General features: G+C 44.6%; 108 protein-coding genes and 2 pseudogenes (1 of these 110 running past the window's edge). 68 read left to right on the top strand and 42 right to left on the bottom strand.

Going from position 1 to position 115,343, the window contains the following annotated elements; genetic code table 11:
* The 4 genes from B5G04_RS16690 to B5G04_RS16675 form a co-directional block, all read right to left on the bottom strand.
* Nucleotides 1-71 carry the 5' portion of a hypothetical protein gene (locus B5G04_RS16690; RefSeq protein WP_087398090.1) on the bottom strand. Its footprint begins 1,600 nt before the window's first position, so 71 of the gene's 1,671 nt are visible here — the first part of the coding sequence; its start codon is at nt 69-71; its stop codon lies off the left edge, out of view.
* Nucleotides 49-1,707 (bottom strand): hypothetical protein, encoded by a 1,659-nt coding sequence (locus tag B5G04_RS16685; protein WP_239414133.1) that lies wholly within the window; start codon nt 1,705-1,707, stop codon nt 49-51. The genes B5G04_RS16690 and B5G04_RS16685 overlap by 23 nt, the downstream gene beginning before the upstream one ends.
* A 73-nt stretch (nt 1,708-1,780) precedes the next feature.
* A complete protein-coding gene (locus tag B5G04_RS16680) occupies nt 1,781-3,052 on the bottom strand; it encodes a type II toxin-antitoxin system HipA family toxin (protein WP_087398088.1) in 1,272 nt (423 codons plus the stop codon).
* Between the two features lie 3 nt (nt 3,053-3,055).
* Nucleotides 3,056-3,376 carry a helix-turn-helix transcriptional regulator gene (locus B5G04_RS16675; RefSeq protein WP_087398087.1) on the bottom strand — a complete coding sequence of 107 codons (321 nt, stop codon included), beginning with the start codon at nt 3,374-3,376 and terminating at the stop codon, nt 3,056-3,058.
* Nucleotides 3,377-4,047: 671 nt separating this feature from the next.
* Here B5G04_RS16675 and B5G04_RS16670 point away from each other — a divergent pair.
* Nucleotides 4,048-4,953, top strand: a complete 906-nt coding sequence (locus B5G04_RS16670) for a transposase (protein WP_239414132.1) — start codon at nt 4,048-4,050, stop codon at nt 4,951-4,953.
* A gap of 294 nt (nt 4,954-5,247) precedes the next feature.
* Here B5G04_RS16670 and B5G04_RS16665 read toward each other — a convergent pair whose 3' ends face one another.
* The 10 genes from B5G04_RS16665 to B5G04_RS20035 form a co-directional block, all read right to left on the bottom strand.
* On the bottom strand, nt 5,248-6,399 hold the full coding sequence (locus B5G04_RS16665; protein WP_087398086.1) for a DUF6057 family protein: 1,152 nt from the start codon (nt 6,397-6,399) through the stop codon (nt 5,248-5,250).
* A gap of 68 nt (nt 6,400-6,467) precedes the next feature.
* On the bottom strand, nt 6,468-8,477 hold the full coding sequence (locus tag B5G04_RS16660; protein WP_087212548.1) for an alpha amylase C-terminal domain-containing protein: 2,010 nt from the start codon (nt 8,475-8,477) through the stop codon (nt 6,468-6,470).
* A gap of 4 nt (nt 8,478-8,481) precedes the next feature.
* The gene (locus B5G04_RS16655) at nt 8,482-8,937 is read right to left on the bottom strand and encodes a YhcH/YjgK/YiaL family protein (RefSeq protein WP_022039489.1); all 456 of its coding nucleotides are present in this window, start codon (nt 8,935-8,937) and stop codon (nt 8,482-8,484) included.
* Between the two features lie 34 nt (nt 8,938-8,971).
* Nucleotides 8,972-9,637 carry a DUF2461 domain-containing protein gene (locus B5G04_RS16650; RefSeq protein ID WP_022039488.1) on the bottom strand — a complete coding sequence of 222 codons (666 nt, stop codon included), beginning with the start codon at nt 9,635-9,637 and terminating at the stop codon, nt 8,972-8,974.
* A 68-nt stretch (nt 9,638-9,705) separates the two neighbouring features.
* Entirely contained in the window at nt 9,706-10,497 is a 792-nt protein-coding gene (locus B5G04_RS16645) for an inositol monophosphatase family protein (RefSeq protein ID WP_087212549.1), read from the bottom strand.
* Between the two features lie 5 nt (nt 10,498-10,502).
* Entirely contained in the window at nt 10,503-10,880 is a 378-nt protein-coding gene (locus tag B5G04_RS16640; RefSeq protein ID WP_022039486.1) for a YccF domain-containing protein, read from the bottom strand.
* 351 nt (nt 10,881-11,231) lie between these two features.
* Nucleotides 11,232-12,359, bottom strand: a complete 1,128-nt coding sequence (locus B5G04_RS16635) for an mORN repeat-containing protein (RefSeq protein ID WP_022039485.1) — start codon at nt 12,357-12,359, stop codon at nt 11,232-11,234.
* A gap of 66 nt (nt 12,360-12,425) precedes the next feature.
* Nucleotides 12,426-13,715, bottom strand: a complete 1,290-nt coding sequence (locus tag B5G04_RS16630; RefSeq protein ID WP_087398085.1) for a pitrilysin family protein — start codon at nt 13,713-13,715, stop codon at nt 12,426-12,428.
* Nucleotides 13,712-14,473, bottom strand: a complete 762-nt coding sequence (gene kdsB / locus B5G04_RS16625; protein WP_087398084.1) for a 3-deoxy-manno-octulosonate cytidylyltransferase — start codon at nt 14,471-14,473, stop codon at nt 13,712-13,714. The genes B5G04_RS16630 and kdsB overlap by 4 nt, the downstream gene beginning before the upstream one ends.
* Nucleotides 14,474-14,691: 218 nt before the next feature.
* Nucleotides 14,692-14,931, bottom strand: coding sequence for a hypothetical protein (locus B5G04_RS20035; protein ID WP_158100127.1), 240 nt, complete (start codon nt 14,929-14,931; stop codon nt 14,692-14,694).
* Between the two features lie 359 nt (nt 14,932-15,290).
* On the opposite strand from B5G04_RS20035, the gene B5G04_RS16620 reads away from it, so the two are divergent.
* Nucleotides 15,291-15,833, top strand: a complete 543-nt coding sequence (locus B5G04_RS16620) for a TlpA disulfide reductase family protein (RefSeq protein ID WP_087207785.1) — start codon at nt 15,291-15,293, stop codon at nt 15,831-15,833.
* The gene (locus B5G04_RS16615; RefSeq protein ID WP_022039481.1) at nt 15,830-16,630 is read left to right on the top strand and encodes an N-acetylmuramoyl-L-alanine amidase; all 801 of its coding nucleotides are present in this window, start codon (nt 15,830-15,832) and stop codon (nt 16,628-16,630) included. The genes B5G04_RS16620 and B5G04_RS16615 overlap by 4 nt, the downstream gene beginning before the upstream one ends.
* Nucleotides 16,631-16,689: 59 nt before the next feature.
* Here the strand turns inward: B5G04_RS16615 and B5G04_RS20030 are convergent, their stop codons facing one another.
* Nucleotides 16,690-16,872, bottom strand: a complete 183-nt coding sequence (locus B5G04_RS20030) for a hypothetical protein (RefSeq protein WP_158098031.1) — start codon at nt 16,870-16,872, stop codon at nt 16,690-16,692.
* A gap of 265 nt (nt 16,873-17,137) precedes the next feature.
* Nucleotides 17,138-18,589, bottom strand: a complete 1,452-nt coding sequence (locus tag B5G04_RS16610; RefSeq protein ID WP_087394992.1) for a transposase — start codon at nt 18,587-18,589, stop codon at nt 17,138-17,140.
* A gap of 159 nt (nt 18,590-18,748) precedes the next feature.
* On the opposite strand from B5G04_RS16610, the gene B5G04_RS16605 reads away from it, so the two are divergent.
* From B5G04_RS16605 to B5G04_RS16540, 13 genes are all read left to right on the top strand, one after another.
* Nucleotides 18,749-21,490 carry a SusC/RagA family TonB-linked outer membrane protein gene (locus B5G04_RS16605; RefSeq protein WP_087398083.1) on the top strand — a complete coding sequence of 914 codons (2,742 nt, stop codon included), beginning with the start codon at nt 18,749-18,751 and terminating at the stop codon, nt 21,488-21,490.
* A gap of 11 nt (nt 21,491-21,501) precedes the next feature.
* Complete coding sequence (locus tag B5G04_RS16600) at nt 21,502-23,139, top strand: RagB/SusD family nutrient uptake outer membrane protein (RefSeq protein ID WP_087398082.1); 1,638 nt, start codon at nt 21,502-21,504, stop codon at nt 23,137-23,139.
* A gap of 82 nt (nt 23,140-23,221) precedes the next feature.
* Nucleotides 23,222-24,196, top strand: a complete 975-nt coding sequence (locus B5G04_RS16595; RefSeq protein ID WP_022039477.1) for a GNAT family N-acetyltransferase — start codon at nt 23,222-23,224, stop codon at nt 24,194-24,196.
* A 17-nt stretch (nt 24,197-24,213) separates the two neighbouring features.
* Complete coding sequence (locus tag B5G04_RS16590; protein ID WP_087398081.1) at nt 24,214-25,212, top strand: aldo/keto reductase; 999 nt, start codon at nt 24,214-24,216, stop codon at nt 25,210-25,212.
* A gap of 810 nt (nt 25,213-26,022) precedes the next feature.
* A complete protein-coding gene (gene sbcD, locus B5G04_RS16580; RefSeq protein ID WP_087398079.1) occupies nt 26,023-27,285 on the top strand; it encodes an exonuclease subunit SbcD in 1,263 nt (420 codons plus the stop codon).
* 93 nt (nt 27,286-27,378) lie between these two features.
* Complete coding sequence (locus B5G04_RS16575) at nt 27,379-30,828, top strand: AAA family ATPase (RefSeq protein ID WP_087398078.1); 3,450 nt, start codon at nt 27,379-27,381, stop codon at nt 30,826-30,828.
* 154 nt (nt 30,829-30,982) lie between these two features.
* On the top strand, nt 30,983-31,387 hold the full coding sequence (gene mce, locus B5G04_RS16570; RefSeq protein WP_013618834.1) for a methylmalonyl-CoA epimerase: 405 nt from the start codon (nt 30,983-30,985) through the stop codon (nt 31,385-31,387).
* A gap of 113 nt (nt 31,388-31,500) precedes the next feature.
* Nucleotides 31,501-33,054: an acyl-CoA carboxylase subunit beta gene (locus tag B5G04_RS16565; protein ID WP_087207801.1), complete on the top strand. Its 1,554-nt coding sequence runs from the start codon at nt 31,501-31,503 to the stop codon at nt 33,052-33,054.
* Nucleotides 33,055-33,192: 138 nt separating this feature from the next.
* Nucleotides 33,193-34,122: an OadG family transporter subunit gene (locus tag B5G04_RS16560; RefSeq protein WP_022039470.1), complete on the top strand. Its 930-nt coding sequence runs from the start codon at nt 33,193-33,195 to the stop codon at nt 34,120-34,122.
* 21 nt (nt 34,123-34,143) lie between these two features.
* Entirely contained in the window at nt 34,144-34,572 is a 429-nt protein-coding gene (locus B5G04_RS16555; RefSeq protein ID WP_022039469.1) for a biotin/lipoyl-containing protein, read from the top strand.
* A 2-nt stretch (nt 34,573-34,574) separates the two neighbouring features.
* Nucleotides 34,575-35,735: a sodium ion-translocating decarboxylase subunit beta gene (locus B5G04_RS16550; protein ID WP_013618830.1), complete on the top strand. Its 1,161-nt coding sequence runs from the start codon at nt 34,575-34,577 to the stop codon at nt 35,733-35,735.
* Between the two features lie 230 nt (nt 35,736-35,965).
* Nucleotides 35,966-36,220, top strand: coding sequence for a cyclomaltodextrinase C-terminal domain-containing protein (locus tag B5G04_RS16545; protein ID WP_022039468.1), 255 nt, complete (start codon nt 35,966-35,968; stop codon nt 36,218-36,220).
* A gap of 768 nt (nt 36,221-36,988) precedes the next feature.
* Complete coding sequence (locus B5G04_RS16540) at nt 36,989-37,483, top strand: GNAT family protein (protein ID WP_204247029.1); 495 nt, start codon at nt 36,989-36,991, stop codon at nt 37,481-37,483.
* A gap of 262 nt (nt 37,484-37,745) precedes the next feature.
* On the opposite strand, the gene B5G04_RS16535 is transcribed toward B5G04_RS16540, so the two are convergent.
* The 3 genes from B5G04_RS16535 to B5G04_RS16525 all read right to left on the bottom strand — a co-directional run bounded on the left by B5G04_RS16535 (nt 37,746) and on the right by B5G04_RS16525 (nt 40,275).
* A complete protein-coding gene (locus tag B5G04_RS16535; protein ID WP_022039466.1) occupies nt 37,746-38,258 on the bottom strand; it encodes a hypothetical protein in 513 nt (170 codons plus the stop codon).
* 178 nt (nt 38,259-38,436) lie between these two features.
* The gene (locus B5G04_RS16530; RefSeq protein WP_087398077.1) at nt 38,437-39,615 is read right to left on the bottom strand and encodes a MalY/PatB family protein; all 1,179 of its coding nucleotides are present in this window, start codon (nt 39,613-39,615) and stop codon (nt 38,437-38,439) included.
* A 96-nt stretch (nt 39,616-39,711) separates the two neighbouring features.
* On the bottom strand, nt 39,712-40,275 hold the full coding sequence (locus tag B5G04_RS16525; protein WP_022039464.1) for a DapH/DapD/GlmU-related protein: 564 nt from the start codon (nt 40,273-40,275) through the stop codon (nt 39,712-39,714).
* A gap of 162 nt (nt 40,276-40,437) precedes the next feature.
* Here B5G04_RS16525 and B5G04_RS16520 point away from each other — a divergent pair, with 162 nt between their 5' ends.
* From B5G04_RS16520 to bla, 5 genes are all read left to right on the top strand, one after another.
* The gene (locus B5G04_RS16520) at nt 40,438-41,814 is read left to right on the top strand and encodes an NAD(P)/FAD-dependent oxidoreductase (RefSeq protein WP_022039463.1); all 1,377 of its coding nucleotides are present in this window, start codon (nt 40,438-40,440) and stop codon (nt 41,812-41,814) included.
* A 188-nt stretch (nt 41,815-42,002) separates the two neighbouring features.
* Nucleotides 42,003-42,479, top strand: a complete 477-nt coding sequence (locus tag B5G04_RS16515) for a GNAT family N-acetyltransferase (protein WP_022039462.1) — start codon at nt 42,003-42,005, stop codon at nt 42,477-42,479.
* Between the two features lie 10 nt (nt 42,480-42,489).
* Nucleotides 42,490-42,870 (top strand): hypothetical protein, encoded by a 381-nt coding sequence (locus B5G04_RS16510; protein ID WP_022039461.1) that lies wholly within the window; start codon nt 42,490-42,492, stop codon nt 42,868-42,870.
* Nucleotides 42,867-43,415: a hypothetical protein gene (locus B5G04_RS16505; protein ID WP_087207809.1), complete on the top strand. Its 549-nt coding sequence runs from the start codon at nt 42,867-42,869 to the stop codon at nt 43,413-43,415. The genes B5G04_RS16510 and B5G04_RS16505 overlap by 4 nt, the downstream gene beginning before the upstream one ends.
* Nucleotides 43,416-43,446: 31 nt before the next feature.
* Entirely contained in the window at nt 43,447-44,331 is an 885-nt protein-coding gene (gene bla, locus B5G04_RS16500; protein WP_239414131.1) for a class A beta-lactamase, read from the top strand.
* On the opposite strand, the gene B5G04_RS16495 is transcribed toward bla, so the two are convergent.
* On the bottom strand, nt 44,302-45,252 hold the full coding sequence (locus B5G04_RS16495) for a DMT family transporter (protein ID WP_087249950.1): 951 nt from the start codon (nt 45,250-45,252) through the stop codon (nt 44,302-44,304). The genes bla and B5G04_RS16495 overlap by 30 nt on opposite strands.
* 122 nt (nt 45,253-45,374) lie before the next feature.
* Between B5G04_RS16495 and B5G04_RS16490 the strand changes: the two genes are divergently transcribed.
* The 7 genes from B5G04_RS16490 to B5G04_RS16460 all read left to right on the top strand — a co-directional run bounded on the left by B5G04_RS16490 (nt 45,375) and on the right by B5G04_RS16460 (nt 52,564).
* Entirely contained in the window at nt 45,375-45,800 is a 426-nt protein-coding gene (locus B5G04_RS16490; protein ID WP_087207811.1) for a PaaI family thioesterase, read from the top strand.
* Nucleotides 45,797-46,936 carry an isochorismate synthase gene (locus tag B5G04_RS16485; protein WP_087249937.1) on the top strand — a complete coding sequence of 380 codons (1,140 nt, stop codon included), beginning with the start codon at nt 45,797-45,799 and terminating at the stop codon, nt 46,934-46,936. The genes B5G04_RS16490 and B5G04_RS16485 overlap by 4 nt, the downstream gene beginning before the upstream one ends.
* A 327-nt stretch (nt 46,937-47,263) precedes the next feature.
* On the top strand, nt 47,264-48,910 hold the full coding sequence (gene menD / locus B5G04_RS16480) for a 2-succinyl-5-enolpyruvyl-6-hydroxy-3-cyclohexene-1-carboxylic-acid synthase (RefSeq protein ID WP_087398076.1): 1,647 nt from the start codon (nt 47,264-47,266) through the stop codon (nt 48,908-48,910).
* A gap of 12 nt (nt 48,911-48,922) precedes the next feature.
* A complete protein-coding gene (gene menB / locus B5G04_RS16475; protein WP_087398075.1) occupies nt 48,923-49,744 on the top strand; it encodes a 1,4-dihydroxy-2-naphthoyl-CoA synthase in 822 nt (273 codons plus the stop codon).
* Between the two features lie 19 nt (nt 49,745-49,763).
* Nucleotides 49,764-50,846, top strand: a complete 1,083-nt coding sequence (locus B5G04_RS16470) for an o-succinylbenzoate synthase (protein WP_087398074.1) — start codon at nt 49,764-49,766, stop codon at nt 50,844-50,846.
* Nucleotides 50,843-51,985: an AMP-binding protein gene (locus B5G04_RS16465; protein WP_087207818.1), complete on the top strand. Its 1,143-nt coding sequence runs from the start codon at nt 50,843-50,845 to the stop codon at nt 51,983-51,985. The genes B5G04_RS16470 and B5G04_RS16465 overlap by 4 nt, the downstream gene beginning before the upstream one ends.
* 6 nt (nt 51,986-51,991) lie before the next feature.
* On the top strand, nt 51,992-52,564 hold the full coding sequence (locus B5G04_RS16460) for an AraC family transcriptional regulator (RefSeq protein ID WP_022039451.1): 573 nt from the start codon (nt 51,992-51,994) through the stop codon (nt 52,562-52,564).
* 367 nt (nt 52,565-52,931) lie between these two features.
* On the opposite strand, the gene B5G04_RS20025 is transcribed toward B5G04_RS16460, so the two are convergent.
* Both B5G04_RS20025 and B5G04_RS16455 read right to left on the bottom strand, forming a co-directional pair.
* Nucleotides 52,932-53,102 carry a hypothetical protein gene (locus B5G04_RS20025; protein ID WP_158098125.1) on the bottom strand — a complete coding sequence of 57 codons (171 nt, stop codon included), beginning with the start codon at nt 53,100-53,102 and terminating at the stop codon, nt 52,932-52,934.
* 33 nt (nt 53,103-53,135) lie between these two features.
* A complete protein-coding gene (locus tag B5G04_RS16455; RefSeq protein ID WP_087249944.1) occupies nt 53,136-54,443 on the bottom strand; it encodes an inositol-3-phosphate synthase in 1,308 nt (435 codons plus the stop codon).
* Nucleotides 54,444-54,717: 274 nt separating this feature from the next.
* On the opposite strand from B5G04_RS16455, the gene B5G04_RS16450 reads away from it, so the two are divergent.
* Entirely contained in the window at nt 54,718-55,620 is a 903-nt protein-coding gene (locus B5G04_RS16450) for a PfkB family carbohydrate kinase (RefSeq protein WP_022039449.1), read from the top strand.
* Nucleotides 55,621-55,797: 177 nt separating this feature from the next.
* On the top strand, nt 55,798-56,265 hold the full coding sequence (ndk, locus tag B5G04_RS16445; protein ID WP_022039448.1) for a nucleoside-diphosphate kinase: 468 nt from the start codon (nt 55,798-55,800) through the stop codon (nt 56,263-56,265).
* A 101-nt stretch (nt 56,266-56,366) separates the two neighbouring features.
* Here ndk and B5G04_RS16440 read toward each other — a convergent pair whose 3' ends face one another.
* The 5 genes from B5G04_RS16440 to B5G04_RS16420 all read right to left on the bottom strand — a co-directional run bounded on the left by B5G04_RS16440 (nt 56,367) and on the right by B5G04_RS16420 (nt 61,285).
* Nucleotides 56,367-56,993, bottom strand: coding sequence for an HD domain-containing protein (locus B5G04_RS16440; RefSeq protein ID WP_225226367.1), 627 nt, complete (start codon nt 56,991-56,993; stop codon nt 56,367-56,369).
* 66 nt (nt 56,994-57,059) lie between these two features.
* On the bottom strand, nt 57,060-57,911 hold the full coding sequence (locus B5G04_RS16435; RefSeq protein ID WP_022039446.1) for an SDR family oxidoreductase: 852 nt from the start codon (nt 57,909-57,911) through the stop codon (nt 57,060-57,062).
* Nucleotides 57,908-59,143, bottom strand: coding sequence for an NADH:flavin oxidoreductase (locus B5G04_RS16430; RefSeq protein WP_022039445.1), 1,236 nt, complete (start codon nt 59,141-59,143; stop codon nt 57,908-57,910). Before B5G04_RS16430 ends, B5G04_RS16435 begins: the two co-directional genes overlap by 4 nt.
* A gap of 96 nt (nt 59,144-59,239) precedes the next feature.
* On the bottom strand, nt 59,240-60,010 hold the full coding sequence (locus B5G04_RS16425) for a DUF1295 domain-containing protein (protein ID WP_022039444.1): 771 nt from the start codon (nt 60,008-60,010) through the stop codon (nt 59,240-59,242).
* Nucleotides 60,011-60,130: 120 nt separating this feature from the next.
* Nucleotides 60,131-61,285 (bottom strand): serine hydrolase, encoded by a 1,155-nt coding sequence (locus B5G04_RS16420; protein ID WP_087398093.1) that lies wholly within the window; start codon nt 61,283-61,285, stop codon nt 60,131-60,133.
* 147 nt (nt 61,286-61,432) lie between these two features.
* Here B5G04_RS16420 and B5G04_RS16415 point away from each other — a divergent pair.
* Both B5G04_RS16415 and B5G04_RS16410 read left to right on the top strand, forming a co-directional pair.
* Nucleotides 61,433-62,248 (top strand): annotated as a pseudogene (locus B5G04_RS16415) (sialate O-acetylesterase); the annotation flags it as partial.
* Between the two features lie 428 nt (nt 62,249-62,676).
* Nucleotides 62,677-62,970, top strand: a complete 294-nt coding sequence (locus tag B5G04_RS16410; RefSeq protein WP_087398073.1) for a hypothetical protein — start codon at nt 62,677-62,679, stop codon at nt 62,968-62,970.
* Between the two features lie 208 nt (nt 62,971-63,178).
* Here the strand turns inward: B5G04_RS16410 and B5G04_RS16405 are convergent, their stop codons facing one another.
* Genes B5G04_RS16405 through rlmN form a run of 8 tightly spaced genes read right to left on the bottom strand, consistent with a single transcriptional unit; the run spans nt 63,179 to nt 70,882 of the window.
* The gene (locus B5G04_RS16405; protein ID WP_022039440.1) at nt 63,179-64,396 is read right to left on the bottom strand and encodes a sugar MFS transporter; all 1,218 of its coding nucleotides are present in this window, start codon (nt 64,394-64,396) and stop codon (nt 63,179-63,181) included.
* 11 nt (nt 64,397-64,407) lie between these two features.
* A complete protein-coding gene (locus B5G04_RS16400; protein ID WP_022039439.1) occupies nt 64,408-65,133 on the bottom strand; it encodes an HAD family hydrolase in 726 nt (241 codons plus the stop codon).
* Nucleotides 65,126-66,130, bottom strand: a complete 1,005-nt coding sequence (locus B5G04_RS16395) for a lysylphosphatidylglycerol synthase transmembrane domain-containing protein (RefSeq protein WP_087398072.1) — start codon at nt 66,128-66,130, stop codon at nt 65,126-65,128. The genes B5G04_RS16400 and B5G04_RS16395 overlap by 8 nt, the downstream gene beginning before the upstream one ends.
* Nucleotides 66,127-67,077 carry a CDP-alcohol phosphatidyltransferase family protein gene (locus B5G04_RS16390; RefSeq protein WP_087251290.1) on the bottom strand — a complete coding sequence of 317 codons (951 nt, stop codon included), beginning with the start codon at nt 67,075-67,077 and terminating at the stop codon, nt 66,127-66,129. The genes B5G04_RS16395 and B5G04_RS16390 overlap by 4 nt, the downstream gene beginning before the upstream one ends.
* Nucleotides 67,078-67,080: 3 nt before the next feature.
* Complete coding sequence (locus B5G04_RS16385; RefSeq protein ID WP_087398071.1) at nt 67,081-67,950, bottom strand: hypothetical protein; 870 nt, start codon at nt 67,948-67,950, stop codon at nt 67,081-67,083.
* A 47-nt stretch (nt 67,951-67,997) separates the two neighbouring features.
* The gene (locus B5G04_RS16380; protein WP_087398092.1) at nt 67,998-68,705 is read right to left on the bottom strand and encodes an NTP transferase domain-containing protein; all 708 of its coding nucleotides are present in this window, start codon (nt 68,703-68,705) and stop codon (nt 67,998-68,000) included.
* 2 nt (nt 68,706-68,707) lie between these two features.
* Complete coding sequence (locus B5G04_RS16375) at nt 68,708-69,802, bottom strand: 4-hydroxythreonine-4-phosphate dehydrogenase PdxA (RefSeq protein ID WP_087398070.1); 1,095 nt, start codon at nt 69,800-69,802, stop codon at nt 68,708-68,710.
* 9 nt (nt 69,803-69,811) lie between these two features.
* Entirely contained in the window at nt 69,812-70,882 is a 1,071-nt protein-coding gene (rlmN, locus tag B5G04_RS16370; RefSeq protein ID WP_087207832.1) for a 23S rRNA (adenine(2503)-C(2))-methyltransferase RlmN, read from the bottom strand.
* A 1,122-nt stretch (nt 70,883-72,004) separates the two neighbouring features.
* On the opposite strand from rlmN, the gene B5G04_RS20605 reads away from it, so the two are divergent.
* The 3 genes from B5G04_RS20605 (at nt 72,005) to B5G04_RS16360 (ending at nt 75,946) form a co-directional block, all read left to right on the top strand.
* Nucleotides 72,005-74,350, top strand: coding sequence for a DUF4922 domain-containing protein (locus tag B5G04_RS20605; protein WP_239414130.1), 2,346 nt, complete (start codon nt 72,005-72,007; stop codon nt 74,348-74,350).
* Nucleotides 74,351-74,413: 63 nt separating this feature from the next.
* Complete coding sequence (locus tag B5G04_RS20600) at nt 74,414-75,724, top strand: SpoIID/LytB domain-containing protein (RefSeq protein WP_022039431.1); 1,311 nt, start codon at nt 74,414-74,416, stop codon at nt 75,722-75,724.
* A 27-nt stretch (nt 75,725-75,751) separates the two neighbouring features.
* Nucleotides 75,752-75,946 (top strand): Arm DNA-binding domain-containing protein, encoded by a 195-nt coding sequence (locus tag B5G04_RS16360; protein ID WP_087212566.1) that lies wholly within the window; start codon nt 75,752-75,754, stop codon nt 75,944-75,946.
* Between the two features lie 132 nt (nt 75,947-76,078).
* Here B5G04_RS16360 and B5G04_RS16355 read toward each other — a convergent pair whose 3' ends face one another.
* Nucleotides 76,079-79,585 (bottom strand): DEAD/DEAH box helicase, encoded by a 3,507-nt coding sequence (locus tag B5G04_RS16355; RefSeq protein WP_087398069.1) that lies wholly within the window; start codon nt 79,583-79,585, stop codon nt 76,079-76,081.
* A gap of 126 nt (nt 79,586-79,711) precedes the next feature.
* On the bottom strand, nt 79,712-80,539 hold the full coding sequence (locus tag B5G04_RS16350) for a helix-turn-helix domain-containing protein (protein WP_087398068.1): 828 nt from the start codon (nt 80,537-80,539) through the stop codon (nt 79,712-79,714).
* 134 nt (nt 80,540-80,673) lie between these two features.
* Between B5G04_RS16350 and B5G04_RS16345 the strand changes: the two genes are divergently transcribed.
* From B5G04_RS16345 to B5G04_RS16330, 4 genes are all read left to right on the top strand, one after another.
* Nucleotides 80,674-81,192, top strand: coding sequence for a flavodoxin (locus B5G04_RS16345; RefSeq protein ID WP_087398067.1), 519 nt, complete (start codon nt 80,674-80,676; stop codon nt 81,190-81,192).
* Between the two features lie 204 nt (nt 81,193-81,396).
* Nucleotides 81,397-82,245, top strand: coding sequence for an aldo/keto reductase (locus B5G04_RS16340; RefSeq protein ID WP_087212557.1), 849 nt, complete (start codon nt 81,397-81,399; stop codon nt 82,243-82,245).
* Nucleotides 82,246-82,256: 11 nt separating this feature from the next.
* Complete coding sequence (locus B5G04_RS16335; RefSeq protein ID WP_087398066.1) at nt 82,257-83,273, top strand: aldo/keto reductase; 1,017 nt, start codon at nt 82,257-82,259, stop codon at nt 83,271-83,273.
* Between the two features lie 38 nt (nt 83,274-83,311).
* Nucleotides 83,312-84,154 (top strand): aldo/keto reductase, encoded by an 843-nt coding sequence (locus B5G04_RS16330; RefSeq protein WP_087398065.1) that lies wholly within the window; start codon nt 83,312-83,314, stop codon nt 84,152-84,154.
* Here the strand turns inward: B5G04_RS16330 and B5G04_RS19460 are convergent.
* Both B5G04_RS19460 and B5G04_RS16325 read right to left on the bottom strand, forming a co-directional pair.
* Nucleotides 84,138-84,353 carry a hypothetical protein gene (locus tag B5G04_RS19460; RefSeq protein ID WP_143270477.1) on the bottom strand — a complete coding sequence of 72 codons (216 nt, stop codon included), beginning with the start codon at nt 84,351-84,353 and terminating at the stop codon, nt 84,138-84,140. The two genes, B5G04_RS16330 and B5G04_RS19460, sit on opposite strands and share 17 nt — an antisense overlap.
* A 54-nt stretch (nt 84,354-84,407) precedes the next feature.
* On the bottom strand, nt 84,408-84,569 hold the full coding sequence (locus tag B5G04_RS16325) for a winged helix-turn-helix transcriptional regulator (RefSeq protein WP_239414128.1): 162 nt from the start codon (nt 84,567-84,569) through the stop codon (nt 84,408-84,410).
* A gap of 192 nt (nt 84,570-84,761) precedes the next feature.
* Between B5G04_RS16325 and B5G04_RS16320 the strand changes: the two genes are divergently transcribed.
* The 4 genes from B5G04_RS16320 to B5G04_RS16310 all read left to right on the top strand — a co-directional run bounded on the left by B5G04_RS16320 (nt 84,762) and on the right by B5G04_RS16310 (nt 88,725).
* On the top strand, nt 84,762-85,472 hold the full coding sequence (locus tag B5G04_RS16320) for a tyrosine-type recombinase/integrase (RefSeq protein ID WP_239414127.1): 711 nt from the start codon (nt 84,762-84,764) through the stop codon (nt 85,470-85,472).
* Between the two features lie 596 nt (nt 85,473-86,068).
* A complete protein-coding gene (locus tag B5G04_RS20020) occupies nt 86,069-86,227 on the top strand; it encodes a hypothetical protein (RefSeq protein ID WP_158100126.1) in 159 nt (52 codons plus the stop codon).
* A gap of 11 nt (nt 86,228-86,238) precedes the next feature.
* Nucleotides 86,239-87,747, top strand: a complete 1,509-nt coding sequence (locus B5G04_RS16315; protein ID WP_087398064.1) for a transcription termination/antitermination NusG family protein — start codon at nt 86,239-86,241, stop codon at nt 87,745-87,747.
* A 99-nt stretch (nt 87,748-87,846) separates the two neighbouring features.
* Nucleotides 87,847-88,725 (top strand): site-specific integrase, encoded by an 879-nt coding sequence (locus tag B5G04_RS16310; protein WP_087398063.1) that lies wholly within the window; start codon nt 87,847-87,849, stop codon nt 88,723-88,725.
* A gap of 142 nt (nt 88,726-88,867) precedes the next feature.
* Here the strand turns inward: B5G04_RS16310 and B5G04_RS16305 are convergent, their stop codons facing one another.
* From B5G04_RS16305 to B5G04_RS16295, 3 genes are all read right to left on the bottom strand, one after another.
* Nucleotides 88,868-89,287, bottom strand: a complete 420-nt coding sequence (locus tag B5G04_RS16305; protein ID WP_087398062.1) for an N-acetylmuramoyl-L-alanine amidase — start codon at nt 89,285-89,287, stop codon at nt 88,868-88,870.
* Nucleotides 89,288-89,573: 286 nt separating this feature from the next.
* A complete protein-coding gene (locus B5G04_RS20015) occupies nt 89,574-89,744 on the bottom strand; it encodes a hypothetical protein (RefSeq protein WP_158098149.1) in 171 nt (56 codons plus the stop codon).
* Between the two features lie 91 nt (nt 89,745-89,835).
* On the bottom strand, nt 89,836-90,330 hold the full coding sequence (locus B5G04_RS16295) for an HU family DNA-binding protein (protein WP_022039714.1): 495 nt from the start codon (nt 90,328-90,330) through the stop codon (nt 89,836-89,838).
* A 522-nt stretch (nt 90,331-90,852) separates the two neighbouring features.
* Here B5G04_RS16295 and B5G04_RS16290 point away from each other — a divergent pair.
* From B5G04_RS16290 to B5G04_RS20270, 25 genes and pseudogenes are all read left to right on the top strand, one after another.
* Nucleotides 90,853-91,266, top strand: a complete 414-nt coding sequence (locus tag B5G04_RS16290) for a hypothetical protein (protein ID WP_087398061.1) — start codon at nt 90,853-90,855, stop codon at nt 91,264-91,266.
* Between the two features lie 107 nt (nt 91,267-91,373).
* Nucleotides 91,374-91,691, top strand: coding sequence for a hypothetical protein (locus tag B5G04_RS16285; protein ID WP_013616155.1), 318 nt, complete (start codon nt 91,374-91,376; stop codon nt 91,689-91,691).
* Between the two features lie 213 nt (nt 91,692-91,904).
* Nucleotides 91,905-92,312: a hypothetical protein gene (locus B5G04_RS16280; protein WP_087398060.1), complete on the top strand. Its 408-nt coding sequence runs from the start codon at nt 91,905-91,907 to the stop codon at nt 92,310-92,312.
* 153 nt (nt 92,313-92,465) lie between these two features.
* Nucleotides 92,466-93,705 (top strand): annotated as a pseudogene (locus tag B5G04_RS16275) (nucleotide sugar dehydrogenase).
* A gap of 51 nt (nt 93,706-93,756) precedes the next feature.
* A complete protein-coding gene (locus B5G04_RS16270; RefSeq protein ID WP_087398059.1) occupies nt 93,757-94,200 on the top strand; it encodes a hypothetical protein in 444 nt (147 codons plus the stop codon).
* 37 nt (nt 94,201-94,237) lie between these two features.
* Complete coding sequence (locus B5G04_RS16265; RefSeq protein ID WP_087398058.1) at nt 94,238-95,764, top strand: hypothetical protein; 1,527 nt, start codon at nt 94,238-94,240, stop codon at nt 95,762-95,764.
* Nucleotides 95,765-95,775: 11 nt separating this feature from the next.
* Nucleotides 95,776-96,642 (top strand): SDR family oxidoreductase, encoded by an 867-nt coding sequence (locus tag B5G04_RS16260; RefSeq protein WP_087398057.1) that lies wholly within the window; start codon nt 95,776-95,778, stop codon nt 96,640-96,642.
* A 55-nt stretch (nt 96,643-96,697) separates the two neighbouring features.
* Complete coding sequence (locus B5G04_RS16255; protein WP_087398056.1) at nt 96,698-98,446, top strand: thiamine pyrophosphate-binding protein; 1,749 nt, start codon at nt 96,698-96,700, stop codon at nt 98,444-98,446.
* 4 nt (nt 98,447-98,450) lie between these two features.
* Nucleotides 98,451-99,704: a polysaccharide pyruvyl transferase family protein gene (locus tag B5G04_RS16250; RefSeq protein WP_158100125.1), complete on the top strand. Its 1,254-nt coding sequence runs from the start codon at nt 98,451-98,453 to the stop codon at nt 99,702-99,704.
* Nucleotides 99,705-99,706: 2 nt separating this feature from the next.
* Nucleotides 99,707-99,964 carry an acyltransferase family protein gene (locus B5G04_RS19455; RefSeq protein WP_143270476.1) on the top strand — a complete coding sequence of 86 codons (258 nt, stop codon included), beginning with the start codon at nt 99,707-99,709 and terminating at the stop codon, nt 99,962-99,964.
* Nucleotides 99,930-100,760 carry an acyltransferase gene (locus B5G04_RS16245; RefSeq protein WP_158100124.1) on the top strand — a complete coding sequence of 277 codons (831 nt, stop codon included), beginning with the start codon at nt 99,930-99,932 and terminating at the stop codon, nt 100,758-100,760. Before B5G04_RS19455 ends, B5G04_RS16245 begins: the two co-directional genes overlap by 35 nt.
* Before the next feature lie 33 nt (nt 100,761-100,793).
* Nucleotides 100,794-101,672 (top strand): beta-1,6-N-acetylglucosaminyltransferase, encoded by an 879-nt coding sequence (locus tag B5G04_RS16240; protein ID WP_087398053.1) that lies wholly within the window; start codon nt 100,794-100,796, stop codon nt 101,670-101,672.
* Between the two features lie 30 nt (nt 101,673-101,702).
* Entirely contained in the window at nt 101,703-102,824 is a 1,122-nt protein-coding gene (locus tag B5G04_RS16235; RefSeq protein WP_087398052.1) for an EpsG family protein, read from the top strand.
* Between the two features lie 74 nt (nt 102,825-102,898).
* The gene (locus B5G04_RS16230) at nt 102,899-103,894 is read left to right on the top strand and encodes a glycosyltransferase (protein WP_087398051.1); all 996 of its coding nucleotides are present in this window, start codon (nt 102,899-102,901) and stop codon (nt 103,892-103,894) included.
* A gap of 23 nt (nt 103,895-103,917) precedes the next feature.
* A complete protein-coding gene (locus B5G04_RS16225) occupies nt 103,918-104,898 on the top strand; it encodes a glycosyltransferase family 2 protein (RefSeq protein ID WP_087398050.1) in 981 nt (326 codons plus the stop codon).
* A 110-nt stretch (nt 104,899-105,008) separates the two neighbouring features.
* Nucleotides 105,009-105,782: an IS5 family transposase gene (locus B5G04_RS16220; RefSeq protein WP_087396588.1), complete on the top strand. Its 774-nt coding sequence runs from the start codon at nt 105,009-105,011 to the stop codon at nt 105,780-105,782.
* 851 nt (nt 105,783-106,633) lie between these two features.
* Nucleotides 106,634-107,686 carry a glycosyltransferase family 1 protein gene (locus B5G04_RS16210; RefSeq protein WP_087398048.1) on the top strand — a complete coding sequence of 351 codons (1,053 nt, stop codon included), beginning with the start codon at nt 106,634-106,636 and terminating at the stop codon, nt 107,684-107,686.
* Between the two features lie 517 nt (nt 107,687-108,203).
* Nucleotides 108,204-108,566 (top strand): hypothetical protein, encoded by a 363-nt coding sequence (locus B5G04_RS20275; protein WP_204246993.1) that lies wholly within the window; start codon nt 108,204-108,206, stop codon nt 108,564-108,566.
* Nucleotides 108,560-108,895: an IS66 family insertion sequence element accessory protein TnpB gene (gene tnpB / locus B5G04_RS16200; protein WP_087395778.1), complete on the top strand. Its 336-nt coding sequence runs from the start codon at nt 108,560-108,562 to the stop codon at nt 108,893-108,895. Before B5G04_RS20275 ends, tnpB begins: the two co-directional genes overlap by 7 nt.
* A 72-nt stretch (nt 108,896-108,967) precedes the next feature.
* Complete coding sequence (locus B5G04_RS16195; RefSeq protein WP_087397443.1) at nt 108,968-110,761, top strand: IS66 family transposase; 1,794 nt, start codon at nt 108,968-108,970, stop codon at nt 110,759-110,761.
* 308 nt (nt 110,762-111,069) lie between these two features.
* Nucleotides 111,070-112,140, top strand: coding sequence for a glycosyltransferase (locus tag B5G04_RS16190; protein ID WP_087398047.1), 1,071 nt, complete (start codon nt 111,070-111,072; stop codon nt 112,138-112,140).
* Nucleotides 112,137-113,273 (top strand): UDP-galactopyranose mutase, encoded by a 1,137-nt coding sequence (glf, locus tag B5G04_RS16185; RefSeq protein ID WP_087398046.1) that lies wholly within the window; start codon nt 112,137-112,139, stop codon nt 113,271-113,273. Before B5G04_RS16190 ends, glf begins: the two co-directional genes overlap by 4 nt.
* Nucleotides 113,274-113,532: 259 nt before the next feature.
* The gene (locus B5G04_RS16180; protein WP_087398045.1) at nt 113,533-114,537 is read left to right on the top strand and encodes a PD-(D/E)XK nuclease family transposase; all 1,005 of its coding nucleotides are present in this window, start codon (nt 113,533-113,535) and stop codon (nt 114,535-114,537) included.
* A gap of 9 nt (nt 114,538-114,546) precedes the next feature.
* Nucleotides 114,547-114,771 (top strand): hypothetical protein, encoded by a 225-nt coding sequence (locus B5G04_RS19450; RefSeq protein ID WP_087250596.1) that lies wholly within the window; start codon nt 114,547-114,549, stop codon nt 114,769-114,771.
* 193 nt (nt 114,772-114,964) lie between these two features.
* Nucleotides 114,965-115,327 (top strand): hypothetical protein, encoded by a 363-nt coding sequence (locus tag B5G04_RS20270; protein ID WP_204247030.1) that lies wholly within the window; start codon nt 114,965-114,967, stop codon nt 115,325-115,327.
* Nucleotides 115,328-115,343 lie beyond the last annotated feature (16 nt).

Here is a 115,343-nt window from a genome sequence, read left to right as displayed (position 1 = left end):
AATATATAGTCCAATTCATTATCCTCTTTTAAGGATTCCACATACTGTTTAATTATTTCCTGCCGTTTCATTCCAATCTTTCAATAATTCATTTATCCATTCATTTTGTTCCATAGGTGTCATAGATTGAACAAGTTGCCTAGAAGGTACTGAAATTTGTATACAACCTAAATGTTGTACATTACCATTATCATCCATCCAACCACCTCCTCTTGCTAATAAGACGTTTTTCATTAAACCATCTAAAAAACCCTTATGATTTTTTTCTGCTTCTTTCATCTCTTGTTGCCAATGTGTTTTTTGAGTATTTATGGCTTCTTGATACTCAACCATATAACTATATTTGGGCGACAGCTCTTTAAGTGATTTTCTTTTCTCTATGGCATCAGCTCTTTTGTCATAATACTTCCTGATTTTTATAACATGCTCATTATTAATATTCAATTTATCAAAAACTTTAATTACATGCCCCATATAATCATCTAAATATGGTACCAATCTATTCATTATGACATTACAAACGCGCGTTGAATCGCTCTCTATCAATGGCAATAACTTCGGAAGTCTCGTCTCCGGATTACCATAATCTTGAAGCATACTTATAATAAATAGACATTGAGGTATTTCATCTAAGTCTTTTTGAGGATTAAATTCTGAAAATTCCAAATGATAATCATCCCATAGCCTACGCCCCACAACACGATATATCCCTTTTGGGTGGATAATAAACGACAAAGCAAATTTTAGAAAATCATCACTATTCTTTTGGAAAGAAGACAGACATCCTTTCATTGTTAGAATATCCATTGGAGTCAGACTTTCGGCAATGGTTATAAAAATATTTATTAAAGAATTAGAATCTTTTAAATGAATACATATTGAATCATCAATACATTTCAGTGCGGCTTCCTTATTCTCACTTTTTAGTCCTTTTATTAATAATATGACACATTTCTCTATAAATAAGCCAATCTTTTGTTGAAAAAACAACCAGTGGCATAAAGGATTAACGTACAGCGATACATCGCCTTGCAACAATTCTAAGATCTTTTGCTCACAAGTTTCCCTTCTTTGCCCAGCTAATCTATCAATCGTATAAAGAAAGAAAGACATAGCTGTACTTGATATAAAAGACGTGTGAGATATAGTTATATCAAAAGCAGTGTTAATGTCGTCATTTGTGAGCTGATTCGTTCTCACAAAAGCAATTGCAAACTCTTCCATGTTACATTCAGGAGGATAATCCACACAATATCTATTAAAATCATTCTCCATCAGACCAGCAAAGCAACTCAGCTTGTATTGTGGCAACAATGACATTAAGACAACGGCATTATCATAATACGAACTAGCGTATTTTTGAACTGCTATATCTACAAGGTGACCTATATTTTCTGTTTTATCTTCAAATGACAAAATATTTAGCTTCATGAATTCAGGGTCCCATCCAGATGCACCTGCAACAAGACGAAATCCCGTAGCCCATTTCCTAATATTATCAGTTTCATCGAAAATAATATTACCATCTTTCATATATGTAATGTATGCGAAAGCAACGGCAAAATACCATCCACGACTATCATAACTAAAAGATTCGATGATATGCTTATTGTTCTCCCAATAAGACACAGAATCACTAAACTCAAACTCACCAGCAGATGCTTTTTCATTTAAGAAATTTACCATTCTAACAAGTTCTTTAGGCATCCCTAAGTTTATATTTCGTCCATCAAACATAACAATACATTAGTTATTTATAACATTTATATATACATGCATTCTACACCCTATCATACGATGTTACCTGCCTCTCAAAAACTACCGCAAAGCGTTCCTGTTCGCTTTTCGCAATACCTAGTCGCGTAGCTAATAATCGCCATTCCTTGACGGCATCTGAGACCTCACTAATGATTTGCTGAGCTGGCTGTTTCTGGAGCATATATTCCTCACAAGAATTCAGCAATTCATTCAAATCAGATTTATTGGTAGAACTATTGATTAACAGGCTCTGATACTCATTCAGAGTGGGATTCATATCATAAGCTGGAGATAAAGTCCACCCCTTGGCAGTCAGAAGAAAACCATGATTGCGGAAATGGTCATCTGTATTACCAATACAGATATTGAACGCGACTCTGCGATACAGTTCTTTCAGATTATCCTCCACGTTAGTACAGTTCTGAAGTATAAAATCGACCATATCCAGATAGCCGTTGCCGGTATTGGCATTGTCTCCATCATTTAAACCCAAAAGAGTCATGGCTGAAGCAAAATGTATGCGCTTACCGTCTTCCCTTCTGTCAAATCGTTGGGAAAGCAAAGTATGGTATTTGTCGCTTGTGGAGATTACTCTTGTTTCTGCAGCATTGACACCGGCCTTCTTTGCCAATAGATGTGAGAAATGTTCCCAAAGCCCAGCATCATAATCATCTTTGCGGGACGGAAACTTTGCTATATACAAAATCTTGTTCTCGTCAATTACACTTGCCTTTGGACGTGCTCCGCCAAGAGATGAACCAGGTTGTACCAGTTGAGCAATCCAACGCATTTCAGGTAACCTGTTCTCATCTTCACTTTTCTCTATTTCGGAACTAGCTGCAATCAACTCACGAATATCTGTCAGTGGTGGTATGCGCAAGATTTCTCTTGCATTGATATAATCTCCATTTATAGACTCCTTGAATCGAAAAGCCCCCATGCGAGAAAAGTCCTCAATCCCGATAAGGTAGTCGAATGAAGAAAGCCGACGCACCGGACGTTTCTCTTCCTTTGCTAGAATCTGTTCCCGACGATTTATCAATGTACGCCCCCACCTGTCTGGAAGGGCATCAGAAAAACATCCGAAAACATCCTTGCCTGGAGCTGTATATTGCTGCCCTGGATAGTTATTCAAATCATCACTAAGAAACAGACTACCATAATCCTTTAACCACTCATTACTATAACAAAATCCATAGCTGTCAGAACCACGAAGTGATTCGTAACTTAACTCTCCAACGAGCCTTGGTTCTTTCAGCCAATCGAAATCAGCAAATACATAAAGTTTTTTCATCGCTTATTCTTTTTTGGATGCTCTTTCTCGTTTCTTAAGATTCAAATCCTGCAAGGCCTTTCCCATCGCATCTTCTTTTGCAAGCAACAGAATATCATCATCTAGCTGAAGTGCATAAAGCACCCTAAGATAAATGCCTATTGCTACTGTCGGTACACCTTTCTCTATGCGTGAAACCGTAAGAGGTGAACAGGTGGCACGTTCGGAAACCTGAGCAATACTGAGGTTTCTACGCAGTCTGGCTAGCCTGATTTGCTCACCTACTATCTGCATCTTCTGCTCCAGTTTTCTTGGCAACTTGGTACCCATTGTATTTTTCGTCATAGCTCAACATATCATATAATATGCAAATATAGTAGTTTCGCTTTATTTTATGATGTGTTACAGAGATAAATTTTTGAATTTATTCCTGTTGAAATCTGCTTTGGTCACATTATTGGGTGCTGGAGATATTAAATGCTACTATATTATTCATAAGGCTGATATTTTATAGATAACAAACAATATATTGTTCATAGAAAGATAGTAATAATTTGAACAGAAAAAGAAATAACACTTCCTTTTCTGTTCAAATTATTACTGCTAAGGCAATCTTAAAAAATAGCGACCGCTGTCACATAAGTCTGTTGTTTGTAACAATCACCGAAACACTGACCATACAGCAACTGAACTATCTCTAGGCTTTTATGGCCGGTGAAATCTCGTTCCAGGATTCGATTTATACCTATTGGTTAAAGACTGAGTACTTCGCAAAATAATCATAATGTCCCCTCCTTTTCAGAGCCATTTTTGTACCTTTTCTCATCAAAAAATGGCATTTTTCACAAGTTTTTGTACCGCACATTTTGATATTCAAGAAATTACACTTACTTTTACTTTCCAAAATGGAGGTACAAGCCGAGAATGGTGCTAAAAATCACTAACTTACACATTCTCAGATACTTGCCAACCTATTGGTTGTACCTTTTAGAGCGCTATACTATTGATAATCAACGATGTACACATACTGCATCGGCAAGTTCTGGTCGGGATGTGCTTCTCAGGTGAAACGGGGACTGGAAATTCTCGGCATTGGCATTGTCGACATTGACAGTCGGGACTGCATGATGCTGCGTGCGGAACAGACGCCGGACAAGGCGTATCTGGAAAAGCAAGGCGAAGATTACAATCTTGTGGACTGGTATCTTGACGTACTCCGCAAATACAAGGACAAGTTGCTCCGCATAACACGTTATGTCGTTGCAGACGCCTGGTTCTCAAAGGCGAAGTTCGTGGGTGAAGCCTGCCTGTTGGGATTCCATGTCATCAGCCGCCTGCGTGATGACGCCGCCTTGTGGTATGCGCATGACGGTGTCCGCACAGGCAAGCGGGGACGGCCGCGTATCAAAGGCGAGAAGATTGATTTTGAGAAACTCGACCTTCAGCGTTGCGAGATTCTCGACATCGAAGGAGGAAGGGCTTACTCAGTCAAGACCTGTTCAAAGGCAATGAAACGCAACATCAAAGTCGTGGTCCATTATCCCGAATCGGGAGGGCACAAGGTTTATTTTTCTACCGACCTTGAAATGTCGGCTAAAGACATCACCGAATACTACCGTACAAGATTTCAGATCGAGTTTTGCTTTCGGGATTCCAAGCAGTTTACCGGACTCAATGATTGTCAGGCAAGAGACTTGAGGAAACTTGACTTCGCTTTCAATGCTTCACTGGCCTCGGTAAACGCCGCAAAGGTCATGCGCCAACGATACTATCCCTCGCTTTCCATCGGACTGCTAAAGGCCTATCTGAGTAATATTTACATGCTCAAAAGAATTTTTAGCAAGTCCGGTCTGAAACCGAACAGAACTTTTAATGCTAAACTTATCAAAGAACTATTTGGCATAGTGGCAGAAGCCGCCTAGCCGATATGTTGAATTCTTAACGGACTATTATTTTATTTTATCGGCTGAAAAACAGCCGATAAAATTGTCGTGGCGGAAAATAGTATGGTTACCTTTTATAGTTTCCGTCCCAAAACCGTACTTTCTTGGAATGGAGAACGTAAAAGGAAGACAGTCTGAAACAGATACTGAACCTTTCAATCATACATTGATCATATCCGCTAAACAAATTTATCGGAAAAATTAAGAATACTCTCTTATTGCTCTGTTTGAGGATTAAGAAACTATTTTGAATTTCTACAAGTACGAATCTGGTTATTCCTGGTAGTCGAAGTACCACCAATAGGTGTCGCCAAACTCACGGCGCATTCTATTCCGTTCCTCTGTGTATGAGGTGAATCCAACTTGACGTTCCCTGTATGTAATGTAACGTTTGACCAAGGTGCTGTCGGTTATTTGCACTGGGTATTCGGGATGTGAGTCTCGATAAATCAACAGGGCTTCGCTGTAATGGCGAGGCAGCTCCTCCTCAATTTCATAGAGGTCATTCACAGCCTTAACAAACGTATCCAAATCTTTTTCGAGCAATAGAGCCGAGAGATAATAATCTAGAGCTGTGTATTTTCCCGTACCTTTGTAGCAGATGTTTTGCAAGAAAGTCAGCCACTTTTCGCCTGCATATGGCCGTACGCCTAGCAGATAATAGATGGAATCGTTAGTATAGCGATAGGTCTGAGTGGAGTCATCGGCAAAAAATAATCCGCCAGATCGGTAATGCTGTGGAAAAGTAAAAAGGCGTTTGCCCAGCTCACCGGTATGAGAGAGAGCTATTGAACGAAGTACGGTTAACGTCCGGGAAGCCTCCAGCGATTTTTCTCCTGCCTTTAAGACTTGCTGATACTGCCGTAAACGTAAATGATGTTCGGCTTCTAGTTCGTGATGGAAAGCACGATTGGTATTTCCGATAAGCGCAGCCATCAAACAGAGTACTATCACTATCAGTATATTGCAATTCATAAGGATGATAGGATTGCTTTCGTGATTTAGCTGATTGCGGAAGATACGGCGCAGCCAATATGCCACTGCAATGTAAATCATCAGTACAAGCGGGAGCATCCAGCCCCAGAAAGTATGGTAACCGCCAGTGTAGACATCTTTTCCCACATCGGTCAATGCGCCTAAAATAAGGCAGGAAGGAAAATAAGATAAAGCACGCACATTACCCTTCAAGCCTAGCAGGCTGTTGACACCCCAGCGCAGTAACAATAAAATAACGGTGATGATAATGGCACTTGCCAAAGGGGCAAAATGTGTTTTGCCGTGAGCTAATGAAAAATGCAACGCTTCCAGGATATCGCTCTGGAAGACATATAGGTAGGTAAAGCTAAATGCAGAAAAAAGAAGACCGCATACGACAGTCTGTATGCGAGCAGTTTTTTTGTATGCGGTATGGATGTATTCACTCATATCTCTACGGGGTTCTAGTAAAATAAGGAGGTGTGCCTTGGAACTTGCCCAGACACGCCTCCTTTAGTTTATTTCTGGCGTTTGAGTACTACAGCCGAACGGGCAGGAATGTAGAGCTTAAGCCATTCTTTCTTTTCTTTCGCGTACAGCGGGTCGGCGCAGGTGAAATGGGCTACTGTATCATCAGCAAATCCAAAGCCACCGAATTCCTTACTGTCTGTATTCAACACCACATGATATTCGCCTCTCGGAACCAGAAATCCATAGTCGGTGAACGAGCGGGTCGGGTTGAAATTAAATACGAATACCAGGTCTTTCCGACGGTAAGCCAATACTTGGTCTCCATCATTGTGCCATACTTCTATGACATCAGTCTTCTGGATGTTCTTTACACTTTCGATAAGGTGTACCATGGCTGCGTCGAAATCGCCCAGATAATGATAACATAAAGTTGGGTCATCTACCAGGTGCCACTGACGGCGGGCATATTTATACGACCAACCATTGCCTTCACGTGGGAAGTCAATCCATTCCGGATGACCGAACTCATTACCCATGAAATTCAAGTATCCACCGTTAATGGTAGATGCCGTAAGCAGGCGTATCATTTTGTGCAGGGCGATACCCCGTTCTACAGTACCGTTTTCATCGCCGATGCGGAAATGCCAGTACATGTCCGCGTCTATCAACCGGAAGATAATGGTTTTGTCACCCACTAATGCCTGGTCGTGACTTTCGCAGTACGAGATGGTCTTCTCATCTTTTCTGCGGTTAGTTACTTCCCAAAACATGCTGGAAGGTTTCCAGTCCTCATCACGGCGTTCCTTGATGATTTTTATCCAGTAGTCAGGAATGTTCATTGCCATACGATAGTCGAAGCCGTAGCCTCCATCGGCGAAGGGTGCTGCCAGCCCCGGCATACCCGACACTTCCTCAGCAATAGTAATGGCACGCGGATTCACCTGATGTATCAATTTGTTTGCCAATGTGAGGTAACAGATAGCATTGTCGTCCTGATGGCCGTTGAAATAATCTTCATAGCTACAGAACGCCTCTCCCAGACCGTGACTGTAATAAAGCATCGAAGTAACACCATCGAACCGGAACCCATCGAAATGGAACTCATCCAGCCAGTACTTGCAATTGGACAGCAAGAAGTGAAGCACTTCATTCTTTCCATAATCGAAGCAGAGCGAGTCCCAAGCCGGATGCTCTCGGCGGTCGCCTTGGTAGAAATACTGGCAAGGGTCTCCGGCAAAGTTGCCCAATCCTTCCACTTCATTCTTTACGGCATGAGAGTGCACAATGTCCATGATGACTGCCACGCCCATTTGGTGAGCTGTGTCGATAAGTTGCTTCAGTTCTTCAGGCGTTCCGAAACGGGAAGAAGGTGCAAAAAAGCTTGATACGTGATAGCCGAAACTTCCATAATAAGGATGTTCCTGAATGGCCATGACTTGAATACAGTTGTAACCGTCTTTTACCACACGCGGAAGCACATTTTCGCGGAATTCGTTGTATGTGCCCACTTTCTCAGCGTCCTGCGACATACCGATGTGGCATTCGTAAATCATCAGGGGCGAGATATTGGGATTGAAGACTTTTTTCTTGAACTTGTAAGGTTTGCTTGGGTTCCACACCTGCGCACTGAATATTTTGGTTTCGTCATCCTGCACCACACGGGTAGCCCACGCAGGAATGCGTTCGCCACATCCGCCTTCCCAATACACTTTCAGCTTGTACAGGTCGCCGTGCTTCATGGCTTTTTCCGGCAGATTGATTTCCCAGTTTCCACTATTCTTTACTTTCCTCAATTTGAACTTGGGTTGTTCCTGCCAGCCGTTGAAATCACCGATAAGGTAGATAGCAGTAGCATTGGGAGCCCACTCGCGAAAAGTCCATCCTTTTTCGGTGTGATGAAGTCCAAAATAAAGATGCCCGGTAGCGAAGTCTGCCAGGGTCTTCTTTCCAGTCAGTTCCTTTTCCTTGTCAATGGCATGCTGGTGTCTGCCTGTGATGGCATCCTTGTATGGTTCCAGCCAAGGGTCGTTCTTAATGATATTCAATTCTTCGTCCATGGTATTAGCCTTTTAATCTGTTTGCTTTTACTTTTATGATAATTTTTTTCACTCCATCGGGGGTTACGCCGGGCGCATGCGCGTCTTCAGGAAAGAAAATGGCGAACATGCCTGGCTTCACGGTCAGGTAGTCAGGTGCCAAGCCCTTATAGAAGGTAATATCTTTTTCCGCATTGTATTCTTCTTCGGGCAAGTCGGTGCGCGGCATGTAACCCATCAGCTCCACTCCCGAAAGCGGGATTTGAATGTCGATAAAGTTGTTGTGGGTTTCCAGCTTCGCCTCTTCTTTCGTTTTTGGACGGGTTTGCGAAAAGTTGACGGTGAGTTCACCTTCTTTCAGAGTCATTTTGCCCAATTCGTGGGCATTTAGGTCGGTTGCTTTCAAAAAAGCCAATGCATCGGCGAACAGCGGGTTCAACGACACATATTTTTCCATGTTTTCCAGTTTGTCGACAACCATAGTCGTATCGTTTTATAAGGTTTGATAATAGAAATTACTCAAAATCGTCTATCGTAAAGTTAGTAAAATCAGCAAAAGGCTTCATTTGCCTAAACACTTCAGCAGTCTGTTCCAAAAAATCGGGAACTTCAAAAAAGTTGTCTGATACCCGATAAGACACCGAATAATCCTTACAACAGAGATACTGGGGATAAGGAAAGTCTTTGGGAAATCCTTTTGGCAGGGTTTTCAAGTGCTCTTCGCCGATAACGGGGAAATACCGTCTGAAAGCAGGGGCTTCTACAATGGCGCGGAATTCGTCAATGTTGTCGTACACCGACTGCCGGACGGCCTTCAGCACATTTGCCGGCAGACACCAGCTACCTCCTGCCAACATGCAATTACCTGGCTCCAAGTGGATGTAATAACCACAATGATTTGATTTTTTGCCTTTGGCATTAATATATCCACCGATGTGCCGCTTGTAAGGCGACTTGTCTGAGGAGAAACGAATGTCGCGGTAAATGCGGTAAGTACAATCTTGCGGACGGACATGTGCCACGCTTTTATCGAACACAGCGATACGTGCGATAAGCGCGGCAAGCAGTTCGTTAAACATTTCCTGTACATGCAAATATTCCGCCTTATGTTCCTGAAACCAAATTCGGTTGTTGTTCGCCGCCAGTTGTTTCAGAAACTCTATTATCTCTGATATGTTCATGTCCTTTCTTTTTTGGTGACACAAACATACAAAAAAAGTTGGAAATAAGCCAACAAAGCGGAAGTATTTTACCACTCGCCAAGGATATTCAACAATTCGGTGTGTGTTTTACCGTTGGAAGCCAGGACTTGCCGTCCGGAATGGTACGTATTTCCTCCCTTGAAGTCGGTTACCTGGCCTCCTGCGTTTTGCAGGATGAGAGCACCTGCTGCAATGTCCCACGGTCCCAGAAAAGCCTCAATACGAGCCTCAAAGCGTCCAGCTGCCACATAACACAACTCGACTGCTGCAGCCCCCATCAGACGCAATCCTCCTACGTACCCATAAAGGCGGTCGACCAAATGTATGGCTATGGGCTTGTAAGCGTCCGAGTCGTAAGGAAAGCCTAAGGCAATAAAAGCGTCTTCCAATGCGTTTACTTGTGACACGTGTATCTTGTTTCCGTTCAAGTACGAAGCGGATCCTTTGCAGGTCCAATAACATTCGTCATGTGTGATTTCGTAAACCACGCCCAGTAGCAATTCCTTTTGGTCACGCAAAGCAATGCTGACGCAATAGGGAGCATTGTTGTGAATGAAGTTAGTGGTGCCGTCCAGCGGGTCAACCAGCCAACAATATGGCGCATTTTCGTTTTGAGGCACACTTCCTTCTTCTGCGATGAAACTTGCTTCTGGAAGTAATTCATTGAGACTGGATACGAGACGTTTCTCTGACTCCTTATCTACGTATGACACATAGTCGTGTGCGTGTTTCTTCTCGACAGCATTCCAGTCGAATTTCTTCCGTTCTTCACGGATAAATGCACCAGCCTCGATAGCCACAGCGCGAACTTTTTCGGTAAGTAATGTTAAATCCATCATTGTATTCATAGATTGAGTGACACATCTTTGCCAAACGGCGCCAAGGATAACTTTGCCATCTTGAAATGTTGTTTGGCAAAAGGGATGCCGATAATAGTGATGAAAAGCAATAAGCCAAAGAAAATGTGCATAATCCATGCCATTAGCCCACCGAAAATAATCCATAACAGGTTGAGTGGGATACGAATGCATCCCGTAGGTGATTCCGTATCCTTTACTTCTGCACCGAAAGGCCACAGGCAGAGCAGCCCAATCTTGAATGTTTGCAAGGCAACCGGTATGCCGATGATGGTACAGGCAATAGCCAGGCTGCCTGTAAAATATCCGATTGCGGCTTCCAGTCCGCCAAAGAGCCACCACAATAAATTTCCGATGATTCTCATTCTTTATTCTATTTTTCCGTTAATGCGTTTGGGAGTTATAGCCAACCACTCTCCCTGGTTTTATCATAATCCTTGAATCGGCATACAAATATGGTATAAAACTATTTCGAATTTCTCCAAAAAGTTTTTCTCATCTTGATGTATTCGTTTTCGTGTGTGCTCTAGGTAATTTGGGGGTCCTTTCCGTTTCTGTTCTTCGTCAGATACCCCCCCCACTATCTTCCTCATAGTAAAGACGCAAGATTTTGCGTCTCTCCTCCCCAATTAACACACGATAAATCCAAAGCAGTTTCTAAATGTTTTTAATACTTATATGCGTATTGTCTGGATACATCATAGCCATGCCGGTTACTACTTCTTGTCTGCCGCATTCAGCAACCGTCCGTTACGGAAGGTGCCTTGGCGTGTCACATTTCCTTGCGCATCGGTTTCCACAAAAGCTCCGTCTTTCTTACCATGCTTAAAAAAGCCTTCAAAGCGCGAACCGTCTTTGTTGACAATTGTGCCCTTGCCGTGCTCCTTGCCTCCTGCAAAACTTCCGGTATATACTGAGCCGTCTTGCATGTGAAGCACTCCTTGCCCTTCGGCAACATTGTTCTTCCATTCGCCTTCATACTCGTCACCGTTACCCCATTTGTAATGTCCGTGTCCAGAGCGTTGGTTGTTTTCCCACTCACCTTCGTACACGGCACCGTTCTGCCAAGTAAATGTTCCTGTTCCCTCCTGTTTGCCGTTCTTGAACTGACCCACGTACTTGTCTCCATTCGGATAGGTGTAGGTTCCTGTTCCGGTCCGTTCGCCATCCACGTAATCCCCTTCGTATGTTTCACCATTCTGAAAGTGATACACGCCTTTGCCGTGCTGTACATCACGTACCCAATCGCCCACGTATTTGTCGCCATTAGTATAATAGAAAGTACCTTGCCCGTCGCGCTCGCCACTCTTCCACTGTCCTTCATATTTTGAGCCATCTTCCCAAATCATCACACCGGATCCGTCCTTCAGGTCGTTTTTCCACTCTCCGTCATAATTGGCACCTCCGCTCCAAGTATAAATGCCTTTGCCGTTCCGTTTGTCGTGGTGCCAGGAACCTACATATTTGTCACCGTTGTAATAGTACATCGTACCTTCGCCTTCCTGAAAATCCTGATACCACATTCCTTCGTAGCGGTTGTTATTCATAAAGTAATAAGTACCTTTGCCATGCTGCTGGTCTTCGAACCATTCACCTACGTATTTTTCCCCATCGGCGAAAGTATAGGTTCCCGTTCCCTGTCGTTTGCCTTTCACATATTCCCCTTCATAGATATCTCCGTTTTTGAATACGGTTTTTCCTTTGCCGTTCGGGCGACGGCTCTTCAGTTCACCAGTGTATTCCGACCCGTCCTTGAATTTATAGTAACCCAACGACATTTGGGCGGAAGCGCACAGGCTCCCCATGGCCAAAAAGGCACAAAATAATCCTATATATTTATTCATGCTTATTCTACTTATTTGTTTAAATCGTCCAAAATTAGTTTTTTTCAACCAGCCGTGACAATTTCATTACACTTTTTTACCTGCTACTACTGCTATTAAGTTTTCTTTGCAAAAATGTTTTTGTGCCAACGACAGGATTTCATCGGTACTTACTTCACGAATAGCCTCCAGGGAGCGTTCAAAGAAATCGTTTGCCAATCCGGTGGTTTCGATAAATATCCATGCATCGGAAAGTGAGAACGCACCTTCATAAGAGCGGCACATGTCGCCGAGCATATAATTGCGCACCATCTCCAATTCCTCGGAAGACACCTTTTCCGAGCATAGGCGATCCATTTCCTTGAATACTTCGGTAATGATTGGCTCTATATATTCGTTGGCAGCCTCAGTACTGATGCCCAGCACGCCTATTCCTGGATAATTGACCAGTCCGGCACCTATTCCATAAGTGTATCCTTTTTCTTCGCGGATGTTCGACATCAGCCTACTCCCGAAATAACCGCCAAACAGTGTGACCAGCACGCGTAGCTTTAGGTAATCGGGATGCTGCTGGGGAAGCGAGAAGGCACCCATCTTCAACGAACTTTGAAGAGCATCGTCTTTTTCCACAAAGAGGCGGCAACAGTTCTCCGTATCGGGTAAATATTGCTCAAAGGTAGCTGTGTGCGAACTTTCGCCCCAAGATGTTTCACCGAAATGCTGCTCGATACAACGCAATATCTCGGGAGTTACTTTGCCTGATACGTACATCGAACAATTAGCTGAATGATAATAAGTACGATAAAAACGCACCAATGCGTCTCGAGTGATGTGGTCGTAGTCATCCAATTCAGCGTATCTTCCCAATGGGTGTGTAGAGCCAAAAAGAGCACGATTCAATCGTTTACGGGCCATCACGTCCACCCTACGGGCATTCACCCGGAACTGCTGTTTATTGGCATTGACGATGACCGAAAGTTCTTTTTCCGGGAATACAGGTTCTTTCACCATCGAAGCCACCACCTCAACAGTGCGTGGAAAGTGCTTACCCAGCGAATATAGCGTGATAAAACCATAGTTGACCGATGAAGACAAATCGAGCCACGCACCATAATAGTCCAAACGTTCCGCTATTTGCGCCGATGTCAATAAGCGAGTACCCTCGCGTAACATACGGTTGGTAAACATTGCTTGTAAAGGTTGCTCTTGGTTCCATTGCCCACCCTTCATCAGCAGGTCAAAACGGATGACATCTTCATCGCCCACCTGCATGATGTTCACTGGGATGCCGTTACGCAGCACGTAACGTTCGGGTTCCGGTATCGAGAAATGCTCTATCTGGCGTATTTCAGGAGCTGTTGTTCTGTCAAGACTCATAGCTGTTGGAAATGTTCTTGCAAGAACTTCTCGGCACGAGCCAAGTCTTGCGGGGTGTCTATGCCTATTGTTTCTACATCACTGATACCCACTTTGATGACGTATCCGTTTTCCAACCAGCGTAGTTGTTCCAGCGATTCGGCCAGTTCTAGCGGGGACTGGGGCAGGGCTGTAATTTCCTTCAGTACCTGAGAGCGATAAGCATACAGTCCGATGTGTTTGTAGTATGTATGCGAGGATAACCATTCTTGGCGGTCTTTCCCACGCAGGAAAGGAATGATGGAACGACTGAAGTACAAAGCATTACCATTTCTCCCTACCACAACCTTGGGCGAATTGGGATTTTCCAGTGCATCCAATCCATTTGTCGCATTAAAGGGTTTCACCAGCGTAGCTATCTGTGTAGCAGGGTCGTCAAAACAGGCCTTGAGAGTTTTCAGCTGCGAAGGTTGGACGAAAGGTTCGTCGCCTTGGATATTGACTACTACGTCGAATTCTCCTCCCACTTTCCGGTAAGCTTCCGCACAACGGTCTGTTCCGCTCCGGTGCGCAGCAGAGGTCATTACAACTTTTCCACCAAACGACTTAACAGCAGCTTCGATGCGCTCGTCGTCAGTGGCCACGTATACATCATCAAATACACCGTATACTTGTTCATACACTCGTTCAATAACCGGTTTTCCTCCCAACAATGCCAGCGGCTTGGCAGGAAAACGAGTTGATGCATATCTTGCAGGAATGATTCCGATAAAATTCATGGCATTCTTTTTTTGGTTTGAGTATGCAAATGTAGGAAAAATCTACGGAAAAACCTTCTTCTGTATATAGATTTCACATGCATACCCCATGGTTCTTTCATTTGGGCATTGATATTAAGGTGTATAATTTTCCCCCACTCCTTGGAGACTGTTTTGAATTAATCAAAGAAAAATGTGATGGGCATCTAATTAATTTGGTAATCAAATTCCAAAAGTAATCAAAACAGTTGGAGTTTCTGATTGGGTTGCGTTATCAATCCAGACAGCCTGAAACAGATACTGAACCTTTCAGAAGCTGTTTTGAATTTCTCCAAAAAGTTTTTCTTGGCTTGATGTATCCGTTTTCGTGTGTGCTTTGGGCGATTTTTTGGTCCTTTCCGCTCCTGTTCTTCGTCAGATAGCCCGCTATCTTCCTCATCACAGAAGCGAAAATGCCTCAAAAACTCATCCCAAATCATCGCACGATAAATTCAAAACAGCTTCTCAATCATGTATTGAGAATTATTTTCGTGGACGTTTTTCTGATTTTATGAAAAAGATAGCAGGCTGTCTGACGAACAAATTCAACGAGATAACCATCATTCTCGGAGTCCTTTTCGATAGATATAGAAGATGCCGTTGTATCCATTGTGACACGATGTGCACACGATATGAGACGAACCAAGCTAATACTAACAATCCCAAACAACGTTCATTACTTGCATTACTTGGTTACAAAAGAGAAAAAAACCGTGATTATTCTTCATTATATTTCCCTGATTTGCTCGGTGTCTCGCTTTTTTGCATTATCTTTGCCTAGTGACTAAAGATGATGTGTATGAAAAAACTGTTTTTATCGATGCTTTTAGGCTGTATCCTTATGCTGAGAATAGTTCCAGCTTTACACGCGCAGCAACCTATGCCCGATTCCAATGGATATATAGTAAAGGTAGGAGATGTAGCACCCGATTTTGAAATGATGCTCACTGACGGCAGCCAAGTAAAACTTTCTGATTTACGCGGCAAAGTGGTGATGCTTCAGTTCACTGCAAGTTGGTGCGGCGTATGCCGCAAGGAAATGCCTTTCATTGAGCGTGACATCTGGCAGAAGCACAAGGACAACGACACATTCGCACTGTATGGCATTGACCGAGACGAACCGCTAGATAAAGTGAAAGCTTTCGTGGAACAGACCCAAGTAACTTATCCAATGGGACTTGATCCGGATGCCAATATTTTTGCGCTTTACGCAGAGCGTAGTGCTGGCATTACCCGTAACGTGCTGATTGACCAGACGGGCAAGATTGTGTTGATGACCCGCCTCTACAACGAAGACGAGTTTGCGTCATTGTGCAATAAAATAGATGAATTGCTGAAATGAACCGTTTGCGACTGACACTTGTAGCATTGTGCCTGCTGTTGCTCGCACCTGCTTATGCCCAAAAGAAAAATACCCGACGCGAGCCCTTGTTCGGAAAAGCTAATGCCACTTATCAAGTTACGTCCAACAGTTTGAAGGGAGCTACCTTTTATTTGGTAAGCGGACACGGAGGACCTGATCCGGGATGCATCGGTAAGTATCAAGGCAAGGAACTGCATGAAGACGAGTATGCTTATGACATCATTTTACGGCTGGGACGCGAATTACTAAAACGGGGCGCAAAAGTGCATTTCATCATCCAGGATGCCAAAGACGGCATCCGCAACACAACGATCCTGAAAAATAGCAAGCGTGAAACATGTATGGGAAGACCCATTCCACTAAAGCAGGTAGCACGGTTACAACAACGTTGCGACGCCATCAACCGACTTTACCGCAAGGATAAAAGCAAATACAAACGAGCGATATTCATTCATGTTGACAGCAGGAGCCGTGGCAAGCAGACCGATGTATATTTTTATCATGCCCCCCAAAGTAAATATGGAAAACGACTTGCTACTCAGTTGCACAAAACGTTCAAGGCAAAATACGATCGTCATCAACCCAATCGTGGCTTTGAGGGGACGGTAAGTGCACGTGATTTGTTTGTATTGCGTAATACTATTCCTTACGCTGTCTTTCTGGAATTGGGAAATATCCAAAACGCACAAGACCAAAAACGTCTGGTTATTCCCGATAACCGTCAAGCTTTAGCAAACTGGATTGCCGATGCTATTGTAAAAGATTATAAGAAATAATCAGCAGGCGCTAATCAGGAGTTGCAAGCAATTATGTTTCACAAGAGCCAGCACTCCGGTTAGAAGTTATAGTAAGAAGCTGTTTTGAATTTCTCCAAAAAGTTTTTCTTGGCTTGATGTGTTCGTTTTCGTGTGTGCTTTGGGCGATTTTTTGGTCCTTTCCGCTTCTGTTCTTCGTCAGATAGCCCGCTATCTTCCTCATCACAGAAGCGAAAATGCCTCAAAAACTCATCCCAAATCATCGCACGATAAATTCAAAACAGCTTCTAAGACAAAATTGGTTTGTGAAAAAAGAGGGTGTATCAAATTCCGGCACACCCTCTTTTTATTGAAATACCCTTATGAGAAACAGCTCTTTCTAAAAACCAACACAACCAGCATATAAATCGTCTATGTCCTGGCTCAAGCACATATTTGGGACAATTTGGGACAATATCCGAAAACTTATAATCTGTATCCATAATAATAGGAATTGTCGATAATATTACATATTCAAGTTTCGCAAGTTCAACTTGCAGGTTTTAATCTATAAATGTCGCAAATATGTTTCATATCTTCCTCCCTGTTGATGATAGCCTGATAGATATCTTCATCAGTCAATCCGAAGAGTTCCGCAACCGCAATGACCAGTTCTTGCATGACGCCCCATATCCTTTCCGCAACGGACAGTTCCAAAGAATCCTTGGTTACGTCTTCAAAGAGCTTTCCCATGGTCTCGTAGGCTGCAAACCTCTTCACTAAGGAAAGGATGTTGTATTGCAAAGCCGTCAGGGATGTCGCCGCGATTTGCGAGGCGAAGTTGCCGGCCTGGCATTTGCCCAGCCCCAACAGCCCCTTCGCTTCCTTGAACACGACTTCCAAAGACCACCTTTGGGCATAAATCCGGTACGCTTCAAGGAACTCAAGCCGTATGTCCGTGGTCATCAGGCCGTTCCATGCGCCCCGTTTGCTTCTCCTGACAAAGTACAGGCGTACCTTGGTATCCGCAAAGGTCACGTCCGCCACGATGTAATAGCAACGCAGTCTCCTGCTGTACTTCCGCCTGCCTTGCCTGTTAAGGTGCCTGATCAAGGCCGGCGCGGTATAAGGCTTCCCGTCCAGACAGTATTTTGTCCTGCTGTTTTCTCCCACCTTGATCATGCCCAGGTAATCGCACCTGACGTGGCGGGAGCGGATGAACCGGATGACATCCTTGCAGGCGAACCAGCTGTCTGCCAGCACATACCTGAACCTGACCCCTTTGCGGATGGCGCGTCTTATCATGGCAATCATCAGGTCGGTTTTCTTTGCCGTGTATTCACCGATACGCTCCTGCAAGGCGTCGCCGCTGTCACGTCCTTTGGTGAAACGTCTTGCGAGCTCTTCATCGGACATCCCGAACTTTCCATCCTTTCCTTTTTCACCCAGCAGTGCAAAATCCAGAAGCATTTGGGTTGTCCCGTCCGTGACGGCAAGGAACAATGCCTTGAAACCGAGGATGCACCTGTGATGGACATGGGAAAACACCCTGCCGATGTTCTCCATGCGCCGTCCCGTCTTGGGATAGTCCGTGTCATCGACTATCAGACAGACCGTGCCTTCCTTGCGCCCGGAGCGGAGTCTGATCTTCGACCAAAGCTGGAGGGTGAGGTGATAGACGGACTTCCGCCAGTTTATCTTGGGATTACTCATGAAACGGTAGAACACGTCTTTCTTGCATCCCAGCAAGCCGCTTAAGGAAGACCCGGTGAAACGATAAGGGTTACGGACCATGAAACACGGGTACAACAGCAAAGCCTGGAACACCTGCAACAACGGATACACATTGTTGCACTTGCTCTTCATGCCGAACAAGGTGGATTCATTCATTCTTAACCATTTGATAACGTCCAGTATGGAATACATCGCTTTATGCGCGTCATTTTTTCTAAAAAATGCGCTGATTTCTGAAAGAAAGTCTGTAACTTTGTGCAAGGGCATAGGGCTGAGTAATGTTTTGATTTGCAACTATAAAATTACTCATTTTCTGCGATATGTGGAAATCCCTGTGCCTCTTTTATATCCCAAGAAGAAGGTTATCTATTAACTTGCGAAACTTGAATTACATATATTTGCATAAACCATGTTCCTTAGACGCTTATGAAAAAAGAAAAACACTTTTTGACAACATGTATTATCGTCTCTTCTTTTTGCCTGCAACCCTTGTCGGCACAAGAAAAAAAACAACATACGGAATCGATTCCCGATTCTGTATTGAACATCGGATATGCACAAGGCAGCCTGATAAACCTTTCAGGTTCGGTAGAACGGATTACCGAACAACAGATGAATAAAGAACAAATCACCAACCCTTTGGAAGCCATCCAAGGACGAGTGGCAGGACTTACCATTCTGAAAAGCAGCAACGGTATGGCTGCACTGGAATCTGTACGTATGCGGGGTACCACTTCACTGACTAGCGGAAACGACCCGCTAATCATTGTCGATGGTGTACTGGGTGACTTAACGATGCTGACATCCATTTACCCAGCCGACATCGAAAGTTTCACCATCCTGAAAGATGCATCAGAAACTGCCCAATATGGTTCTCGGGGAGCTTCGGGAGTCATCAATATTGTCACTAAAAAAGGGACGGCAGGGAAAACACGGATAAATTACAGCGGAAGCTTCGGCATAGCCCACGTCTACCGCCACTTGGACATGCTTTCAGGAACAGAATATCGAAGAGTGGCAACCGAAAACGGTCTGCACTTTCTGGACAAAGGTTATGACACAGACTTCCAAAAGGAAATAGAACAAACCGGATTGCAACAAAATCATAACATCGCATTTTATGGAGGAGGTGAAACATCGAACTATCGTGTCTCACTAGGCTTCCAGAACCGTGAAGGAGTTGTCCGACACGAAAATATGAAACTATTCACCTCGAACATGAATATGAACCAGAAATTACTGGATGGCTTCATTGATTGCGAACTGGGACTGTTCGGCTCAGTAAAGCGTAACCGCACCTTATTCGATTATCAAAAGACATTCTACTCGGCAGCAACGTTCAACCCTACCTACCCCAACCACAAAAATCCTGAGACAGGAGGATGGGACCAGATAACCACAGCCAGCCAGATAACAAACCCCTTGGCGTGGATGGAAGTGAACAACCAGAATGCCACATCATATTTTAGTGCCCACGCCCGCCTGACCTTCCACCTGTTGAAAGACCTGAAGCTGGTTCTGTTCGGTTCGTACACATACAGTGACAGCGAAGACTCGCAATATCTTCCTACCAGTGTATGGGCACATGGGCAGGCTTACCGAGGCGACCGAAAGTCTGAATCACTTTTGGGAAATCTGATGCTTACCTACCGCAAACACAAAGGAGTGCATTTCTTTGACGCACTGGCACTGGGCGAACTGGAGAAAGATATTTATAAAGGATTTTATACAACCGTGACTAACTTTTCTTCCGATGAAACCGGATTCGATAACCTGCAAGGCGGAGCACTCCGACCATGGGAAGGCACCGGTTCATATTTCGAAGAACCGCATCTGGTTTCATTCTTGGGACGCGTGAACTATACATTCGACAACCGTTACGTACTGACCCTGAATGCACGTACAGACGCTTCATCCAAATTCGGTAAAAACCATAAATGGGGATTTTTCCCTTCGGCATCCATTGCATGGAACATTTCGGAAGAAGCATTCATGAAACGTTTCCGCTACATAGACAACCTGAAAATACGTATGGGATACGGGCTTGCAGGCAATCAGGCAGGTATCGATTCGTATACCACCATGGCATTAGTCCGTCCTAACGGAATAACACCTACTGGCAATGCCCCATTGGTCACATACGAAAACCTCCGGAACATCAACCCCAACTTAAAATGGGAAGTGAAACGCACGTTCAATGCAGGATTCGATGTGGGATTATACGGCAATCGGCTCCTGCTTTCGGTCAATTACTACAACTCGAAAACCACAGACATGCTTTATTCCTATAATGTAAGCGTACCTCCCTTTGCCCACAACACCTTACTGGCAAATCTGGGTTCCATGCGGAACAGCGGAACAGAAATATCCATAGGCATCACACCACTGAAAACACAAGACATGGAACTGAACATCAACGCAAACATTACTTTCCAACAAAATAAACTCCTCTCGTTAAGCGGCATGTATAACGGAGAATACGTCTCGGCTTCCGAATACACCGCCATCGCCGGATTAAACGGTGCTGGCACACACGGAGGATACAACAACATCGTGTATCAGATTGTAGGACAACCTTTGGGCGTATTTTACTTACCACATTGCGAAGGACTTGCAGCAGACGGAAAAGGAGGATATACTTATCAGATTGCCGACCTGAACGGTAGCGGGGTAAACCTGGAAGATGGCGAAGACCGCTACATAGCCGGACAAGCCATTCCGAAAACGCTATTGGGTTCGAACATCAGTTTCCGCTACAAAAATATAGACATTTCCTTACAGATAAACGGAGCATTCGGACATAAAATATACAACGGGACATCCCTCTCGTATATGAACATGAACAGCCTGCCTGATTACAATGTGCTGGAAAAAGCCCCCAAACAAATGATAAAAGACCAGACCGCTACCGATTACTGGTTGGAAAAAGGCGATTATGTCAACTTCGATTACCTGACTATCGGATGGACCATCCCTCTGAAACATACCCGTTTCCTAAAAGGAGTACGCCTGGCAGGCACTGTCAACAATTTGGGAACCATCAGCAGCTATTCGGGACTGACTCCATTAATTAACTCCAGTTTAGCAGACAACACGCTAGGGGTAGACGACAAACGTACCTATCCGCTTTCGCGCACATACACAATCAGTCTTAGTCTTAACTTCTAATTACGAGCCTTATGAAAAGACAGTATACCTTTATTTTTTTGTTGCTTTCCCTCTTGTTGGGAATGCCTTCGTGCAGCAAGTTTCTGGAAGAAGACCCACGCGACAGCCTTGACGAAGACACCGCTTACGAAACGTTACAAGAGTTATTCCAAAACGGCGTCTTGTCGCTCTATAACCATATCGGCGGATACAACGACAGTCAGGGACTGCAAGGAACCGGACGTGGCGTATACGACCTGAATACTTTCACAACCGATGAAGCCATTATGCCCACACGGGGTGCCGACTGGTTCGATGGAGGATTCTGGCAAGGACTTTACCTGCACCGGTGGGGAGTGAACAACGATGCGATACACGACACATGGGAATACTTGTACGGAGTCATCATTTTGTGCAACAAGTCGCTGAAGAAAATCCAATCGTACGCAGAAAAACATCCAGATGAAGACACCCGTATCTATGCTGCAGAAGTACGGGCACTGAGAGCCATGTTCTATTATTATACCATGGACCTGTTCGGTAATATTCCCCTGCTCTTATCTTCCGACCTACATGTCAGCGACATCGAACAACAAAAGCGAAGTCAAACATTCCGTTTCATCTTCGATGAACTGCAAGATGCAGTTCCCTTCTTAAGTAAAGAACGCAGTAACCAACCAGGCATCTATTACGGAAGAATCACACAGCCAGTAGCATACTTCTTGCTGGCCAAACTGGCATTGAATGCAGAAATCTATGCCGATGACCTCTGGACAGACTCCGACAAGCCAGACGGCAAACAATTATTCTTCGACATAGATGGCAACCGGCTGAACGCATGGGAAACCGTACAATATTATTGCAGGCAGATTACCTCGGCCGGATACAGACTGGAAGCAGACTACACACTCAACTTCGCCATTTTCAACGAATCATCGCAAGAAAACATTTTTGTCATACCGATGGACAAGACACTATATACCAACCAGTTCATCTATCTGTTCCGCTCACGCCATTACAACCATGCCAAAGCGTATGGCTTAGGTGGCGAAAACGGTTCGAGTGCTACCCTCGAAGTATTGGAAACATTCGGATACGATACCCCTGATACAGATCCCCGCTTCGATTTCTGCTATTTTGCCGGTCCGGTAAAAGACCTTGACGGGAATCCGATATTGCTGGATGACGAACAGACACCTTTGGTCTACGAACCTTGGCAAGTCAGTCTTGACCTGTCTGGAACCGCATACGAACAAACCGCCGGAGCCAGGATGAAAAAATACGAAGTAGACAAAACCGCGCTAAAGGACGGAAAACTAATCAACAACGACATTGTCCTGTTCCGCTATGCCGACGTGTTGCTGATGCAAAGTGAAGCCAAAGTACGCAACGGAGAAGACGGCAATGCCGAACTGAATGAAATACGTAACCGGGCAGGTGCATCGCCACGAACTGCTACCCTTGAGAACCTGCTGGCTGAAAGACAATTGGAGTTGGCATGGGAAGGCTGGCGCCGTCAAGACATGATCCGTTTCGGTACTTTCACCCGTCCTTACAGTTTTCGCCCCCAGGTGGAAAACGAAACAAGCGGTTTTACCACCGTATTCCCCATTCCACAAAAAATACTTGGTATGAACAAAGCCATGAAACAGAATCCGGGATACGAATAACAGGTTGGCTTGATATCACAGAAGCAAAATCCTTTGCCCCGAAGCCCGTTGTTACCTAAAAAAAGTTTATCTTTGCAATATCATGGCTATCCAAGTGAATATATACGAACAGTCGAAAGACATCCCGGACCTTCCAGGAACCAATGTTTTTCATTCTACCGAGTTGTTCCAGATATTAGAACAAACTCCCGGTTACCGTCCGGTACTGCTAGTAGCTTGGGAAGGTAATAAAGCAGTAGGCAAACTACTCTGCATTACCCGGCGTAACGCACGGATTACCGGACTATGTAACAAAACGTATGCTTACGGGACAGGCGAATATTTCCACTCGGCTGTGAAAGACGAGACCATTTTCGGCAAATTTCTTTCTTACCTTACGGTACGTTTTCAGGACGATTCGTTCTTTCTGGAATTCCGTAATTTGGAACAATCGCTTTTCGGTTACAAATACTTCCGCCAGAACGGATATTTCCCTGTACGCTGGTTGCGGGTACGCAATTCCATTCATCACACTGCATTAGACAAATGGGCCAGCCCGTCCCGCAAGCGCCAGATCGCACGCGGACTGAAAAACGGAGCCCAAATGGATGTAGTAAACAACCGCAAAGACCTTGAAGAGTTCTTTGCCATGCTGAGAAAATACTATGCTTCGAAAATTCACCGTTTCCTACCCGACCTCCGTTTCTTTATTTCCCTGCTAGAACATCCTACCCGAGATAAACTGGGACAAATATTCGTCATTCGCTACAAAAACAAAATCATCGGCGGCTCTGTCTGCCTCTTTTCGCAAGACACTGCTTACTTACTATTCTCTGCCGGAATGCGGAAAAGCTATCCCCTACTCTATCCAGGCATCTTGGCTGTATGGAAAGCCATGACTTATTCACGCCAACACGGATACAGACATTTCGAATTCATCGAAGCTGGCATTCCTTTCAAAAAATATACATACCGTGACTTCATTCTCCGCTTCGGTGGCAGGCAAATCAGTACACGCCGATGGTTCAGAATCAGATGGAAATGGCTGAATCGGATACTCATTCATTTTTACATATAATCTTAAAAAACGACTCTATGAATAATTATGTTTACGCAGCAGACAAAAACCGTTATGAATGTGGCATGAAATACCGGCGTGCAGGAAAAAGTGGCATTCTCCTGCCGGAAATATCACTGGGAATGTGGCACAACTTCGGAGACATAGATATCTTTTCGACTTGTAAAAACATCGTCCATTATGCTTTCGACCATGGAATCACACATTTCGACCTAGCAAACAACTACGGTCCCTCAGCAGGCTCGGCAGAAGAAACATTCGGGCAAATCATGCAAAAATCAATGGCACCTTACCGCGATGAACTGTTTATCTCAACAAAAGCCGGACACGACATGTGGCAAGGTCCTTACGGAACCTGGAACTCACGCAAACATCTTATAGCCAGCCTCGACCAAAGCTTAAAACGGATGCATCTGGAATATGTAGATATTTTCTACAGCCACCGCTATGACCCGGAAACACCTTTGGAAGAGACCTTACAAACATTGGTAGACATCATACACCAAGGCAAAGCACTCTACGTAGGTATCTCTAAATACCCGAAAGACAAGGCAGAAGAAACCTACAACTACCTACAATCGCAGCACATACATTGCCTGTTATATCAAGGAAGATACAATATGTTCGACCGTAAAGTAGAACAAGAAGGCATACTCGACCAAGCACGACAGGCTGGCAGTGGATTTATCGCTTTCTCACCACTTGCTCAAGGACTGTTGACAAACCGCTACCTGAATGGTATCCCCACCGACTCACGCATCGCACGAGGCGGTTTCTTAAAGAAAGAGTCCCTTACCCCTGAAACAATCGGCAAAATAAAAGCTTTAGACAAAATCGCAGCTTCACGTGGACAAACACTGGCTGAAATGGCACTAGCCTGGTTACTGAAAGATGACCTGGTTACTTCGGTCATTATCGGTGCCAGCTCCGTACTGCAATTGCAAGACAATCTAATGTGCTTGAAGAATACAGCATTCAGTTCCGAAGAACTCAAGCAAATAGAACAAATACTTTAAGAAACCGTTTTGAATTTATCGTGCGATGATTTGGGATGAGTTTTTGTAGAGACGCAAAATCTTGCGTCTTTACTATGAGGAAGATAGCGGGCTATCTGACGAAGAACAGAAACGGGAAGGATCAAAAAATCACCCAAAGCACACACGAAAATGAATAGAAAAACTTTTTGAAGAAATTCAAAACAGCTTCTTCTAAGGAAATATGAATGGCCGCCATTAGCCAATCCGTCCGAGTCGGAAACGCAGTAGTACTGCATTTGCCGATGAAGTATATATCCGTAGGCGAATGCAGTATATATTCAATCACGAATGCAGTATATATTCAATCACGAATGCAGTATATATTCAATCGCGGATGCAGTATATATTCATTTTTCAGGGGTATATATTGGTTGTTGTCGGACATGCATTTTAAGACAAACATATAGTCCATCCGCTGTAAGATTCTTAATCTTACATCAGATGAAGTTATCTGCTGCTGAGAAAGAATATAGTTTAGAAGCTGTTTTGGATTTATCGTGCGATGATTTGGGATGAGTTTTTGAGGCATTTTTCGCTTCTGTGATGAGGAAGATAGCGGGCTATCTGACGAAGAACAGGAGCGAAAAGGACCAAAAAATCGCCCAAAGCACACACGAAAACGGATACATCAAGCCAAGAAAAACTTTTTGGAGAAATTCAAAACAGCTTCTTAGAAAGCAGAAGCAGGTGCTTGGAAAATTAAAAGACCCCCAATTGCATATTCTCGTTTTTTCTTGCATATTCCAACTATTTTTGATAACTTGCCTTTAGAAACCTATAATTACAAGCATGAAAATACTTCATACTGCCGATTTGCACTTGGGACAAATCATTTATCAAAATTATGAACGGAACGATGAGCACGATTGCTTTTTCTCACAATTGGAACGATGGTGCCAAGAAGAACAGCCCGACGCCTTAATCGTAAGTGGGGATGTATTCGATATCCAACAACCTTCGGCTGCCGTCTGGAAATCATTTACCGACCGTTTTGTACGCTTACACCAAGCCTCCCCTACCATGCATCTGGTCATCGTCGCAGGCAATCACGATTCAGCCTCCCGCATCCAATCTAATCATGAGATATGGAAGCTGGCTAATACACACCTTATAGGAACACCGCCACCTGCCGATTTTACATCGGCAGACGAATGGCAAAAAAATTTCATAATCAGTCTGCCGAACGGGTACATTATTGCATTACCTTATATGACTGGCGAACGTACCTCCATGATTCAGTCACTGCTGGACTATGTAAAAGCGGAAAATACTGAAGGGAAGCCAGTTATCATGACAGGACATCTTACTGTCAAAGGAAGTGATATGACAGGACACGACTTCGATATCGGGCACATACGTACCCAAGAAATTGCTAGCTTAGGCACAGGATACGACTACCTGGCACTTGGACACATACATAGACCGCAAACCATCGGACACAGAGATGACAACCAGCAGACAGACGTAACCTACCCTGCCCCTGTCATACGCTATGCAGGCAGTGCCCTGCACGTAAGTAGCGATGAAAACTATCCTCACACCGTCAGTGTCATAGAAATAAAAAGTCATGGAGGCAAGGTACGTATACGGCAATTACGCATCAACGAATTACGTCATTTCTATCTTTTACCTGCCAATGAAACTGCATTTGCCAGTGCCGAAGAAGCACTGAACGGCATCAAACAATTTGCCGAAAAAGGTGGAAGAGGATATATCCGCTTGCAAATGGATTATGCAACATCGTTACCTTCAGATTTCAATCAAATGGTCTACACCATCACCGATGCTTATAACGGTGAATTGCGCTACAATCCAAAAATAAAATGGACAGGAACTTCAGAAAACAACACTGTCGAGGCAACCAAACCCAAATTTGAAGTAGCCGAAATACAACAGATGACAAATCCGGTTCTCTTTATAGAAAAAACCAAACAACAATATCCAGAACTCGACATGGATGAAGTACGTCAGGCATTTGTCGAAATAGAAGCGGAAGTAAAACGCATGGCAGAAGAAAGTAATGCTTCGCGCAAAAAAACAATACAGAATTAACCGCATAAACAGCAGATTCCGAAGTCTGTAAATCATTCATTGCCAGCAAATGCATACCCCATACAAGACTAAAAACTTGATAATCAAATAATCATGAAAATAAAAGAACTACATATCAGGAACATTGCTTCCATAGAGAAAGGTGACATTGATTTTGAAAACGGGTTACGTGATGCCATAAGTGGCGAAACCGCCCCGCTTTTTCTTATCAGCGGAGATACCGGTGCCGGAAAAACTGTAATACTGGATTGTATCTCAATGGCTTTATACAAGAAAACTCCCCGCATAGACGGAGTGGCCAACGCTATGAGAAATGATTATGTCAATGCCGAAGGAGAAACCCTGCGGGTAGCCAGCATCGAGCAATATACCCGCTTAGGAATATCCGAACGTGAAGAATGTTACAGCGAAGTGATATTCGAAGGAAACGATGGAATGAACTACCATGCACGGCTTTCCCTTGGCATGCAGCGAAGCCGTAAACAGCTGAAGCATCGACAGCCTAAATGGGAAGTTAAAAAAGGAGACAACGACTGGATATCCGGCAATACAGAAGTAGCCAACACCATCTTACAGGCAGTAGGACTTACCTTCGAACAATTCGGACGCATGGCCATGCTGGCACAAGGACAATTCGCAACATTCCTTACCGGTAACAAATCCGAACGTGAAGCCATCTTGGAACAACTGACAAATACCGAACGTTTCTCAAAATACGGTGCCGCTATCAAAAACCTCTTCGACAAAGCCCAGGCTATCTACAAGCAAACTCAAACTGAATATGAAACAGAAAAAACACATATTTTAGACAAAGAAGAAAAAGAAAAACTGCTTGCCGAACAATCCAATATAAACACTCAAAAACAGACACTGGAAACAAAAATCCGACTAAACGAACAGCAACTCACTTTAGTCAATACCATCAATCAATGCCGCAAAAACCAAACGTTAGCTCAAGAAGAACTGGAGCAACTGCAAAAACGCTTACAAGGGGAAGAATACAAAGCAGACATGAAACTGGTCAAAAACTGGGACAACACCACTGCCCAACGCCAAACACTCGTCAAAATGCAAGAAGCAAAAGTCAAAAGGGAACAATCGCTTTCCCAAGAACCCATGTGCCAACAAATGTTCAACCGACTTTCCGCCGATTTTGCCCAACGCAACCATGACATGTCCCTACTATCCGACAAAACCGAAAAGTTACACCAATGGATAACGGCACATCAAAGTCAAGAAGAAGTGTATAGCAAAACCGGAGAAATCATTCAAAAGATACGACAATATGAAGACACCAACAAAGAAATACAAACCATCGCCAGACAGATAGAAACTGAAACCGCCCGAACAACGACCTTAAAAAACATTGTAGAAAAGACCGCACAGGCAGCAGCAAATACAGATAACGCAATAGCTGACATACAAAAAAACATAGAGACCTTAAGCAAACAGCGTGAAATGCTGAACCCAGTTTTGATAAACCAAAACCTTGAACAGGCAAACATGAGAAATACCAGATTGAAACAGCTTCAGCAAACCCTACAGAACATGGAGACCGATACAAACAATCTGGAAAAACTTGATAAAGAAATTAAAGGACAAACCGAAAAACTGACCATTTTCCATCAAGCAGTCCAAAAAGCCGAAGAAGCCTATCTGGCTGCTAAAGAAAAAGACGAAAAAGCCAATAACCTGCTCCACACCATGCAAACCAGTCTGGAAGAACACCTTGTCACGTTACGCAAACGTCTCATTGCTGAGCAGGCAGACATCTGTCCCTTGTGTGGACAACACATCAATCACATATATCTTGACGAAGACTTCAAAGCCGTGCTTACCCCTCTTGAAAAAGAGAAAAACATTACAGAGGAAAACCTGTTGAAAGCTACCACAGCATATGATGAAGCAAAAAAAAGATACAACACAGCATCTGGCATGCTCGAAACCCAAAGACACATACTGGCTGAGCAAAAGAATAAAGCCGATGCTACCAAAAAACAGGCACTGACCGTGGCAAAACAATCGGGTCTGGATATAACGAAACCCATAGCACAACAGGTCAACATAGCCATAAACGAAATCGGACAGATCCTCCACCAACTCAAACTGCAACAAAAAGATGCCGAAGAATTACAAAACAAGATTAATCTGTTGCTGAATGAGAAGAAGAAGCTTGAAATCCAAAAAACAACAGCCGATAAAGCCAAAGTCCAGGCAGACAAAGATTTTTATGCCAACGAGCAACATATACATCAATTACACGAACAAAAGAAAGCTGGAGAACGGACCGCAATCAACCTCTTCACTGACTTGAACGCAATATTGGCAAACTGGATGCCCGGTTGGCAACAAGACACCTACAGCACCAAAAATATTCTTTGCCGTGATGCTAACGAATACGCAGATATGAAAAAAAAGTTTGATACAGCTGCACAACAATTACAAACAGCAAAGGCTACAGCAGTCTCCATCGGAAACACAAGAGACAAAATCCTCCATTTACATGCCGGATGGGACACTTCAGCCTCTCCTGCCACTTATCCATGCAGTGACATCAATGATGAATGGACCAGGCTTTATATTGAAATTAATACAATAGCCAAAGACACGTGTGAGTGTACTGCCATTATCACAGCTTGCGAAACCACACTGGGTATATATTACAAGACATCAGGCACAGCCGAATCTGATCTTATTGCCCTCGTTGGAAAAGAAAAAGAAATACCAGAGGCACGCCAACGTCTCAATGACCTCCAGGCAAGTATCACCTCACGACGTGATGCCATTGCCACAATGCAAAGGCAACAGACTGAAGCTATGGAAAAGCTAGGTATCTGTGAAGGACAAGATATCCCAGACCTTACACTGCTACAGGAAGAAAAAAACATACTTGCACTTACCCGTGACCAGCTTGTAAGTGAACAGGCAACTATCTGCAGTAAACTGGAAGAAGACAAACGCAACGAAGATAACTTCAAAAAGATAACAGCAAGACTGGAAGCTGTAAAAAAGAATTTTACAAAATGGGACCGGCTAAATTCCCGCTTTGGAGGAACTCGTTTCCGCACACTCGTACAATCCTATATCCTGCGGCCGTTACTCAACAATGCAAACATCTATCTCGCACAGATTACCGACCGTTACAAGCTGACATGCAGCGAAGAAAACGAACAGCTTTCCATTTTAGTCTTAGACTGTTACAACAAAAACCAAGTGCGCAGCGTAACAGTGCTTTCGGGAGGCGAACGCTTCATGATTTCATTGGCATTATCGCTAGCACTCTCGTCGTTGAACCGTCCGGACATGAATATAGACATTCTGTTTATTGATGAGGGCTTCGGCACACTTGATGAAAAAAGTTTAGACTCTGTCATGTCTACCCTTGAACGACTACAGGAAATTGCAGGACAAAACGGGCGACGTGTCGGCATCATATCGCATCGTGAAGAGTTAGACGAAAGAATCAATGTACAAATCCGTGTCATAAAAAAAGGAGAAGGACGCAGCCGCATCGAATTGAAAGGAACAATGCCTGTCAAGTAAATATCACCATCTGTATGCCGTGAGAAAAACCAGACATGCATCTTTTCTGAAAATAAATCGAAGAAAGATTTCGTTTTTCAGCACATTTTTCTTTTCTTTGTGCAATCAATGCGAATAAATTAAAGAATTTAATACTTTATAAAAAACAACATTTATGAAAATTTCCCACATCGAACACTTGGGCATTGCTGTAAAAAGCATCGAAGAAGCCCTTCCGTATTACGAAAAAGTTCTCGGACTGACCTGCTACAACATAGAGACTGTAGAAGACCAAAAAGTAAAGACCGCTTTCTTGAAATGCGGAGACACCAAAATCGAATTGTTGGAACCGACTAGTCCCGACAGTACCATCGCCAGTTTTATTGAAAAGCGAGGCATGGGCATCCATCACCTTGCATTCGCCATCGAAGACGGAGTGGCAAACGCCTTGGCAGAAGCCGAAGGAGCGGGCATACGACTGATTGACAAGGCACCTCGCAAAGGGGCGGAAAACCTGCAGATTGCTTTCCTGCATCCGAAATCGACGATGGGTGTACTGACTGAATTGTGTGAAAAATAATATTATAGGTACTAGTTGACTAGGTACTAGGCGACTAGGTTCTGAATACATCAGTAAAACAATTTAAAACCTAGCTCCTAGACAACTAAAATCAAACACTAAAACTTAATGCCATGAGTAACCAACTTGAAAAAGTAAAAGAACTGATCGAGCTGCGTGCCCAAGCCCGTCTGGGAGGCGGCGAGAAAGCGATTGAGAAACAACACGCAAAAGGGAAATATACAGCACGCGAACGCATTTCCATGCTGCTCGACGAAGGCAGTTTCGAAGAAATGGACATGTTCGTGAAACACCGTTGCACCAACTTCGGCATGGACAAGAAACAATACTTGGGCGACGGCGTAGTAACCGGATACGGAACCATCGAGGGACGGCTGGTGTATGTCTTTGCACAAGACTTTACCGTATCGGCAGGCTCGCTGTCGGAAACCATGTCGCAAAAGATTTGCAAGGTGATGGATATGGCGATGAAGATGGGCGCACCCGTCATCGGGCTGAACGACTCGGGAGGCGCACGCATCCAGGAAGGCATTAACGCGCTGGCAGGATATGCCGAGATATTCCAGCGCAACATTCTGGCATCCGGCGTAGTTCCGCAAATCTCCGGCATCTTCGGTCCCTGCGCGGGAGGAGCCGTTTACTCTCCTGCCCTGACCGACTTCACCCTGATGATGGAAGGAACGTCGTACATGTTCCTCACCGGGCCGAAAGTAGTGAAGACCGTTACCGGCGAAGACGTGACTCAGGAAAACTTAGGAGGCGCCAGCGTGCACTCTACCCGCTCGGGCGTAACACACTTTACCGCCGCCACTGAAGAAGAAGGATTGGCCCTTATACGCAAGCTTCTGAGCTACATTCCCCAAAACAACCTTGAAGAACCGCCTTACGTGGACTGTACCGACCCGATAGACCGGTTGGAAGACTCATTAAATGAAATCGTCCCCGACAGCCCCAACAAGCCTTACGACATGTATGAGGTAATCGGAGCCATTGTCGACAACGGCGAGTTTCTGGAAGTGCAACGCGACTTCGCCAAAAACATCATCATCGGTTTCGCCCGCTTCAACGGACAGTCGGTGGGCATCGTAGCCAACCAACCCAAATTCCTTGCAGGCGTGCTCGACTGCAACTCCTCACGCAAGGGCGCACGCTTCGTCCGCTTCTGCGACGCGTTCAATATTCCTATCGTATCGTTGGTCGACGTTCCGGGATTCCTTCCGGGAACGGGGCAAGAATACAATGCCGTCATCCTGCACGGTGCCAAGCTGTTGTATGCATACGGCGAAGCCACAGTGCCTAAAGTAACCGTCACCCTGCGCAAGTCGTATGGAGGTTCGCACATCGTGATGAGTTGCAAGCAGTTGCGTGGCGACATGAACTATGCATGGCCTACTGCCGAAATCGCCGTAATGGGTGGAGCCGGAGCCGTAGAAGTTCTCTATGCCAAGGAAGCCAAGGAAGCTGCCGACCCGAAAGCCTTTATGGCAGAGAAGGAAGCCGAATATACCAAGTTGTTTGCCAACCCATACAATGCGGCGAAGTACGGGTATATCGACGATGTCATCGAACCGCGCAACACACGTTTCCGCATCATCCGTGCCCTGCAGCAATTGCAAACCAAGAAGCAGACCAATCCGGCAAAGAAACACGGGAACATTCCTTTGTAAATGAGTTTATAAGTTTTTGAGCTTTTAAGTTTTTGAGTTCTTGAGTTTCTCAACTTACAAACTTAAAAACTTAAAGACTCAAGAACTTACAAACTCAAGAACTTAAGAACTTAAAAACTCAAAAAAACGCGTTTAATTATGAATAAATATATAGCCGGAATATTTTTTACATCCGCCCTGCTGGGAGCATTCAGTTCGTGCACCACGCCGGAAGCCAAGAGTAAAATCGTCATCAACGAAGTGCTGGTAGACAATCAGGAAAACTTTCAGGACGATTACGGCGTGCATAGCGGATGGGTGGAAATATTCAACACCTCTTACAACAGTGTCAACCTTGCCGGATGCTACCTGAAAGTAAGCAGCGAGCCAGGCGACACCCTCTCTTATTTCATTCCGAAGGGCGACGTGCTGACCGCCATCAGCCCGCGCCAGCATGCGTTGTTCTGGGCAGACGGAGCACCGCGCCGAGGCACCTTCCATACCAATTTCGTACTGAGCAAGACGAAAGACAACTGGATAGGGCTGTACGACTCGGGCAAAAAGCTGCTGGACGAAATCGTGGTGCCGGCAGGAGTCCTGAAGACAGACCAGTCGTATGCACGGATAAGCGACGGATCAGACGAATGGGAAGTGAAGGATGACAGCGAAACCAAATACGTCACTCCCAGCACGAACAACCAGACGCTGGAAGGGAACCCGAAGATGGACAAGTTCGAACAGCACGACTCGGCAGGATTCGGCATGACCATCACCGCCATGAGCGTAGTCTTCATCGGGCTTATCCTGCTGTACGTCAGCTTCCGGATTATCGGGAAAATCGCCGTCAAGCTGCGCAAGCGCAACGCCATGAAGGCACACAACATCACCGACAAGCAGGAAGCCAAGGAACGCCGGCTGGGCGAAGCGCCGGGCGACGTGATAGCCGCCATTGCCATGGCGCTGCATGAAGCGCAGGGAAGCGACCACGACGTGGAAGAAACCATCCTGACCATCAGCCGTGTGAAACGGAGCTACTCGCCGTGGAGCTCGAAGATTTATACACTGCGCGAAAATCCTCACAAGAAATAACCCTCTAACGAATAGATAACCATGAAAGAATATAGATACAAAATCAACGGAAACTTATACAAAGTGACCGTAGGAGACATCGAAGAAAACAACGTACACGTAGAAGTAAACGGTACGCCCTACACCGTAGAACTGGAGAAGCCTGCAACCCCGAAAATCAAGCCGGTCATCCGCACGGCTTCCACCACGCCTGCCGCTCCTCCTCCTGCCGTAACCCGCCCCACAGTGTCGCAAGGCAAGTCGGGCATAAAATCTCCGCTGCCCGGAGTCATCCTCGATATCAAGGTAAAGGAAGGCGACACGGTGAAACGCGGACAGACCCTGCTGATACTGGAAGCCATGAAAATGGAAAACGACATCAAGTCGGACCGCGACGGCAAAGTGACTGCCATCAACGTGAGCAAAGGAGAATCTATTCTTGAAGGTACAGACCTTATAATCATCGAATAACTATGGGAGAATTCATCAATTTCTTACAGAGCAACCTGGCTGATTTCTGGACGTATACCGGCTTCTACAATGCCACTTACCAGCATTTCATCATGATAGCCGTCGGTATATTCTTCATTTATCTTGCCGTGGCAAAGGAATTCGAGCCGATGCTGCTGATTCCTATCGGATTCGGTATGCTGATAGGCAACATTCCGTTCAATATGGAAGCCGGACTGCAAGTCGGCATCTACGAACAGGGTTCGGTACTCAACATCTTATACCAAGGCGTGACATCGGGCTGGTATCCGCCGCTCATTTTCCTCGGCATCGGCGCCATGACCGACTTCTCGGCACTGATTTCCAATCCGAAGCTGATGCTTATCGGGGCGGCAGCCCAATTCGGTATCTTCGGTGCCTACATGATTGCCCTCGAATGGGGATTCGACCCCATGCAGGCAGCCGCTATCGGCATCATCGGTGGCGCAGACGGCCCCACTGCCATCTTCCTTTCATCGAAGCTGGCGCCCAACCTGATGGGAGCCATCGCCGTGTCTGCCTACTCCTACATGGCACTGGTGCCGGTTATCCAACCGCCCATCATGCGCCTGCTCACCACCAAGAAAGAGCGTCTCATCCGCATGAAAGCCCCGCGTGCCGTGTCGCATACCGAAAAGGTCCTGTTCCCGATTATGGGTCTGCTGCTGACCTGCTTCCTGGTGCCTTCGGGTCTTCCCCTGCTGGGCATGCTCTTCTTCGGCAACCTGCTGAAGGAAAGCGGCGTGACACGCCGTCTGGCAGAAACTGCACGCGGACCGCTGATTGATACCATCACCATCTTGCTGGGACTGACCGTAGGTGCCTCTACGCAGGCTTCGGAATTCATCACCTGGGATTCACTGAAGATTTTCGGGCTGGGTGCCTTGTCCTTCGTGATAGCCACCGCATCGGGAGTGCTCTTCGTCAAGATATTCAACCTGGTATTGAAGAAAGACAACAAGATTAATCCACTTATCGGAAATGCCGGCGTATCTGCCGTGCCCGACTCGGCACGCATCTCGCAAATCGTAGGCGCAGAATACGACCCGACCAATTACCTGCTGATGCACGCCATGGGCCCGAACGTAGCCGGCGTCATCGGTTCTGCCGTAGCGGCAGGTATCTTGCTGGGATTCTTAATATAAATGAAGTAACGAAGTATCAGTTGACAAGGAGACAAGGCTTTAGAAAACATTCCATTCGAAAAACTATTTAAAACCTTGTCCACCTTGTCAACTGAGACCTCGTCACCTTGTCAAAAACTTGATTTATATCATAAAAACCGCATAAAACCTGCAATTTTAACCCTTTTCTTTCCGCTTGTTTAGAATGAAAACTCTACCTTTGGAGTGCAAAACTAAAACTAAACAAGAATATGTCAGAAAACAAAACTGTAAAGTATCACATTCCCGAACAAGGAATCTACGTGTACGCCCGTACCAGTGAAGGCAAAACAGAAATGATTATCTTGAATAGTACTAACAAAGAGCAAGTTCTGCCGTGCCAACACTACAATGCTTTAACTCGCGATTCTAAAGGAGGAACAATCCTCACTTCCGGTAAAAAAGTGGATTTCACTAAAAATCTTATCATACCAGCAAATCAATCGCTAATTATTGAGTTCAAGTAAAGGACGTTAAAGCTTATTTATTACATACCAACAAAAAAGGTGGAGCATCAGTTTTGTTTCACCTTTTTTGTAGTACGCTCGGCATGAGCATTGTCTAACGGGTGTAAGTCCCGAGTGAGCCCTAATAGCGGGAATCACATAGCCCAAGGCAAGGGTGTCCATCGCGAGGTGGAATCTGAAGGAAGCCGGCGGCAAACATCTGGTCTAACGAACAGAAACTTCATACAAGGCATTTGACCGTGGGTAAGGTTTCTACACAAACCAAAGCCCGATAGCTATTCGGAACGGTCGGTGTAAATGAAGTAGGCATAAGATGGAAAGACAATGCCCTTATCCGAGGAGGTCTCACGGACGCATGGCGAAGACGTACCCATTCGATGTGCCCTGACGGAGTAAAGCTTGCCGTGAGAAGTCAGCAGAGGTTATAGTACCTAAGACACGTGTGTCTATGGGGAAGGACCGAATCGCGCAGTGCAATAGTAAATGACTGCTACCCTTGAGACTCTTTTGTAGTCAGATGTCCGAAAGGAGCTTCCCTACTCACCACGATAGGACGGAATCCGACAATAGAGTAGGAGTGACGCTAGTCCGAGGGATGGCTGAAAACAACTTGCCACACATCGTGAGATGAGAAAGCGCGAAACCGCCGTATGCGGAACCGCTTGTACGGTGGTGTGGGAGGTCGGTAAATGTGAAAGTAGGAGGCAAATGCCTTTCTATGATTAGCATTTACCTCCTACCCGATTTTTACCAAAGCCACTTTACAATATGATACAGACCATACGCCCCGCCATCTTTACCGATATAGACCGCCTGATGGAAATATTTGATACAGCCAGGCACTTTATGACGAGTACCGGAAACCCCAACCAATGGATAAACGGATATCCGCAACGTGAACTGGTTGCTGAAGAAATCAACCAAGGTAATTGTTATGTTTGTGAAAACGAAGAGAATGTCCTTGTCGGTACTTTCTGTTTTGTTCCCAGTCCGGACCCCAACTATGCACATATCGAAAACGGGAAGTGGCTGAATGACGAACCTTACTATGTCATCCATCGTCTGGCATCCGATGGCAGCGAAAAAGGTATCTTTTCCGCCTGCCTTGACTGGTGTACCGCCCGTGCATCCCAACTACGTGCCGACACTCATGCCGACAATAAAGTGATGCAACATCTGTTGGAAAAGCACGGTTTTGTTCGTTGTGGCATTATTTATGTATCCAATGGTACACCACGTATTGCCTACCAACGGAAAGGGTAATTAATGTGCTAATGTAATAATATGAAAATGTGCCAATGTGAAAATGAATTAGCACACTAACTCATTATTACATTAGCACATTTTCATATTTGCACATTATTATAGTAAAACAAAATTGGTTTGCGAAAAATTCTTGATGTATTGTCATCCTGAACGAATGTGAAGGATCTCGTGTACATCCACGTGGGCGCATCCGAGATGCTTCACTTCGTTCAGCATGACAAATGATTTTTCGCAATTTATTTCTGATTGACTATAAAAATCACTTCTGAATCAGATAACGGATGAAAGCATAACCTCCGAATACTTGCAACAACATGCCCGGAATACCTATACGGAAATCCTGAACGGCAGCATAAAAGCCATCGGCAAAGAATGCCCATTCGCCTAACGTACCTACCACCTGATAGAATAAAACTACAGCCAATAGAGCCAGAACCGATACTTTCTGGAAACGATGAGCCATGAATCCGGCACCTGCAGCCAGCAAGACAGATTTCAGCAAAATGGCAGGAAGTACCGCAAGAGCAGGCATACCGAACAATGCCGAATTAATCAATGGCGAAGCGATAGCGGTAAGCAAACCTACCTTCCATCCATATTTATATGCCCCTACCAAGGTAAAGAAATAAATCGGCAACCACGTCATTCCTCCTTGTGGAGCCAAATGAAAAAGCTGAGGCAAAGCAATATTGCCTGCCACGAAAAGCAAAGCCGCAAGATACGTCTTCGAATTCGAATACGATAACGAATAAAGTTTTACTACAGATTCCATAACACTTTAATTTTAATAATTAAATAAATATTCAGGTTTAGAATGTCCGTAATCAGCCTCCCATAATGATGTGCCAAATGAATATATACTTACTTTGCCATTGCAGTTATCTGAAATGGCTTATGAAGTTATCTTCGTTTTCTGTAGGCATGGTATAGTTGAATATGGACATCCATTTTCAGTTTTTCTTCACCTTCTTTTCTACAAAACAGCTAAAACGCCGCAACCCTTCTTCTACCCTGCTGCGCGGACAAGCCAAGTTCCAACGCATAAAGCCTTCACCCGCTTCTCCGTACATCGTACCGGCATTGAGCCACAGCTTTTCCTCGTCCAACAACTGCGTTTCTATTTCTTCTGCATTCAGTGCAAGCACTGAGCAATCCATCCATGCTAAATACGTCCCTTCCAGTTTTATCAACGGGAACTGTGGAAGACGCTCGTTACAGAAATGCTGCATATACTGATAATTGCCTGCAATGTATGCATTCAACTGTTTCAACCATTCAGCTCCTTCTTCACTATAGGCAGCTATCAACGCCGCTACTCCGAACGGATTTACATCACATACCTCATTAATATTGATAGCACGGTCTACTTTCTTACGAAGCTCTTCACTCCACAATACAATGTTGGCAATTTGCAAACCAGCCAGATTGAATGCCTTACTGGGAGATATGCAGGTAGCCGAATGTTGCAGGAATTTCTCGCCCAATGACGCGAAAGGCGTATAGACATATCCCGGCATGACCAGTTCGCAATGTATTTCGTCAGCCACGACAAACACATCGTGACGGAAGCAGATCTCTCCCATACAGCACAACTCTTCGGGTGTCCATACCCGCCCGGCAGGATTATGCGGATTACATAACAGAAAAAGTTTAACCTTCGGGTCGGAAACCTTTTCTTCCAAGTCGGCATAATCAACACGGTATGTATCTCCTTCACGCAACAAAGGACTTGTCACGATTTCACACCCATTGTTGCGAATGGAAGAAAAGAAACAATTGTATACAGGTGTCTGTACCACGACTTTATCTCCCGGACAAGTCATTGCCTTGATAATGGCAGACAATGCTGGAACGACCCCGATGGTATATTGTATCCATTCACGGTCAATGCTCCATCCATGTTGCCTGGAAAACCAACGGATAATGGCTTCGTAATATGTATCAGGCACCTTTGTATAGCCGAAAATACCGTGCGCCACCCGCTTTTGCAATGCTTCGATAATAACTGGAACCGTCTGGAAATCCATATCAGCCACCCACATTGGAAGCACATCCTCTCCAACAGCCGAATCCCACTTATATGAACCGGTATGACGGCGGTCGGTTAATTCATCGAAATTGTATTTCATTGTCTTCAGTTGTTTTTTCAGTTACAAAGATAGGCAGTTCCATCCATATCCTTGTATCCTGTTTACAGATAATACTACCCATTTTACATAAATTTATCAGTCTATCCTGCGAATCACTTTCGCCGGCACTCCACCAACAATAGTATTGGCTGGTACATCCTTGGTCACCACTGCACCGGCAGCCACGACCGCATTGTCACCGATAGTCACCCCCTGCAAAATCGTGGCATTCGAACCTACCCACACATTCTTACCCAACACGATAGAGGCAGGATAAGTGTTTTTCCTGTCTGTCGGAGCAATGCCATGATTCAGTGTAGCAAATACCACATTATGCCCTATCTGACATCCATCGCCCAACGTTACGCCACCATGATCCTGAAAATGGCAACAGGCATTGATAAACACATGTTTGCCGATAGTTATATTTTTCCCGAAATCAGTATAAAAAGGAGGAAATACCCGTAAAGTCGGATCGACAGGTTTTCCAAACAACTCGGATAATAATGCCCGTACTTCGTCAGGCGTATGATAAGCTGCATTCAGACGAAAGGTCACTTTACGCGCTTCGTCACTCATTTCATCCATAAAGCGGCCGATTTCTTCCGTTGCCAATGCTTTACCGGTCTTTACATAAGCCAAAAAGTCTTCCAATTCCATAAGTTTACCTGTATTTTGTTCTACAAATGCAAAAGTAATGAAATATCAAATACCGGATTGTATACGAATTACAGAAATTTTTCTCTAATTTACCGCCAAACATATGTTTAAATCCTGATAAAGTTGTAACTTTGCACCAGCTTTACACAAAAACAAAATGATATGAGTTTCAACATTGAAAGAGAAAAAGGTAAAAAGAGAGTTGTCATTGTAGGAGGAGGATTTGGAGGCCTCAAACTAGCAGACAAGTTGTCTAAATCCAATTTCCAGGTAATCCTGATTGACAAAAACAATTATCACCAGTTTCCGCCACTCATTTACCAGGTGGCATCTGCCGGCATTGAGCCGAGTTCTATCTCGTTTCCTTTCCGGAAAATATTCGGGAAAAAATCTCATGTAAATTACCGTATGGCGGAAGCCCGGCTGATTTTTCCTGAAAAGAACATCCTGCAGACTTCTATCGGTAAAGTAGAATACGATTACTTGATTCTGGCTGCTGGAACCACTTCCAACTTCTTCGGGAACCAGAACATTGAAAAAGAGGCCATTCCGATGAAGACTCTACAAGAAGCAATGGGATTACGCAATGCCCTACTGGGCAACTTTGAACGAAGCGTGACTTGCGCTACCGAACAAGAACGCAGAGAATTGTTGAATATCGTTATTGTCGGTGGAGGAGCTACCGGTGTGGAAATAGCTGGAGCATTGGCTGAAATGAAACGGTATGTGCTTCCGAAAGACTATCCGGACATGAACGAAAACCTGCTGCAAATCTATTTGATAGAGGCAGGCAGCCGCCTGCTGTCGGGTATGGCTCCCGTATCTTCGCAAAAATCGGCAGAATTCTTGCGTGAAATGGGCATCAACGTATGGCTGGACAAAAAAGTGCTGGACTACCGTGACCACAAGGTTATTCTGGAAGATGGGACACAAATACCTACCCGTACTTTCATTTGGGTAAGTGGTGTACGTGCCAATGCTATCGGCAATATGCCATCCAGTTCCATCGGACGCGGAGGACGCATCAAAGTAAATCAATATAATAAAGTTGACGGTTTCGACAACATATTCTGCATCGGCGACCAATGTATCATGAACGGCGACAAGGACTATCCTTACGGACATCCGCAACTTGCACAAGTAGCCATCCAACAAGGAAGCCTGCTGGCTGAAAACCTGATTCGCCTGCAGAAAGGAAAAGCCATGAAGCCTTTCCATTACCGCAACCTGGGAAGCATGGCTACCGTAGGCCGCAACAAGGCTGTAGCCGAATTCAGTTCCTTGAAGACCCAAGGTTGGATAGCCTGGTTCTTGTGGCTGGTAGTCCACCTGCGTTCCATCTTAGGAGTACGAAACAAAATCAATGTCCTGCTCAACTGGATGTGGAGCTACATGACCTATGACCATTCACTCCGCCTGATTCTTTATCCGCGCAAAGCTCAAGAAGTCATTGAGCGTGAAAAACGTGAAGCCGAGACCCACTGGGGAGAAGACGAAATGCAACAAAACGCAACTGACGAAAAAAGCCAGTCCAAATAATAAACCAAGGTACAGGAATCAAATATTGATACCCCAACCATTAAACTTGAAACAGACTTGTCTTTCCAAACAGGGAAACCTCGGAAACGACGAGCCTGTTTCGGATAATTATTTATCTTTACACAGTCAGGAACCGATACACTTTATCAGCCAGACATCCTCAAACATTATCCTATATAGTTGAATGCATGAAAACAACTTACCCAACCCGAACAGTCACGATAAACGACATAGACGAACTGCGCAATCTGTTCCGCTCTACAATACAGGCTGTAAACATTCAGAATTACACACCTGCAGAAATAGAAGACTGGGCATCATGCGGTGACAGTACAATCCACTGGAAAAATCTGCTATCCACACTCTATTTCCTTGCAGCATTAGATAGTGAAGGACGTATCATTGGCTTCGCTTCTATTCGGGCTGATGGCTATCTGCACTCAATGTTTGTTCACAAGGATTGGCAAAGAAAAGGCATAGCATCCCAGCTCCTGTCAGAAATAGAAGCCTATGCATGCCGTTTCGGTATAACACAAATCACGTCAGAAGTCAGCATTACGGCACGTCCTTTTTTTGAAAAACAAGGCTATAGTGTGGAAAAAAGCCAAAAGAAACGTGCCAAACGGTTGGAAATGATAAACTATGTAATGAAAAAAGAACTATAAAGACCTCTATATGCGAATTTTAAAATCATTGCTTGTTTGGCTTTGCTTCATTCCTGCCGCCATTCTCAATGGTGGTGTACGGCAGTATTGCCTGCATCCCTTGTTGCATCAATGGGCCTTGCCCGTAAGCGGTGTTCTGTTAAGCGGACTTATCATTCTCTTGACATGGCTACTATTACCTCGCGTTGGCATATTGAATCAAAAAGAACGTTATGCCATTGCTTGCCTATGGACGGTCTTGACTATCACTTTCGAACTTATATTCGGAACAAGTACCGGACAAACTTTCCATGAATTGGTATCGGCATACAATCCGATGACAGGTAATTTATGGATACTTGTCGTACTGAGTACTGCCCTTTCACCTGTTATCATAAAAAAAAGTATATGAATTACACCTTAACCATCCTCCGGCAAAGGCTTTCCGGCAAAATTCATGAAAATGATATCCTGGAAATCTGCCATGCCACCCAAGGTACAGATGGCAATGCAGCAAAACTTACACTTTACCGTCTCTTGTTCGACAACAATAAACGGATAGCCGAAAATGCTGCATGGATATTTACACACTTCGATTTACATAATAACGAATGGCTGTATGACAAACAGAATGAACTAATAAACGAAACACTGCATACTGCCAGCAATACAAAACGCCGTCTACTGCTGACGTTGCTGCTGCGGCAACCCTTTCCTCCCGAAAACCTCCGCACTGATTTCCTTGATTTCTGTTTCTCGCAGATGCTCAGTCCCCAAACAGCCATCAGTATCAAATCTCTGTGCATGAAACTGACCTACGAACAGTGTAAACATTTTCCGGAATTACGAACAGAATTACGTACGACACTGGAAATGATGGAACCAGACTTTTTACCTGCCGGAGTACGTACTTCACGGAAGAACCTGTTGAAGATACTGCAAAAAGAAAGCAACTGACAAAATTTTCACCCAAATTCGAACTTTACAAATGATGAAACTACTCCTTTTAATTATACTCTATACCTTTTGCACATTATCCTCGCAAGCCACTCATCCACTGCAAGAACAAATCCAACAAATCACAGCAAACACAGATGCACACGTGGGTGTAGCACTCATTATCGATGGAAAAGACACCATAACAATAAACAACGATGACCGCTATCCGCTAATGAGCGTAATGAAATATCACCAGGCACTCGCCGTGGCACATTACCTGGACAAGCACCACCTGCCCCTTTCTACCTCTGTCTTCATCCGCAAAGAAGACTTACGACCCGATACTTACAGCCCGTTGCGCGACCGTTATCCGGAAGGGAACATCAGTTTGCCAATCAGCAAATTGCTCACTTATACCCTCCAGTTGAGCGATAACAATGCCTGCGACATTCTGTTCGACTACATAGGCGGTACGGAAGAAACAGACAAGTATCTCCGCACTATCGGATGCGACCAGTTCGCCGTTACAGCCACCGAAGACGACATGCACAAAAATCTGGCTCTATGTTATAATAACTGGAGCACACCACTCTCTACCGCCCGGCTGATGGACAGATTGGCTGCCGAAACTTTGCCGATTGATACCTCATATACCCACTTTATCCGCGAAACCTTACTTGACTGCCAGACAGGAAAGGCACGTCTGCCCTTCCCTTTACAAGGCACCGAAACACGTATCGGACATAAAACCGGCACCTCCGACCAAAACGAACAAGGCGAATGGATAGGAATCAACGATGCCGGTTTCATCCTGCTTCCCAACGGCAAAAGATATACCCTTGTCGTATTCGTGAAGCATTCCAAGCTAAGTTTCGAAGCTACAGAGAGAGTGATAGCCGATATATCAGCGGTTGTCTTCCGTACCCTTCACTGACGCCTCATGAGCCTCCAGCTCGGCACGCGAACGGCTCATTGTCACCAAATAGACACCGCCGAATATCAATAAGATGGAAACTCCTTTTACCCAGTTGAAAGAATCCATTCCCCAGCAAATTGCCACGATGCATGCTACAACAGGCTGTACATAATTGTACATGCCTGCCACTGTAGGACGCAAGTTCTTCTGTCCCACTACCACCAGGATGTAACATAAGAATGTACTCCCTACCACGATGAAGGCAAGCGAACCGATTTCCATCAAGCTCAGCCCAGCCCAGCCCGCGGCAAGCAAATCATTGTACGAAAACGGAAGCAGACAGATGAAAGCATACGTAAACATCCATTTCATCAGCGTGAAAACCGAATACTTGCCTACGAAATTCTTGAACAGCACCAAATATAATGCATAACTCAACTGTGCCATCAATACCAACAAATCACCCCAGATGCTCTTGTCGCCCGATACAGTTGAAGACGTCCCTGCATGTGAACTGCCCATGATTAGCAACAACGCTCCTGTAGCACCGAAAGCAATACCCAGCACCTTTTTCCCTGTAATCGGCTCTTTCAGAAAAATAGCAGCAAGCACCATCGCCCACAGCGGCATGCTGGTAGTGATAATGGAAGCATCGGCAGGCGAAGTAAGCCCTACCCCGAAGATGAAACATCCTTGATTGAACACAATGGCAAGCAACGAAGCCACAAACAGCTTTGCCAAATCCTTATGTCCCACATGCTCCGGTTTGCGAAAAAATGAAACAATCCAAAACAATACCATCGCGCCAAACACGCGCAAGTCTGTCACTACCAACGGTGTAACCAGTCCACCCAACATAACAAGTTTTGCCAGTGGCGACATCAGCCCCCACATGGCATTGGCACAAAGCATCGCTCCGTGTCCTTTTAGTTTTTGCATTTCCATAACAACATCTTATTAAATCGGATGCAAAAATACATCAGAATTTGAATCGAAAGATAGAAAATACCACAAAATAAATGTACCTTTGCATGGTTATTAATTAAAAATACAGGAAGAATATGCAAATAGAACCTGGCAAACCATACGAACTAAAAGAATCCATAGGAAGATTCTTAGGCATCAAACTGGTGGAAATGAAAGACGGACATGTAAAAGCAACCATGCCCGTAAACGACAATACAGCACGTCCTTGCACCCCTGTCGACATACTGAACGGAGGAGCATCACTGGCTTTCGCTGAAATCGTCAGCGGATATGGTTCGATACACTTGTGCGCTGAAGACGAAGAGCCGGTAGGCATACAGGTCAGCGCCAACCATGTAAGCATGACTCCCGTAGGAGAAGGACGTTACGTGGAAGCTCATGCGAACATTGTACACCGGGGACGCACACAGCATGTATGGAACGTGGACATCATCACTCCCGAGGGCAAACTGGTGTCTACCGCACGTGTTGTCAATCTTATCATAAAGAAACGGCCATGAACCAACCTTCCATTTACATACACAAACTGATAGACAACCTGACACGAAGCACGGTAAACTTTGCCCTCTACCGTCAACCGTGGACTGATATGCCTATATTGGTATTGCAAGAAAGCGGAAACACACAAATCATTGACAGCCTGACTGATTTGAACGGACAACGCGGTTTTCTGTTGGCTCCTTTCCGCCGTACAGAGCAACATCCCATTGTTTTGATTCGCCCAACTCATGTTGAACATGATTGGGAAGCTATCAGCGAAACATTAACCCGTTTGGTGCAGGATCGAACAGACCTCATTCCTACCCAGACCGAATTGCCGTTTTCTAAAACAGCATCTTTCATCACCCAGAAAGCTTCAGATAAAGAATGGGAAAATTATCGTCAAGCATTCGAACGATTCATTGCTCCCTTACAGCAAAAGCAGTTCCAAAAACTGGTATTGTCACGCCGTACTTTTCTGGAATTGCCTGACGGCTTTTCGCCTCTCACCTCTTTTATCAATGCTTGCAATAATTATCCACGCATGATGATTTCCCTTTGCCATACCCCTGAAACTGGTACCTGGCTAGGAAGTACTCCGGAAATCATCCTTAGCGGACATGGTACCCAATGGCATACAGTCTCCCTTGCTGGCACTATGCCCATGCAAGGAGATGTCATACCGACCGACTGGAGTGATAAGAATATACGCGAACAAGCTTTTGTTAGTGACTACATACGTCGTACCATAAAACAGTTTGGAAATAAAATCACTGAAAAAGGTCCTTATCCAGCACGGGCTGGTCAACTGGTGCATTTAAAAACTGATTTCAATTTCATTCTGAAGGATGCCTCACAAGTAGGAAATATCTTGTACGAACTACATCCGACACCGGCAGTATGTGGACTCCCTAAAAACGAAACATACGAATTCATCAACGAAAACGAAGGATACGACCGACGTTATTATGCCGGAATTATCGGTTGGCTTGACCCCGAAGAAGACACTTCACTTTACGTCAATCTGCGCTGTATGAATATTGAAGGTAAAAGAAGTACGCTATATGCCGGAGGAGGTATCCTATCCTCATCCACACTAGAGTCTGAATGGGAAGAAACACAACAAAAATTAAATACCATGCTAAGTATACTATAATAAAAGAGAAGAAGATGAATAAAAACAGGCTATTGGATATCATAATAAATCGGGTTTTAAACACATCTGCACATTAATAATAATGAATATCCGCAATTAGCCAAGCCACTGAATTGCAAACGCAGTAATACTACATTTGCCGATAAAGTATATATCCGTAGGCGGATGCAGTATATATTCATTTTTCAGGGGTATGTATTGGCTGTTGGTGGACATGCATTTAATAATAAATACGAACGTACGTATAAATCTGCAACCGCACATATAATTTGCATAAAAAACAGTTGTAGGAAAGCGCACAAAAAGCTATTTGACAAAATAAAAAGCATGTATACTCATAAGAAAAATATATTACAGCTAGCAGCCTTGCTTCGTGCACATGGCATCCGAAGAATTGTACTTTGCCCGGGAAGCCGAGACATCCCGCTGGTACAAACATTCGCCCACATCCCCGATTTTGTATGTTACCCAATGACCGACGAACGAAGTGCCGGCTTCTTTGCCATTGGCCTGGCACTTCACGACAATACGACCGTTGCCGTATGCTGCACATCCGGAAGTGCTTTGCTCAACCTGCATCCAGCAATATCTGAAGCTTATTACCAGCAAGTACCTTTGGTGGTAATCTCCGCCGATCGTCCAGCTGCTTGGATTGGACAAATGGACGGACAAACCTTGCCTCAACCTGGAGTATTCGGCACGCTGGTCAAGAAATCGGTCAACCTACCCGATATTCAGACAGATGAAGACGAATGGTTCTGCAACCGCCTCATCAACGAAGCTTTACTGGAAACCTGCCATCACGGCAAAGGACCGGTTCATATCAACGTGCCTGTCAGCGAACCATTCTTCCAGTTTCCCGTTACTCAATTGCCTGATGTGCGTGTCATTTCCCGCTATCAGGGTTGGAACAATCAGCTTGCCGACCGTCTCCGACAATACACCAGACGTATGGTGGTGGCAGGACAGATGAATCGTCGACAAACATTTACCCCCGAACAATATACCACATTATATAAGCATTTCGCTTGGATTGTCGAAAACATCAACAATCCCACCCAGCCCGAACAGGCCATCACACATATCGACCAACTGCTCTATTCAATGGATAACAGCGCACAAGAAACTATGTGTCCCGAATTACTGATTACCTATGGAGGGCATATCATCTCGAAGCGTCTGAAAAAATTCTTACGTCAGCATCCGCCTATGGAGCATTGGCACATAAGTGCTGACGGAAATATAGTCGACCTGTTCGGCTCGCTCAGCACGGTTATCGAAATAGAACCGCACGCATTCTGGCAACAAGTAGTACAGCTACAAAACCTTCCCGGCTCTGATTATCCGCAGACGTGGAGAGCAAAAGTACAGAACCTCGGTCACGCCATTTTCGCCTATTCGCAAATGAAAGCCATCGGCGAGGTTATCCGCAGGCTTCCTAACCCTTGCACACTCCATTTAGCCAACAGCTCGACAGTGCGTTACGCCCAACTGTTCGATTTGCCCACAGGCGTAGAAGTACAGTCGAATCGGGGTGTAAACGGTATCGAAGGTTCTTTATCAACGGCCATCGGATACGCAAGTGTTTCAAACCAGCTGAACTTTATCCTAATAGGCGACCTAAGTTTCTTTTACGATATGAATGCCTTGTGGAATCCGAACTACCGGAACAACGTGCGCATCTTATTGCTGAACAACGAAGGAGGCGAAATCTTCCACGCCCTGCCTGGGCTTTCCTTGGACGAGCACACACACCACTTTGTCATCGGCACACACCATGCATCCGGCAAAGCATGGGCAGAAGACAGGGGATTCGATTACTTATGCACCCACAACGATACCGAGTTGCAGACTGCATTAGACGTATTTACACAACCTAACCCCACTCCTCACCCACTGTTACTGGAAGTATTTACCGACAAGACCCGCGATACAGATTTATTAAAAGCATATTATCACAAACTGAAACAATAAAACATACGAATTATGGCACAAAGAGAATGGAAAACCATCAAGGAATACAACGATATTCTTTTCGACTTCTACAACGGCATCGCAAAAATCACTATCAATCGCCCCAGATATCGCAATGCATTTACTCCTGATACGACCAACGAAATCAGTAATGCATTGGTCTACTGCCGCGAATGCTCCGACATCCGCGTAGTCGTACTTACCGGAGCTGGTGATAAAGCATTTTGCTCGGGTGGCGACATGCACGTGAAAGGACACGGAGGTTATGTAGGCAGCGATGGAGTACCCCGTCTGAATATCCTTGACGTACAGAAGCAAATCCGCTCCATCCCGAAACCTGTCATTGCCATGGTAAACGGATACGCCATTGGAGGCGGACATGTGCTCCACGTAGTATGCGACTTGAGCATTGCCTCCGAAAACGCAATCTTCGGACAAACCGGTCCACGCGTAGGTAGTTTCGATGCCGGATTCGGCTCTTCTTATCTGGCACGTGTGGTCGGACAAAAGAAAGCGCGCGAAATATGGTTCCTCTGCCGCCAGTATTCAGCTCAAGAAGCATTGGAAATGGGATTAGTCAACAAAGTCGTACCATTCGACCGTCTGGAAGACGAGGTGGTGGGATGGGCAGAAACCATCATGCAGCACAGCCCACTTGCCATTCGGATGATAAAAGCAGGACTGAATGCCGAACTCGACGGACAATCCGGCATTCAGGAACTGGCCGGCGACGCGACAATGCTTTACTATATGACCGAGGAAGCGCAGGAAGGAGGAAAGGCCTTCTTGGAAAAGCGCAAACCCGACTGGTCTAAATACCCGAAACTGCCATAATTATTAAAACACCTCGCTTATGTACACCATAAAAATCATCCCCCGCACTTTGCATTTCAAACAACCTGCCGGGACTTCACGCGGTGTGTACCGCACCCGTAACGTCTGGTACCTGATATTGAAAGATTCAGAAACCGGTAAATACGGCATCGGAGAATGTGCTCCACTGCCAGCACTGAGTTGTGATGACATACCCGACTATGAGGACGTACTGACCTGCCATTGCCTGCAAACGGCCGAGCACGGCATCATCGACTACGAGGCTCTGCGCACTTATCCGTCCATGCTGTTCGGACTGGAAACCGCATTCCGCCACTTACAAGCAGGCTGTCTGCAGTTTTGGGACACTCCTTTTACTAAAGGTAAAGAAGGTATTCCCATCAATGGACTCATCTGGATGGGAAACTTCAATGAGATGTATCATCGTATCGAAGAAAAAATGCATGCAGGATTCCGATGCATCAAGGTAAAAATCGGGGCTATTGATTTCGAACAAGAACTGGAACTGTTGGCTCACATCCGCCGTTACTTCTCACCCGAAGAAATCGAACTGCGGATAGATGCCAACGGTGCCTTTTCGCCTGAAGAAGCTCCAGCCAAACTGGAACAGCTCAGCCATTTCCACTTGCATTCCATCGAACAGCCCATCCGTGCCGGACAATGGGACACACTGGCGAAGCTATGCCAGAACACTCCCATACCAATAGCACTTGATGAAGAATTAATCGGTATAAACCTTCCAGAACAAAAGGCCGAACTGCTTGACCAAATCCGCCCGCAATACATCATCCTAAAGCCGTCACTGCATGGAGGCATGAACGGCTCGGAAGAATGGATACGATTGGCACAAGAAAGAGGGATCGGTTCGTGGGTAACTTCAGCACTCGAATCAAATGTCGGACTGAATAGTATTGCGCAATGGTGTGCTACCATGCATCCTCAAATACCGCAAGGACTGGGCACAGGCATGCTATTCACAGACAACATTCCCTACCCACTTCGCATCAAAGGTGACTGTCTCTGGTATTTGCCCGAACAACCTGAGCCGGACTGGAATGCATACTTCAATTGGCAAGGAAACGAAAAAATATATAATTCATGAATGACTTCAATACAGAAATATCCCGACAAACCATAACCATCAACGGGAAAACCTATACTGCCGATGATGCACGAGCCACAGCCGGTTGCTTCAGCCGGCTGCAAATCCTTTTCCGCAAACCTGCGGAAAGCGACAATTTTCTGGCATCACTGGCCGATTTTCTAACCGAATGGTTCAACGATGAAGATACGGTCAGCGTACACACATCTGGCTCCACCGGCACCCCCAAAAAACTTTATGTGGAAAAACGACGCATGATGAACAGTGCAATGCTGACGGTTTCGTTCCTCCGGCTCCACCATGGTGACACAGCCCTGCTTTGCATGCCACTGAAATACATTGCCGGAAAAATGGTCGTGGTACGTGCCTTGGTGGCCGGTCTTGACCTGATTCCAATCACTCCCTGCGGACATCCTTTCCAACAGCTGGATATTCACCCGACATTTGCTGCCCTGATTCCAATGCAAGTATTCAATTCATTGCAAGTTCCTGAAGAATGCGAACGGATGAAGGCTGTCGACCAACTCATCATCGGCGGAGGAGCCATAGACCCAACTATCGTGCAAGCCCTGCAAACCTTTCCCAATAATATATGGAGCACATATGGCATGACAGAAACCCTTTCACATATCGCACTACGAAAACTGAACGGCAAAGGAGCTTCGGAATGGTACACCCCACTCGAAAACGTCACACTTTCCCAGTCAGACGAAGGAACATTGGTTATTGATGCTCCTTGGGTCTGTCCGGAACGACTCACAACCAACGACATTGTTGTATTTAACGCATCCGGACAATTCCGTGTCATCGGCAGGAAAGACAATACCATCAACACGGGAGGAGTAAAAGTACAAATCGAACAGATAGAAGCAATCCTGCAACCTTTGCTTCCACTACCATTCATGGTAACCTCGGTACCCGATGTCAAGTTCGGCGAACGCGTCGTGCTACTTGTACAAGCCTCTGGCACATCTCTGCCAGACAACGAACAAAAAAAGTTCGACAAGGCTTTCCAATATTTACCAGCTTACTGGGTACCGAAGCAAATCATACTCACCGACAAACTTCCATTGACAGAAACAGGGAAGCCTGACAGAGCAAAAGCCAAAAGAATAGCCAGTGACACCAACACACCATAAGTTTCTATGAACTGCCATACTACCATCCATATCAAAAATATGGTGTGCCGCCGGTGCATCATCATCGTGAACCAGATTTTCCAAAAGCACGGCTTCGAGCCTTCCAGCATCGAACTGGGTACGGTCATACTTGCGCAGCCGCTACCAAAGGAAACAGCCGGCATCATTCGCAAGGAATTGACAGACTGCGGATTCGAATGGATTGACGACAAGCGTACACGCATCATCGAACAAGTACGCACCGCCGTCATTCAATACGTACACCATGATGACCTCCCAGAACAGCAGAACCTGTCCGACTACATCAGCCGTCAATGCCACCGTGATTATAGCTCACTCAGCAAGCTGTTCACCGAAACCAACGGCATTACCATCGAAAAATACTACATTGCTCAAAAAATAGAACGTGTTAAAGAGCTTTTAGTGTACGATGAATTATCTATCAGCGAAATAGCAGACAAGCTACATTATTCCAGTTCAGCCCATCTCAGTTCTCAGTTCCGTTCCGTCACCGGACTTTCGCCCACCCAGTTCAAGCAATTAAAACATCCCAAGCTCAAACCACTGGATGAAGTGTGAATACATCAAAACAAGAAAACTTTTAATAAATGCCCGCAAACAGCCAATATATACCTCTGAAAAATGAATATATACTGCATCCGCGGTTGAATATATACTGCAACTGCGGTTGAATATATACTGCATTCGCCTACGGATATATACTGCATCAGCAAACGCAGTACTACTGCATTTTCAACTTAGCCGGATTGACAAATTACAGGACATCCATAAAACTTTCACAGGAATTTGAAACTCATTGAAAAAGACAGCGAGATACTGCTCTACCCAACAATATCTCGCTAAAATATAGAGCCTGTTACTTTTTTTAAACAGGCTCATAAATTATCAAGAGATGACTATTTACGGAATATCCCTCTCCAAACGACTAAGAAGCTGTTTTGAATTTCTCCAAAAAGTTTTTCTTGGCTTGATGTATCCGTTTTCGTGTGTGCTTTGGGCGATTTTTTGGTCTTTTTCGCTCCTGTTCTTCGTCAGATAGCCCGCTATCTTCCTCATCACAGAAGCGAAAATGCCTCAAAAACTCATCCCAAATCATCGCACGATAAATTCAAAACAGCTTCTAAAAACATTAATCGATTTCTTCGTCAGCTTCATAACCGCCCATTTCCCGAAGGGCATTCTTCAGCATCACATATTGCTGGAAGAGATGATTGACAGGAACTTCATGCTGTGTATAGTCGTGCATCGGACTCTTAAGGAAGAAACTCAAGAAACGTTGGATGCCGTAACGTCCGGCACGTGCCGCTAAATCGCTCAACAATACCAAGTCAAGACAAAGTGGAGCTGCAAGAATAGAATCACGGCATAAGAAATTTATCTTGATCTGCATCGGATACCCCATCCATCCGAAGATGTCAATATTATCCCATCCTTCCTTATTGTCATTGCGCGGAGGATAATAATTGATACGTACCTTATGGTAATAGTCCGAATACAAATCCGGCTGATTTTCAGGCATCAGAATAGATTCCAGGGTAGAGAGTTTACTTACTTCCTTAGTATGGAAATTGGCAGGTTCGTCCAAAACCAGTCCATCCCGATTGCCCAAAATATTTGTAGAGAACCACCCCGACAATCCCAGACAACGTGTACCGATAATCGGCGCAAAACCAGATTTCACCAATGTCTGCCCTGTCTTAAAGTCTTTCCCGGCAATAGGCATCTTTGTCTTTTCTGCCATTTCCCACATCGCAGGAATATCCACTGTCGTATTGGGAGCTCCCATAATAAACGGTGCACCTTCGGCAAGAGCCGCATAGGCATAACACATGGATGGAGCAATGTTTTCACGGTCATCATTCTTCATTGCCTGTTCAAAATCAGCCAATGTCCCGTGCACAGATTCGTTCACCGGCACATAAATTTCAGTAGAAGCTGCCCACAATACCACAATGCGGCTGCATCCGTTCGCTTCCTTAAAATCACGTATGTCTTTGCGCAAGGCTTCCATCATATCCCATCGCGTAGCACAATCCTTCACGTTTTTCCCGTCCAGACGTTTGGCATAATTATGGTCGAAAGCTGCTTTCATCGGCACGATTTTCTCCAACTCATCTTTCACCGGATTAATATCCTTTTCCTTTAACACTTCGCAATTGATTGCAGATTCGTATGCATTGGCCGGATATACATCCCATGCGCCAAACACAATGTCATTCAAATCTGCCATCGGGACAATTTCATTATAATGAAGGTATTTCTTATCGTTCCCACGTCCTACACGAATCTTGTCATATTGAGTCATCGAACCAACAGGCTTTGCCAACCCTTTTCTTACCATCAAGACACCTGTAATAAATGTAGTAGCTACAGCTCCTAGACCAACACACAGCACACCTAATTTCCCAGTGGCAGGTTGTACATTCACTTTTCCCATTTTCTAATAAGTTTTTCGGTTTTTATATTAACATTAATAAGGTAATGAATTTTCTTTTCACTTACATTTGCCGCGTAAAGGTAGACTTTTTATCAATAAAATAAATGTCTTTTGCCTTTTTTGTTGCTTATTCAGCAAAAATAGAACATTATTCCTATAAAAACAACCATAGAAATGATAATCTTTCATAGGAAAGCTGCCGGAAAATCTCTTTAATTCACAAAAAAGCACTATCTTTGCCACCGTTTTTTAACTTGAATAACAGTAACGTAACATGAATGACATTTGCTGCATAGGACATATAACACTGGATAAAATAGTCACTCCCAGACAGACAATTTACATGCCTGGAGGCACTTCGTATTATTTTTCACACGGAATCTATCATTTAAACGATTACAAACACTATAAACTGGTAACCTCTTTGGCACCCAGTGAATATAAATCAGCTAACGAATTACGTGATAAAGGCATTGACGTGGAAATCATCCCCAGCCAACATACTGTATATTTTGAAAACAAATACGGAGAGAACCAAAATAATCGTACCCAGCGTGTATTGGCTAAAGCAGACCCTTTTACTGTAGAGAAATTACAACATCTTGAAGCACGTTTCTTCCACCTGGGCAGTCTGCTGTCTGATGACTTTCCTTTGGATGTAATCAAATTTCTCTCTCAGAAAGGAGTGCTTTCAGTAGATGCACAAGGATATTTGCGTGAAGTGCGAGGAGAAAACGTTTATCCGGTGGATTGGAGCGAAAAGAAAGAAGCCTTAAAGTATATAGACATTCTGAAAGTGAATGAACACGAAGCAGCCGTACTTACCGGTTCTTCTGATTATGGCGAGGCTATTCGTCTTTTACATGAATGGGGAGTAAAAGAAGTGTTATTGACTCTAGGCAGTGAAGGTTCATTGATATACGCCGAGAATACATTATTCCGTATTCCTGCCTACCCGCCCAAAGAAGTGGTGGATGCTACAGGATGCGGCGATACTTATATGTTAGGTTACCTTTATATGCGTAATAAAGGAGCATCTTATGCAGAGGCTGGAACATTTGCCGCAGCATTGTCTACCATCAAGCTCGAAAAATCAGGTCCGTTCTGTGGCACAGAACAGGCAGCAGCCGATATTGTATGTACAAGCCATCTAATCCCCGAAATTTTATCGTGCTGAACAAACCGCTTATATACATCCGGCACAGACAGTCACATAAATACAAACAGAGCGGGACCCATAAAGCCGGTTCCGCTTTTTTATGATAAAATTTACATTTTCTATCCCCTCTCTTTTGCTTTTTCCCTGATAATTAATATCTTTGTGATAATTTGTAATAACCTAAAAATTATCACTATGAGTCTAGAAAAAACATTGGTCATTTTAAAACCCAGCGCCGTACAGCGTGGGTTAATCGGAGAAATTACTACACGTTTCGAACGCAAAGGCCTACGGCTTGCAGGTATGAAAATGATGCAGCTCACCGATGATTTACTGAACGAACACTACGCCCATTTGGCAGACAAACCTTTCTTCGGACGCATCAAGCAATCGATGATGGCATCGCCGGTCATAGCTTGCTGCTACGAAGGAGTGGATGCAGTGCAGGTGGTACGCTCTATGACAGGTGCTACCAACGGCCGTAAAGCTACCCCCGGTACGATTCGAGGCGATTACAGCGTAAGTGCACAAGAAAACATCGTGCATACTTCTGATTCTCCGGAGAATGCTATCGTAGAGCTGAACCGCTTCTTCAGACCTGAAGAAATCTTCGACTATAGCCTTCCTGTACAGTCTTATCTAAATTACGAAGGAGAAGAATAACAAGCTGAAAATCAAACTTGTATATACAGAGGTGCAGGAAACCATTAAAAAGCCCTGCACCTCTGTGTATATAGTCAGAGAGATTCTACGCGTTTTATATTTTAAAGCTCATCCAAATCGCTGCCCGTACGCTCCATAATACTCGCGGCTAAACTATCTGCTGCCTGCACAATGGCTACCAACGGGTAAAGCATACGTGCTGTATCATAATTACGCAATTCTTCATAACTGTTCAAGTTCAACCCGAAAGCCCCCATATGCCAACGGATTGCCAGCATTTCATCATCACTCATTTCCAGTCCGTTACAAAGCAGAAGAATCACTGATTTTTCGCCGTGTCCCATCGGAAAACCTTTATAAGTCACCTTGTAACCTTCAGTATCTTCCCACACGCCCAACGCATTCTTGCGTTTCTTCACACTGCGCACATAAATGTCACTCTTGCACACATCGTGCAGCAAGCTGGCAATAATCACATTGTCTCTTCCCACTTCATTTTCCAAACTCGGTTCAAGAACCTTCATCCCTTCCCATATTGCCAAAGCAGCCTTACACGTATTGATGGAATGAAGTACCAAACCACCTTCAGTGTTGAGATGATGCCCTGCAGAGGCAGGAGCTGTAAAAAACCCCAACTCTTCAAGCCCTGTTATTACGTCCTCTACTCCATCACGTCCCGTAGAACGCAACAACTCAACAAATTCTTCCTTATTTTTCTTACTATCCATTTTTCTGCTTTTTCCATTCACAGGTCTCATGCACTGCTCATGCACCAAACCTTTTTATACTTCAATTTAAAATAACCAGCGGTTCACAATTTGCTCCGTCCGGTTCCACAATTCTTGCATCTGCGGATGTCTGACATATTTATCTGATAACGGCTTGGCATGCCCACTCACATTCAATGTACCTGTCCGCTTGCCTGCTTCTTCATCCAACAACAAATGAATGGCAGTAGACGCACCTTGCAGTGGAGTGCGGATAAAGGGACGGAAAAAAATGTCAGTTAACGGATCGAACCATGCATGCATCGTAATAATATCAGTAGAGACAATACCCGGGTCGGCTGCATTGACCACGATTCCTTTGTCACGCACACGCTCTGCCAAGTCTATAGTGAAAAGCATCAATGCCAGCTTGGTATTACTATACACCGGGATACGCCAAAAAGCTCCTTTCCTTCCCCGGTAGAAGAAATCTGGAAAATCCAATTTACCGATGGCATACGTACACGACACCATATTGACTATACGACTACCTTCTCCCATCAATGGCAATAACTTACGAGTCAGCAAATAGTGCCCCATATAGTTCACCTGGACCGTACGTTCATAACCATCTTCCGTACAATGAAAAGCGGTTTCCATTGTACCGGCATTATTCATCAGCAAGCTGACTTGCCCGCCTTCTGCGACCAAAGTATCTGCAAACACTGATACCGAAACAAACGATGCCAGGTCGATGCTACGTACCTCTACCTGCAAATCACCACGCTCACGCAACAATGCCTCACGCACCTCTTCTCCTTTCTCCACCCGCAGGCATGCCATGATAACACGATATCCCGCCATTGCCACGGCACGGGTTATTTCCTGTCCCATTCCACCGTCGGCACCTGTAATCACTGCCAGTTTCCGTGCTTTCATTTTACAGCCTGCCTTTCTTCTATCTGTTCTATCTCTTTTTTCAAACACGGAGGCAATGCTTCATGCAAATGTTGGTGACATGCCATTTCTATGGAATACATCCGGGCTATGCAATAATTGCTGTGACGGCAATTGCAGCGTGCCTGTTCTTCGTCCCGCATCCGGTTTACAAATCCCGGCTCATTCAGCAAGGCACGTCCCATTTGCACTGCCTCGAACCCATAATCAAGTACTTCATCTATTTTTTCCCGTGACACCAGTCCACCTACATAGACCAATGGCATCCGAACTGCCTCGCGGAACTTCAATGCGTCTTCCAAGAAATAGGCTTCCTTAAAAGGTACACTGGGAATCATCCATTTACCTACCAGCCGTACGCCATACTTCAGCCACCAGCAAGTCATGTAATGTGTCATGCTGCGGATAGGCATTTCACCCCGCATCACATACATCGGCGCCTTGCTGACAAAACCTCCGCTCAGCACCAGCGCATGGGCACCCGAATGTTCCAGCCGTTTTGCCACCTGAATAGTCTCGTTCAGTTCCATACCTCCCTTGAAACCATCACGCATATTCATCTTTACCAACACAGCCATATCGTTACCTGCAGCCTTCATCACTTCATCCATCACCATATCCATAAACCGCATCCGGTTCTCAAGCGAACCTCCGTAAATATCCTTGCGGTGATTGGTGGAAGGCGAAAGAAACTGACTGATAAGATAACCGTGACCGGCATGGACCTCTACCGCATCGAAACCTGCCTCACGTGCAAGATTGACCGCATGCCCATAAGCACGTGCCATTTCAGGCAATTCGTCAGCACGAAGCCCACGTACGAAAGTGGGCGAATAAAGATTAAATCCACTGCTTGCCCCTACTGGCAAACAACCGCAAATGCTCTTGTGAGACATATTACCACAATGTCCCAACTGAATACTTGCAGCAGCACCTTCTTTATGCACGGCATTGGTCAGTTCACGCAAGCCCGGTACTATTTCAGGGCGCATCCATAACTGACGGTCAAACGACAAACCGCTTCGGGTAACAGCGGCATATGCCACTGTTGTCATACCTACCCCTCCGGCTGCTACTGACCGATGATAATCGAGCAACATCTGCGAGGGCTTATTTCCCGGACACATGCTTTCGAATGCGGCTGAGCGAATAGTACGGTTGCGCAACGTAAGCGGTCCTATCGTGACCGGAGTAAACAACTTAGAGTCTTTCATACTACTTCTTTTGTTTTTGTTGACAAAATATCAGTTAACAGACTATCGGATAGTCTTGATGACATATACCAAGGCATCTGAGTGTCAACCGAAAAACTAATATATAAAAGGTATAATCCGTTTTCTATTTCCTACGGCTTCGACACCGAACGTTTCACGATATTTATGATAAATAGCATTGGCACGAGGTATCAGATTGGCGGCTGTCCACCACACAAACACCCAAGCTGCTGGAGAAGCGGTAAGCACGGCAAATCCCGTCCACTCCACCAGTTCACCGAAATAATTGGCAGAAGTGACATACTTATACATCCCTTTCTGCGGAAGATAATGCCGGGTATCTCCCGGCTTACGCAAATGACGGATAACATGATCGGAATGCAAGTTAATTCCCATCCCCACCAAGAACAGGATTATCCCCAACAGGGCATTCGGCTGTAACAAGTAACCGGCTCCAATGCCGACAGGCACACTGTCATTGAACCAAAACAATCCTCCTCCCTGCATCATCCCGTTCAGTACATTAAATACGATGCCCATTGCCATAATGGCTACTGGCATACGGCTTTTCCCTGTCATCAGAAAAGGGAAGATAAACGAACGCTGCAAATAATGCAACTGAAACAACGCAAAAAACAAGAACTGAGGCAATGCAAATCCTACCCCGCTCCGTATCCACAAAACAAACATCACCACAAATACAGGTGCCTCCATCAGCATCCACGCTATTTTATTGTCCAGTGACAATCCCCACGATGGAGTGCGAAACATTCCGTATCCTGCCTTTACAAAATAGAGGGCAACAAATACCAGAAAAGCAATGCCCGACATGACTGCCAGAAAAAGATGAAAAATTTCCTGATCCATAGACTATATCATTAAAACGAGGTAAAGATACGTCAAAACCGTGAAATAAAACACAGAAACGTAAGAAAACCTACAAAAGCAGATAAACAAACAAGTTTTTCATTAAATCTGACATTCTTATCAAGGATGAAGTATGTGCATTGCAATGTCAAGATATCGTGTCATATCAGTCGTAAAAGGTCCATCGTACACATCACAACGTTTACGTCCCAAACGAACCACTACCGCATTTTCTGAAGGTATCGCATAAACATATTGTCCCAGCATGCCCCGCATACAAGGAATGGTTTCGCCCCGATAGGGTATCAACCATAACTGCAAGCCATAATAACTGAGCGAATCTCTTCCCCACTGGTCTTTCAGGTAAGAAGCAGGACGCAGCATCTCGTCCATATATCTTTGCGACACGAGCTGTTTTCCACGCCATTTACCTTGCTGAAGCAACAGGCTTCCGAGACGCGCCGCATCGCGTGCCGTCGTATGAAAACAACAGAATGCTTTTTCATCACCGTCACGTTTATCCAACAACCAATAAGCATCTTTTTCCGCTTGCATCGGCTTCCACAACTTTTCCTCAGCATACCGGCTCAACGTTTCTCCCGTTGCAGCTTCAAGCACGAACGCCAGAAGCTGCGTCTCACCACTGCGGTATGAGAATTGTATACCAGGCCGGTCTTTTACCTCCAACCCGGTAACCAGTTCGTACAAATCATTTCCATAATAACCGTGGGTAGTAACCGAAAACAGCGAAGCGTATGATTCGTCCCATGCCATTCCCCCACTCATTGTAAGCAAATCACGTAGCGTAACATCCGCTTGCATACCTTTATTATATATAGGTATATAGTCCGAAACCTTGTCATCAAGACTATGTATTTTCCCTTCATCGAATGCTATTCCTACCAACAAGCCCACGATGGTTTTGGTTGCCGAATAAAGATTGGAAGTCAGAGTGTCATTCCATCCGTCGCGATAATCCTCAAAAAGGATACTGTCCCGACGGACGACAAGAAAGGATACTGTATGCAAACTATCAAGATAAGCTGCATCCTTTTCCGAAAGCTGATGCTGATTATACGCTTCTGCTTGAGGCCATAACCATACGCTGTCTGCATCGTGATGCACGACATGACGGTGAAAAGTCTCCAAGTCATCAATAACAGGCATCAGATGAATAAGAGCCTGACGGGCATAGTAAGGCAATGACAAATAAGAAATGACCAGCACCAAAACAATGCCGGCACTGATGCAAATGATTTTCTTTTGCTTGGTCATATGGATTCTTTCGATAAATTTTCTGGCAAGAAAGATAAACATTTTCTTTGAAAGATGTAAGCGATAAGACATATATTCCAAAAAAACTTATAACTTTGCCATTGGTTAGTATAAGTATTTACAAACAATTTAATTATTTATTGTATGATGAAAAAGCTTTTATTTTTGAGCGTGTTGCTGATAGCCATTTCTGCTTCCGCACGCGACAAAGATTTCCACATTTATCTCTGCCTGGGACAGTCGAATATGGAAGGTAATGCTAAGTTTGAGCCCCAGGACACTTGCAATATCAGCAACCGTTTCCTGCTGATGTCTGCTGTCGATTGCCCTGAACTGAACAGAGTAAAAGGGCATTGGTATCGTGCCGTACCCCCTTTGTGCCGATGCCATACGGGACTGACTCCTGCCGATTACTTTGGTCGGACATTAGTAAACAATCTGCCCGAAAAAATACGTATAGGTATTGTACATGTGGCCATCGGAGGCTGTCGTATCGAATTGTTCGACAAGGATAACTACCAATCGTATGTAGATTCATCACCCGAATGGTTAAAAAACATGGTAAAAGAATATGATGGCAACCCTTACGCCCGTTTAGTGGAAATGGCACGTCTGGCACAAAAAGACGGAGTCATCAAAGGCATATTGCTGCATCAAGGAGAATCGAACACGGGCGACCCCGATTGGCCAGACAAAGTAAAGCTGGTTTACGAAAACCTGCTTTCCGACCTTCACCTGAAAGCGAAAAACGTTCCCTTGCTTGCTGGTGAAGTGGTCAATGCTGACCAAAACGGGAAATGTGCCTCGATGAATGCCATTATCGACACTTTGCCCCGCACCATTCCTACTGCACATATCATCCCGTCGGCAGGTTGTCCTGCCGCCAAAGATAGTTTGCATTTCACGGCACAAGGCTACCGGATGCTTGGTACACGCTATGCCATCCAAATGCTGAAGCTATTGGGCATAGACAAGTCTGATGATAAAAACTTGCTTGATTTTGCCTATCCGGATGCCAATCAACAAAAACTAATCCGCAAAGAAGACTAAGAAGCTGTTTTGAATTTCTCCAAAAAGTTTTTCTTGGCTTGATGTATCCGTTTTCGTGTGTGCTTTGGGAGAAATTCAAAACAGTTTCTTCTCATATTCTATCAAGCTCTTATCTTTCAAAAGACAAATTGTACAACCGCCTTGATAAGAAGATAATGTCCTTTCCATGCAAGATTAATAATCTTACACGAAACAACTTATATATCGTTGCAACTATCTGAAAATAGCGATGCAGATATAAATATCCCCCGCGAGCCATAAAATATCTTGTCCGGCTTGCGGGGTAATGATTTTATTTATATCTTGGCACGATTTTTTTACAAACCCCTAAAACAAGAATTATGCAGACAGTTATCAAACTTTTTATCTTTGCAGCGATATATGTCATTGGCATCGCCAATCTGGCAAAAACCAATACCGTATGGACGGGCGACCTGAGTTACCGCCTCATCCACCTGCTACTGTTCATCACCAGTGTACTTGCACTTATCAGCCGCATGCGGCCCAAAGCCGGTCAAAACCCCCATCCGCTTTACCCCGTGGCACGCTGGTGTTTCATCATCGTATGCTTATTTTATGCCCTCACCTATTTGTCTGCCATCTTCATAACCGACTTGCCTTTGCTCCTCAAATGATGTCTACGCAGTGGAAGAGTATACTAAAAAAACGGCGTGACAGCATTGTCTGTATGTTCATTTTAGGACAGGCGTTTGGCGATGCCTCAGTTTGAATGAACTACAGACAGGCCTCACGCCTTTTTTATGAGTCCCCAATACAGCCCCTCATCGAGAACATGCTTTTTCACATAGCCATTCCCCTATCACGGAGTTGCTGAATATATCTTTACTTAGAGAGGGTGATACGCTGTGAAAGCATTTTCCGTGCATAAAACCACACCACGACATATGCCACCCAAGGCACTACGAACGCCCAAACCATGGAGTCGGTATGGTCTGCCACCACTCCCATCAGCAACGGACCTACCACACCTCCCACAGGCGACATCATCAGGAAAGAAGAGGCACGCTTGGTATGGATGCCCAGCCCTTTCAGTGAAAGAGCAAAGATAGTGGGGAACATAATCGCCTCGAACGCATACCCACACAGCAGGGCGATGAGAGAAACGATACCAAGGTCGAACAATACCACCGTAGTGGTCAGTACCGTACCCGTAGCACACCAGAACAACATCCGTTCGGCACTGACACGCTGCATAATCCAGCTTCCGGAGAAACGCCCCAACATAAACAGTCCCAGCCCGCCGAAAGAAAGAACCAGCGAAGCATAACGGGCGTCCATCCACCGCTGTTCTACCACGTAATTGATAAAGAAACTATTGATGGAGATTTCCGCCACCTCATAAGCGAACAAGGCTATCAACCCGAAGATAAACAGCCGGTGCGACCATAGCCCCACCCGATGTCCTTCTTTGTCCACCTCTGCCTCATGCCTGATTTCGGGAAGTTTTACCCGCAAGAATATACTTGCCACAAAAAGCACCAATATCCCCATACAAGCATAAGGAAAAGCTACGCTGTTGGGATGTTCTTTGGTTTCGGAAAAAAGGAACCAACCCACCAACAACGGTGCACAGATACACCCCAGTCCGTTGAACGACTGAGCAAAGTTCAAACGGCTCGCCGCCGTTTCTTTTGCACCCAGTTCGGTGACATAAGGATTGGCTGCCGTTTCCAGGAAAGTCAGTCCGCAACCGATAACGAACAAAGCGAAGAGAAAAGCATTGAACGAAACAAAATATTGTCCGGGAATGAACAACAATGACCCTATGCCATAAAGCAGCAAGCCGAACACTACCCCGCTCCGGTATCCGAACCGGTTGATGAATAATCCGGCCGGGATAGCCATTACGAAATATCCCATATACATCATTGCCTGAATCAATGCCGAATGAGTCTTCGAAATGTCCAGCATCTCCTGGAAATGTTTGTTTAATACGTCCAATATGGCGTGGGCAAATCCCCACAAGAAAAAAAGTGAAGTCAACAGGACGAAAGGCAGGAAATACTGCTTGTCGACCAATACAGTCCGTTGTTTATCCATGGATATCTTTATTATAATAAATAAGTTAATAATTCGGGTAAATCAGTTATAATCAGGTCGGGTAATGATTCGTTTGCATCTTCGTCCCAACTTTCTCCTTTCAACCACGCCACCCGGCATCCTATATGCTTGGCTGGGACAACATCTTTCGGATACGAATCACCTACTGCCAAAACCTTATCTGCCGGAAATCCCATAGCGTCTATTCCTAACTGGTAAATGGCTGGATCGGGCTTGCGTACCCCTACCACCGATGACTCTATAATGGCCGAAAAGCTTTCGGACAGACCGAAATCTTTCAAAACCGCCTGAATGTTTCCGTAGAAATTGGAAACCAAAACCAGCTTATACCGTTTTGACAGAGTTTGTAAAACCGGACGGGTCCGCTGTAATACGTCCCATACATACCTATAGCAACTGTCGGCTATACATGTTGCATAGTCGTATTTATCGGCTTTCGTACGCGACAAGACCCCTTTATCAATCAAATAATCCACTTGAATACGGGTTTTGACCGAAAGCACTTCATGAAAGCCGTATTCCGGTTTTATCAATTGTTTGTGTGCCAGTGTCCGTTCACCATATACATATGCCTCACGGAATTCCGGTTTGCTGACTGGTACGTCAAAAGTCTTATACTTTTCCCATAAAACTTCTGCCCAATGACGGCCATTGGTATCAATAGTCCCTCCGTAATCGAAGATGATACCCTGTATATCAATTAATTTTTCACTCATTTTTCTTTTCATTTTTACAGTTGCCAACCTTCATCAGCAACACTCCTATCATAATCCAAAACAACTCCCGCACCCGAGCTATCAGTCCGGTATAGATACCGAATGCACCTGGAATGGCAAGTCCTCCGGTTGCCAGGACAAATCCTCCTTCGCGAGCTCCCAGCTGCATGGGCGAGAAGAAAAATAAATTGGCAAAGAGCGAAGTGAATGCCATAATCAAAATACAAGCCAAGAAACTGACATCAGCAGTCAGAATGTTTAGAATGAAATAGACTTCCAGGCAGCCCACAATCCGTGCCGAGAACTCCAGTCCCAACGAAATATAGAACGTACATTTCCGCTGTTTGTGCAATTCTGCTATTTGTGCATCTATCCGTTCCAGCGTATCTTTCTTTTCCACGCAGAACCGCTTTGCCCACTTCTTTACAAAAGGCACGTGCGATAACCAGTTCAGTGCACGTACCGCCATCCCGTTCCGGTAACCTTTCATAAAGAAATAAATCGCCAGAGAACAGAACGCTACAACCACAGCCAGCAGAATACCTACCCCCCAGTTCATCGGTTCAAAAAGCACATAAAGCACAGCCGATACAAGCCAAAACCAGAAATGCGAAAAGATATGCATCATGGCATATAATATTACGGAAGAAGTAGCTTTGCTTCCCCCCACATACGAGCTAAGTTCCATGATACGGTAAGGCTCCCCTCCCATCAGCCCTACCGGTGTTGCGTAATTCAAGGCAAAACCGGAGATAGTCAGTTTATAGACTTGTCTGAAAGGAACTTTTCCACTCTTCCCGTCGCAGATAATCACATACCATGCCCATGCATTCAGGTAATAGATAAACACCCACAGGAAAATGACAGCAGGAAGCCATATCCCTGCCCTACGCAGATTTTTCCACAACTCATTGTAGTCCATATCAAATGTGCAGAGCATCACCACAATGGCAAAGATACCGAAAAACCAAAATATGTTACGGGCTTTTTCTTTCATTGTCGAGCGTATTTATGATACAGATAGGCACTCAAAGCCTCGTGGCGATGGCGCATATAGATAAAAAGGATAGTCATAACTGTCATTTCAAATATAAAATATACCCACGGTTCACCCATAAGCAACGATACATAAAGCACAATGGCACGTGTGTTGAACGTGAGGATATTGGCATATTTCATCAGTGGCAGACTTAAAGAGCGGAACTCGTTGCGCAATGTACCGGGAATATCGTCACCATATTTCTGCTGTATAAAGGCATAAAAACGTTGGAAATTCGGGGTCATGCGTTCTTGTTTCCGGGTATAATTGCCATAAAAATACAGAAAAGCTTTCCACCAGAAATTTCCTTTCCAGGGAAGGCTATAAAACAAATCCCGCTGTTGTTTGAAGTTATCCAGTTCGCTTCCTGCTTTCCCTTTCAGGAAAAACAAATGGATATTACGGTAATAATCTGCCAATGCACATTGCCGGCTATGACAGAGTGTCCCCGACAAGGCGGCTATTATCCAAATGCCTGCTCCCCATACCATTCCTTCACTACTGCCTATGCCTAACGGCAAAGGTTGGCAGGTAAGACGCAAACAAATAGTGAAATAAATGGCTATAAACCAAAGGTCGCCTGCAAATCCGTCCAACATGCGTCCCCAACGCGTCTTTTTACCAGTCATACGTGCCAATTGCCCGTCGCAGCTATCATAATGGTTTGCCCACATGAGCAAGATTATGCCGGCAAGCGTATGTTTCAAGTCCGGATAATAAAACATGATTCCTGCCCCTATGCCCAACAAAATCGACAAAATAGTCACTACATTAGGGTGTACATCGAAATGCCTGAAAAACAACGCCCAGGCATAACCTATCGGACGGTTAAAATATATATCCAGAAACTCTTCCGTATCCATTGACTTGAAAGAGGCTTTCAATCCTTTCTTTTCTGTACTCATCTCTTAATGGCTGTTCTGTTTGGCAATGATACAATTGTAAATATAACCGGCTATTTCTGTTGACGCCTCCTCACAACAAGGTGCAAAGCTTGGCCAGTCATTGAAATCAATGATACGGATTTCGCCCGTCGGACCTACTACACAATCGCCTCCATAAACAGGTACCTGGAGCACCTCTGCCGCCCGGTTGGCATAATTTTTCAGTTTGTCCAGACAAAACGGGAAACCGCGTGCCTTCCCATTAATGGCTTCCAGTCCATATTTGCTATGCGATTGTTCGGTAGGATAAAACGAATAGAAAAAATCGGTATTCTTCACCCCGTAAAACTTCACCAAGTCTCCTACCAGATGTTCGTTGACTACTGCCCTCGGTATCCCACGGTTCCGGAAATCAGCAAGAACAATATTTGCCTCCTCCCTACATTCTACATAGACCACGTCTTCTTTCACCATAGCATGTGAATCACCCCGTTTAATCCAACAGGGGAACAAATCAAGCGTAAATCCCTGATCAGTAGGAATGATATAACTTTTGGGATGTGGAATGCCGTAATGCATTAAAATCTCGGTCATCGGCTGGCGAATGCAATTCTCGATTCCCTGTCCTGAATTAATAACCAGACTACCTGTCTTTTCCAGTTCTTTCAAATATGGAATGGTGGCATGGTCGCGTGCCATATTGAAAATGAATTCTGCCTGAATACGCCGTTGTACGAACTCTGTTTCTGAAAACAGTTTCACCTCACAGCCTTTTTTCCCCAGCTTTTCAGCTGTCTTCATCAAAATAGCCGCATCATTATTGATATGATTGGGTGAAAACTGGTTTCTACGACTCACTCCAATAAGCTGGATTCTTCTCTCCTCGTGTTGCATGACTTATGCGCTTCTCTCTTTATTTTTGGGAGTATATACAGCTCCCATCAATGTACTTCATTCAAAAATGCTTCTGCCTTTGGGATATCTGCAGCATGGTCTACGTCCAGAATTTTCGAAAACGGATATGCTTCCAAGCGTAATCCGTCGCTCACCAACTGCCGCTGAAAATTACGCATACGCGACATACCTGAACAAATGCAATGCTCCAAAGTGCCGATGGCTTGGGGAGTCAGGCAGTAAATGCCTCCTGAAATGTATTTCATACCAGGCACGGGCATGTCATAAAAACCGGTAATGTTCAAATCGGTATCGGTACCGATATATAGCGGCTTCTCATCATCAACATAATCCGTAACCGCCATCAGCCCATCTTTATCCGAAACTTTGAAAGCTTCGATGAAGCGGGAAAACTCATCTTCCCGGAAAACAGTATCTACGGTGGTCAGGCAAAAACGGTCTTCTTTCAGATAAGGACTCAACTCGTGGAAACTATGCATCGAGCTGGGAGTGGTCTTGACGACCACCCTCAACGGAATGTCTGAATGCTTTTCCAGTTCTGTCAAATGCGCCTTTGTCAAAGGCGATTCATTGTTAATGACGACCACTACCTCTTCGGCACCGTTCTGCATAAATATATGTATCAGGCGATCTATCATCGCTCTCCCATTCAGCTGTACCAAAGGTTTGGGCAACCGGACACCTTCTTGTGACAATCGGGTCCCCTCTCCAGCCGCTATAATTGCAAACTTCATATTCATTCGTCCTCTACCGTGTCCAGTTTCAGCTTATCGCTATCGTCACGTTTCTCGTAATATTGCTTGCGCAACGGGCGGGCATTGATTTCTTCTTCAATCTGCCGGCGGCGGAACACATCAAGTGCCACATAAATGGCTTGCCTGAAAGAATCCTCGGAAGCCACACCTTTCCCCGCCAGGTCGTATGCAGCATCGTGTACCGGAGCCGTGCGGACAATGGAAAGGCCGGCGGTATAGCAAACTCCTTCATTCATGGCAAGTGTCATAAAAGGAAGCACGCCCTGGTCGTAATACATTGCCAACACCCCATCGAAGTGCCGGTAATACCCCAACCCCATAAACGTATCAGCGGCATAGGGTCCGTAGCATAAGATACCCCGTTTGGTCATGGCTTCCACGGCGGGAACAATTGCCTGTTCTTCTTCCAGACCGACAAGCACATTGCTTTGTGCCTGCGGGTTCAGCGCAAACACGGCGATACGCGGATTATCAATACCGAAATCTTGCTTCAGCGAACGGTGGAACACTTCTATTTTTTCCATCACCTCCTCTTTTGTCAGCTTGGGAGATACCTCTTTCAATGGGATACGCCCTGTCACCAGTGCCATCCGGAAATCATCCTTCAGCAAGATTTTCAGTGCTTTTCTACCCTTGCCAAAGCGTTCTTCCAAATAAGCAGTATGGCCGGAGAAAGGATACTCTTCCGTCTGTACGGCATTCTGGTTTGCAGGAGCCGTCACCAGCACATCAAATAATCCTTCACTATATTCAGCCGAAGCCCTTTCCAGTGCATCGAGTGCGGCACGGCTTCCGTCGGGTGTAGGTTTCGATAGTTCCACTTTCAATTCCTCATCAGTACAGCTGACAATGTTCAGACGCCCGTCTTGCGCTTCCGATGCCGAACTTATGATACTGAAATTGGCAGGCAAGTCCATCGCTTTACGGTGATAAGCCGCCACCTTGGGCGAACCGTAAACGACCGGTGTGCACAAATCCAGCATTGCCGGATTGGAGAAGGTTTTCAGAATCACCTCATAACCTACCCCATTGATATCTCCGTGGGTGATACCCACCTTTATTTTACGTCCTTCCATATCATTTCCTTATTTATTGATTTTTGTCTTGTCTTTATGTACATGTTGTCTTTCCGCCTGTTTCTCTGCTGTAGAAAGCATACCGCAAGCAGCAAAAATATCTTCTCCCCGCGAAGCACGAATGGTGGCAAATACCCCATGACGGGTCAAATAATCGCGGAATGCCAGCATCGTATCCGCATCGGTTCCCTGCAAATCCACCCCCGGAATCGCATGGAAACGAATCAGGTTGACCCGGCAGTCCAGTCCCCGCACCAGCTTCACCAGTTCTTTGGCATATGCCAAATTATCGTTCACACCGCCGAAAACGATGTATTCGAACGACAGGCGCCGTTGTTTGCTGAAGTCATACCCCCGGAGCATGTCGACAATTTCACGAATGGAAAAAGCCTTTTCGGCAGGCATCAGTTCACCACGTTGTGCCGGGAAAGGCGAGTGCATGCTTACCGCCAGGTGGCAATCGCTCTCTTTCAAGAAGCGTTCCATTCCACGTCTCAGGCCTACCGTAGAAACCGTGATTCGTTTCGGGCTCCAGGCATAACCATAGTCTGCGGTCAGCACCTCCAGCGACCGCAACACAGCATCCAGATTATCCATAGGCTCACCCATCCCCATAAACACCACATTGGTCAGTGTGTCCCGCTCAGGGATAGAATAAATCTGATTCAAGATTTGCGCAGTGGTCAGATTGCCCGAAAAGCCTTGTTTACCCGTCATGCAGAACTTGCAGTTCATTTTGCATCCCACCTGTGAAGACACACATAACGTAGCGCGTTCGCCATCAGGAATATAAACAGACTCGATATAGTTGTTATCGGGCGTACGGAACAGATATTTCACCGTGCCGTCCACCGAACGCATCTCATGCACCGGAGCAGAAGCCCCCACCTCGTACATCTCCTTCAGCCGTTCACGGTTCTTGAGCGACAGGTCGGTCATTTCATCTATCGAAGCCACCTTCCTCCCGTACATCCAGCGTGCCACCTGCTTCCCTGTAAACTTGGGCATTCCCAAGCTTGTCACGATTTCGGTCAGCTCGCCCAGTGTTTTTCCCAAAAGGGATATCTTCTTTTCACTCATTCAACACTTGTTTTGTTTGCAAAAATAGGCAAAATCTCTGAATTACGCGAAATAAAAAAGCAGAATACAGAAATTCACACTACAAATTAAGACTTCCGGAAGAAAAATAAGCGCGGTATGAAATTGTACATTTTCTCACCAGATATTTTAATGTGCCAATGAACAATAGGGCAATGCGCTAATTTATTTTCACAAAATGGATGCAAGAGGGGTATAGGTTGAAACGACACCCTTGCGCACGGCATGTTTTCAACTCATATCGTCTTCCCGATGACCTTAATTCAAGTAAGGTCATCCTGCGGGATAGGGTGGTTTGAAACTACCTTATCTCAGAGACGACCTGCTTTCAAGGTAGGTCGTTGTTGTCTTGCGCAGAGACCCCCTCTGTCAAACATACACCGTCTCGGCACGTATGTCGGTATGGAGAGGGGAATAGTGAGGGAGGATTCACTCCACAAAGATACGAAAAATTTTTCAATTGGCAATGGATATTAGGCAATGGACAATGGAAATTTGACAATCGGCAATTATTTTTTTTGCAAGTTATACTTAAACCGCTGAAATGCAACTATTTGCACAGGCGCGCGAAGCTATATATACCGGGCTTTGCATATAGATGCATGATGTATTCCTTATAGTTGCACCAGCAAAACTTACAGTTACAATCCTTACAATTACCGTTTATGAAAGTGAGCAAAAAAGAAGAAAAAAAATTACATTAATATGTATATATATAAATATATGTATATTATATATTTATATATATAAATTTTATACAGACTTTTCTCTCTGCCCCGAAAACGTAAAACCGATAAATGTAATTGTAAGGATTGTAATTGTAATCAATTCAGGAAAACTTACAATTACAATCCTTACAATCACACTCGTTCATTAAGATTATTAAGACGAATGTCATTTTGGAAAATAAGCAAAACACAAAAACACTTTATATATCGCTGATTTTCAAGGTCAATTTCAAAAAAACATCTTCTGTTAACAGATTTTCACATCCACCCATCCCAAATCCATTGCCACATGGAAAAGATTTCTTACCTTTGCAGAGGAGAGAGGGAGGAACATAATTATACCATGCGGACATTCATCTAAGACAAACCACTGATTATGACAAACAAAGACATAACTTGCTTCGTCGCCTGTTGCGGAGGGGCAACACCTGGTGATATCATTGAAGGGCTTCCAGACGCAAAGATACAGGCAATCTCCCTGCAAGACAATACCGATACCTGCCGGCTTATAGCTGCCCAAAGTCACACCCCCTATACTCTAATATGCCGCACCAGGCATCACATCCGGCTAGGGTACAGAGCTTTAGAGCGTATGGCCGATTACTTGTCTGCTCCAGAGTGCGGGATGGTATATGCCGACCGTTACGAAGAGACCAAAGAAGGAATATACCCACATCCGGTCATCGATTACCAGCCGGGAAGTGTACGGGATGACTTCGACTTCGGCTCGCTTGTGATGTACCGCACCGAAGCCTTCAGACAAGCTACAGCCGAAATCAGTGTAGAGCCTGCGTATACCCATTCGGCAAGCTACGCCCTCCGGCTGGCATTGTCGCGCAGGTACTCCCTGACTCATATCAGCGAATATCTTTATACAGAAACCGAAACAGATACACGTCATTCGGGCGAAAAACAATTCGATTACGTCGACCCGCGTAACCGGGACGTACAATTGGAACGGGAAGCCGTCTTTACCCGATACCTGAAAAAGACAGGAGCATACCTGCCTCCGCCGAAGCGGAATATCGATTTGCAGAAAGGCTCGTTTCCCTGTGAAGCATCGGTCATCATCCCCGTGCGCAACCGCGTGCGGACCATCGACGATGCCATCCGTTCCGCATTGGCACAAGAAACGACATTCGATTACAACCTGATAATCGTAGACAATCATTCTACCGACGGAACAACCGAAGTCATCCGCCAGTATGCCGGAGAAAAGAAAGTAGTCCACATCATCCCCGAACGCACCGACTTGGGTATCGGTGGATGCTGGGACTTGGCCATACGCGATGCACGATGCGGACGGTTTGCCGTCCAACTGGACAGCGACGACCTGTATAGTACGCCCGGCACCTTACAGGCTATTATCGACAAATTCCATGCAGGACAATGCGCTATGGTCATCGGTTCCTACCGCATGACCGACTTTAAACTGCAGGGCTTGCCGCCCGGCGTAATAGACCACCGCGAGTGGACCGATGCCAACGGACACAACAACGCCCTCCGTATCAACGGGTTGGGAGCACCGCGTGCCTTCTACACCCCCTTGCTGCGCCAGATAGGCATACCCAACGTAAGCTATGGAGAAGACTATGCACTGGGACTGGCATTCTCGCGCCAATACCCTATCGGGCGTATCTACGACGTGCTTTACCTGTGCCGCCGCTGGGATGGAAACTCGGATGCCAACCTGAGCATCGAGAAAGTAAACCGCAACAATGCTTATAAAGACAGCCTGCGCACACTGGAGCTTTCCTGCCGCCGTGCCCTTATGACTCCAGAAAAAGAAACACCCGGCGAACATTTCCTGAAGCACCAGCTGGCCCACTGGGCACTGGCTCGCACAAATCATGAAGCACTCTGCCACATCCAGACCCGCCGCCTGTGCATCGGGGAAAATACGGTATTTGTCCAGTTCAATCCCGCCCGTGTGGTCTCGACCTGTGCCCGGCTGGATAAGACAAGCATTGCGGCACGCCCGTGCTTTCTTTGCGACACACACAAGCCCGTCGAGCAAGACTGCATCCCCATCATACTGGATGAGACTTTCCAGCTTCGCATCAATCCTTATCCCATCCTGCCTGCCCACCTCACAGTTTCCAGCGAACGGCACCAGCCCCAAACCCTTGCGGGAAAAACCGGACGCCAGCTGCCAGGCAAACTGACCGACTGGCTGGAGAGACACTTCGCATCGGGGTATGCTTTGTTCTACAACGGAGCCAAATGCGGCGCATCAGCTCCCGACCATTTCCATTTTCAGGCAGCACGTATGCAAGACATACCGCTCATCATGCAGTGGGACCGGCTGATGGAAACCGCCACCCTTACAAGACAAGCCACTTTACCCGGCGGGGGAACATGTCAGGAATACCGCATCAACGGATACCTCTGCCCCATCGAGGCATTCGTGTCCGACTCTGCCCCTGTATCAGATGCAGATTTGATAGATGCTTATCTGCACACGTTGCCATCGCACCCGGACGAAGACGAACCACGTTACAACCTGTTTGCATGGAATGACCCGAAAAGAGGGTTCACCGTAGCGTATCTCCCACGTGATAAGCACCGTCCGTCCTGCTATACGGCATATGGGGGTGAGCAACGCCTTGTAAGCCCCGGCGCCCTTGACATGGCGGGACTGATAGTAACCCCCCGGAAAGAAGACTTCGAAAGTCTGACCGCGGAAGAGATAAAAAAGATATACGATGAAGTAAGTTTATGACTCAGTAACCAAAAGACAAGAACGAAGTAACAAAAGTGACGAGTCAACTAAAAAAGCACAACAATGAAAGAACCCGAAATAAGCGTGGGCATCCTCAATGCCCCCCAAATACATTTCAACCTCAACAGACGTTACCTTGCCAAAGGTGAAAGCGTAGACGGAGAACAAACCGTATGCTTCGACGAAGGAGGCATCTTGTGGAACGGTAACGTGTACCGCGAGCTGACCTTTACCCCACTGGAAGACGATGCGTCATTCTCCCTGTACGACGTAACCATCGGCATCAATTTTCATTGGGAACGACAGGAAACCCAGCGTTTTACCGGCATGCTGAAACTGGTGGTGGATGAAGGAGGCATAACCGCCATCAATATCCTCCCAGCCGAAGAGTATCTCATCAGCGTCATCTCTTCGGAAATGAACACCACCTCTTCGACCGAATTTCTTAAAGCACATGCCGTCATCTCCCGAAGCTGGCTATTGGCACAAATAGAAAAGCGGAAAGCACTGAGCAAAAAAGACAACGGATTCTTTCCATTCATCAAAACCGAAACCGAATACATCCGCTGGTACGACCGCGAAGACCATACCATCTTCGACGTATGCGCCGACGACCATTGCCAGCGTTATCAGGGCATCACCAAAGCATCCAGTCGGAGGGTGGAAGAAGCGGTGAAAGCCACACGCGGACAAGTATTAATGTATAAAAACGCCATCTGCGATGCCCGCTTCTCGAAATGTTGCGGAGGAGCGACCGAAGAATTCGGCACCTGCTGGGAAAACAGGCAATACCCCTACCTGCATGCCGTGCGTGATGCAGCCGGAGAAACGTCCTTACCCGACCTGACCTGTGAAGAAGAAGCTGAAAAATGGATACGCTCTGAACCGGATAGTTTTTGCCATACACACGACAAGAACATCATCCGGCAGATACTGAACAATTACGACCAGGAAACCACCGACTTCTACCGCTGGAAAGTGCGTTACACCCAAGCCGAACTGGCTGAACTGATTCACTCGAAAACCAAGTACGATTACGGGAAAATCCTCGACCTCATCCCCATAGAACGCGGCAAGTCGGGACGTATCTGCAAACTGAAAATCGTAGGTTCGGAAAAGACGCTGATTATTGGTAAAGAACTGGAAATACGTCGCACGCTCTCTCCTACCCACCTGTTCAGTTCTGCTTTCGTAGTAGACAAAGGAGAAACCACCGACGGGGTACCCGCCTGGTTCCAACTGACCGGTGCAGGATGGGGACACGGTGTAGGCTTGTGCCAGATAGGGGCAGCCGTGATGGGCGAACAGGGTTTTAGCTACAACGATATCCTGCTACATTATTACAGGAATGCGGAGGTAAGAAAACTGTATTAAATAAGACAAACAATCCTATTTCCGAATTTGGTTCTATTTTGGCTTTATTTTCACTTTATATGTTACTTTGAATTGGAAAGCGGGAACAAGTCCATCTATCTTGATATTTACCACGAGAGAAAGATACACTATGAATTTTTGAAACTCTATCTCGTGCGGGAGAACTCTGTGGAAACCAAGGCACCAGATGAACCTATGCCCCCGCACAGCCATCCGCATTAAGAACATGCTGGAGCAGCTTCCGCTATTGAAATAAGGATTGGTATCTGTTGTTGTGATACACAAAAGAGCCGCGGTATGTAAGTGTACATCCTTACATGCTGCGGCTCTTGCCAACTCCGTTTATTATCACACTTACCCGAAGATGTCCCGCAATTCCTTGTTGCTCAGCTTGCCTATCCAGCTTTCGCCGCTTGCCACGGTCATATCCGCCAAGTGTTTCTTCTGCTGGATCATGTCGTTGATGCGTTCTTCAAAGGTGTCTTTGGTGATGAAACGGTGCACCATGACGTTCCGTTGCTGCCCGATGCGGTAGGCGCGGTCGGTAGCTTGGGCTTCCACAGCCGGATTCCACCACAGGTCGTAGTGGATGACGTGTGAGGCAGCGGTGAGGTTCAGTCCCGTCCCGGCAGCCTTGAGCGAGAGGATGAAGATCTTGTCGCTCCGAAGGTTCTGGAAACGCTCCACCATTTCCTGACGTTGCTTCACACTGCATCCGCCGTGGTAGAACAAGGGGCGTTGTCCCAACCGTTCTTCGATGAAGCGCACCAACAAGTCGCCCATCTCGCGGAACTGGGTGAACACAAGCACTTTTTCGCCATTCGCCACAATCCCTTCCAAGCGGTCCAATAGCATCTCCGCCTTGCCGGACAACTCCATGCGGGCATCGCCGTTCTTGAGGAACTGCGCCGGGTGGTTGCAGATTTGCTTCAAGGCAAGAATCATTTGCAGGATAAGTCCCTGACGCTTGAAAAGGGATTCGTGGTCGGTGGTATCGAGCCCCTCGATTTCCGCCATGGCTGCTTCGAGCGTGCGGTGGTAGAGGGCGGCCTGCTCCGAAGTGAGTGCGGCATAATCGTCCAGTTCTATCTTGTCCGGCAGGTCGGAGATGATGCTCTTGTCGGTCTTCATCCGGCGCATCATGAAGGGAGCGGTCACCTTGCGGAAGCGGGCGGCGCAATCGCCGTCGTTGTAGAGTTGGATGGGGTTGACAAACTTCTCCCTAAAGGCTTTCGGCGTATCCAAGTAGCCTTTGTTGGCATACTCCATGATGCTCCAGAACTCGGTGAGGCGGTTCTCTACGGGTGTGCCGCTGAGGGCGATATGTGTCGTGGCGGGAATGCCGCGCACGGCCTTGCTCTGTGCGGTGTCCTGGTTCTTGATGTTTTGCGCTTCGTCAATGAACATCAGCGTCCACGGCAATTTCTTCAGCTTGGCATTGTCCGAGCGCAACACGCCGTAGGTGGTGAGCAGGATGTCGGCATCAAACTGCTTCAGGCTTCGCCCTGTCCCGTGATAGACAAAGAAGGTAAGCGACGGGGCGAAACGGCTGATTTCCGCCTGCCAGTTGGTGAGCAAGCCGGTGGGTACCACTACCAATATACGCCCCTGCTCCAATGCGCCTTCCTCTTTCAATTTCAGCATCAGGGTGATGGCCTGCAAGGTCTTTCCCAATCCCATGTCATCCGCCAGGATAGAGCCGAAACCGATGCGGCTGTTGCGGTACATCCACGAGAAGCCGCGTTCCTGGTAAGGGCGCAGCGTAGCGTTCAATCCGGTGGGGAGCGGGATATGCTCCTGCCGCGTCAGTTCGTCCATCAATTGGCGAACCTCATCAGTCAGATGCACCGGTGCCGATTCGTATTCTCCCGTCAGGGCAGCTTGCAGGATTTGGGCTGGAGTCAGCTTTTCGCCCTGCGCCATGGCGGCTTGCAGCTTTTGCAGGGTTTCCGCATCGGCATAGATGTAGCGTTGTTTGAACTTGATAAGCCCGTCGGCCTTCTCCATCAGTTTCTTAAATTCTTCCAAAGGAACAAGCTCTTTGCCCAATGCGACTTCCCAATCGAAGGCAAAGAGGTCTGCCAGGCTAAGGAAGCCTTTGTCCGAACCGGCTTTCCGCTTGATGGACAGCGATGCCTTGGGACGGATAAGTTGTCCCAATGATTTAGGCATGAATACCTTGATGTCGAGCATCCGTACGGCAGGGATGACTTGCAGCAGGAAAGGCACAAACGATGCAGCAGTATAATGGACAGGCTTTTTCGCACCGGCGTTGATATAGCTCCCCACTTCTTTCACCAGCCCGGAGATGAGCGTAAAACTCCTCAGGATGCGCAGTCGCTCACGGTCGTATTCCAGCGAATCCAGCACTTCGCATAGGGGTACGGTCTGCGGCTCCGGTTTTCGCTTGTCCTCCACGCCGATGTGCAGGTTGAAACCTCCCTTGCGGCTTTCTTCCACGCTGAACACCGGGCGGTAGTCCGATGCCGTCAGGGTATAGGAAGCCGTCCACGAGCGGATGCCGCCGGGTGTCTCTTTTTCGCCCACTCCGTCGAAGGGAACACGTTCGCTCTTAAAGAAGAACGGGAGGAGCGGCATACGGTCGCAACTGCCCGACAAGTATTTGACCAACGTCCCAAGGAAATACGATACCAGCCACTCCGCCGGATGCTCCACGGGTTTTGCTGCGGAACGTGCCGTAGGTTTCACCTTGACGAGCGAAGCCGGAACGAGTCCTTCGAGTGCCTCCACCAGTTCTTTGGCTTGTGCATCGATGTAGGCGGGCATCCAGCGCACCAGGTATTTCTTGTCCGACAATCGGAGCAACTGTGGAGCCACCGCTCCCTTGTCCAACAGGTGCAGCGCACAGAAAAGGGATTGGTACAGGGCAATGACCGTCGGATGGTAGTCGGGCAGGAAATCGGGATTGATGTGCAGCAAGGCATGAGGCAACGTGCGCTCGTTGTAGGCAACCTTTCCTTCTATCGTCCAATCATACCGGTAATCAAAGCAAAGGCTTATCGCATCGTCCACACCGATGCTTTCCGGCAGTTTGGAAGATGCGATAGGAAACATTTCTTCCCTCCCCAGCTTCCCGGTGAAGAAACGCTGCACGTTCTTTCTCACACGGCGCAATTCCGCCACATATCCTTCCTTGAAATTGCCTTGGGGGGCAAAAGGCGGCTTGTCCGGCAGAAGCATCAGCAGGGCATCAGACCGGTCGGCCAGCTTGGAGAAGTCGATGCGGCGGAATGCCGGGACTTCCGTTCCTGCATCTTTAGCAGGCAGGGTCGTCACGAGGTCTTTCAAGGCGGGCACTTCCACCTCCTGCCGCACGTTGTCCACTTCAATGCCCCGTTTCTTCAATTCTTTCAGAAGGTCGAACCCGTGCATTTGGAACACAATGAAAGGATTGTTGTCAATCTCCCGGCTGAACATATAGACCACGGCTGCCAGATGTTTGCAAGGCACCGCCCAATCGGGACAACTGCAATCCATCTCCAAGTCATCCCATCGTTCGGGGAATATCTTCAAGCCGCAGGAGCGGGCGATGTCCATCACCTCCGGATCCAATTCCCGGTTGAGTAAGCCTGAAATAATTCCCGGTCGGGCAACCAGCCTGTCCATCAGCTTGTCCACCTGCCTGGTGGAAAACTTCGGGACGGTGATTTTAACGCGGTAAGGCCGCGGACGGCTGCCTTGCACCTTGGCGCTGATGACATTATCTTGTAACTGTATTTTTCGGACAGAGCCATTGCGGGCATATCGTGCACCTCGGGGGATGCGGTTCTCATAATCAATGTGGGTCAGCGAGCGCAACCATTCGTTGCCCCACCATGTATTGCCAAACTGTTGTGCCATATATGAATCGTGGTATAATTTTTTTCGTGGTATAATTTTTTTGTTGCAAAGATAACTTTTTCGTAGGACAAATTACAGAAAATACGAATTTAAGGCTTGATAAACCCGGCTATATCCCATCCATGTTTACCGCGGCATCAATGATTCCCGGTAAGCCTTCGGCGACATGCCCAGGTGTTTGGTCACGTACCGGCTGAAATAAGAGAGCGTCGTGAAGTTCATTTCCTCCGCTATCTGCACGATGGAAAGGTCGGGATTGTTGAGATATTCCTTTATCATCGGGACGGTGTAACGGTCGATGTAATAGGTGACGCTCTTGCCCGTCTGCCGCTTTACGGTATTGGAGAGGTACTTGACGGTCACGTTCAGTTGTTCGGCGTAATAAGCGACTTCCCGGTATTTCTTGCTGCGTCCGCTTTCCAGCAACGCCATCAGTTCCTTCACGACATACATGCTCCTGTCCGTGGCAAATATCGGGGTACGGTTCTTGGCGTGGAAATAGAACAGGTCATAAATCAGCGGAAGGGCCAGCCCGCCTATCAGCTCGCGGTAAAACAGATGGCCGGTATCGGCGATGCGGTCGCGGATATGGTGTATGTCGCGCACCAACGTCTCTGCATCCTCTTCCGACAAGGGGATGACAGGGTTGTCGTACAGGCTGATACTGCCTCCTATACCATAATTATTCGCCGGAAGCTGGTTGGAGAGGAAATCATGCGGGGCTGCCAAGACTTCCACTTTCAAATCTTCACTCTGACCGACTACATGCACTTGCTGGGGTGCATTGATGACCACAGCGTCATGCTTCTTCACATGAAACGGGCGGCCGTCGTAAGTAAAGAAGCCTTCCCCTTGCAGGCACACCATGTGCACGCACCAACCCCGCAGCTTGACCGACCCTATCAGTTGGAACAGGGTGGAATATACGATTTTCAGTTCTTTATCCTTTGCCATGCCGCAAAATTAGGGCATTATCCGGAGAGCGCCAAACGATTTGTGCTTTTCGTGAAACATTAGATACCTTTTGTGAAACATAGAGCGTGTAAAAGCGGCGTAACTTTGCACCGTAATCAGAAACGAAAAGGACAATGAGTAGAACACTGATAGTTTATTATTCACGCCGGGGCGAGAACTATGTCGGCGGCGTTATCAAGAAGCTGCAACAGGGCAACACCGAATGCGTGGCGGGCAAGATAGCCGCACTGACCGGTGCAGACAGTTTCCGGATAGAAACCACGAAGGCATACCCGGCAGGCTATACGGAAATGACAGAGGTCGCCATGCAGGAACTCCAAAGCAAAGAACGCCCCGCGCTGACAGGACAAGTCGAAAACATGAAACAATACGACACGATTATTCTCGGCTATCCCAACTGGTGGGGCACAATGCCGATGTGCGTGTTTACTTTCTTGGAAGCATACGACTTCACCGGGAAGAAGATACTTCCGTTCTGTACCCATGAGGGCAGCGGACTGGGTCATAGCGTGGATGATATCCGAAAAGTCTGCCCCGGCACGGAAGTGAAAGACGGGCTTGCCATCCGTGGAAGTGCTGCGGCTTCATCGGACAGGCTGATAAAGGAATGGTTGAAGCAAAACGGTATGTAAACTCACCCCGGACATGAGGTCGGATAAGTCCGGAACTGATGTCGGATAACATCCGGACTTATCTTTCTAAACATTTTCCGCCGTTATCTCTGACAACGCCAATCCGTCAGGAGAAGTGCTATCGGAGACAAAAACAAGAATAACTTGAAAAACGAATAACAGGAAGACATCAAAATAATAATAACCCCATAAAAACAACGAATTATGCAAACAGTAACATTAAACAACGGAGTAAAGATGCCGGCAATAGGGTTCGGCGTTTTCCAAGTTCCGGTCGAAGACACGGAACGCATCGTGAGCGAAGCATTGGAAACTGGTTATCGGATGATAGATACGGCAGCTTCCTATTTCAATGAAGAGCAGGTGGGCAATGCCATTCGTCGGAGTGGATTGAAACAGGAGGATATTTTCGTGACCACCAAGCTGTGGGTGCAGGATTACGAGTATGATGATGCCCTGCGTGCTTTCGACCGTTCGATGAAGCTGTTGGGGCTGGACTATCTCGACCTATACCTGCTGCACAAACCCTACGGGAACTACTATGCCGCATGGCGTGCCGCCGAACGCTTGTACAAAGAGGGACGCATCCGTGCCATTGGCGTGACGAGCTTCAGCAACGAGCGTCTACAAGACCTTTTCCTGCACAACGAGGTAAAGCCTGCCGTCAATCAGTTGGAAACGCATCCTTTCTTCCAACAAAAGGAAGCCAACGCTTTCTTGCAGCGGGAAGGCATCCAGCATGAGGCATGGGCGCCGTTCGCCGAAGGGCAGAACGACATCTTCCATAATCCTTTACTGAAGGCGATTGCTGAACACCACGGCAAGACCGTGGGGCAAGTCATCTTGCGTTGGCTAAATCAGCGGAACGTGGTCATTATCCCTAAGACAGTGCGCAAGGAGCGCATGGTGGAGAACTTCAACATCTTCGACTTCACGCTGACGGACGAGGAAATGCAAAGTATCGCCACGCTGGACACAGGCAAAAGTCCTATCTATGACGACATGGACTTGCAGACAACCAAGTTTATCGGAACATTGAAAATACACAATTAAAACAACAGAACATGAAGAAAAGAATGATTGGCAATCTCGAAGTATCCGAGATTGGTATGGGCTGCATGGGATTTTCCCACGGCTACGGACAAGTGCCCGAAGAGGCATACAGTATCGAGGCTATCCGCAAGGCATACGAGGCGGGCTGCACCTTCTTCGACACGGCGGAGGTGTATGGTGACGTGGTTTTCTTTCCCGGACACAACGAATTGTTGGTGGGCAAGGCTGTCGCCCCGTTCCGCAAGGACATCGTGCTTGCCACCAAGATGTTCCTCCACGAATCGGAGATTGCGGACGGTACAAGTATCTACGATGCCACGTGCAAGCATTTGGAGCAATCGATGAAGAACTTGCAGACGGACTACATCGACCTCTACTACCTGCATCGCGTCAATGAACACGTTTCGTTTGAGGAAATAGCCGCTGCAATGGGGCGGCTCATCAAAGAGGGCGTTATCCGAGCTTGGGGTATGTCGCAGGTGGATGTGAATATATTGGCAAAGGCACATGCCGTGACTCCCGTTGCCGCCGTGCAGAACCTCTATTCCATGCTGGAGCGCGATTGCGAGAAGGATATATTCCCGTACTGCTTGGAGCACAACATCGGCGTAGTGCCTTTCTCACCGATAGCCAGCGGTTTCCTTTCCGGCAAGATTAAGGCGGATACGCAGTTTGAGGCGGTGGACGATGTGCGCAAATTCGTTCCGCAACTGAGCCGTGAGAACATCATCGCCAACCAGCCCGTGCTTGATATCCTTGCCGAATACTCGGCGAAGAAGCACGCCACCAACGCACAGATTTCCCTTGCATGGATGCTCCACAAATATCCCAACGTGGTGCCTATCCCCGGTTCTAAGAATCAGGAGCGTATCTTGGAAAACCTCGGTGCTGCCGATGTGGAACTGACCGATGAAGAGTTCCGTGCGCTGGAAGCTGCCCTTGATGCCTGCACCATTCACGGACATCGCGGTATCATGGAGACGGAACAGAGTGCATTTGGGAACAAATGGAAGAGAACAGACAAATAAGACATCAAATAATAATAACCCCATAAAAACAACAAGTTATGCAAACAGTCAAATTATCAAACGGCGTAGAAATGCCGATTTTAGGTTATGGTGTATATCAGGTAACTCCTGAAGAGTGTGAACGCTGCGTGTCGGATGCCTTGAGCGTGGGTTATCGTATGGTGGACACGGCGCAGGCATACGCTAATGAGGAAGGCGTGGGCCGTGCGGTGAAGAAAAGCGGTATTCCGCGCGAGGAACTGTTTCTTGTGACAAAGGTGTGGATATCCAACGCCGGGTATGAGAAGGCAAAGGCTTCTATCGACGAATCCCTCCGCAAGCTGCAAACCGACTACATCGACCTGCTGCTCATCCACCAGCCCTTCAACGACTACTACGGCACTTACCGCGCCATGGAAGAAGCGTACAAGGCAGGCAAGCTCCGTGCCATCGGCGTATCGAACTTCTACCCCGACCGTTTCATCGACTTGGCGGAATTCTGCGACATCAAGCCGATGGTGAACCAAGTGGAAACGCATGTGTTCAACCAACAACGCCAGCCGCAGGAAATCATGAAGGAGTACGGCACGCAAATCATGTCGTGGGGACCATTCGCCGAAGGACGCAACGACTTCTTCACCAATCCCGTGCTGAAAGCCATCGGCGAGAAATACGGCAAGTCCGTGGCACAAACCGCCCTGCGCTTCCTCATCCAGCGAGACGTGGTAGTCATCCCGAAGTCCACGCACAAGGAGCGCATGGAGCAGAACCTCGATGTATTCGACTTCTTCCTTTCCGCCGAAGACATGGCGACCATCGGCAAGCTGGACAAGGGCGAAAGCCTGTTCTTCTCGCACTATGCCCCCGAGTCGGTAAAGTGGCTGGCTAACTTCGGAAAGTAAAGCATGGATACGTAAAAAGAAATAGGGACTTAGAAGCTGTTTTGAATTTCTCCAAAAAGTTTTTCTTGGCTTGATGTGTTCGTTTTCGTGTGTGCTTTGGGCGATTTTTTGGTCCTTTCCGCTTCTGTTCTTCGTCAGATAGCCCGCTATCTTCCTCATCACAGAAGCGAAAATGCCTCAAAAACTCATCCCAAATCATCGCACGATAAATTCAAAACAGCTTCTTAGAAGATACACGAATAAGTGTACAAGATTAAAATTTGTCACCTTCTTCTTTCAATATCCGTATCATCTTCGGGCGGAAGCCATTTCCCCATTGTTCCAGCATCCGGACAATGGGCATAAGGCTTCGCCCGTCTTCCGTGATGGAATATTCCACATGGGGTAGAAGTCCGGGATAGATAGTCTTCGCCAATCATGCCGTACTTTCCAGTTCTTTCAACTGTTGGTTGATGACGCGAGCCTAGATATTCCACTCGGATATAATGCAACAACTTCATGTCCTAACTTGCTTTGCGCATGCATCAAATCTTCTGCCTATTTTGTCAATCCTCCACTACGGCATGGAGGAAAACCCCATGGAGGAAAACTGCTGAAAGGACGGGGCATGAAGCGCAACTCCTCGTCATGCTACCTGCGCACCTTGCGCACCCTCTACCGCAAGGCCGTCGAAGCCGGACTGACAACCGACAAAAACATTTTCCGCCACGTGTTCACAGGGTTCGCCAAGACCGCCAAACGAGCCATACCGTTAAGTTCACTGCGTGCCATCAGGCTGCTCCGTCTGCCCGAGGACTCCGTCGTCGCCTTCGCACGTGACCTGTTCATGCTGAGCGTTTACCTGCAGGGCATCTCGTTCGTGGACCTTGCCTACCTGAAGAAAGACGACATCCGAAACGGGCAGCTGCACTACAGCCGCAAGAAGACCGGACAGGAGCTGACCGTCGGTTGGGAATCCGTCATGCAGGACATTGTGGACAACTACATCCACCTGACGAAAGGCAGTCCGTATCTCTTACCCATTATCACTAAAACGGACGGCACGGAACGGCGGCAGTACGAGCGGATGGAGCATAAGGTGAACTACTACCTGAAGAAAATCGGCGCGATGGCCGGATTGCGTACATCCCTGACGACATATACGGGGAGGCATACCTGGGCCAGCGCGATGCGTGACATGGGCACCAGCCTGTCCGTCATCAGCAAGGGGCTGGGCCACGAAAACCTGAAGACCACACAAATCTATCTTTCCTCCATCGACACGGAGGACGTGGTGAAAGCCAACCGGAAAATGATAGGCAAAATCATGCGAGAATGAAAACCGGGAATGTTCGACAAATTTCGGAACTGTATAATATGAAGCGGTAAGTATGCCGCAAAGGTAATAAAAAGATTTAATACAGAACCATTTATCACCGGATTTTTTTTAAAGATTACAATTTTAGTCGAACAAATACAGCCGTTGTTTGACTAAAATTGGACTTGGTGCAAAATTATATACTGATAATCAATCGGTTGCAAAAATTCGCCGTTTCATATTATAAAGCAATGGTAAAGCGGTGGGTGTAGAATAGACTTAATAGATTGAGAACTAAACACTTGTGATATGGAAGCAAAAATGTTAAAGCGCATCGCGCTTTGTTCTTCTCGTCACATAACAACGGTGGATCATTGCTGCTGAGGTTCGTCCAGAATACCGCCGTTATACCTGAAATAAGGTGCTTGGGAACTATCATGCGATTGACATGAGAGGAACATGAAGAACGCACTTTTCAATTGACAATTGATAATTAACGATTGACAATTTATGGTATTGACTTCTAACTCCTCAGTCCGCTACAGCGGGCGATAACTTCTTCTAACTCCTTTAAGAAGCTGTTTTGAATTTATCGTGCGCTGATTTGGGATGAGTTTTTGAGGCATTTTCGCTTCTGTGATGAGGAAGATAGCGGGCTATCTGACGAAGAACAGGAGCGAAAAGGACCAAAAAATCGCCCAAAGCACACACGAAAACAGATACATCAAGCCAAGAAAAACTTTTTGGAGAAATTCAAAACAGCTTCTAACTCCTAATAATAAAACTTATGCCCGACAAACTTAACCATGTGGATTACCGTTGGTATGTGGTGCGCACCAAACGCCATCAGGAGGGTAAGCTGGTGGAGCTTTTGGAAAAGCAAAAGGCACAGACCAAGAACATCCTGGAGATCTATGCGCCGACCCACACTACGGTGAATGTGCATCAGGACAGCGACGACAGGCAGAAACCGCTGTTTGCGGGCATCGTGTTCGTACTCGCCACGCAGAATGCGCTGATGAGTTTCATGAAAGAGCACTCCAAGGATGCGGACATACAGTACGAACGTAAAAAGGAAAAAGGAGAAAGGACACGGATGTGTGTCATTCCCGAATCCCAGATGCGCGCTTTCCGTGACTACAACGAGAACTATGCCGACAAGGTGATTGTGCTGGAACGTCCTTACTCGGACTATGCCTTCAACACGAAAACGGGCGAACCGAACGAGATAGTACGTGTGGTTGACGGTCCGCTCGCGGGCTGTGAGGGCTATATCTGCCGTTTCCGCCACGGAAAACGGCTGGTGTTTCAGGTACAGGGATTTGAACCGGGCAGTTGGCTCACGGTTTCCTGCCCCAAGGCATGGGACTTGCACGTAGTCCGCCTGCACAACATGGAGGGAGACAGGCTCTCCGTCGGAACGGAGAAAGGACGTGCCGTGGACCTGCTTGCCGGAATCCTGCAGGCTTGCGGCTATGGAGAACGCACGCTCCAGATGCTTTACGGTATCATTGACCGTCTTGTCGTCAAGCCGTCGCTGGTATCGCTCTGCAAGGAACTTCATGCACATGGCGACATCGCTTTGAGCCAACGTCTGGCACGGATGACCGGCACGGAGGCGGAACTCGTCATCAACCTCGTGCGTTACGAACATGACAATCCGGGGTATGTGAAAGCCAACTGGAGCAAGCTGGCGTTGCGCCCGTTCCTTACCCCGACAGCGGGTGTGGAAATGGAAGAAGGCAAAACCGGGGTGGAATTCCACCATAAGGATTTTACGGAAATCATCCGCAAGGTTGACATAAAGGAAGAAGCCTACCTGCCCAGCCTGCAAAAGGACGAAACAATCACCACTACCTATTATGCCCACATCGGCATGATGGAGGATAAAGACAAGGAAGAATCTACTTACTTCGCCAACTGGGACGGTTTCCTTCAGGAATATTTCCTGACTGCAGGCAAAGCCAATGAGAAATTGGTTGCGGGAACGGTGGAGGCCGTTCCTGACGGCACGGCAAATGCGGAAGGGGAAAAGCTCATCGAGTCCTTCCGCAACTATGCCCCTACATTATATAAGGTATTGACGGACGCGGATTCAGCCGTAAAAGCCGTACAGGACTTTAAGGTCGGTGAAAACACGTTGAATGTCTTTGCTATCCGGTCTTCAGCACAGGAAAAGGATGCGGCAAAGGACAAGCTGATACAGACCTGCGTCCGCATCTGCAAGGAAATCAACACCACCAACCACCTTGCCATATGGCGCAGGTACCTGCGGACGGTGTGGCTGCACAATTAATATTTTTAAGGAGTTAAAGGAGTTAAAAGGAGTTATCACTCCGCTTTGCTCCGTTAGGAGTTAAAGGACGTAACAGACAGACAAAAATCATAGTAGAAAGTGGATAACAACAATAAGGAGAATGTACAGACAGCAACTTTAACCCTCTCCCCTCATGGGGAGAGTTGGAGAGGGGCTGAGGGGCTGGAAGGTTTCGGCTTCATCGCCTACGCCAACTCCCGCGTTGAGAAACTGCGGGACGAGGGGCGGTATGACGCGGCAATAAAACTGAAAAAGTATCTTAGGAAGTTCATCACCTATCTGGGCAAGAATGAAGTGCCTTTCAAGGACTTCGACGCCCTGCTGATGCGCAACTACCACACGTGGCTGAAGAACCAGGAGTTGGGACGCAATACCATTTCCCTCTATATCCGGAATTTGAAGCGGGTCTATAAACTTGCCGTAAACGACGGTCTTGCTGCCGACAGCAATCCCTTTGAGGGCATGGACGTAAGTTACCGTGTCAAGAAAGAGCGAAACGGACTGACGCTTGATGAAGTGAAACGTCTGCGCGACCTTGACCTGAGCGGTGAATCAGAGATGACCGTCTTCGCCCGCGACATCTTCCTGTTCACAGTCTATGCCCGTGGCATGAGGAGCGATGACATCTTCCGGTTGACGAGAAAAAATATCAAGAACGGACAGCTCACCTATCGCCAGCACGTCACCGGCAAGGAAATCTCCATTCCCTGGGAACCGGCACTGCAGGAGATAGCGGACCGCTACAGGCAGAAAGGCACGCTCCTCCTCTTCCCCATCATCACGGCAAAAGACCCGCGCGAACAATGGAGACAGTATGACAGCCTCCTGCACCGCATCAATTACAATCTGAAGAAGCTGGGCGAGATGATGGAACTCGGTTATCCGCTGAACCTGACAGTCGCAAGGCATTCATGGGAGAGCATGACGAAGAGCGTAAGCATAAGCGACATTTTGTGAAGTTGACAAGTTGACAAGGAAACGAGTTGACAAGGTTATTAAAATGATACAACGATGGCAGCTTTCACGGCTCAAGCCGTTTTAGCAACGTTTACCGGTGAAAACCGTGTCGGCTGTCATCATTTAGCAGAAACAATTAGCGTCAATGAGGCTGTAAATCAGCATACTCACTTGCGGCATTGAAACACGGACAGGCCTTTTGCGGGTCCAAGTCCCTATGTCCCACAATCAGGGCGTCGGGATATCTCCGGCGAAGCCGTTCCAGCAGGGTACGCAAGGCAATGCGTTGGGCATCCGTTCGGGTGTCAGCAGGCTTTCCGTCCTTAGACAGTCCGCCGATGTAACAGACTCCAATCGAATGCCGGTTATGGTTCTTGCAATGTGCCCCGACCATTTCTTCGGGCCTGCCCGGTTCAATAGTCCCGTCCGTGGGAATGACGTAATGGTAACCGCAGCCTATCCAGCCCAGCGAGCGGTGGTAGCTGTCGATGTCTGCCATCCGAAGGGCACTGCCTGCCCTATTGGCAGAACAGTGCACGATAATCAGTGTAATGGTTCTCATAAGTGTATATTTAGGTAACGAGTTAACCAGTTGACAAGTTGACGAGGTTTTAGATGAACTATTCAGAACCTTGTTCCCTTGTCAACTGATACCTTGTCAACTTCTACATACTGGCTATAGCTCCTCCGGCAGCACCGGTTATCAACAACTCAATGAACTTGACGATGTAAAGCAAAATGTTTTTCCAGTTTGTTTTCATACGTTTAGTGGTTAAATGAATAATAAGGATGAATAATCGCATGGCAATTTATTGTTGCAGGGCAGATTCGTTATCCGCCCTGCAAGGTTAAGAAGCTGTTTTGAATTTCTCCAAAAAGTTTTTCTTGGCTTGATGTGTTCGTTTTCGTGTGTGCTTTGGGCGATTTTTTGGTCCTTTCCGCTCCTGTTCTTCGTCAGATAGCCCGCTATCTTCCTCATCACAGAAGCGAAAATGCCTCAAAAACTCATCCCAAATCATCGCACGATAAATTCAAAACAGCTTCTAAATTAAAGAATCCGCGTTAATCTGCGGAAATCCGCGTTTCAGAAAGACCTGGGAAAGGAAAGAATCACACGCCGGGTTCTTCCGGAACAGAAGCAGTCTTCCGTTTCGCCGCTTCCAAGTCCACAGTAGCTTCGCCCGACTTTTCAGCCTTCAGCGTAGCCTTCTGTGCCAGGCGGCTTGCTACCGGAGCAAATTCGGCACGCGAGCGCAGGTTTTCGAAGTCCTCACCGGGAGTAAACACGATATTTACCGTCTTGATGTTGGATGCAGTAAATTCTTCCATCGAAACAGCAGGTTCACAAGTGAGGGAAATACCAAAGGTGCCCAGTTCACCGAACTGCACTTTGCAGCCGTTCAGCAGCATTTCGACCAGGCAGGCACACGTGTCACTCACCACGCCTTTCACCGTACCGCGGGTAAACACCCCGTTGTGATCGGCGATGTGTTTCACGAACTCGTCAAAAGTCATCGTTTTGGTTACTTGGTTTTTGGCGTATGCCATTTCAGTTGCTTCTTCGTCCAACGGGTTTCTCCATAAATAGGTAGAGTAATTAATCATACTTTAAACTGTTTTTTAATGGTTAAACTTAAGTGTCAGTTTGTAAGTTTCTAAGTTTGTTAGTTTTTAAGTTTGCAATTCAAAAACTCAAGAACTTAAGAACTAAAAAACTCACCAGATGTTGCGCGCTTCATCGTTCTGACAATGCAAAGATACGGCACCGGAAAGGCGAAATCAATTCGGTTGACAAGCGTTGACAAACCATTGATAAATCATTTATTCTGAATACAGTTGACTAGTTGACAAGGTTTTATTCAGTTGACTAGTTGACAAGGTACTAGTTGACAAGGTTCTGAATAGCTGAATACAGTTGACTAGTTGACAAGGTACTAGTTGACAAGGTTCTGAATAGTTTTACTGAATGTATTTAAAACCTAGTTACCTAGTACCTGTAACCTAGTCCCTGGTACTAAAACCTAGTTATCTAGTTACCTAGTTACCTAGTCCCTATTATTAAAACCTAGTCCCTGGTACTAAAACCTAGTTACCTAGTACCTAGTCACCTAGTACCTAACATACCACATGTCAGATGTGCATATCACCATAAACGGAGGAAACAACCAGATCCTCCCCAACGCTACGGAAGCCGTGCAGAATTTCTACGGCAGCTACTTCCCGGAGCATCCGCTTCCCGACAAGTCCGCTCAGGAAACGGAACCTCCCGAAGCGCAGAAGCTTGCCCTATATATAAATAAGGAGAACCTCGGACGCTATCTTTCCCTCATCGGCGAGTGCCGGTCGGCTACCGAGCTGGCACGTGTCGTGGTGGAGATGGTGGAACAAGAGCCCAGGCTCTTCCCCGAAGAAATGGTAAAGGAACGCTTCATCAGCCTCCTGCTGCCTTTCGCGTCCAAGCTTGAAAAAGGCAAGACCATCGACAACATCCGTGCCCGCATCAACGACGCATGGATGAACCGTCCCAAGAAACGTCCCTGAACCTGTCTGAAAAGACCGCCCTGTCATGAACCCGATACTCATTCCAAGAGGACAAGTCACCGGGAAACTTTACGCATTTCCGGCATTTCACTTGAAACTCTTGGCTAATGAAAAAAAGCGCGTTCATAAAGAAAATAGCGGAAGCAGTCATCGAATCCATCCGGGAAGAGCATTTTGAGATACCTTATCTCAGGCAGATAGCCGCCGCTCAGGAATACCTGAATGCAAACCGCAACGCCGACCTCTCGCACGTGAAGTGCCTTCTCCGCTGGATAATGCCCAAGGAGTACCACGATGAGATAGACAAGCTCCACGAACGGGAAGACCCCCAGTTTGTCTGCATCATCAACGGCGGCCAGAACCTCATCGCTCCGAACGCGCAGCAGGCAGAACAGAACATACAGGATAGTACACCCGAAAAATGAATATATACTGCATCGGCAGTTGAATATATACTGCAACCGCTGATGAATATATACTGCAACTGCTGATGAATATATACTGCAACTGCTGATGAATATATACTGCAACTGCTGATGAATATATACTGCAACTGCTGATGAATATATACTGCAACTGCCGATGAAGTATATATCCCTAAAAAATAGATATAGATAACGTTTTCAAAACATACATGTATGACAAACGGAAAGAATAAAATCGAAGCCATATTCAGCGAACGCAACATAGATGAAGATTGCGATACCATAGCACGACTGCTTTCACCTTATCGGGAGGTGGTTCGTGAATTGCTAATCCAAGGCAACTATGCCAAAGCCGTAACCATCCTACTCGAAGTTCTCGAAAGCCTCACTTACCACTTTGTGGAAGACGAGCATTACAACTATTTCGATGATATGTACAGCCCTGACTATGTTTGTCAAGATATGATGGAGGCAATCATCAGCTCTATTAAAAGTGGGAATTTTCCAGCAGCTGAGTTGCAACGGTTGAAAGACGGATTGGAGAAGTTAAAGCATACAGAAGCATACAAAGATTACAGTGTGCCGTATGTGTTAGATGTGTGGGAGAAATTCCAACGGTAACCAGCCTATAGTCATCAAAGACAACCGGTCAAAAAACACATTCATATTGGGTGATCGTTAATCTGTGAAAACACTAAACATAGAGAAGAATAAAGTAAAATCCGCGTTAATCTGCGGAAATCTACGTTTCAAATAAATCACAAACTTATTAATATGAAAGATTTGAAAATAGCCGTAGCCGGAACCGGTTACGTAGGACTTTCCATTGCCACGCTCTTGGCACAACACCATCAGGTAACGGCTGTAGACGTGATACCCGAAAAGGTAGACTTGATAAACCAACGTAAATCACCTATCTAGGACGATTACATCGAAAAGTATCTTGCCGAGAAAGATTTGAACCTGACCGCAACCTTGGACGGAGCAAAGGCTTACAGCGATGCGGACTTTGTGGTGATTGCAGCACCTACTAATTACGACCCGGTAAAGAATTATTTCGATACCAGCCATGTGGAAGAGGTGATTGAACTGGTGAAAAGCGTCAACCCCCACGCCATCATGGTGATTAAGAGCACCATTCCCGTAGGCTATACCGAAAGCATCCGCAAGAAATTGAATACAGACAATGTAATCTTCTCCCCGGAATTCCTGCGCGAAAGCAAGGCTTTATATGACAATCTTTACCCAAGCCGCATCATTGTAGGCAGACCAGAAGGTGATGCACGCTTGGATGAAGCCGCCCACACCTTTGCTTCCCTGTTACAGGAAGGAGCGATAAAGGAAAACATCGATACATTATTCATGGGTACAACCGAGGCGGAAGCGGTTAAACTCTTTGCCAACACCTATCTCGCCTTACGTGTTTCTTACTTTAACGAACTTGATACTTACGCCGAAATGAAAGGCTTGGATACAAAAGCTATTATCAACGGCGTATGCCTTGACCCACGTATCGGAACACATTACAACAATCCCAGCTTTGGTTACGGAGGCTATTGCTTGCCCAAAGATACGAAACAACTTCTTGCCAATTATGCCGATGTACCTGATTCAGGCGATTGTGGAAAGCAACCGAACAAGAAAGGACTTTATTGCTGACCGTGTGCTGACCAAAGCCGGATATTACAACTATTACAACCGTGGCGATTTCAGCCCCAACGAAGAGCGCAAGTGTACTATCGGCGTTTATCGCCTGACGATGAAATCGAACAGCGATAACTTCCGACAATCTTCCATCCAAGACGTGATGAAACGGGTAAAGGCAAAAGGTGCGGAAGTGATTATCTATGAACCGACATTGGAAAATGGCAGCACCTTCTTCGGAAGCAAGGTGGTGAATGATTTGAATGCATTTAAAACACAGAGCCAGGCGATTATCGCGAATCGGTATGATGCTTGTTTGGATGATGTGAAAGAGAAAGTGTATACACGGGATATATTCAGAAGGGACTGATTTTAATAATACTCTCACAATAGGAAATAATCAATAAAATAGTAAATAGCAATGAATATTAATGAATTAAGAAATGGGAATTATGTCCTTTTAAACTACGGAAATGGACGTAAAGATGTATGCAAGATAGAACTGATTAATATAGAGGAAAGAAAAGCTACCCTCAAAGTCTTGGCTGATAATGCAAACATCGAAATTGACAGTCCTGATAAATGGGCAATGCTCGAAGCTATCCCATTTAAAAAGGAATTCCTTAAACAATTGGAATTTATTAAAGACAATGATTATGTTGTTTTCGGATTACCAGATAATGGGGCTTACGTGAAGTTCCTTGGAGGAGGTAATGATATTATAGTAAGAAAGGAAAAAGGAGAATGGGTGTTAATAACCAGAAAGGATAAGGCTTTTTATGGTTGCGAATTTCATTACATTCCTTATTTGCATATCTTTCAGAATTTAGTGTTTGATTATTGGCGTATAAGTTTTAGCGACTAAATACAAAGTTCTTAGTAATAAATATTCATTATTTATTGTGGCGATTACAACAGAGAATAACAAGCGCATAGCCAAGAACACACTGCTGCTTTACTTCCGCACGCTGCTCATTATGGCGATAACGCTGTACACCAGCCGTGTTATTCTTAACGCTTTGGGTGTGGAAGATTACGGCATCTATAATGTGGTAGGCGGTGTGGTAGCTATGTTTTCCTTGGTTTCCGGATCTTTGTCCAATGCCATTAGCCGTTTCATTACGTTTGAGTTAGGACGAGGAGATATAAAGAAATTAAATACGATTTTTTCGACAAGCGTCAATATACAGATAGGCATTTCCGTGATAGTCTTGCTGTTGGGAGTCTTGATAGGCGGTTGGTTTTTGAATGCGAAGATGAACATTCCGCCAGACAGGATGATTGCTGCTAATTGGGTATTATGCTGTTCCTTACTGATGTTCTGCATCAATTTGATAAGCCTGCCCTATAATGCCTGCATCATTGCCCACGAACGGATGGCGGCTTTTGCGTATGTCAGCATTCTTGATGCAACCTTAAGGTTATTGGTCTGCTACTTGATAACGGTTTCACCTTTTGACAAGCTGATTTCGTACGCCGTCTTGTTGGTCATCGTTGCACTGATTATCCGCATGGTTTATGGAATCTATTGCAACAGGCGTTTTGAAGAATGCCATTACCGTCTTGTTTATGACCGTTCTTTGTTGAAGCAAATGGGCAGCTTCGCCGGATGGCAATTTTTGACTAATTGCTGCTGGATGTTCAATACACAAGGCGTAAACATCCTGATAAACCTGTTCTTCGGGGTAACCTTAAACGCCGCACGTGGGGTAGCAACCCAAGTTGATAGTGCCATCCAACAATTCGTGAATAACTTTATGACTGCGGTCAATCCTCAAATAACAAAAGATTATGCTTCGGGACAAATTAAAGAGATGTTCCTGCTGGTATGTCGGGGAGCAAAGTTTTCGTATTTCCTGCTGCTGCTGTTTGCTGTCCCTGTAATTTTTGAGGCTGACTACATTTTGAGGCTATGGCTGAAAAACGTGCCGGAACATGCCGTAGTGTTTTTGCGCTTGACAATCATTGGCTCAATGGTCAATATGCTTGGAGGAACAGGCCTGACAGCTTGCATGGCAACAGGCAAAATCAAACGTTATTCCATTTGGATATCAAGTGTGGGTGTGTTAGTGTTTCCTCTTACGTGGATTGCATTCAAGTGCGGTCTTCCAGTTGAAAGCACTTATATAATCTTTATTATAGTTTACATAGGGGTTAACATCGTCAGGCTTTATATAATGAAAGGGTTACTTCATTTTCCGCCGATGCTATTTGTCCGTGAAGTGATATTTAAAATTTGTATCGTCACACCTTTTGTTTTATTGCCGCCTTATATCCCGATATATTTCATGACAGAATCTTTTGGACGCTTAATTGTAACAACTTTTGTATCTCTGATATCTTCATGTCTATTTATTTATGCCATTGGACTCTCTAAAGAAGAACAGGCAGCAATAATTGGAAAAGTAAAAAAGTTTATTCAAAAATAGATTAAGAAAATATGGGCTTAAAAACATATATTAAAAGAGTGATTCGTTATTTGTTAACGGGTTTACCTGTTCAGAAAGTAACCACAAATATTGTCACTTTAGCTTCTAATGAATTGTTAAAAGGGAAAACAGCACTTATAACAGGCGGTACAAGCGGCATTGGTTATGCCATAGCTGATGCTTTTTTATCAAGTGGAGCATCTGTTATTATAACAGGACGTAACAATCAACGGCTCGAAATAAGTTGTAAAAAATTGCTTGTTTCTCATCCCAATAGAGAAAATCATATTTCGTATGTTACAATAGATAATAGAGACGTTACGTCTTTGGAAAGTATATTTGAACAACATCAGAATTTACAGAAAATAGATATTCTTGTGAATAATGCTGGAATCCAAGGTGGTGATATAGCTCATGCGGATGAAAAAGAATATGATGATATATTGGAAACAAATTTGAAAGGTCCGTTTTTCTTGTCACAATTGGTCGCTCGCAATATGAAAAAAAATCATATTAAAGGTAATATTCTAAATATTGCTTCCTCTTCAAGCTTGCGACCTGCAAACTCAGCTTATAACATATCCAAATGGGGTATTCGAGGTTTAACATTGGGTCTGGCTAAAGCTTTAATACCTTACGGCATAACAGTTAATGGCATTGCGCCGGGACCGACAGCAACACCTATGCTTATGAAAAATGACGTTAAAGACATAGCACATGAAAAATTACCAATCGGCCGTTATGCATTGCCTGAAGAAATAGCAAACATGGCTGTATTCCTGACAAGTGAAATGGGACGAATGATAGTAGGAGATATTGTTTATATGACAGGAGGGGCTGGAATTATCACATTCGATGATGTAAAGTATTCTTTTTGAAAATAGTATTGAAAATATAAATTCAAGTAATTAGAGAGACTAATTTATAAATATCATGGAATATTATTACGTTTCAGAAAAAAATCATTTACTTCTATTAGCCTTATTAAAGGCTTATGGAATAAGAAAAGTCATTGCTTCACCCGGAGCAACGAATATAACGCTGGTTGCAAGCATGCAGCATGACCCGTACTTTGAGATGTTTTCTTGTGTGGACGAGCGTTCGGCGGCTTATATGGCTTGTGGGCTGGCAGAAGCATCCGGAGAACCTGTAATCATAAGTTGTACCGGAGCTACCTCGGCACGTGAATATATGTCTGGTTTGACTGAAGCATATTACCGCAAATTGCCTGTTCTTGCAATAACATCCACGCAGGATATTTCGAGGGTAGGACATCTGATAGCCCAAGTAACCGACCGTAGTGCCCGTCCCAATGACATTGTAATGGAAAGCGTACATCTTCAGAAAATAAAGGACGAGACGGACGAATGGGATTGCATGATAAAAATAAACAAGGCACTACAAGCTTTGACACGTCATGGAGGAGGTCCTTCGCATATTAATTTGACTACAACATATTGCAAGGATTACAGTGTAAAAGAGTTGCCCCAAGTGAACAAAATAGAATATTATACTTATCCGGACATATTGCCGGCTCTACCGTCAGGGAAAATAGCTGTGTTTATCGGGGCGCATAATGTTTGGACGGCACAAGCGACTAAAGCCTTGGATGATTTTTGCAGCTGTCATAATGCTGTTGTATTTTGTGACCATTGCAGCAATTACCGTGGTAAGTATAGGGTACTCAATTCTCTGATAGGATTGCAGACTGCCTATCATTCTCCGTTATTGGACATTGATTTATTAATTCATATCGGTGAAATATCAGGTGCATACGATGCTTTTGCATTCCGTCCTAAACAAGTGTGGAGAGTTGACTTGGATGGAGAAATAAGGGATCAGTTCAAGAAACTTACTGCTGTATTTGAAATGTCGGAAGAATATTTCTTTTCCCGTTATCATACTGAAAACAAAAAAGATAACAGCTATTATAAAGCATGGGTCGCTGAAATGGAAAGTGTCAACAATAAAATACCTGAGTTGCCTTTCAGTAACATTTGGGTTGCCCAACACACATCCCCAAGACTCCCGACAAATTCAGTGCTTTATCTGGGCATTTTAAATTCGTTGCGTTCGTGGAATTATTTTGAAACACCGGTTACGATAGAAGAACATAGTAATACAGGCGGTTTCGGTATAGATGGAATCGTGTCTACCCTTATTGGTTCTTCTCTTGCAAATCCTGAAAAAATCCATTTTGCGGTTGTGGGGGATTTATCTTTTTTCTATGATATGAATTCATTGGGTAACCGTCACATAAAAAACAACGTCCGCATTATGATTGTCAACAACGGCAAAGGAATGGAATTCCGTTTGATAAATCATAATGGAGCCATGTTTGGAAGCGAGACTGATAGGTATATTGCAGCAGGAGGACATTTTGGCAATCGGTCTCCACAAGTCGTAAAGCATTTATCTGTAGATTGGGGATATGAATATATGTCTGCTTCCAATAAAGATGAATTTAATAATGTAATAGAGCATTTTCTTACACCAACATTAACCGATCAACCGATGGTTTTTGAAATTTTCACGGACACGGATGGAGAGACTACTGCTTTAAAAATGATGGAAGAACTGATTGTAGATAACGGAATGTTGTTGAAAAACAAGACAAAAGAAGCTGTTAAGTCTGTTGTCGGAGAAAAAGGTAAAAATATAATTAAATCTATATTTAAATAAGTTGATGAAAATCAAACTGATTACTTTTGCCCCACATCCAAACTTCGGCACGTGCCTGCAATCGTATGCTTTGAATTATGTATTGCGCAAGATGGGGCACAACGTGGAATTCATTTATAATGACAGAGAGAATCCTCCTCAGTCTTTTATCAAAGTATTCATGAAAGGATGCATAAAGCTATTCTTGCCGAAATCATTTATCACTTCCATGAAGGCAAAAAGACAGGCTGGTGCAATAAACCGGCACAGAGAACCTTATATTTTGGAACTTCCCAATCACCCGTTCTTATATAGGCTTAGTAAGCTTCCCTTTTATAAAACGGTGTATAAGCTACTGAAATGCAGAAATCTTCAGTGGAAAAAGGTCTATAAGTTCACTTACGAAGACGACAATTTCAACATGCGTCGCATCTACACGCATAAGCAATACACAGAAGTGACCGCCGACACGGACTTGTTCATCACAGGCAGTGACCAAATATGGAATCCGTATTGCGGCGGCTTCAACCCAATGATGTTCGTAGAATTTGGCGGCGACAAGAAACGAGTTGCCTATTCGTCTAGCATCTCCTTGCCGGAGATTCCAGCATCAGTGAAACAGCGGATGAAAACGGATTTGGAAAAATTCCAGCACATAGCTGTGAGGGAACGACGGTCTGTGGAACTACTAAACAAGTTGCTTCATCGTAACGACATCAAGCTCGTAGTTGACCCCACTTATCTGCTTTTGGCAAAGGAGTGGGAAGAATTTGGCAATAAGGCAGAGATAGAGTTCACCATACCCGAAAAGTATATCTTCTGTTACTTCGTTGGCGACAAGCGGGCGGATGTATATGAACAGATGGTACAAGAAGTGAAACATTTCACTGGCATTCAGAATGTCATTACATTGGAATGTTATAATCGAAACCTGAATTACGGTAATGGTAGGCTCTACAAGGATGCGGGTCCATACGAGTGGGTCTATCTTTTGCAACACGCCTCTTACATTTGCATGGATTCGTTTCATGCTACGGTTTTCGCTCTGAAATTTCAGAAGGAGTTCGTACATGCTATGAAGAATGAAGACACGGAAACAGGTTCGCAGAACACACGCATGTATGACATCCTCAGCCGTTATGGTATCCTTTATAAGAACTATAACGTAGGCGGCAACAACGGCTGGCAGCAACCTGTTGATTACGCACGTCTCACACCGCTGATTGAGAGCGAGATAAAGGATTCAATAGATTACCTTAAATACGAAATAGAGAACTGATTATGGAAAAAGAACGTTTGGTTTGGATAGACTTGTTAAATATTGTGGCTTGTGCCGGTGTGCTTTTGCTTCATTGTACCAATGGACAAGTTCACGGTTTCTCGGGCACACCTTCTGTTGATTGGTATATCGGATTGGCTACACATAGTTTCTTCCTCTGGCCTGTTAATGTATTCTTTATGATTTCCGGATTTACCCTGTTGCGTTCTTCTATTGTTAATAAGAGTGAAATGGGGGGGGGTAAAACGATTTTACAATAGAAGATGGAAACGTTTAGGAATTCCATTGCTTGTTTGGAATGTATTGTATATGATAATGTATTTTCTTTCGGCATATCATAACGATAAAAAATTAGAATCCTTACCAGAATTGATTGAAAAATTTGCACTATTCGAATACAACGGATTCATGTGGTTTTTTGTACCTCTGATAATGATTTATTTATCTCTTCCGTTTTTTGCGGTATTTATTCTTAATTCAAATAGAAATTTGCTTAGGCTTTTTCTGATTATCGGTTTATTCTTAGGGTGTATTCCACCATTGGACACCGATTTTACAATACGTGAAGGATTAGGTAACATTTATCTCATGGGAAGCCGGTTCTTTTATTTTATTGTAGCGGGTTACTACGTGGGGCATTTTGACATATCTGTCAAAACCCGACGAATGATTTACACTTGCTCACTCATCTGTATGCTGATTATGTTTTGCGGTACTATGTTGCTTACTTTGTATATGCCAGAACATTACCGTTATTTTATCACATACACAAATATACCATGTATCGTTTCGGCAATAGGTGTGTTCACCTTTTTCAGATACAATGATTGGAATAAGCTGTTGAATAACCTGAAACTTAACAAGGAGAGGCTGGCTTATTTCAGCAGTTTCAGTTTAGGAATCTATCTGATACAAGGAGCATGGTTTACCATATTAGGATTCTTTCATATTTGTGATGAACACATTATCATAAAATTTTTTGTAATGTATGCTTTGTGTGTCGGTTCTGTATGGGTGATGAAACACATTCCTACAGTAAAGCGGATGGTATCGTAATGTGAATTTATTATTCTTTTAACTATATTTAAAATGAAATTTGCTTATTTGATTATTGCTCATAATGAACCATTGCTGTTCGAAATATTGCTTCGTTTATTAGATGATGAACGTAATGATATTTATGTTCATATAGATAAAAAAACAGATATCTCTCAATTTGACAAGTTCAAATTAAAATATAGTAATTTGATATTTATTAATAGAATACCTGTGTATTGGGGAGATGAATCTCAAATACAAGTAGAATTAAACCTCCTTCAAGCAGCTCATTCTCATGGGGGATATGATTATTATCATTTACTCTCAGGAGTAGACCTCCCTTTAAAATCTCAAAATTTTATACATCGTTTTTTTGAGGAGCACGCAGGAACAGAATTTGTTGGTATAACACATTCTGATTTCAATCTTAATGATTTGAAACATAAAACTGCGTATTACTATTTTTTTACTAAGTATTATCGTTCTATCGGATGGAAGGCATGGTTCTTACGAAAAATTTCTAATTTGTTAATTATGCTTCAATCCACTTTTAAGGTAGAAAGAAGATATGATGTAAGTTTATCAAAAGGTCCTAACTGGTTTAGTATATCTGACCTTCTTTGTCAATATATACTTAATCGTAAAGAGATTATTTTAGATAGATTTAAATATGTTTTATGTCCTGATGAAATGTTTCTGCAGACAGAAATTATGAATTCCTATTTTCAAAATAATATTTATGATTCAGAAGATCAATTTGAGGCATGCATGAGGGAAATTGATTGGAAAAGAGGTAATCCGTATGTTTGGAGGAATAATGATGTGAATGAGTTAAAAAAATCAAATCGGCTATTCGCTCGCAAATTTTCAACTAAATATATGAGTGTTGTTAATGAAATAATAGATTATATTTCAAGTTGCGATAAGTAAAATGTACCATAATTTTGCTAAATAAATTATATGGCTACTTATCTTTTGATTATAGTGATATCCGTCCTTTTTACATATTGGGCAGAGTGCAGTCGAAAAAATAGATCTTTATTTCTGTTTTTTTCATTTTGGGCATTATTTATACCCGCTTTCTTTGCAGGTTGTCGAGATTTAACAGTTGGTTTTGATGTCATGTTTTATGAATATGACATTTATAAAAGTGCTCATTATAGTAATTCTTTTTTTGACTTATTATCAAGCGATGTCGGGAGTATAGAACCTTTATTTTTGTTAATTAATTATTTGACTGTTTTAATAATAGATGATATCCATTTTGTTTTAGGTGTTATATCTTTTGTTACATTATATTTCGCTTATTGTGCGTGTTTTAAGATGAATAAAGTAGCTCCTTCTTGGTTGTTATTTACCTGCTTCCTATTGTTGAATTATGCATCTTCCATGAATATAATTAGACAAAGTCTAGCTATCTCTATTTGTCTTTATGCATATTCATTAATGAAAACTTCTGCATTAAATTCCCGTTTCTATATTGCTGCATTCTTAGCTGTTTTAGTCCATCGAACAGCTTTATTGCCGATTGGATTATTAATAATTTATTTTTATCTTTCTAATATGGATGAAAAAAAATTTTCATCCATATTCCTATTATATATAATTGGAATGGCAATACTATTTGCTACAACATCATATATTTTACCTTTCTTATCAAACCTATTTAATAAAGATTTTGAAATATACCTTGATGGTAGTATGAGCGATAAGAGTTGGACACAAACATTTGTTTCAACAGCTTATGTTTCATACCTTACGATTTTTATTATAGTTTGTTATTGGGGATATAAAAAAAAGATAATTTTTGCTACGGATATTCATGAATATAAATGTAACGCAGCGTCAATTGCATTATGTATACTGTTAGCGGCTAGTTTTACAGGTAGTATGCTGAGATTGATTGCGTATTTTATAGCTATTAGTGTAATAGAATTAGCGTCCATTTTATTAAACAAGAAAATTAAGACATATAAAAGAAATATTTTCGTATGTTGTATCATAGTTTTATTTTTAATATTATTCATGAAAGAGGGATATTATGATGGCCTTGATTATTCATCAAAAATTTTGGGAATATAAATTCTTATCAAAATAGATTTCAGTAACAATGAAAAAATAAGCGAGAATAAGTAAAAAAACGAACTGAGTAAAAAATGAAAACATTATCTATTATTATTCCAATGTTTAATATGGAGGACTATATTAGGCATTGTTTAGACTCCCTTGTTGCTGTTTCAGCGGATATTTTAAACTATATAGAGATTCTTGTTATAAATGACGGCAGTAAAGATGGTTCTCTTCGTATAGCAACTACTTATCAAAATAAGTATCCTCAAGCTATTAGAATAATTGATAAGGAGAATGGGAATTATGGCTCCTGCATAAATATAGGGCTTAGTGAAGCTACCGGTAAATATGTAAAAATTCTTGACTCGGACGATTCTTTCAACACAGATGGATTAAATAAAATTATTCAAAATTTGAACTCTGCTGAAATAACTGATCTAGTGATTACTGACTATGTGGTAACTGACATAATCAACAAAAGTAAAAAGCGTATAAACTTTAAACTTATGCAGAATCAAGTATTAAATTTTGATGATTCAAAAATAGTGAAAAGTATACATGGAATTCAAATGCATGCGATTATTTATAGAACAAATTTATTGAAAGAAATTAATTATCGACAAACAGAAGGCATTTCGTATACAGATCAAGAGTGGTGTTTTTATCCGATGGTTAAAGTTCAAACAATAAGATATTATGCAATAGAACTTTATGATTACTTAATAGGTAGAGAAGGACAAACAATGTCACCCACATCTATGAAAAGAATGATAAAACATTTAATTATCATAGCAGAAAAGATGTTAGATTATTTTTCTAATATAAATAAAACGACTATATCTAGAATGCATTATTTGTATTTAGAATATAGAGTAGTAGATCGTTATAAAGATATTTATCGTTTCTTTCTTCTTACTTTGCCTTATGGTGATTTTTCTGCTAAGGGTTTCGGTAAATTGGAATTAAATTTGAAAACTAAATCAAAAAAAATATATAGAATAGTTTGCTTAACATCTATTTTACGTAGGTCATGTCCGATCCCCTTTGTCTTATTGTATAAATTGCTTGGAATTAGATTATAACAATTTAATACTAAAAAATATTTATGAGATTATCTATTGTAATTCCCGTTTATAATGTCGAGAAATATATAGAAAAATGCATTTGTAGTGTTGTGTCACAGGATATATCTAATGAGGACTATGAAGTTCTGATTTTAAATGACGGTTCTACTGATTGTAGTAAAGATATAGCAGAAAGATATGCAAAACAGAACTCCAATGTACACTTGTTTAATCATTCTAATATGGGACTCAGTGCAACACGTAATAGAGGTTTACGTGAGGCTAAGGGTGACTATGTTTGGTTTATTGACAGTGATGATTGGATAGAGAATAATTGTTTAGGAGATATTCTAAAAAGACTCGAAAGTAATCCAGACGTATTATCGTTTTCAGGTATGATTCCTGAAGGAAAGCGTAAAGGGAATGCCGAGTTTTATGGAAATAAAGTAACTACTCTTACGAGCCTTTATTTACATGGAATGATAGATCCTGTGCAATTCTATATATATAACAGAAACTTTTTACTTTCAAATAAGTTCTTTTTTAAAGAAAACATTAAACATGAGGATACTTTGTTCACTCCTATTACCCTATACAAAGTAAAAAACATAGTTTTTTATAGGAAACCAGTTTATCATTGGCTATATAGACAGGGGAGTATTACGAGTACATTAGATATGAAACGAGTAAAAGATATTTCAGATAATATCCAAATTTTATATCAATTTGCTACTGACATTGCTGAAAGAGACATTCGGGTTGGATTTTTTAATAAGATAGCACATCGTATCATTGAAATGTTAAATTATGGAATTGATAATGGAAAAGCTGGTGAAGAATATGTTATGCGAATAATGGATTTACATCCGGAGTATTGGAATATAATGAAAAATGCATTAGATATAAAACCTAGAATCATTTATAAACTAATAAGATATAGCCCATTAAGTTTTATAGATACTTATCGGATTCTTGTTAGGATAAAGTCTACTTTAAATAATTTTTTGAAAATACCTTATTAAGAAACTGTTTTGAATTGATTCAAGAATAATGTTATAAGCATCTTCAGATCTCAAATCAGCCGGTCAATTGGAAAAATGTTATATCTTTAAAGGTACCAAACAATAAAGTTATGACACAGTATCCAACCGACCTGACTGAAAAACAGTGGCAAGTTATAAAAAATATTTTAGAGCCGCAAGCGAGGAACCGAAAACATCCGCTTAAAGAGATAATGAATGCCATCCTTTATATCAACAAGACCGGCTGCCAGTGGCGTATGCTTCCTTCTGACTTCGCCCCTTGGCAAACCGTCTATTACTACTTCCGCAAGTGGAAGCTTGAAGGTGTGTTTGAAGAGGTGATGGATGCCTTGCACTCCCTTATCCGTAAACAGGCGGGACGGGAGGAAAGTCCCAGTCTTGGCATCATGGATTCCAGAAGCGTAAAGACTTCCCATCATGTTGATTCTGACCGTGGTATAGACGGGAACAAGAAAATCAAGGGACGGAAAGAGCACATCATAGTCGATACGCTTGGCCTTCCGTTAGCCGTCACAATCCATGAAGCCAACCTGCATGACAGCAAGGGCGCCCCACAAGCCATAGAAAAACTCGCTTATAAATTTCCGCGCTTGGTTAAAATATTGGCGGATGGAGGCTACAGGGGAGATTTGGCTGATTGGGTCAAGAAGAAATTCGGATGGATATTGGAGGTCGTACTCAGACCGGACGAATGTCCATCCAAATTTCAAGTACTGCCCAAACGCTGGATTGTGGAACGCTCTTTCTCATGGCTGGAAAACTTCAGAAGGCTGACCATCGATTATGAATTCCTTGCTGAAACCGCAGAAGCTATGGTACAGATTGCATTCATCCAAATCATGCTTAACAAATTTATCGAATGAAATCAAAACAGCTTCTAAAAGTGAGTTAAATTCATAATAAAGTGATAGGATGAAAAACAATTATCGCTATCAATGGACAATTTACTGTAAGGTGCATGACCAGATAAGAACGTTTTGCGTATGAGATATTATGTAAAGGGATTTTGGAATAATAATGCTGGAAATTGCGGAAAACAATCCTCTAATTAGGAAATATGCCGATAAAATATGGCAAAGCAAAAGGTTCTTTATGGGAACAGACGTTTTTGTTTGGTATGCCATTCCGCATAAAAGGATTTCCTTAAATCTTTTTCGATTATGCCCTTGCTGAAACCTATATTATCGGCATACACAACTTAGGTTACAAAGTAAACCCGCAATATTTCAAAACTCCTTACACAAAGATTTCCCAATGGTGTCACAAGCTACAATATCACTTTGCATGGCAATTTCGTCAATTATCTTTAATTGTTTCCGAATATTTCAATCAATGGTTGACATTTATGTAAATCTGGATAAGATTGTGGTAATAGGGAATGCTTGGGAGCATTTTAATAAAATTAAAGATGACGAAACTTTAAAAAGTTGCAAACTAGAACTGTTTATGAAACCTTATTTCTTCTCCTTAGGCGGTTTGATTCCAAATAAAAACATCCAATGGATACTGAAAGTCTCACAGCATCATTTGTAACATAATTTCTTTATCACAGGTTAGATAGATTTGAAAGCATATGGAAAAGATTACAAGGGATGCGATTATCCCAATGTCAAATTTTGGGGATATATTTCTGATTGGGTATGGGTATGAAATTGTTTAAGAAGTATTTATTACTTTGGTTTTATGTTAAGAATATTTTTAAAAGAATGATTAGATGAAACAATATGCAATCAATGGTCGGTTCGTTGTCCGTAAGCAAACCGGACAAGAACGTTTTGCACAAGAAATAGTAAGAGAACTAGATAAAATTTCAGCCAAAGGTGAGTTTGTTTTAATTATTCCCCAATATGCAAAAAAAATACCAATTTATCAAAATATTGAGGTCGTAAAATTTGGCAATATCAAGAGCCATTTATGGGAGCAAACTAATTTTTTATATTATATAAAGAAACATGGATTAACCAGTATCAATTTAACAACAACTTGTCCTTTAATAAGTCCTGATATTGTTTGTTTGCATGATGCTTGTATCTTTGAGATTAGCGACCTATTGACACAAAATTTATATGGTAAGTTATCTACATTCTGGCACAAACTTATATTTAAAGTTGCAGGGAAAAAAGCTAAAAAAATTCTGACAGTAAGTAACTATTCAAAAGATAAATTGACACATTATTTGCAAGTTTCTCCTAATAAAATAGTTGTAATTTATAATGCTTGGCAACATTTTAATAGGGTGGTAGAAGATAATCGTATTTTTTCAAAATTGCCAACTTATATTAAACGCAAAGAATATTTTTTAGCACTTAGCAGTTTAACACCTCAAAAGAATTTTATTTGGATTAGGGAGGTCGCAAAAAATAATCCCCAAAAACAATTTGTGATTTGTGGTAGTGCCGAGGGTTTTACAAAATTAGGGGAAAGAGAATTAAAAACTGATAATCTATATTTTACAGGTTATCTAACAGATGGAGAGATAAAAGCATTAATGTCAAATTGTAGAGCTTTTATACATCCAGCTATTTATGAAGGTTTTGGTATTCCTCCTTTAGAAGCTATGTCATGTGGTGCGGAGCTTATCATCTCTACAGCTACTTGTTTACCGGAAATTTATGGAAAAACAGCTCACTATATTAATCCTTACAATTATTCTGTAAATTTAGATGACATTCTTTTGCACAAAACAGAACCTGCAAAAATGACTTTAGAAAAATATGATTGGAATAGGGAAGCGAAGAAGCTTTATTCGCTTTTAAGAACCTTATAGAATCTGTATTCTTGTTTCTCGGTGCGAACCAAGTTAAAGCGTATACGAATGGATTTACCGACGCTGATTTTCCATATAGCGATTAAAGATGTTCCCCATACGAAACCGGTCGGCATTCGTGAAGCACGGAAATGTTCCCGTCAAGATGTTTCAAGTATTTGTTCCATATTTCACCACAGATATCCGACCCCAATCTTGTTATGGTATTTTATGGCATCACAAACAGGCGTTCGAAGTAGCAATGCGGACTTAATAGCCAGCGACTATTTGTTGAACAATACCCAAAATGAGGTTTCCTTTTTCCAAAAATAAAAGTCTATCATTAGAGATTTGAAAGCTGGACTATTCTTTTGTCCTTCAATAACAAAATAAAAATAGTATTGGCACTTAGGTGAAAAGGCTGTAATGCGTGAATGCGGTATAAAGGTATACACCATGGGGACAATGTGCGTAAGCAGTCAAAAAATGGCTATTGATTGAAATGGGTAACTTCGCTGCCAACCAAATTTATAGAATTATGTATAGCAGTGAAGATCTTGAAAGGTTTTACTTTCAGTACCAGACGGAGGCGTTACCCCGTGGAGAATCTCTCCAATCGTTTTGTGTCAAGAACAAAGTCCCTTATAACATTTTCCAGAAATGGTTTAAGGATACCCGCAAAAAAGTAGTTGAGATTCAGGTTGACGGTGCTCCTGAGATTACCCATGAAGAAAAGACTAAAATTGGTGACCGGCCTAAACCTGTATCAAGAAGCGGTAATGACAATCCCGTCCGCATATGGATAGACATCCGTATCAGTAATGGATTGCACTTGTCCCAAAAGAATTTAAGCTATCAGGATTTAGTCCGGATGATAGAGAAGCTGGAGGGTCTATGCTGAGTGTTACCGGCCTGAATCATTTTTATTATGTGCGTGACTTTACCGACATGCGTTGTAAGCACAGCCGTGTGTTGTCCATCATCCGTGAACGGCTTCACCGGGAACCCTGTGACGGGGATGTCTTCATTGTCATGTCGCGAAACCGAAGGATAGTCCGTATGTTTTCATTTGACAATCATTCATACAGCCTGTTCGAAAAGAAGTTTGTCGCGGGCTACCAGTTCATGAAAGTGGAGCGGAACGGGGCGGATACCATTTATCGGATTGACTGGAAAGATGTGGTCCTGATACTGGAAAACCCTATAGTTAAAACATTAAAAATCAGATAATTAATATGTCTATTTGCTTGCGTTTTTGCGATTATTTTAGTACCTTTATATCTGTAAATCAAAGGTTTAAACATGATCGAACTGCAACATATAATAGACTCAAAAAGGGAATTGTTGAGTAGGGAAACCTACTCACGGAACCCTATAAATTATAGTGAAGGTATGGCAGACGATCAAAAAGACCGGTACATACAATACCTTGCTGAGCAGAATCAGGACCTCAGGTTGACAAATGACGCCATGAAGCTTGTCTTGGAGGATTTTATGGTTCAGATGAAGGAGCTGAAGGATCAGGTGTCCTCCATGCAATCGAAACAGTCCGATTTGGAAAACCGGTTATCGGAAGAGCGCAAGCTTCGCAAATCGGCTGAACGTAAGGCAAAGTCCCTTCAGGAAAAACTTGATTTTGCCAACCAGGAACGTTTTGGTGACAGGCGTCAACGGATAAACCCTAAAGCTAAACAGAACGCTTCTGACCGGCAAAAGGAAAAAGATGATTATGACGGTACGGACGATACGCTCCGTACGGACTCTGTAGACAATAACGAATCCCGGAATGAGCCGGCCCTTCCCAGAAAGGAACGTGACCTGGGCAATCGTCCCGACGGGTATAAAACGATGGGAGTGTCCGGAGAAGTGGTAGAGCATCCGTCAGATCTGACAAAGGTTCCCGGACGTATCATTGAAAGAAGGATGGTACGTGTATTCAGTTTCCGTACCTTCCTTACGGAAGAATGTTTTGAGATGGTCCATTATGCAGAGCCTGGCAAAAAGCCGAAGTGGGGTTATTTCCCCTCTGAAGGCCATCCGGAGGTGGTAACTAAGTTTGAGGGGACTAAAGCCACTCCTGAATTTCTGCAGGCCATCGCCTATGAAGTTTATGTAAAGAATGTGACCTTCGGCCTTCTGCACCAATGGCTGACGGATATGGGAATGACCATTTCTAAAAACACCTTACGCAACTGGCTTAAGAAAGGCAAGAAATACCTTGATGAACTGGTTCGTGTATTGAAGTCCGTTGCCTTGGAAAAGGACTCGGTTGTGAACTGCGATGAGACCTGGTGCAAGGTTCGCAAATATGACCGTTATAAGAAGTGTTATATCTGGGTATTGGTCAACAAGGCTCAGAAAACAGCCATTTTCTTCTATGAGGATGGCTCCCGCGGCCGTGAGGTGCTTACGGATTTTCTGGGTGATGCGGAATTGAAGAGTATCATGTCCGACGGCTACAATGCTTATGTTTTTATCGGTGATGAGTTGAAATCGGCTCAGTTTAAGGATACTATCCATCAGGTTTGTATGTCCCATGCGAATAATAAGTTCGTTAAAGCCGGTAATCAAGGAGGCGAACCGCTGGCCGAACGTTTTTCAAAGCTTTTAAAGTGGTTCTTTTCTAAAGAACATATTTATGATGAAGCCGGTCTTACTCCGGAAGAGAGACTGCGGGAAAGGCAAAGCCTGGAAACGAAGGAACACCTGATAGAATTGCGCAGCCTGTTGGAGAGTGAACTGTCGAAGAATTCAGAATTTAGAAGCCAGTATTATACAGAAGCTCTTAATTACTTGAAGAAGTTTTGGAAGGAACTATTTGCTTTTCTGGACGATGGGGATCTTCCGATAGACAACAATCTGGCAGAACGGACCATCCGGAAGCTGACTACCCAACGCAACAATTCACTTCATTACGGTAGTGATGCAGGCGCTGAGATGGCTGCGACTTACCATAGTGTAATAGGAACGGTAAAGCTTCATGGCAGTTCTGTCTGGAACTTCATCGGAACTTTTTTCAAAAATATCTTTAACGGGTGCAGGGATTATGTTAACATGGTTCCTGACAAAATCACTTTGGCTACCAGCCAATGTTAAATTCAAAGCTAATTAATTAACAAAACTCGGTTTAGGGCACTCAAAAGTGCCCTTTCAAAGGGGGATGCCCTAAATTGAGTGCTTACACAATGTGCTCTACATAGACTATATTGTTAATCCATCTTTTGGTATTAATTCCCGTAATGAATATGCTTTCGCCAATAATCAGCACCTTGATTTCTTAGTGAGGATAAGCTATTTATTTGAAATAGACAAGTGTTTTAGCGTGAGTTACGGTAAAAAAAGAAATAGTCTCCGTAACAATCTATCTGCAAAGGATAATAATCAATTTAACATAATAAAAAATCATGAAAAAGATTCTTATGGTCTGCGAAGCTTTCGGAGGCGGAGTTTTTGCGTATGTATCCCAACTGTGCAATGATATGTGCGATACATTTGATGTTTATTTGGCATACGCTATACGACCCCAGACTCCGAAAAACTACAAAGAAGCGTTAGACAAACGGATTCATTTAATAGAAGTGAAAAACTTCGGGCATCTGAAAAATCCGCTGGCAGATATTCGGCTGATTAAGGAGTTACGGCAAATTGAACATGCCGTCAAACCGGATGTGATTCATCTTCATTCTTCTATTGCAGGTGGTATCGGCAGGATTGCTTTTAATGGTAAGCATAATACGGTAGTATATACTCCCCATGGATATTCATTCGTGTTGATGGGCAAAAAAGGCTCATTGAAAATGTGGATGTACAAGCAAATGGAAAAGATATTGGGAACAAGGAATTGCATTACATTGACCTGTTGTGAAAGTGAGGATGAAGTAGCCAAAACGCTCAGCAAACGAACGGCATATGTGGAAACAGGGGTTAATGTGGAAGACCTGTCAGCTTCATTAGACGGCATACAGCCTATTCGGAACGAACGGTTTACAGTGTATACATTAGGACGTATCTGTGTACAGAAACAACCGGAATTGTTTAACCAAATAGCGGAATTAGTGCCGGAAGCACGGTTTGTGTGGATAGGTAGTGGGGAGTTATCCGATAGATTGACAGCCCCCAATATTGAAATAACAGGATGGAAACCCCGTAAAGAAGCTTTGGCAATGGCTAAAGGGGCTGATGTATATGTGTTGTGTTCATTGGGAGAAGCAATTGCCATGAGTCTGATAGAGAATATGTTCATGAAAAAGTTGTGTCTTGTAAGCAATGTGATGGGAAATAAAAGTGTCATAAAAGATGGCATCAACGGTTTCTTGTGTAATAAAGCAGAAGATTATGCAGCACGCATTAAAGAAGCCATGAAGGAGTTTCCTACGGCTTTACCCCAACAGGCATACGAAGATGTAATACATATTTACAATACACATGAAATGACACGCAAATACATTGAATTTTATAACTCGATCTGTAAATGATTATGCAACAACACTATGATTACTTGATAGTAGGCGCAGGGCTGTTCGGTTCTGTCTTTGCCTACAAAGCCATGCAACAAGGCAAGAAATGCCTGGTGATTGACCGTCGTCCGCATTTTGGCGGTAATCTTTTTTGCGAAGATGTGGAAGGCATCCATGTGCATAAATATGGGGCACATATCTTCCATACTTCCAATAAAAAAGTGTGGGATTTCGTCAACTCTATTGTGGAGTTCAACCGCTACACCAATTCGCCCGTAGCAAACTATAAGGACAAGCTGTATAACCTGCCTTTCAACATGAATACTTTTTACCAGATGTGGGGCGTGACTACACCTGAAGAGGCACAAGCGAAGATTGATGCACAAAAGGCCGAAGCCGTGGCACGGATGAAGGCAGACGGCGTGACCGAGCCACGCAACTTGGAGGAACAGGCGCAAACGCTTATCGGGAAAGATATTTATGAGAAACTGATTAAAGGCTATACCGAGAAGCAATGGGGACGGAAATGTACGGATCTGCCTGCTTTCATCATCAAACGCCTACCGGTGCGCATGGTTTTCGACAACAATTATTTCAATGACAAATATCAAGGTATTCCTATCGGTGGGTATAACGTATTGATAAACAGGTTGTTTTCTGGAGCGGATATACGATTGGATTGTGACTTCTTCGCCCACCGCGAGGAGTTGGAAGCTTTGGCAGATAAGGTTGTATTTACCGGTGCCATTGATGAATATTACGGATATAGATTTGGCAAATTGGAATACCGCACGGTACGGTTTGAAACGGAAATACTGGACATGCCGAATTACCAAGGCAATGCGGTAGTGAATTACACGGAACGGGAAGTGCCTTACACACGTGTCATCGAGCACAAGCATTTCGAGATGTTCGGCGAGGAAGTGTATCAATGCCCGAAGACGGTCATATCGAAAGAGTATAGTTCGGAATGGACGGAAGGCAGCGAACCGTACTATCCCGTGAACGATGACAAGAACAATGCGCTTTATCAGAAATATAAAGAGCTGGCTGATAAGGAAACAAACGTCATCTTCGGTGGGAGGTTGGCAGAGTATAAGTATTACGATATGCACCACATTGTAGAAAAAGCATTGTGTTATTGGGAATGACGTAAGATTCCGATACCTGAGATGCAATGGTTCAAACGGTGAATGGTCCAATCATGCAATTTCCCAAAGACTTTTGTTGTCGCATTCAGTTTAAACAATGGCAAATGGGAAATAAATGAACATGATGCAGAAATAGATATAGATATTTCAGTTTTCCCTGTGCTGTAAAAATGAAAGCTTTAAAAACTTCATCATATACAAATTTGTGAATCTCCCCAAGTATTCCTATCTTTGAGGCATGAAAAGAAGAGAAAGATACATGACGCATTTCGTAAACCCGTTTACGGATATCGGCTTCAAGATCATCTTCGGGCAACCTGCCAGCAAGGAACTGCTCATTACCTTGCTGAACGAGCTGCTTGCGGGGGAGCATCACATTGAAGACCTGACGTTCATCGACAAGGAAGACAATTCGGACAACGTAAACGACAGGGGGATTATCTTCGACCTGTATTGCCTGACTTCGGGCGGGGAATACATCATCGTGGAGATGCAGAACCGGTGGCACAGTAATTTTCTGGATCGCACGCTGTATTACGTGTGCCGTGCCATCAGCCGGTTGATAGAACGTCCCATAACGGATGAAGTGGAATTGCCGATCGGCAGGAATGACAACGTAACAGACACGGTGAATGAGACACCGCCCCGCTACGGTGACCGCTATAAACTCTCAACCGTATACGGGATATTCCTGATGAACTTCAAGGAAGGGAAGTTAGAGCCGAAGTTCCGTACGGACACGGTGGTGGCAGACCGTGAGAACGGACGGACGGTGAACCCGCATTTCCGGCAGATATACTTGCAGTTCCCTTACTTTACCAAGCAGCTGGAGGAATGCGAGACATTGTATGACAAACTAATCTATGCACTGAAGAATATGAACGAATGGAACAGAATGCCGGATGCGCTGAAAGAACAGGTGTTCAAGCATCTGGAACGGCTGGCTGCCGTAGCGAACTTGTCGGAAGCGAACCGTGTGGCTTATGATAAGGCAGTAGACCGTTTCTACGTGAGCCGTATTTACGAGGAGGACATGCAGGACCGAGTGGAGAACGCGATGCGGGAAGGAAGAGAAAAAGGAATGCAGGAAGGAAGAGAAGAAGGTATAAAAGAAGGAATAAAAGAAGGAATAAAAGAAGGAATAAAAGAAGGAATGGCTAAAAGTAAACTGGAGGATGCACAAAACTTGAAACGTTTAGGCGTTTCTACAGATATCATAGCGAAAGCTACCGGGCTTAGTCCGGAAGAAATCGCATCATTATGATTTAGCGTGTTGAAAGCCAACAAATCCTGCGAGGCATACGGAAGAAAAGCATGGCGCACCGTTTCGGAAAGCCCGATACCCATGCGGGACACATACGGATGCAGGCTCAGGTTGGCGGCTATGCTGAACAACGGAAAGCAGAAGCGCATCTTGCTGTCGCATGTGGAGCCGCCACAGCCTGGACGGTACATGAGCGAGGACAAGGAGATGCTCAGGCAGGTTGATTATTTTTAGGGACTAGGTATCAGGTACTAGTGAACGAGGTTTTAGGATTAGGTACTAGGTAACAGGTACTAGGTAACTAGGTTTTAAATACATTCAGTAAAACTATTCAGAACCTCGTCAACTGGTACCTTGTCAGTAAGCAGTCAAAAAATGGCTATTGATTGAAATGGGTAACTTCGCTGCCAACCAAATTTATAGAATTATGTATAGCAGTGAAGATCTTGAAAGGTTTTACTTTCAGTACCAGACCGAGGCATTGCCTCATGGGGAATCTCTCCAATCGTTTTGTGTCAAGAACAAAGTCTCTTATAACATTTTCCAGAAATGGTTTAAGGATACCCGCAAAAAAGTAGTTGAAGTTCAGGTTGACGGTGCTCCTGAGATTGCCCATGAGGAAAAGACTAAGACCGGTGAGCAGCCTAAACCTGTATCAAGAAGCAGTGATGAAAATCCCGTCCGCATATGGATTGACATCCGTATCAGTAATGGGTTACACTTGTCCCCAAAGAATTTAAGCTATCAGGATTTAGTCCGGATGATAGAGAAGCTGGAGGGTCTATGCTGAGTGTTACCGGCCTGAA

The sequence above is a fragment of the Bacteroides sp. An51A genome (genome assembly GCF_002161565.1).
Classification (GTDB): Bacteria; Bacteroidota; Bacteroidia; order Bacteroidales; family Bacteroidaceae; genus Phocaeicola; species Phocaeicola intestinalis.
The sequence above is the reverse complement of the archived record's forward strand: the minus strand, read 5'-3'. Positions and strand labels throughout refer to the sequence as shown.

Coding starts and splice junctions, on each gene's coding strand:
- B5G04_RS16685 (WP_239414133.1), bottom strand. CDS start 1,707: ATGCCTAAAGAACTTGTTAGAATGGTAAATTTCTTAAATGAAAAAGCA.
- B5G04_RS16680 (WP_087398088.1), bottom strand. CDS start 3,052: ATGAAAAAACTTTATGTATTTGCTGATTTCGATTGGCTGAAAGAACCA.
- B5G04_RS16675 (WP_087398087.1), bottom strand. CDS start 3,376: ATGACGAAAAATACAATGGGTACCAAGTTGCCAAGAAAACTGGAGCAG.
- B5G04_RS16670 (WP_239414132.1), top strand. CDS start 4,048: ATGTACACATACTGCATCGGCAAGTTCTGGTCGGGATGTGCTTCTCAG.
- B5G04_RS16665 (WP_087398086.1), bottom strand. CDS start 6,399: ATGAGTGAATACATCCATACCGCATACAAAAAAACTGCTCGCATACAG.
- B5G04_RS16660 (WP_087212548.1), bottom strand. CDS start 8,477: ATGGACGAAGAATTGAATATCATTAAGAACGACCCTTGGCTGGAACCA.
- B5G04_RS16655 (WP_022039489.1), bottom strand. CDS start 8,937: ATGGTTGTCGACAAACTGGAAAACATGGAAAAATATGTGTCGTTGAAC.
- B5G04_RS16650 (WP_022039488.1), bottom strand. CDS start 9,637: ATGAACATATCAGAGATAATAGAGTTTCTGAAACAACTGGCGGCGAAC.
- B5G04_RS16645 (WP_087212549.1), bottom strand. CDS start 10,497: ATGATGGATTTAACATTACTTACCGAAAAAGTTCGCGCTGTGGCTATC.
- B5G04_RS16640 (WP_022039486.1), bottom strand. CDS start 10,880: ATGAGAATCATCGGAAATTTATTGTGGTGGCTCTTTGGCGGACTGGAA.
- B5G04_RS16635 (WP_022039485.1), bottom strand. CDS start 12,359: ATGAATAAATATATAGGATTATTTTGTGCCTTTTTGGCCATGGGGAGC.
- B5G04_RS16630 (WP_087398085.1), bottom strand. CDS start 13,715: ATGAGTCTTGACAGAACAACAGCTCCTGAAATACGCCAGATAGAGCAT.
- kdsB (WP_087398084.1), bottom strand. CDS start 14,473: ATGAATTTTATCGGAATCATTCCTGCAAGATATGCATCAACTCGTTTT.
- B5G04_RS20035 (WP_158100127.1), bottom strand. CDS start 14,931: ATGATTTGGGATGAGTTTTTGAGGCATTTTCGCTTCTGTGATGAGGAA.
- B5G04_RS16620 (WP_087207785.1), top strand. CDS start 15,291: ATGAAAAAACTGTTTTTATCGATGCTTTTAGGCTGTATCCTTATGCTG.
- B5G04_RS16615 (WP_022039481.1), top strand. CDS start 15,830: ATGAACCGTTTGCGACTGACACTTGTAGCATTGTGCCTGCTGTTGCTC.
- B5G04_RS20030 (WP_158098031.1), bottom strand. CDS start 16,872: ATGATTTGGGATGAGTTTTTGAGGCATTTTCGCTTCTGTGATGAGGAA.
- B5G04_RS16610 (WP_087394992.1), bottom strand. CDS start 18,589: ATGCCCTTGCACAAAGTTACAGACTTTCTTTCAGAAATCAGCGCATTT.
- B5G04_RS16605 (WP_087398083.1), top strand. CDS start 18,749: ATGAAAAAAGAAAAACACTTTTTGACAACATGTATTATCGTCTCTTCT.
- B5G04_RS16600 (WP_087398082.1), top strand. CDS start 21,502: ATGAAAAGACAGTATACCTTTATTTTTTTGTTGCTTTCCCTCTTGTTG.
- B5G04_RS16595 (WP_022039477.1), top strand. CDS start 23,222: ATGGCTATCCAAGTGAATATATACGAACAGTCGAAAGACATCCCGGAC.
- B5G04_RS16590 (WP_087398081.1), top strand. CDS start 24,214: ATGAATAATTATGTTTACGCAGCAGACAAAAACCGTTATGAATGTGGC.
- sbcD (WP_087398079.1), top strand. CDS start 26,023: ATGAAAATACTTCATACTGCCGATTTGCACTTGGGACAAATCATTTAT.
- B5G04_RS16575 (WP_087398078.1), top strand. CDS start 27,379: ATGAAAATAAAAGAACTACATATCAGGAACATTGCTTCCATAGAGAAA.
- mce (WP_013618834.1), top strand. CDS start 30,983: ATGAAAATTTCCCACATCGAACACTTGGGCATTGCTGTAAAAAGCATC.
- B5G04_RS16565 (WP_087207801.1), top strand. CDS start 31,501: ATGAGTAACCAACTTGAAAAAGTAAAAGAACTGATCGAGCTGCGTGCC.
- B5G04_RS16560 (WP_022039470.1), top strand. CDS start 33,193: ATGAATAAATATATAGCCGGAATATTTTTTACATCCGCCCTGCTGGGA.
- B5G04_RS16555 (WP_022039469.1), top strand. CDS start 34,144: ATGAAAGAATATAGATACAAAATCAACGGAAACTTATACAAAGTGACC.
- B5G04_RS16550 (WP_013618830.1), top strand. CDS start 34,575: ATGGGAGAATTCATCAATTTCTTACAGAGCAACCTGGCTGATTTCTGG.
- B5G04_RS16545 (WP_022039468.1), top strand. CDS start 35,966: ATGTCAGAAAACAAAACTGTAAAGTATCACATTCCCGAACAAGGAATC.
- B5G04_RS16540 (WP_204247029.1), top strand. CDS start 36,989: ATGATACAGACCATACGCCCCGCCATCTTTACCGATATAGACCGCCTG.
- B5G04_RS16535 (WP_022039466.1), bottom strand. CDS start 38,258: ATGGAATCTGTAGTAAAACTTTATTCGTTATCGTATTCGAATTCGAAG.
- B5G04_RS16530 (WP_087398077.1), bottom strand. CDS start 39,615: ATGAAATACAATTTCGATGAATTAACCGACCGCCGTCATACCGGTTCA.
- B5G04_RS16525 (WP_022039464.1), bottom strand. CDS start 40,275: ATGGAATTGGAAGACTTTTTGGCTTATGTAAAGACCGGTAAAGCATTG.
- B5G04_RS16520 (WP_022039463.1), top strand. CDS start 40,438: ATGAGTTTCAACATTGAAAGAGAAAAAGGTAAAAAGAGAGTTGTCATT.
- B5G04_RS16515 (WP_022039462.1), top strand. CDS start 42,003: ATGAAAACAACTTACCCAACCCGAACAGTCACGATAAACGACATAGAC.
- B5G04_RS16510 (WP_022039461.1), top strand. CDS start 42,490: ATGCGAATTTTAAAATCATTGCTTGTTTGGCTTTGCTTCATTCCTGCC.
- B5G04_RS16505 (WP_087207809.1), top strand. CDS start 42,867: ATGAATTACACCTTAACCATCCTCCGGCAAAGGCTTTCCGGCAAAATT.
- bla (WP_239414131.1), top strand. CDS start 43,447: ATGATGAAACTACTCCTTTTAATTATACTCTATACCTTTTGCACATTA.
- B5G04_RS16495 (WP_087249950.1), bottom strand. CDS start 45,252: ATGCAAAAACTAAAAGGACACGGAGCGATGCTTTGTGCCAATGCCATG.
- B5G04_RS16490 (WP_087207811.1), top strand. CDS start 45,375: ATGCAAATAGAACCTGGCAAACCATACGAACTAAAAGAATCCATAGGA.
- B5G04_RS16485 (WP_087249937.1), top strand. CDS start 45,797: ATGAACCAACCTTCCATTTACATACACAAACTGATAGACAACCTGACA.
- menD (WP_087398076.1), top strand. CDS start 47,264: ATGTATACTCATAAGAAAAATATATTACAGCTAGCAGCCTTGCTTCGT.
- menB (WP_087398075.1), top strand. CDS start 48,923: ATGGCACAAAGAGAATGGAAAACCATCAAGGAATACAACGATATTCTT.
- B5G04_RS16470 (WP_087398074.1), top strand. CDS start 49,764: ATGTACACCATAAAAATCATCCCCCGCACTTTGCATTTCAAACAACCT.
- B5G04_RS16465 (WP_087207818.1), top strand. CDS start 50,843: ATGAATGACTTCAATACAGAAATATCCCGACAAACCATAACCATCAAC.
- B5G04_RS16460 (WP_022039451.1), top strand. CDS start 51,992: ATGAACTGCCATACTACCATCCATATCAAAAATATGGTGTGCCGCCGG.
- B5G04_RS20025 (WP_158098125.1), bottom strand. CDS start 53,102: ATGATTTGGGATGAGTTTTTGAGGCATTTTCGCTTCTGTGATGAGGAA.
- B5G04_RS16455 (WP_087249944.1), bottom strand. CDS start 54,443: ATGGGAAAAGTGAATGTACAACCTGCCACTGGGAAATTAGGTGTGCTG.
- B5G04_RS16450 (WP_022039449.1), top strand. CDS start 54,718: ATGAATGACATTTGCTGCATAGGACATATAACACTGGATAAAATAGTC.
- ndk (WP_022039448.1), top strand. CDS start 55,798: ATGAGTCTAGAAAAAACATTGGTCATTTTAAAACCCAGCGCCGTACAG.
- B5G04_RS16440 (WP_225226367.1), bottom strand. CDS start 56,993: ATGGATAGTAAGAAAAATAAGGAAGAATTTGTTGAGTTGTTGCGTTCT.
- B5G04_RS16435 (WP_022039446.1), bottom strand. CDS start 57,911: ATGAAAGCACGGAAACTGGCAGTGATTACAGGTGCCGACGGTGGAATG.
- B5G04_RS16430 (WP_022039445.1), bottom strand. CDS start 59,143: ATGAAAGACTCTAAGTTGTTTACTCCGGTCACGATAGGACCGCTTACG.
- B5G04_RS16425 (WP_022039444.1), bottom strand. CDS start 60,010: ATGGATCAGGAAATTTTTCATCTTTTTCTGGCAGTCATGTCGGGCATT.
- B5G04_RS16420 (WP_087398093.1), bottom strand. CDS start 61,285: ATGACCAAGCAAAAGAAAATCATTTGCATCAGTGCCGGCATTGTTTTG.
- B5G04_RS16410 (WP_087398073.1), top strand. CDS start 62,677: ATGCAGACAGTTATCAAACTTTTTATCTTTGCAGCGATATATGTCATT.
- B5G04_RS16405 (WP_022039440.1), bottom strand. CDS start 64,396: ATGGATAAACAACGGACTGTATTGGTCGACAAGCAGTATTTCCTGCCT.
- B5G04_RS16400 (WP_022039439.1), bottom strand. CDS start 65,133: ATGAGTGAAAAATTAATTGATATACAGGGTATCATCTTCGATTACGGA.
- B5G04_RS16395 (WP_087398072.1), bottom strand. CDS start 66,130: ATGAAAGAAAAAGCCCGTAACATATTTTGGTTTTTCGGTATCTTTGCC.
- B5G04_RS16390 (WP_087251290.1), bottom strand. CDS start 67,077: ATGAGTACAGAAAAGAAAGGATTGAAAGCCTCTTTCAAGTCAATGGAT.
- B5G04_RS16385 (WP_087398071.1), bottom strand. CDS start 67,950: ATGCAACACGAGGAGAGAAGAATCCAGCTTATTGGAGTGAGTCGTAGA.
- B5G04_RS16380 (WP_087398092.1), bottom strand. CDS start 68,705: ATGAAGTTTGCAATTATAGCGGCTGGAGAGGGGACCCGATTGTCACAA.
- B5G04_RS16375 (WP_087398070.1), bottom strand. CDS start 69,802: ATGGAAGGACGTAAAATAAAGGTGGGTATCACCCACGGAGATATCAAT.
- rlmN (WP_087207832.1), bottom strand. CDS start 70,882: ATGAGTGAAAAGAAGATATCCCTTTTGGGAAAAACACTGGGCGAGCTG.
- B5G04_RS20605 (WP_239414130.1), top strand. CDS start 72,005: ATGACAAACAAAGACATAACTTGCTTCGTCGCCTGTTGCGGAGGGGCA.
- B5G04_RS20600 (WP_022039431.1), top strand. CDS start 74,414: ATGAAAGAACCCGAAATAAGCGTGGGCATCCTCAATGCCCCCCAAATA.
- B5G04_RS16355 (WP_087398069.1), bottom strand. CDS start 79,585: ATGGCACAACAGTTTGGCAATACATGGTGGGGCAACGAATGGTTGCGC.
- B5G04_RS16350 (WP_087398068.1), bottom strand. CDS start 80,539: ATGGCAAAGGATAAAGAACTGAAAATCGTATATTCCACCCTGTTCCAA.
- B5G04_RS16345 (WP_087398067.1), top strand. CDS start 80,674: ATGAGTAGAACACTGATAGTTTATTATTCACGCCGGGGCGAGAACTAT.
- B5G04_RS16340 (WP_087212557.1), top strand. CDS start 81,397: ATGCAAACAGTAACATTAAACAACGGAGTAAAGATGCCGGCAATAGGG.
- B5G04_RS16335 (WP_087398066.1), top strand. CDS start 82,257: ATGAAGAAAAGAATGATTGGCAATCTCGAAGTATCCGAGATTGGTATG.
- B5G04_RS16330 (WP_087398065.1), top strand. CDS start 83,312: ATGCAAACAGTCAAATTATCAAACGGCGTAGAAATGCCGATTTTAGGT.
- B5G04_RS19460 (WP_143270477.1), bottom strand. CDS start 84,353: ATGATTTGGGATGAGTTTTTGAGGCATTTTCGCTTCTGTGATGAGGAA.
- B5G04_RS16320 (WP_239414127.1), top strand. CDS start 84,762: ATGAAGCGCAACTCCTCGTCATGCTACCTGCGCACCTTGCGCACCCTC.
- B5G04_RS16315 (WP_087398064.1), top strand. CDS start 86,239: ATGCCCGACAAACTTAACCATGTGGATTACCGTTGGTATGTGGTGCGC.
- B5G04_RS16305 (WP_087398062.1), bottom strand. CDS start 89,287: ATGAGAACCATTACACTGATTATCGTGCACTGTTCTGCCAATAGGGCA.
- B5G04_RS20015 (WP_158098149.1), bottom strand. CDS start 89,744: ATGATTTGGGATGAGTTTTTGAGGCATTTTCGCTTCTGTGATGAGGAA.
- B5G04_RS16295 (WP_022039714.1), bottom strand. CDS start 90,330: ATGATTAATTACTCTACCTATTTATGGAGAAACCCGTTGGACGAAGAA.
- B5G04_RS16290 (WP_087398061.1), top strand. CDS start 90,853: ATGTCAGATGTGCATATCACCATAAACGGAGGAAACAACCAGATCCTC.
- B5G04_RS16285 (WP_013616155.1), top strand. CDS start 91,374: ATGAAAAAAAGCGCGTTCATAAAGAAAATAGCGGAAGCAGTCATCGAA.
- B5G04_RS16280 (WP_087398060.1), top strand. CDS start 91,905: ATGACAAACGGAAAGAATAAAATCGAAGCCATATTCAGCGAACGCAAC.
- B5G04_RS16270 (WP_087398059.1), top strand. CDS start 93,757: ATGAATATTAATGAATTAAGAAATGGGAATTATGTCCTTTTAAACTAC.
- B5G04_RS16260 (WP_087398057.1), top strand. CDS start 95,776: ATGGGCTTAAAAACATATATTAAAAGAGTGATTCGTTATTTGTTAACG.
- B5G04_RS16255 (WP_087398056.1), top strand. CDS start 96,698: ATGGAATATTATTACGTTTCAGAAAAAAATCATTTACTTCTATTAGCC.
- B5G04_RS16250 (WP_158100125.1), top strand. CDS start 98,451: ATGAAAATCAAACTGATTACTTTTGCCCCACATCCAAACTTCGGCACG.
- B5G04_RS19455 (WP_143270476.1), top strand. CDS start 99,707: ATGGAAAAAGAACGTTTGGTTTGGATAGACTTGTTAAATATTGTGGCT.
- B5G04_RS16240 (WP_087398053.1), top strand. CDS start 100,794: ATGAAATTTGCTTATTTGATTATTGCTCATAATGAACCATTGCTGTTC.
- B5G04_RS16235 (WP_087398052.1), top strand. CDS start 101,703: ATGGCTACTTATCTTTTGATTATAGTGATATCCGTCCTTTTTACATAT.
- B5G04_RS16230 (WP_087398051.1), top strand. CDS start 102,899: ATGAAAACATTATCTATTATTATTCCAATGTTTAATATGGAGGACTAT.
- B5G04_RS16225 (WP_087398050.1), top strand. CDS start 103,918: ATGAGATTATCTATTGTAATTCCCGTTTATAATGTCGAGAAATATATA.
- B5G04_RS16220 (WP_087396588.1), top strand. CDS start 105,009: ATGACACAGTATCCAACCGACCTGACTGAAAAACAGTGGCAAGTTATA.
- B5G04_RS16210 (WP_087398048.1), top strand. CDS start 106,634: ATGAAACAATATGCAATCAATGGTCGGTTCGTTGTCCGTAAGCAAACC.
- B5G04_RS20275 (WP_204246993.1), top strand. CDS start 108,204: ATGTATAGCAGTGAAGATCTTGAAAGGTTTTACTTTCAGTACCAGACG.
- tnpB (WP_087395778.1), top strand. CDS start 108,560: ATGCTGAGTGTTACCGGCCTGAATCATTTTTATTATGTGCGTGACTTT.
- B5G04_RS16195 (WP_087397443.1), top strand. CDS start 108,968: ATGATCGAACTGCAACATATAATAGACTCAAAAAGGGAATTGTTGAGT.
- B5G04_RS16190 (WP_087398047.1), top strand. CDS start 111,070: ATGAAAAAGATTCTTATGGTCTGCGAAGCTTTCGGAGGCGGAGTTTTT.
- glf (WP_087398046.1), top strand. CDS start 112,137: ATGATTATGCAACAACACTATGATTACTTGATAGTAGGCGCAGGGCTG.
- B5G04_RS16180 (WP_087398045.1), top strand. CDS start 113,533: ATGACGCATTTCGTAAACCCGTTTACGGATATCGGCTTCAAGATCATC.
- B5G04_RS20270 (WP_204247030.1), top strand. CDS start 114,965: ATGTATAGCAGTGAAGATCTTGAAAGGTTTTACTTTCAGTACCAGACC.